This is a genomic window from Pseudomonas sp. GB2N2, from assembly GCF_054897705.1.
Genome location: NZ_CM142701.1, coordinates 3,610,182 through 3,725,524, shown reverse-complemented (window position 1 = coordinate 3,725,524; position 115,343 = coordinate 3,610,182). Strand labels below are relative to the sequence as shown.

Here is a 115,343-nt window from a genome sequence, read left to right as displayed (position 1 = left end):
GGGTGATGATGCAGTAGCCCTCTCGGAAGTCGCAGTATTCCCACTTCACGTATTCCACGTACCACTTGCCCGGCGTGCAGATCCAGGTGCCCATGATCTTGCTGCCGTCATCGCTGGTGTAGGCGTTGAGGTTGACGGTGTGCGGATCGCCTTCGAGTTTTTCCCATTTGCAGGCGTCGAGGACGGGCAGCGGGTGGGTGTCGCGAAGAACGGTAATCGGTGCGGACATGATGACTCCGGGCGTGAGGAAGAACTGAAGTCGCACCCTAACGGGCTTGGCGTGGCGTCAGTTGTCTGTGCTCGACATCGAGGTGTCCAGAAACGCTCGGTCACTGGCGCAAGCCATAAAAAAACGCCCCGGTATTCGTCGAATGCCGGGGCGTTTTTTTATTCGGTGTTTATTGTGCCACTGGCACGTTGCGCTGCCGTGCGATGCGCAGCCGGTAGCAACCGTAGATCAGCAACACCCACACCGGCATGGCGTACACCGAAGCGCGCACCGGCGGAATCATCCAGATGACGCAGATGATCACGGCCATGAACGCCAGGCACACATAATTGGTGTACGGCGACCAGAACGCCTTGAAGCCCGGTACGACCCCGCGCTGGGTCATGGCCTTGCGAAACTTCAAATGCGTCAGGCTGATCAGTGCCCAGTTGATCATCAGCGAGGCGACCACCAGGGCGAACAACAACTCCAGCGCTTCATGCGGCGCAACATAATTGACCAGCACAGCCAACATCGTGATCAGCGCCGAAACACCCAGTGCCAGCAGCGGTACGCCTTGCTTGTTCAGCTTCATCAAAGCCTTCGGTGCATCGCCTTGTTCGGCCAGGCCGTAGAGCATGCGGCTGTTGCAGTAAACGCCGCTGTTGTAGACCGACAGAGCGGCGGTGAGCACCACGAAGTTGAGGATTTGCGCGGCGGTGTCACTGCCGATCAGGGCGAAAATCTGCACGAACGGACTGCCACTGTAAGCATCGCCCGAAGCACCGAGCGTCTCCAGCAGTTGGTCCCAGGGATACAGCGACAGCAGCACCGTGAGTGCGCCGACGTAAAAAATCAGCACCCGGTAAACCACCTGGTTGATGGCTTTGGGAATGACCTTTCTCGGCTCGCTGGCTTCGGCGGCGGTGATGCCGACCAGTTCCAGGCCACCGAAAGAAAACATGATGAACGCCATCGCCATCAGCAGGCCGTTGGTGCCGTTGGGGAAGAATCCGCCGTGGCTCCACAGGTTGCTCACCGACGCTTGCGGGCCGCCGGTGCCGCTGAACAGCATGTAGCAGCCGAGGAGGATCATGCCAATGATGGCGACGACCTTGATGATCGCGAACCAGAATTCCATCTCGCCAAAGACTTTGACGTTAAGCGTATTGATCAGGTTGACCAGTACGAAGAACACCGCCGCGCTGACCCAGGTCGGCACGTCCGGCCACCAGAATTGCACGTACTTGCCGACGGCGGTCAGCTCGGCCATGCCCACCAGCACGTACAGCACCCAATAGTTCCAGCCGGACAGGAAACCGGCGAAACCGCCCCAGTAGTTGTGCGCGAAGTGGCTGAAAGAGCCGGCCACCGGTTCCTCGACGATCATCTCGCCGAGTTGGCGCATGATCAGGAACGCAATGAACCCGGCGATGGCATAGCCGAGGATCATCGACGGTCCGGCGGACTTGAGCACGCCGGCGGAGCCCAGGAACAGCCCTGTCCCGATAGCGCCACCCAAGGCGATCAGTTGAATGTGTCGATTTTTCAACCCTCGCTTGAGCGTTGCCGGTTGCAAGATTTCATCCGCCATCTGATTCCCTTTTTTGTTGTTGCGGCCGAGCCTGATTGGAAGGGGCAGATATTACTCTGCGCGGCGGTTGTCATACAGGTGGCGGATGGGCCAAACACTGTTTTTCAAGTGAGGTTTTCAAGTCGGGTTTTCAGCGCGCAACGCGTCGAGCAACGCCTTGGCATAACCGGGCAGGCCGGTGAATGAACGGGCGCACAGCAACAGTTTTCGCCGGGCCCAGTCTTCCTTCAGGGCGAAGCTTTTGAAGGGTTGCTCGACGCCCCGGCGCTGGATCGCCGCCAGCGGCACAATGGCCAGGCCAGCGCCGTGAGCGACCATGCGCATCACCGCATCAAAACCTTCCGCGCGGATGCGGATGGGCAGGCGCGCGCCCGCGTGCAGTGCCTGCTCTTCGAGGTATACCGCCAGTGCGCTGTTGACGCTGAGGCCAACGTAATCGTGCTGCAGGGTGTCGCTGAAACTCGGCGTTTCGCCCTCGGCCAAGGGATGCCCGGGCGGCGTGATCAGCACGAGGGGATCGTCGCGGAAGGGCAGGGTTTTCAGTGCATGCGTGTCCGCCGCGTCGGAGACGATGCCGAGGTCGGCGGCACCTTGGCGCAGCGCGTGGGTGATGCGAGCACTGGGCAATTCCTGGAGGTCGATGTCGAGATTGGGATGGTCGCGGAGAAAGTCTGCGAGCACTTCCGGCAAGTGCTCGGTGATCGCCGTGGTGTTGCACAACGGGCGCACCCGACCTTTGACGCCTTTGGCGTATTCGGCCAGGTCCTGCTGCATGCGTTCGGCGTGCTGCAGCAAGAGCCGGGCGTGCTGCGCCAGGGCTTTGCCTGCGGGTGTGGGCGTGACACCGCGCCGACCACGTTCGAGGAAGTCGATGCCGAGCGAAGATTCCATCGCGCGGATGCGTGCGCTCGCCGCCGCCAGGGACAAATGGCTGCGCGCGGCGCCGGCGGTGATGTTGCCGCTGTCGAGGATGTGCAGGTAGAGGCGCAGGTCGGTCAGGTTGAAGTGCATTCAGTAACCTTCAGGTGTGCAGTGTCCGGGCGGACGCCATCGCTGACTTGCCAGCGATGGCGCCAGTCGGCCCGACCATTTTTTAAGCCTCTATCAAAACAAGAGGCACCCTCAGTATATGGCGGATTTCCACAAGGCCACTCCGGGTTCAAAATGCGCCCATGACTACACTTGCCACTTTCTACCAAAACCTCGGCCTGACCCTGTCCCTGATGGTCATCGCCACTTTCCTCCTCGCCGGTGTGATCAAAGGCGTGATCGGCCTCGGCTTGCCGACCATCGCCATGGGCCTGCTCGGTCTGGCTATGGCACCGTCGCAGGCTGCCGCGTTGCTGATCATCCCCGCGACGGTCACCAACGTCTGGCAATTGGCATTCGGCGGGCATCTGCGTGATTTGGCGAAACGGCTATGGCCGATGCTATTGGCGATTTTCATCGGCACCGGTGCCGGCGCACTGTGGATCGGCATGTCCGGCGGTCATTGGGTGGTACGGGGACTGGGCGGGGCGTTGCTGCTCTATGCGCTGAGTGGATTGTTTCTGCCGACCTTGCGTATAAAAACAGGCACCGAACGCTGGCTCGGTCCGCTGTGCGGCCTGCTGACCGGTATCATCACGTCCGCCACCGGGGTGTTCGTGATTCCAGCGGTGCCGTACCTGCAAACCCTGGGTTTGAGCAAGGATCAGCTGGTGCAGGCGCTGGGCCTGTCGTTCACCGTGTCAACCCTGGCCCTCGCCGCAGGCCTGTTGTGGCGCGGGGCGCTGGGCGGTGGCGAGTTGAGCGCGTCATTGCTGGCGCTGATTCCCGCAGTGCTCGGCATGCTGTTCGGGCAATGGCTGCGCCAGCGGATCAGCGCCGTGCTGTTCAAGCGTGTGTTCTTCACTGGTCTCGGCGTGCTCGGCGGGCACTTGCTCATCAGTGGGTAGCTGTTGACGGGCTGAGCCTGCCAGAGGTGTTCAACCTCTGGGCCTGAGGCTCGGCTACTATCGATGTCTGAAGCCAACACTACGAAAAGCGATTTGAGCCAATGAATTTTCGATAAGGAACACCGGTGAAAGCCAGATCCGATGAATTGCAGATTTTCGTCTGCGTGATTGAGTGCGGGTCGATTTCCGCCGCCGCCGAACAGGTCGGGCAAACGCCTTCGGCGGTCAGTCGCACCCTGTCGCGGCTGGAGGCCAAGCTCGATACCACGCTGATCAACCGCACCACCCGGCGGATGGACCTGACCGAGGAGGGCAAGTATTTCTTCGAGCACGCCAAGCGGATTCTCGATCAGATGGACGAACTCGAAGAGCGTCTGTCCTCACGCCAGCAAACCCCGTCCGGGCGTTTGCGGATCAACGCCGCGTCGCCGTTCATGCTGCACGCGATTGTTCCGTACATCGACGAATTCCGCCGGCTCTACCCGGACATTCAGCTCGAACTCAATAGCAACGACCTGATCATCGACCTGCTCGAACAGAGCACCGACATCGCTATCCGCATCGGTACGCTGGCCGACTCGACCCTGCACGCTCGTTCGCTGGGTTGCAGCCCGCTGCACATCGTCGCCAGCCCGGCTTACCTGGAGCAACACGGCACACCGCTGGTCGTTGAAGAGTTGAGCGGGCATACCCTGTTGGGCTTCACCCAAAACGAAGGCCTCAACCAGTGGCCGTTGCGTTACGTACATGGCGATCGCTGGCCGATCCAGGCGTCGATCGGTGCGTCCAGCGGCGAAACCATCAGGCACCTGGCGTTGCAAGGCCAGGGCATTGCCAGCCTGTCGGACTTCATGACCATCGACGACATTCGTGCCGGGCGCTTGAAAGTGCTGCTGGCGGATTTCAACAGCGGCTATCGCCAGCCGATTAACGCGGTGTATTACCGCAACTCGCAATTGGCCCTGCGGATTCAATGCTTCCTGGACTTCATCCAGGGCAAATTGGCGGTCTACGCGGATTCAGATTTCAAGGGTTGATTCGTGACTCCTGCGCAAGAGTGAATTGGGTCAGCGGGGATTTTTCGCCGGCGGCCACTGCTGGATACTCGTTGCATCACTTATTAACGCAGGGAGTTTCTCCATGAACGTATTCGTTACCGGCGCCGCCGGTTTTATCGGCGGCTCCATTGCCACCGGCCTGATCCGCGCTGGCCATACAGTCACCGGCCTGGTGCGCAGCGCCGAACAAGCCAATGAATTGCGTGCGCTGGGCATCACCCCGGTGATCGGCACTCTTGACGACAGCGCATTATTGGCCGAACAGGCCCGCGCGGCTGACGCCGTGATCAACGCCGCCAGCAGTGACCATCGCGCTGCGGTGGAAGCGTTGCTCGAGGCCTTGCGCGGTTCCAACAAAGTGTTCCTGCACACCAGCGGTTCGAGCATCGTCGGCGATGCATCGGGCGGCAAATCCAGCGACGTCATCTATTACGAAGACACGCTGCCGGAACCGACCGTCGACAAGGCGGCCCGCGTGGCCATCGACAACCTGATTCTCGCCGCAGCGAAGGACGGCGTGAATTCCGCCGTAATCTGCAACACCCTGATCTACGGCCACAGCCTGGGGGTCAAACGTGACAGCGTGCAGTTGCCGCGCTTGTTGAAACAGGCGCGCAAAAGTGGCGTGGTCCGGCAAGTCGGCACGGGGCAGAACATCTGGTCCAACGTGCACATCGAAGACGTGGTGGCCCTGTATCTGCTGGCACTGACGAAAAATGTACCCGGCACTTTCTACTTCGTTGAAAGCGGTGAAGCGTCGTTCGTCGAGATGACCACGGCGATTGCCCAGGCGTTGAAACTGGGTGAGCCGCAGGATTGGCCGTTGAAAGACGCCGAAGCCGAGTGGGGTTATGAAATGGCCAACTATGGTTTGGGCTCCAACAGTCGGGTGCGCGGCAAGCATGCTCGGGTGTTGCTGGGCTGGGCGCCAAAGCGGACGTCGGTGGTTGAGTGGATTCTTGACGAGATGGTGTGAGTTCGCTGTAGACCGCGTCATCGTTCTTCGCGGGCAAGCCCGCTCTCACAGGAAGCGGATGTAAATTCGCATGGCTGAGTTTCATATTCAGCGACGCTGCATATCCAAAAACGACATCCCTTACCCCTGTACGAAAATAACTTTCACCTCGTTTGAAAATCACCTCTCGAAATGTTTTAAGAGTTTCACAATCCATTCGACGTGACCCTTTCGAGGAGTACCGCATGACCCTGTCCTTCGGCTATTGGCTGCTGGTGTATGCCGCCATCGCCATCATTGCGCTGATCGTTCTGATCGCCCGCTACCGACTCAATCCGTTCATCGTGATCACCCTGGTGTCCATCGGCCTGGCGCTGCTGGCCGGCATGCCGGCGTCCGGCGTGGTCGGGGCGTACGAGGCGGGCGTGGGCAAGACACTGGGGCATATTGCGCTGGTGGTGGCGTTGGGCACGATGCTCGGCAAGATGATGGCCGAGTCCGGTGGCGCGGAGCAGGTGGCGCGGACCTTGATCGATCGTTTCGGCGAGAAGAACGCGCACTGGGCGATGGTCTGCATCGCGTTCCTGGTCGGGCTGCCGTTGTTCTTCGAGGTCGGTTTTGTGTTGCTGGTGCCGATCGCTTTTACTGTGGCGCGCCGTGTCGGTGTCTCGATCCTGATGGTCGGTTTGCCGATGGTCGCCGGCCTGTCGGTGGTGCATGCGCTGGTGCCGCCGCATCCGGCGGCGATGCTGGCGGTGCAGGTGTATCAGGCCTCCGTTGGGCAGACCTTGATGTATGCGATTCTGATCGGCATTCCGACCGCGATCATCGCGGGCCCGCTGTACGCCAGGTTCATCGTGCCGCGCATTCAACTGCCGGCGGAAAACCCGCTGGAACGCCAGTTCCTCGACCGCGAACCGCGTGAGCGCCTGCCAAGCTTCGGCCTCACCATGGCGACCATTCTGTTGCCGGTGGTGTTGATGTTGATCGGTGGCTGGGCCAATCTGATTTCCACGCCGGGCAGCGGTTTCAACCAGTTCCTGCTGTTTATTGGCAACTCGGTGATCGCCCTGTTGCTGGCAACCTTGCTGAGCTTCTGGACCCTCGGCATCGCCCAGGGCTTCAACCGCGAATCGATCCTCAAGTTCACCAACGAATGCCTGGCGCCGACCGCCAGCATCACCTTGCTGGTGGGCGCCGGTGGCGGTTTGAACCGGATTCTGGTGGAGGCCGGGGTCACCGACCAGATCGTCAGCCTGGCCCACGAATTTCACCTGTCGCCGCTGATCATGGGTTGGCTGTTCGCGGCGCTGATGCGCATTGCCACCGGTTCTGCGACGGTGGCGATGACCACGGCGTCGGGGATTGTCGCGCCGGTGGCGCTGGGTCTGGGTTATCCGCATCCGGAATTGCTGGTGCTGGCGACGGGCGCCGGGTCGGTTATCTTTTCCCACGTCAACGACGGCGGCTTCTGGTTGATCAAGGAATACTTCAACATGACCGTCGCCCAGACCTTCAAGACCTGGACCGTGCTCGAGACCCTTATTTCGGTGGTCGCTTTCGCGTTGACCGTGGGTCTTTCCTACCTGATTTAACCGGAGTCGCCTGCCATGGACATCCTCTACCAGATCCGCGCCCGTCAGGATTCCTTCAGCGCCGGCGAAGGACGCATCGCTCGGCTGATGCTCGACGACGTAGGATTTGCCTCGGCGGCCAGCCTCGATGAGCTGGCGCAGCGGGCGGAAGTCAGCACCGCCACGCTGTCGCGTTTCGCCCGAACGGTGGGCTGTCGTGACCTGCGTGATCTGCGCTTGCAACTGGCTCAGGCCAGTGGCGTCGGCAGTCGTTTTCTCGACCCGGCAGGCACACCCGATCAGTCGGCTTTTTATGGGCAGATCGTTGGCGATATTGAATCGACCTTGCGTCAGCATTTGTCGGCGTTCGACGAGTCGCGCTTCGCCGATGCGGTCAAGTTGCTGCGCAAGGCGCGGATGATTCATGCGTTCGGCATGGGCGGCTGCTCGACCTTGTGCAGCGATGAACTGCAAGTGCGCCTGGTGCGGCTTGGCTACCCGATTGCGGTGTGCCATGACGCGGTGATGATGCGTATCACCGCCGCCAGCCTCAGCGCCGAGCACGTGGTGATCGTCTGCTCGCTGACCGGCATCACCCCCGAGTTGCTCGAAACCGTGGAGCTGGCGCGCAACTACGGCGCACGGATTCTGGCCATCACCCGTGGCGACTCGCCGCTGGCGCAACTGGCCGACATCGTGCTGCCGCTGCAAAGCGCCGAGACTTCGTTCATCTACAAACCCACGGCGGCGCGCTACGGCATGCTGCTGGCCATCGACGTGCTTGCCACCGAGCTGGCGCTGGCCAATCCTGAAGACAATCAAGAACGTCTGCGGCGGATCAAGCTCGCCCTCGACGATTACCGCGGCGGCGACGATCACTTGCCGCTGGGAGACTGACATGATGTACGACACGCTGATTCGCAACGCCCTGATCATCGACGGCAGCAACGTGCCTGGTTACCGCGCCGACGTGGCGATTCTGAACGGGCGCATCGAGCGCATCGGCGACGTGCAAGACGCAACCGCAACCGAAGAAATCGACGCCGCCGGGCGGGTGCTGGCACCGGGTTTCATCGATGTGCACACCCACGACGACACGGTGGTGATCCGCCAGCCGCAGATGCTGCCCAAGCTCAGCCAAGGGGTGACCACGGTGATCGTCGGCAATTGCGGCATCAGCGCGTCACCGGTGAGCCTGAAGGGCGACCCGCCAGACCCGATGAACCTGCTCGGCACCTCGGCGGCCTTCGTTTATCCCACCTTCGGCGATTACCGCGCGGCGGTCGAAGCGGCGAACACCACGCTGAACGTCGCGGCACTGGTGGGCCATACGGCGTTGCGCAGCAATCACCTCGACGACCTGTTTCGCACCGCCACGGCGGATGAAATTGGCGCGATGCGCAAGCAGTTGCGCGAAAGCCTTGAGGCCGGCGCGTTGGGTTTATCCACCGGCCTGGCGTACGCCAGCGCGTTCTCGGCGTCCACCGATGAAGTGATGCAACTGACCGAAGAACTGACCGCGTTCGGCGCAGTGTACACGACCCATTTGCGCAGCGAATTCGAGCCGGTATTGGAGGCCATGGACGAGGCGTTCCAGATCGGCCGGCATGCCCAATCCCCGGTCATCATTTCCCACCTCAAATGTGCCGGTGCCGGTAATTGGGGTCGTAGTCCGCAGCTGTTGGCATCGCTTGAAGAGGCGGCAAAAACCCACCCGGTGGGCTGCGATTGTTACCCCTACGCGGCCAGCTCTTCGACCTTGGACTTGAAGCAAGTCACCGATGCGCATCGCATCACCATCACCTGGTCGACGCCACACCCGGAACTCGGTGGCCGCGATCTGATGGACATCGCCGCCGAATGGAACGTTTCGCTGCTGGATGCTGCCCGCCGGCTACAACCGGCTGGCGCGGTCTACTACGGAATGGATGAAAACGATGTGCGAAGAATCCTCGCGCATCCACTGTCGATGGTCGGGTCTGACGGCTTGCCGGAAGACCCGTTCCCGCATCCACGCTTGTGGGGCGCTTTCCCACGGGTGCTCGGGCATTTCAGTCGCGACGTCGGGCTGTTTCCGCTGCACACGGCGGTGCACAAAATGACCGGCTTGTCCGCGGCGCGCTTTGGCTTGAAGGAACGCGGCGAAATCCGCGAAGGGCATTGGGCGGACCTGGTGCTGTTCAACCCCGAAACCATTCGCGATGTCGCCGATTTCAATGATCCGCAACGGGCGGCGGAAGGGATCGACGGGGTGTGGGTCAACGGTGTGCTGAGTTACAGCGAGGGGCAGGCGAACGGGAAAAGAGAGGGGCGGTTTCTGGCGCGGCAAGGCGATTTGCGCGCAGGTTTTCAAGGCTGTCGCAAATCCCCGTAGGAACCTGGCTGGCCAGCGAAGACGATGGAACTGTCGACATTTTTTTGAACGGGTTGGCGTAGTGGCACATTGCAACTAAAGAAAACCGTCTACGAGCCGAAGCGCTAACACAAGCCCGGCTACAATCCGGGCCTTACCAGTCTGGGAGCAACGAGATGAGCTTCGGCAAAACCACCCCGATCCTGCGGATTTTCGACGAACACAAAGCCGTGGAATTCTACGTCGACTTCCTCGGTTTCAAGATCGACTGGCAGCATCGGTTCGAGCCGAATTTCCCGTTGTACCTGCAAGTCTCTCGCGGTGAATGCGTGCTGCATTTGTCAGAGCATCACGGCGACAGCACACCGGGTTCGGCCTTGCGCATCGAGACCGATGAGCTGGAGGCCTTTCAGCAGCAGCTGCTGGCCAAGGACTACCCGTTCTCGCATCCACAGATTCAGGCCATGCCCTGGGGGAGTCAGGACATGACCATCAGTGATCCGTTCGGCAATCGCCTGGTGTTTACCAATGCGATCAGTGTTTGAACTATCAAAGCTTTTAGAACGTTTCTGTGTCAGGCGATGCTATCAACGGCCAGCACCACTGATTTGCTGTACATGAGCCTTGTAGCCTGCGTAATCCGTGGGGTTGCGCCGGGTCCAGACCCTGACCGTATCGGGAATGATGCCGCTGCAATTGAAGCAGGCAATAAAGGGCTCGACAGCATCGTTACCAAATAATTTGGTAGTGGACACCGTTGTGTACTCAAGCAATCTCTCCGCCTGGTCCGGGTAGAGCGCGACAATTGTATTCAGCCCCCGAACTTCACCATGAGCCCCGGGTGCGCCAGCTCTTACGGGAATGATCGCGCCACTCTGATCGATATGTTTCTCGATTGAATCTCGGGTCCATTGCTGAAGGTCATGGGCGTTTGCACTTGTTCTGCTTAACGTTGGGTGTTCCTTCAGTAAGTCGGGACTTATTTTTATTTCGTGGAGCGGGTCATCTTTGGTGACGTGGTATCGACTGGCTAGATCTGCCATGTAATCAGCTGTATGACTGATTTTGTAGCTGCCGAAGTTCAAGTAGAAATCAGGACTCGTAGCGGTGCCTGCATAGTTGCTGTCCACCCCGCGGTATCCCGTCGGGCCGGATTTGGGCCCTTTGATATTGTAGAAACCGGAAGCTTTCACCAGCCACTCATATTGGGGATCTGAAAAGGTGGCATAAGAGTGAACGACAAGGTCTTTGAGGCTGTTTTTGCTGAGGCCGCGCTGGGGATCGCTCCCAGCGGCATTTGCCGAGGGTTTGGGCTGTTTTTTTGATGGGCCGGCCACGTTTGGGCTCGAGGTCATTACGATTTTTTGCGCAATTGCATCCTTGTTCCAAGGGAAGCTGTAATCGATCAGCTCCACTTTTCCCAACCCTTGCTGATCGAAAAATCTCACGGGGTTGTTCCCCACCATGCAGTACAGATTCAACCCATCCGCGGCCCCCGCCGGATCGGGGCTGATCCAGCGCTGCAACCACGTCGCGTAATACCGGTGACCGTAGTAATACAACCCACTGGCATCACGCTCCTTGCCGGAATAGCGGAGGGTTCGATAGTCCGCCTCCACCTCCGAGCGCGACGCCGACCAGGCCGTTCCCCCATAGGGCAAATAGCTTTCCTGACTGATCAACCACCCCTGATCATCCAGTTCCATTGAGCTGGAACCCAGATGGTCGTTCAGGCTGTAGCGCAGTTGATGGGTCGCGATACCGGCGGGCCTGCCTTTAGTCCAATGCAGATAACGCACACTGCAACGACCGGCCTGCAGGGTAATGACTTCGAGGCGCTCGTTATGGCGGGTGCGGATTTCGAGGCCGGGCAGGTAGCGGACTTCTCGGGTATGAGTCATCGATGCTGCGTAGGTTGTCTGTACCTTGCGTACCCTTTGACCGCCGCTGTCGTAGCGGTACTCCTCGATGTCTTCGCGCCCGTCATCACGGGGGACCAGCGTGACGCTGACAAGTTGATTGCGCGCGTTCCATTCCAGCGTCTGGTCCGGGTTCAGGGCCTGTTGATTTCCGTTGTCATCAAACCCCGCATTCAACCGGGGTGTCGAATCACCCTTGTTCCAGGACAGCAATCGATTGCTGTCAGTCGCGACGTTCAGCGTGCGGGTGTAGTTGTTGCGGTCGCGGACATGGCGCAGCTGCGTCAGGTTACCGCCGCTGTCGTATTCGTAGTGTTCGGTAAAGTTGAACAGTTGCAGCGCGTCAATCGGTGCCCGGCTGGCGCGTGGCAGCTGCAGCTGGATCGCCTGTGCCGCGGCCTCTCGGCCCGTCGCACTGGTCAGTTGATAGAGGCTGTCATAGGTGAAGTGGCTGACGGCTTCGACCCGCTGGTTGCTGCCGAACTTCACGGGTTGAGCCCTGTCCTCGATGCGCGTCACGTTACCCACTGCGTCATAGTCGTAGTGCAAGTCCTGCAGGGTATTGCCGGATGCGGTTGCGCTGAGTGATGTCAGGCGACCGCTGGCCGGATCAAACACGGCGCGGCTGACAACACCGTTGCCGGCGGTCTTGGCCTGGATCTGGCCAAATGCATTGTAAAGAAGGTCCTTGAGGATCACCTGTTCAGTGGTCGCGTCCTTGATCAGCAGGCTGATGGATTTGAGCTGGCCGGCAAGATCAAACGAGAAGCGCTGTCGGTGCTTACCGGCATCGATCTGCTGGATTGTTTCGCCCAGGGCATCGTATCGCCAAGCCGTTTCATGGCCATCGCCCGCTTCAAGCAGATCGTCACGATAGGCTGCGTCTGTTGGCCAATTCGCCTGTGTGGGATCGAAGAAGAAGCGGCGTATGTGTCTGACGGGTTTGGCGCACAGTGCGTATTCATGGATGAGCAGCGTACCGGCGGCGTCATCGTGTCGAATCAACGCACCGCAACGATTGTGTCCGGCCGATTGCGCCGAGCTGTCGCCATAGCCGAGGCGTTCGATCACCCGCAGCGATCCATCGCGTGTTTCCTCCTGGATGACGGTCGGCCTCAATTGATCGTCGTAGGTGGTTTTCCAATGGGTGCCGCGCTGATCCCAGCTGTGCACTGTCTGGCCGGCGTCACCAGGCAAACTCAAGCGCCATCCGGCGTCGACGCTGTCGACCCGTACTGTTTTGCCGGACAGGCTGTAGACGATCTTCTGATTGGCATCCGGTGCGTTGCCAAACAGGCGTGGGTCCCATTGCGCAACCAGGCGTCCGGCAACGTCGTGGGTCTGACGGGTGATTCGCGCTTGAGGATTGTCGTCGGCACTGCGGCGCCAGTACGCGATGTGCCGCACCGGCAGGCCGCGGCTGTCGATAGCGCTGATCGTGGGGGTCTTGCGGTGAAGGCGCGCGTTCATGCCTTACCTCCGGTGGTGGCCGAGGACTGTTCGGCCATGACTTCTTCCAGCGTATCGTTCTCGTCCTCATCCACGGTGTACCAAGGGTGACGGGTTTGGCGCCGCCTATAGGAATGGCCGTCCTGTTTTGCAAGACGCGTGCGCACCAGGCGCCCCAATGCATCGTAAAACTGCAGGTCGCAGTGACCAGACTCCCGCAGGGACGAATCGTTGATATAGCGATGCTGATCGGCGAAGTAAGGGCGGTAGACGCGGATCGCCAAACCCTTGTTGTTGTATTCCACCCGTTCACTGACACGCCAGCGCTTCGCTGCGATCCGCTCCGTTGGTTGTCCGTCCTTGAGTTGCAACGCTCCCTGGGTGGACACGGCGTAGGCCATTCCCGGTTCGACCTGTTGCTTGGTTTGCAAGGTTCGGCCGAAGCCATCGAAGCCGGTCAGGGTGATGCGGATCTGTTGCTGGTCATCGTCGGGATAACGATCGGCAACGAGGGCGACGGTATGGACTGGCTCGCGGATTGAGGCATCGATTTCGGCTTTCAATTTCACTTCGTCGGAAGACAGCGACTCAAGGTCGGCCAGGCGTTTTCGGGCTTGGGCGCGAATGAATCCACCGGGCAGCACCTCACTTTTCGCGATGCAACGTGCCAGCCAGCCAGCGTCCTTCATCCCGCTGTCCGAGACGCGCGCCATCCAGCTGAACGGGGCGGTGAATATGGCGCTCGCGGCGTTCTGCAGCGCTTTTTTACTGTCTTCGATGGCATCGGCCGGGCGGAGATCTGTCGTGCGGCGGTAATCAGTGAGCGGCTTGAAACCGACGAATTTGTTGCCCTCCTTGCCGTAGACACTGCTGGCCTGTATCTGGCCAAAGTTGTCGTAAAGCGCTTCTTGAATGTTGCCATTCGGGTCGGTGATGCGCAGAGCGCCCAACGAGCGATAGTCGTGAACAGCCTTGGTGATGCAACCATCCGGGCGTTTGAATTCGCTGACGAAACATTGGTACCGGTCGTAGCTGACCGCAATGACACCATGGCTTTTACTGGGCTGTACCGTCTGAGGTTTGTAAAAGCCCTGCAACGTGGCGTAGGTGCCAAAGCCACTCTTGATCGACCAGAGCTGCTTGGGGGTTTTACCGTTGGGGGGCGTGTCATCGGGGAAAAAACCGGTCATGCGCTGGTAACCCATTCGGGTGAGCAGCCCCCCTTTGGGACGTGTCGATTGCGTCAATACGTCGAAGGCTTTGAACGCTGTTTCATCCAGCTCGGCAGTTTCCAGGTGATCTGGCAAGGCTTCAAAGTGCGCATGCCCATCCTCCAGAATTTCACGGGTCACGGTGTTCTTGTAGCGCTGGACGGAGAGGCCGGTCAGGGTGACTTCGGTTGCCCAGGCCTGTTCGCTGGCAAGTTTGATCAGCGTTTCGCAATTCAGGTTCGTGGTGATAACCCCGCCGGTTTCGGGGGACTTGGGGCGTTCCAGTGCATTGGTACGTCGTCGAAAAGGCAGACCCAGCCGCCATGCCTGGGGTTGACTGAGGTGAATGAATTCGGCGCGAGTTTCGTGCAGAAAGTGCAACTGCTGCGCTGGATCATGGGCAGACTTCCACCATTCAATCTCGTCCATTGCGCTGAGCCGCGAGTCATCCCGGAGGGTTTTGCGCCGGGCATAACGGACCGTCACGCTGTGGGTCAGCGCGCCATAGAAGTCGTGCTGCAGATTGAGGATGTGCTGGCATTGCGGGTCATCGACAATGCCTTCGTATTGGTAATCGAGGGTTTCCAGCGGTAACGGCAGCATCCGGGCATAGCGCCGACTGCCCTCCGGGGCGTGGAGCATACGCACCCGATATCGGTGTTCCTGAACCGAATACAGCGTTGTGCGCATCAACCGTTCATCGACGCCGAAGATTTCGCTGCGCAGCAAATGCCCACTCAGGGCTCGAGCCATTTCCAGAGCGGTTGCAGGATCCGGTGAGGAGATGAGCGTGTCACCCTCGCTCCCCGGTTGATATTGGCAAAGCAGTGCCTTGCCCAGTGCCACGGCAGCCGTGTCCCCTTCGTGATAACCGGTGCGGGGCAGATCCACGGCTCCACCGGTATGGAACCAGCTTTTTTTCAGGCACGGTGTCGTAAAATCCTGCGAGTCAGCATCGCCGGGGTGGGATTCACTGTCGGTTTGCTGCAACAGGCCGAAGCCGCGAAACTCCCGCTCGATACCGTCGTAATAGCCTTGGCGATAAGAAAAGCGCTGGGTCAGCAGGTTGCCGGTAATTTCGTCATGCTGCGTTTGCTTCGATACCACATGCAGCGCGAGCGGCAGATGACAGGTCAGGGGTTGGCCGGCTTTGATTCTTTGCGCTTTTTCATCCAGCCATTCCTGTGCGGAGCTGCGGTAACTGATGCTCGCGGCCGCGCCCATGTTGTTATTGGTGCCGGTGAGCAGGTACGGTTTAGCGTCGACGAAGTCGTACCGCCAATGCTGCGCCGTCATGTGCGGAACGCTCAGGACCAGGCTGGAACAGCCGAGACCCTGCAAGTCGGCGATGCTCACCTGGCATAGCGAGTCGTAGCGGACACCGGTTGGCCAGGGCAGCGAAACCTGAGGCTCGAATCCATTGCCGCTGCGGTTCATGAAAATCAGCGCCCGATCCGCTTCCAGATAGATCAGGTCGGCAGCGCCGGAACCGTCCAGATCGGCCAGGCGAATACGTGCGGCATCGAACGTCTCGTACGCCAGCCCTGGCGAGCCCAGCACCCGCCCTTTGCCAAAACGTCCGCGGCCCAGAGTGGGCCAGCACTTGATTTCGTTGTGACGAATGCGCACCAAGTGTTGTTGGCCGGTTCCCAGTACATCGCTGAAAGCCACCAGTTCGCTGGATGAAGAGCTCAGTAAAGGAAGGGCGTCTTCGTCTTGCTGACGAAGCACTTCACGAGCCGCCGAAAAACCCTGTTCTCGCTGATTGGCGTACAAGCGCACGCTGCGCGGACCGATCAATGCCAGGTCGTTGAGCCCTTCGCCCATCAGATCGGCCAACTGCCCTTGCGGATGGAAAAACTCCGCCGGGAAGGCACTGAAGGAGGCCAAGTCCGACCAGTCACGATCCGGACCCAGTGAAAAAAAACCGCTGTACCCCGGCTGAGCAATGACCCAGTCCAACCGGCCATCCCCTGTAAGGTCGCCGAGTGTCTGGCGCAGCGGTTTCGTAGTATCCGCAACGGGAATGGCGGGCAATGCTCGCCAATCATCGTAGGTCACTTTATCGGGCCTGGCTGTGTCCCGCATGGGTTCACGGTAATGCCAGCCAGCGTCGTTGCGAAAGAGCACACCGGGCAGGCCTTCTCCGTACAGGTCGACCAGTTGATAACCTCTGCCATCGTTGACACCGGGCATGTCCTGAACAGGCTGCCAGACCCGTGCATCGGGCAAGCACTTGAACTCGCTGTAGGTGAACTCGACGGGAGGACGGTTCTCGGCGGTGCCGGCGCTGCCAAATGCCTGCTCGTGGGCCGCGCTTAAATGCTGATAACCCAGGGACGTTTGGCGGTATTCGAGCAGCAGTCGTCGCACCAGAACGGGGGCGGCGCCCAGTTCATCGGGAAAACGGTGGAACATCAGCACCTGGCGGCACAGGCGTTCAGTGCGTAATTCAAAGCCGCAGGCGAAGCTGGAAAACCCATCGTCACGTGCATGCCACTGAAGGCCGTCGTAGGCGGGTTTCGCGTCGTAGTCGGTACTGCGTTCGCCGTAGTCGAATACCAGTTCGAAATGCCACTGCGCCAACTTCAGTCGATCGGCATTCCATGCGTACAGCTGCGCGTCGGCCTCGACATTGCCATAGCTCACGCGGCTCAGGTAACGCTGTGCGCAATCTGCCTTGTACTGGTAAAGAATGTGCTCGCCGTGGGCATTCAGGCTCTCCTCCAGCAGCCATTCGCAGACCTGTTCCAGTGCCTGCGGATCGGCACGGCGCGAAGGCGGATTTTTTCCGTACAGATGAAGGCTGCCATCGGCCCCGTGCACCAGCCAGAAACCGGCTTTGTCGTTTTCGGAGGACCAATGTTCAATGCGGTCGAAGCTGCTTTCCACACGTGGAAAGTGGCGCAGGACGGTGTAGGTCGTTTCAAGTTCGAGGTCGTTGTAGTGCTTGATGGCGGTAACGACGACAACGCCCGTTGCGTCGCGCTCGGGCATCCAGACAACACCGTTGGCCCCGACAATCTCGTCATCGTCGTCATAGGCCGGCACACCTTTGCGGGTGCGTCGTGCAACGGTGGGTAGCGACAGTCCCCAGCCGATGCCGAACGCACTGTTGCCGACCGAACTGGTGTAACCGAGCGCCAGAGAAGGCGCAAAACCACGCCCCGGTGAAATCGGCAAGGTCAGCTCATAGGATGCCGCGCCGTGGGCGCCGATCGCGCCCCAGCCTTTACCGATGCTTTGAATGGCCCCGCCACCCTTGGGCAGTGACGGCGCGTTGACCGGCAATGCGCTCTGCTCGTTCATTGCGCACCTCCGACTCGGGCCGTGTAGCTCACGTGCACGATGATGTCGGTCAGTGACTCCAGCATGGTTTTCTGCGCTTCGGGGTTCGGGAAGGTCAAACGCCAGGTGGAGATGGCGCCGGTGTATTCGAAAGGCAGGTAACGGTCATCGTTGACGTTGAGGGTGAACAGGCCGTTGTCGTCGACGCCTGTGGAGAGGGCGACTTGCTGGCTGGCGCGTTTGCTCTCCATGCCCGGCGCTTTTTCCTCGGCTGACAGGAACACTTTACTGGCGGTCTGGGTCAGCGTTGCGCGGATGTTCTCATAGGGGCCGAGCAGGGCGGGCAAGGACACACTGACGGACTTGATGCGCCGCAGGTAATGGTTCTGGTTTTTGTAATCCTCCTCGAACATGGCGTGGGTCAGTTCGAAATCACAAGCACCGTTCTTGAGGTCAGATTGAATCTGCGCCCAGGTCTTATTGACTGAACGGTCCTTTTCCTTGATCTGACGCAGCGACACCGTCTTGCGAATTTCCAGCTCGCGCTCGTGACGTTGCAGATAGTCAGCCTGCATTTTCAGCAGGCTCAGCTTCAACTGCTCCCCCGCGCCAAGTCCCCGGTAGGTTGTGTTCCAGGCCTCGGGTCGAACGTAGCGCGTGGTGAAATCGGCGCGTTCGTATTGCCAGCAGGCTTCAGCGGCCAGGCTCAGCGCCAGAACGACGTCGTAAGCCTGGTAGTAAAGCGCGGCGAACTGGCTGTTGAGCCACTGGTAGAGCTGCGATTGGGTGAAACGTTTGCTGAGGAAGTCGTAGCTGGCCCTGGTCTGGCTCAGGGTCGTTTCGGCCTGACGTAATTGCAGGCGTGTGGCGGTTTCCTGCTCGGTGAAATGGGCGAGTTGCGCCTCGATCTGTGCCAATTCGAGTTGTGCCTGGTCACGGGTCAGCGTCCATTCCTCACGGCGTCGACTGAATTGCGCTGTTCGGTCGAGATGGGCCGCCGCGGTACGGTCCGAGATGGCGGAGCGTTGCGCCAACGCCGTGGCTGCGTGCATCGCGCCTTCCCAACGACTGCCGCCATTGCTGAAACCGAAGATGGTGGGAACCATCATCATGCCGCCCGCCACGACCTGCGCTGCCGAGGCCGTAGCCTCCGATGTGCCGCTGCTCAAATACAGCTGACTGGCCTGGGATTCGGTTGCGTTGACGTCCTTTTCCAGCAATTGCTGGTAGTGATTGACCCGACCCTGGACGATTGCCTTGCTGGCCAGCAATGCCTGGCGATTCTGACGGTCAATGCGCAGCGCCTGGGTTTGCAGGTCTACGGACGTCTTCGCCAGTTCCCAGGCTTGCTGCTGTTGCAATTCCTGCAGATGAGCCTGCTCTTTGCGTTCGATCAGCGACAACAGCGTGGCGCCGAATTGGCAGATACTTTCCGCGGCATTCAGGGCCTGCCCGTGCATGACCGTGAAGCGATAGTGCGGGATTGGCGTGCTCGGCAAGCGCGAGGCAACCTCTCCCGAGCCGCCCTGTGCAGAGGGGCCGGACAAGTCGCGAGGATCCAGCGGCGTGGCAAACAGCGGCAAGTGCAATGGCTTGCCGATGATGTCGAGGTTATGCCGCAGGTTGTATAAACGGCTTTCGGCAATGTCCCAGCGCTTGAGCAGTGCCGGGTTGAAGGGCAGATGCAGGTGCGAGGTATCGACAGCGGACACTGATTTTCCTGATTCGCCTGGTCGTATGGTCAGTTGCGGGAACGCGTCCGATCGGGTTAAAGCGCTCTCGAATGCGCGCAAGCCATCGCTGGTGGATTTACTCAAGTCTTGCAGGTTGATGGCTGCCCATTGATCGGCCCGCTGCACAACCGGACGTGAACCCAGCAGCCCCAGCGTTCGCACATACCAGAGCTTTGCCTCGCCGAGGCTGTCAGGCGACAGCTCGCGATACGCGGCATCACCTCGGTTTATCAGAATGTCCAGGTACAGAAAATACAGCGCCTTGCGAAAATGCACCGGATGGCTGAGGGCGATCTGGTGAGGATCATGGGGTGCGTGATCGCAATAACAGACGACGTCGGAACGGGTCAAGGGCACGGCGCCCCAGTAGAGCGACTGGCGATCGTTGCCACCGCGAGCCGGGTTGAACAGGTACTCGATCCAGCGCTCTGCTTCGTCGTACTGCTGTTCCACGTTTAATCGGTGAGCAATCAGCCATGGCACATACAGGAATAGTTCTGTGAAATAGCGACCGTATGGCCCGTGGAAATCCATCCTGTTGGTGGCGTCGCCGTAGAGGGGCGGCTCTGGCAGATGCTGCGTGTCCCAACCGAACAACTCATCGAGACTGTTCTCTGTCCGCCGGATCAACTCGGCGGCAAATACGGTGTTCAAGCGGATTGGCTGACGAGGCTGCTGGCGGCTGTCGCTGTGCTTGATATCCGACGATGAGAAATCAAGCGCTTGCGCGGTCCCCAGTTGGCTGGTGCCGTCGCCGGTAATTGTTGGAGGTAAGCGGGAATCCGCGGCGAGAGGAAATTTCAGTTCCAGGGATTTGAGGGCGGAAAAAGCTGTCTTTTGCGGATCATCAGAGCGGCTCCACGCGACACCGTAGTAGAACGTCTCACCTTCTTTTCTGACAGCGTCGCTCTGCCAGGTATACGAAAAACTCTCCTTCAGATGCCTGGCGCCTAGCGATTTTGCAATCACCGTCAGGTTCGAATAATCAACATTGATTTTTTCGTTGGCATTGGTTTTTCGGAAAATTATATGGTGGGCGTTTAGATGCCCCTCATCGGAAACTTGAAGGTGATCGAATGTTCTACGGCCAAATTTGTTTGTCAGGGAAATGCTGAGCGTTTGAGATTTATCCAGATGCACAAGATGCCGCAATGCGACGGTGGACATGAACTTGCCGCTTATATCGTCTCCCTTGTCGAATGAGAAGCCAGAGCCGATGGCTCGGTCTCTCAGAACGTCTGTCGAATGGCCATCCAGGGACAGCGTGTTGGCGAGATCATTGTTGATGTCGGCAGGTAGCGTCAGCGTTGAGCCATAACCCAGCTTCACATAGGGTGATTGCGAGAAATCCAGGTCGGGAAGTATTAGAAGTAACTCTGGCACTGGATTCGATTTTGAGAGGTTGCCGAGTCTTAAAAGCGTTGTGCCGTCATGTTGGGTTGTCAGATTAAGCGTAAAGGCTGACGTGTCCGCGTCAAACCGTGACTCCGAACTTATTGAAGTCTGGTGTCCATGGAAATTCCACACGGCTGCATCTGTGGGATACGGCGTGGTGTATTGCGAAAATATAGGCTGGGCGTGCGTTTTGAACTGCAAACTTGAGTGGATTTTTAGTGCGCTGGCGTCACTGCGGCTACTGTGGCGAAGTAATTGAATGATCTCTTTTTGATTGATGTGGCGAGACGTTTTGCCGTTTTCTACCCCGCCATTGTTTCCGGTTTTTAAGACGCCCGGTTCGATAGTGAGGTTGTGGTCGATGCATGCCGTTTGTACAAAAATGAATCCGTTTTCGGCAGGCTCTGTTGAACTCGCGGTTTCCTTCAGAGCGCACAGGGCGACGAACAGCACATCGTGAGATTCTTTTTGGTGATGCACCGCGAGGGAGTCAATCAATGGCTTGATGGCGTTCAGGTCCTTGCCACGTAGCGTTTCATCTGCGCAGTAACCTTGCAGGCATGTGCGGGGCGTGCTCCAGCTACCGTCATGTTTTTTGTAGCAAAGGTTCAACCGCAGCAAAGGGTTGCTCTGTTGTTTTGCGCTTTCACCGGTCTGCGAGGATGCGGAGTTGACCGCAGCAGGGTCCTGATGAACGCATTCTGCCCAGATAATGAACAGACGATTGTTGAACCACACCGGACGAATGGAATGCTCGACAGCATCGTTCGGAATCGGCACGTCGGCTTTTTCCCAATCCGACCAGGCTAGCGGATGAGGTTGATCCTGTTTGGGTGCATTTTCCTGCGTAGACGCGCTGGTGAACGGGCGTTGAGCCATGTTCAACGAGCGCCAGAAGTAGGTATTTTCGCTGCGGGATTTGGCAATGAAGTAGTAGGTGCCGTTGGCGAAATCGTCGCTATCGATATAGCCGTTGAGGATGTTCAGGTTGGCGACTTCTTCGAACCGTGTCAGGTAGGCCAGCACGGCTGACTGAACGGCGCCGGGTTGAATGCGGTTCTGGTTCAGGTCGTTTTCCAGTTGCCGGAAATTGTGGCTTTTGTTGTCTCTCAGGCTTGGGTCCAGGTACACCGCGGGGAAATACAGCAGCTTTTGATGAGCGGCCCAGGTGGGATACTGATGCATCTCGTTGCGCCAAAGACGCAAACGTTCGGGCGTTATGCTTGCCGAGTCGTAACCCGGCTCCATGTTCATCAGGATGCGATTGACGTATTGCTGCAGGCTGGCAATTGCACAGGCAACCGGTGTGGTAGGCACATCCTGGCTGACCAGCACATCGAGTAACCAGTGTTCGTAGAGATCCTCGGCAGTCTTGAGCTTCGGACCTTTTATAGGCGCAACCTTGGCAAGGTAATACGCCAACTGGGCATCGCGCAGGCTTTCATCAAGCTGCTTTTTCAGGGCAACGGTCATATTCAATCCTTGAATGTTGAAGTGGGGGAACAGTCATTGACGGGCAGCGATCAGGGCTTCACCCACGGCTTTCCAGTCGGGTGCGGGGCTGTCGGTGGTCAAGGCGGTGGCCTTGAGCAGCAGACTTGCCGACAGCCCTGTGCGCATGCAGCAGTCCTGGCAGCGCATGACCCAGTCCACGTCTTCCATGGTCGTGGCGCATTTGTTTCCCAGTATCGCGGTCAGGCTACTGACCTCTTCGCTGCTCCAGTTCAGGAGTTTGGCCAGCAGGCCGTTAGCTTTTGTCTCTGAAAACCGAGACGAATCCTGATTGGCGAGACGCAAGTAATGCAGAAGGTTGTCTTCTGACTGCGTTTGATGGCGCACGCAATGACTGAAGCGTTCGAGTAAGTAAAACGTTTGCGGCGTCAGGGTTTCCGGGTTGTTCGAGGCTAGCCAGGTCGGCTGATTCATCAAATGCTCAAGCGTGCTGCTGCTCAGGTCGAGTCCGCGACAGGCTTCGACCGCGCGAAGGACTGTGGCCAACGACTGCGGCATCTGTCCCGGCGTGGTGTGCTGGATATCCGCGAAGACTGCTTCTGCAGAGGAACCGCCCATCAACATCACGCAGGGGACGAAGTCGGCGGGCAGGTCGGCGATGTCATGCAGCAGCGTTTCCACCAGGCGCTGCTGCTGGTCGCGGGAAGGCGTGGCTTCACGGCGCAGTGTCTCCAGATGACGCTCCAGACTCGGGTTGAGCGGTAACGCCTCCTGCGTTGAGTTGAACAAACGACACCACTGCAGCACATCACGGTTGTTTTGCTTGAGCCAGTCAACCGCCCATTGCATGGCCATCAATACGTCGAGTATGTCGGTTGTCGAAAAATAGGGATCGCTGATTTTGCCTGTCACCAATAACTCGCAAAACGCTTCCCCACCCAACGTCCGTGCCATTTCCGTGCACTCGACGGGCGACAAGCCAAACAGCTGTGCGATGCGAGCCTGGCGGTAGAGTGAAGACACCGTGGGTAAGTCGTTTTTAAATGAAGAAAGGTGTTCCCTGGTTTGTGCCACGAGCAATAACAGCGAGTCTTGTGTGACGGTCAGGCCCAATCCGGCGGCGAGATAGTTGAGGCTCGGTTGCGAATCGGCGGCTGCAACATCAATGTCGCTCCCTTTGTTTTTCAACAAAGGACTGGGAAGCAGCTGCGTGCGGTTGAACACTTGATCGAACAACGGAGCACGATCACCGCCAGCGGAAGTGGGCATGTCGTACAAGAGCGAAGCAAACTCTTCGGGCGCGATGCCGTGACGCTGATTCAGGTATCGATACACCCCAAGCACACGGGCGGTGTTTGGATTGAGCCACAGCGATTTCAGCCCCGTGAGTAATGTCGTGCCGTCCGAATGCAAGGCGTTGACGATCAGCGTGTCCAGTTCGGCAGCGGGGATGCCGGTCCAGCGCTGCAACCGGACCATCCGCAGCAGAAGGTCAAAACAATGAACGGGAAGGAAGTCAAACACGGGCGGATTCGTTGCATTGACGCTTGATTTGTTGCGGGCAGATGCTGCATTGATGTACTCGCACCCGTAGAACGGACGATGGGCATCCGGACTGTTGACGGAGTTGTTCGGACGGTGTTTTCCCTGCGCGAGCAGCTGATCAATCTGCTCCATCGTCAGCCCGGTGAGCGCCTTGAAGCGATCAACGGCAAGCCTTGGATCTGAATCCTTGGTGCCGTAGGCTTTTACCTCCACGTCGGTGTCGTGCCCCTCGGTCAGGATTTTCTGCTGTTCCGGGCTCAGGCCGGATAGCAGCTTTTGAGCCTCGGAAGCGGGCTTGGAAACGCTTCCGTAGTTAGACCCGTGGAGCAAAAAAGGAAGTTTCAGACTGACCCGGTAGTTCAACTCGCCCAGTGCCGGTTTATCCGCGCCCAAGCCGAGCAGGCACTGGTGGTGATAACGGTCGTAAGGCAGGGAGAGCGGGTAGCGCTCGCTCGCCAGTACCGTGCGAACAGTCCTCTTCCTGATGCCTTCGGTTTTATTCAAGTGCTCCCGGATATGACCGCTCAAAGTCTCGTTGACGATATTCAGCATCGGTTTTGCCGCGAAAGCGCTGTGGTGGTCCAGCAACAGATTTTTTAGATCCGGGCGTCGTTCCTCCAGGGTGATTTTGTCCGCATTTACTGAAGAATTTTCCAGTTGACCGGCAAACAGATACAGCGCCCGCAGATAGGCCACCGGCGAGTCGATAGCGGCGATATCACCGTCTTTGCAAAACTGCGCCCAGTTCTCGTTGAACAGGTTTTGATAGGTGGCGGTTGTTGACGTCGAGCTGGAACCCGCACTGCGCCGAACGCGCCGGTGAGTATCGCCGGACGACAGTTGATGCTCCTGATACAAACGGCTGATGTGTCGGGCGTAGCTCAGCGCATTGTCATACGCCTGATCGGCGTCTGCGTCGGTGTGCTCTTTGAGTGCCTGGGTGAATTGCGCTTTGGTCAAGCGCACGATGTCGAATACCGATTCAAACCCCATCCGCTGCAGGGCGGTTTTGAAATCGACTCGTGTCCCGTCCTCGCTGCGTGTGGAGTCAACGAGCCTGTGCAACAGCGAGTCGTTGCTTACGTCCATGTGGGGTCATTCTCCTGTTCGAACGGAATGTTCTTGGTCAGGAAAACGTACAGGAGTCGGGCAGGAATGGCGGTAGGTCGATGGGCAACCGGGTTGTATGAAAAAGCGATCCGTTACCCGGGTTTCCGGTCGCGCGAAAGTAGTCGCCGGGATTGATCATTCCCACGTTGATCGTTCCCACGCAGGAGCGTGGGAACGATCATGGCGAGATTCAAACGCGGAAGTGGCTAACCATCATCTGCAACTGGTTGCCCAGCCGCGCCAGTTCAACACTGGACTTGGCAGTTTCATCGCTGGCGGCGGCAGTCTGTTCTGACACGTCGCGCACGTTGATGATGCTGCGGCTGATCTCTTCGGCCACAGCGCTTTGCTGCTCGGCAGCGGCGGCGATCTGCTGGTTCATCGACTGGATGTTGGACACCGTGCGGGTGATGTTTTCCAGTGATACGCCCGCCTTGCGAGTCAGGGCCACGCTGCTGTCGGTCAGGACGCGGCTGTTGTTCATCACCGCGGAAACTTGTTGCGTACCATTTTGCAGGCCGGCCACCAGGCCTTCGATTTCCTCGGTGGATTTCTGCGTGCGCTGGGCCAGGCCACGGACTTCGTCGGCCACCACCGCAAAACCACGCCCGGCTTCACCGGCACGCGCCGCTTCGATGGCAGCGTTGAGCGCCAGCAGGTTGGTCTGTTCGGCCACGGCTTTGATCACGTCCATGACGCTGCCGATCTTGTCGGTTTCATGTTGCAGCTTGTTCATGGCTTCGGTGGAACGCGCGACTTCGCTGGCCAGACGTTCGATTTGTGCGATGGCTTCGTTGACGACTTTGTCGCCTTCGCGAGCCTGGTCGTCAGCCGCGGCGGCGGCTTGCGATGCTTCTTCGGCGTTGCGCGCGACTTCCTGTACGGTGGCGGTCATTTCGTGCATGGCAGTGGCCACCTGATCGGTCTCGATCTTCTGGCTGTTCACCCCGGCACTCGTCTGCCCGGTCACCGCCGACAATTCTTCGGCAGCGCTGGCGATCTGGGTAACGCCGTCGCGGATGCCGCTGATCAAGTCGCGCAAGGTCACGCCCATGCGTGCGATGCCTTGCTGCAATACGCCGATTTCATCGCGACGGGTCACCTTGACGTCCTGGGACAGGTCGCCGCTGGCGATGCGTTCAACCACGGCCAAGGTGTCACGCAGCGGACCGGTGATCTGCCGAGTGATGATCACGGCGGCAATCACGCCCACCAGCAGCGCCAGCAGGGTGCTGATCAGTTGCAGGGTGCGGGCTTGTGCGCTTTCGGCGTCGCGGCGGTCGAGCTGGATTTGATAGAGCTGTTCGCTGAGGGTCACGATCGTGTTGCCCTGATCGGTCATTTCCTTGCGCGCCAGCACCGTGTCGTTGCTGGCAGTTTTATAGGCCTGCAACGCAGTGCGGTAGTTGCTTAACGCCGTTTCCAGCTGGCGCAGGGTATCCAGCTGAGTGTCGGCGAAATACACATTGAGCTGCTTCAGGCTGGCGATGGACGCGTCCAGTTGGCCGACGGCTTTCTGCTCGGTCTCGGCGTTGGTGGTCGCGGTGTAGCCGCGCACTTCGTAGCGGGCCAGCATGAACGCTTCCTTGGCCGCGGTGATCGCCTGGAACTGTTCGAAGCGTTGGTCGCTCAACGGCATTTGCTGCACGTGACTGTTGATGGCATTGATCAGCGTGTTCGCCGTTCCCGCGTGGGCGCCCATGGCATCGCGGGCGCTGTTACCGGTGCGGTAAGCGCTGCGCATTTTATTCAGGGAGACCTTGTACGCCTCGATGAGCGTCCCTTGCTCTTTGAGCAGCTTGAGGTTTTCCGGGCTTTTGAACTTCTCCAGCAGCGATTTTTGCTGAGCGGAGAAGGCATCGAGGTTGGTCTGTACGTTCTGTGCGGCGGTTTCGTCGCCGTCGGCCAGCATGTACTGCAAGCGTGCCACGCGCAGCTTGGTCAAACCGGCATTGAGCTGGGTGATGTCGCTCATCCAGTTGCTGCGGTCTATCAAGCTGCCGAGACTGCTCCAGCCGGTCAGGGCGAGGACGCAGGTCAGGGCCAGGACCAGGCCAAACCCCAAGCCCAGTTTCATGTTCACGCTGATGTTGCCGAGCCAGCTATTCATCAAATTCCTCCAGGAACGTTGCGCTTCGGGTCGTCGGTTGGCTGGAAGATTGTTTTTTTTGGGTAGCCAAGTGTGTGTAGAAGGTCTGTATCGGCAGCCATTGCAAGAGCTGAAAGGATTTTGTCAGACGATTTTCCTGTAGATACGCTGTTCATCGGCGCTTTCAGCTTTTTTTCACATGCGTTTCACCCACTGCCGACGCGACCCTCTCTAACCTCGCCCATCGAATGTTAGTGATGCATGCCGGTGAGGCGGCCTGATGTGGAATTGAGACTGAATTTTCTCGGGATAAAACGCTCGATCGATCTGAGCCGTTTTGCCCGCTATCGAACTATTTCGGTGGTGCTCGCCTCGGCGCTGCTGGTGATCCCGTTGACCCTCTGGCTGTTGCGGCCGGCCGCCGTGCCGGACCTGGCCCATGGCAATGTCGCGGGCGCCCAGGCATTGTTATCCGGTTGGGCCAAGGGCGACATGATTGTGCTGGTGCGTCACGTCGAGCGCTGCGATCACTCGAAAGCGGCGTGCCTGACGGGCGATGACGGCATTACCGACCGTTCCCGCAGTGTGGCTGTGGGTGTTGGCGCTCAGTTTGAACGGCTCGGTCTGGACCGGGCTGACGTCTACAACAGCCCGATGATTCGTACGGCACAGACGGCGGCCTATATGTTCAACAAGGTGACCACCGGCGATGACTGGTTGATCATTTGCAAAGGCACGATGCTGCGCGATGCCCTGGCGCACAAAGTGGCGGGGCGCAATCTGATTCTGGTGACCCACAGCGAATGCATGTCGCAAATGGAGAAAGATCTGAAGCTGCCGACCTCCAGTCTCGGTTATGGTGCTTCTTTATTCGTGTCCGCCGAGCCTGCGCAACCGCCGCGGATGCTCGGTTTCATCGAAGCATCAGACTGGAACACGGTGACCACCCAATGAGTACGACCATGCGTTTCTATTTTTCTAACTTTGGTATCCCGCTGGCCTGCGCGGCAGTGGTTTTCCTGTTGTTCGACATGACCAAAATCGATATTGCGTTCAGCAATCTTTTTTTCGATCCGGTCAGCCAGACCTTTCCGCTCGACCAGGTGCACTTTTTTGAAAAGATCACCCACAAGTGGGCGCGCATCATTCCAAACTGGACCGCAGAAATCGCCCTGATCGGCGCGGGGCTGTCGTTTGTCTGGCCGCTGGTCAATCCGCAGAAACATCCGCGTCTCGGTGGTTTTCTGGAGCGCAGCAAAGCCGCTTCGGTGCTGAGATTTGCCAAGGATCATCGTCGGGATTTTCTGTTTGTGGTCGTTGCGTTTGCCATTTGCACCGGTGTGATCCATTTCCTCAAGTCGCACACCAGCGTGTACTGCCCGATTGAGACCACTCTGTATGGTGGAAAGATTGCCCACATGGAGTGGTACGAAAACTTCCAGCTGTTCAGGGAGGCCGGTGAGGGTCGCTGCTGGCCGGGCGGGCATGCGTCGGGCGGGTTTACCATGCTGGCGTTGTATTTCGTGGCGCGGCGTTATCGCTGGCGCTATTCGAAAGCGCTGATGTACGGCTCGCTGCTGCTCGGTTTCATCTACGGCACGACGCGGGTCCTGCAAGGCTGGCACTACATGTCCCACACGTTCTGGGCCGGGATCTTTGTCTGGCTGGCGTGTTTGCTGACGGCTCTGGCGTTTTATGGGCGAGCGCGGCTGGAGTTGCCGGTTCTACAAAAAACTGGGCAACCGGCGACGATCCCTTCGCCGCAGTTGGTGAATTAGGGCGGTCTCACTGCCCGACAAAGTAGTAGGCCTGTCGCCCGACCTTCATGGTCTTCAACACTTTCAAAGGGGCTGGCGGTTCAGCAGCCCCCGCCATCACCGCCACATTGGACGCTGAAACGCTGAGAAACTCATGCAACTGCGCTTCGGTATCCAGCCCCTTGAGCACACTCTGCGTATAGAACACGCTGGCACCGCCTACCCGCTCATTGGCCTGGAACATGGCCACGTTTTTGCCGCTGGCTTGCATCGACTGAATCTGCTCGGTCAGCGGCAGGAATGACAGATTGCGATCTGCGTGAGGCAGCGCCCACTGAGCGGCGGCGAGGTAGGCGCCGATCACCACCGCCAGTGTGCCGATGGCCAGCCCCTGACGATGGCGAGCCAGGCGACCCGACAGGTTCGAGGCGCCTTCGTTAGCTTTCATTCGTTCGAACAAAACGCTCGCATACTCCGCTGCAATCACCGCTGCTGCGGGCGTCATCGACATCAGGTAAACCGTGCGCTTGCTCGACGCCAGCGTCAGCATGACGAATTGCGCCAGGACCCACAGCGTGAAGAACAGCAAATAACGGTTGGCCAACAGGCTTTTGCGAAAATGCCACAGCCCCAGGTACACCAGAATGTTCCACGGCAAAAACGCCTGCGGCAGTTTGGCCAGGTAGTAATAGAACGGTTCGTAATGCCCAGCCTCGGTAAACGAACCGCTGAAGCGTCCGACGCTGTTGGTCAGCAGCACCTCCGCCAGCGCTTGCGCACCGCCGCGCTGATACAGCACCGCGAGCCAGATCATCAGCGGCACCAGCCCCAATAGCGTCAGCAATCCGGGGCGTAGCCAGTCCGAGGGTTTCAGGCGTTTGTCGATCAAGTTGTCGGCCAGCAGGTACGCAAAGATCACCACCCCCGGCATCGCCAGACCCAAGATGCCTTTGCTCAACGTGGCGATGGCGATCCCCGCCGCAAACAGCAATGCGTTGCCGACGCTCGCTTGCCGATGTCCCTGAAAAAACGCCAGTAACGCCATGCTCACGCCGAGCGCCAGCAACGCGTCTTCACCCACGCCGCGACCGTTGCTCCAGTAACTGGCCATGGTTGCCAAGAGAATCCCCGCCGTCCAGGCAATCACCTTGGGTCGGCCGAACCGCCGCAGCATCGCGTACAGCAACATCACACTGAACAACCCGGCAAATGCTGACGCCAGCCGCACCGCCCAGGGCGTTCCGCCGAATGCGCGGATCGCCCCGGCGTCGAGCCAGAGGCTCAAGGGCGGTTTTTCCAGAAACGGTTCGCCAAACAGTCGCGGGGTCACCCAATCGTTGTCCAGATGCATCTCCATCGCAATCCCGGCCACCCGGGCTTCGGTGGAGCCTTGCAGTTGGTGGTTGCCGAGGGCGAAGAAAAACAGCAGGGCTGCGAGCAGAAAAAGGGAAGAGGCGGGACGTGACATGGTGTCTGGCTGCCGGAAAAAAGATCCCGCGAGCATACGGTGCGAATGCTTAACAAATTGTGAACGTCGCGCGAAAAACTAATGAACACGTTAACGACCAGCGCCGTGAGAAACACCAGACAAAAAAAAGCCCGCGGGAGGGCGGGCAAACCGTAGTTTCTTGAATGAGCGAGGGCAATGTACTGGTTAGCGGGACAGGGTGGGGTGAAGAAAAATTCATTTATTCGCGGTGCCCGCAGTTCCCGGGCAGGGCGTGCGAGTTGCAGTCGTCGCGATCGAAGAGGTTGTTCAGTTAATCGCTGCAAGAACAGAGTATCGGCTCAGGGCAAATGATCGGCCGCGAAGTCCGCCTCTGACCGTGCCCGCAGTTGCCCTTTGCGGCAGGCCTGCTGAAAGCGTTCGAAGTCTTGGTCATTCTGTTCGGCATAGGTTTTCGCGTACTTGAGCAGCGCATCGGCCAGCGCATCGCTCTTGCCGATGTAGCCGCTGATCTGCGCGGCATGCCCGGACGATTTCGCATGCGCCCGGGCGAGGGCGCGGCCACAGACGCGCCCATACGCGGCAAAGGCCTCGGCATCGAAGGTTTCCAGTTCGGCGGAAATTTTCATGTCGCGCAATTGCCGGACATAGAAGTGACGACCGCTAGGGCCGGTGGTCCAGCCGAGGAACAGGTCACTGGCGGATTGCATCAGCCGCTGACCATCGACCACGCGCTGGCCGTTATGCCGCACGCGGGACTTGGCCTTCACATAATCGGCGAGCACCGATTGCCGTGCTTCCTTGAATTGCAGGAACAGCGGGAATTCCTGCTCATCGGTCAGCAGCGCCACCAGGCAACGGGTGCCGACACTGCCCACGCCGACGACTTTGAACGCCAGGTCCTGAACATTAAAACGCGACAACAGCCCGCGTCGGTCGGCTTGCAGCGTCGCGCGATAGTCGGTCATGAGCGTTTCGTAGAGCGGTCGCCAGTCCGCCAGCCGCAGCCAGTCATCGTCGGCATCGAGCAAGGTGGTGTTTTTGTGCAGGTGGAAAATTTCCGGCAGGTCATCGCGAATGATCAGACGGCCTGTGGCATCACGCTCGCTGATTTTCGGCAGCAGTTCGGCATGCGTGCGGCGTTCGGCTTTGGCAATTGCGCGCTCCACATGCTCCAGCGTGGCTTTGCTCGCCTGTTGGCGTAAATCGTCGTAACTGATGGATTCGTACCAGGTCTCCAGCGCACTTTGCTCCGCGCATTCGAGCATGGTTTGCTGGTAGGCGCTGACCACCTCCCGGCAGACGTTTTCTTCCACGGTTTCGCCATGGCGCAGGTCGCGGGCGGCCACCATGAAACTCGCCACCAGACGTTTGACGTCCCACTCCCAGGGACCGGGATGGACTTCATCGAAATCGTTGACGCTGAACAACAGGTTGCGTTCCGGCGTGGCAAAACCGCCGAAGTTCATCAAGTGACAGTCACCACAGATGGTCGATACCAGCCCCATGTTCGACGTGCCGGACAGGTCGTGAGCCTGCAACAGTGCGTTGCCGCGATAAAAGGTAAAAGGCGATACGAGCATGCGACCGTAGCGTAACTCCACCAGCGAATTGACCCGACCCTCGCTGGAGCGCCTTATCAATGAAAGCGGGTCACGATTGGTTTTCCCGACGGCTGCCTGTGAACTGCGGGGGCATTTTTTTCGCGCATCCTTGCCTTGTTTCAAGCGGTCTTTAAGGGTGGTCATGGTGGCTCGGTGTTTGGGGGGATGCGGATGAGTGTAGAGGGGACATGGATAAACGTAGTTCTGGCTAAATGAAAAAAACCGGTGGTTGGCCAAGCAGAACACAGGTAACCCGGACTCGCGCAAGGCGATCTTCTCGACGTCACTTTTGGTGAAGTTGTCGAGGTGTCAATGAGGCTCGACGCGCTGACGCGAGCCTTGAAAGTCGGCATTCAAATGCTGCTTGATAGGACTATCCGTAGCTATTAAATGTCGTCAATTAAGTGACGTTTTTTCGAAGTGATTTTCCATTCGACGACAACATCGACAATCGATTGACACCGCCCCTGCGATCTCACATTATCTGCGACCCGTTAATGGCCCCGTGCCATAAATTCGGTGCCGACACGATAAATTATTCCTTTATTTTGAACCTTCGAGATGTGTGGGGGGTCGCAGTCTCCTGAGTTTTGGGCTAAATGCCATCACTCAACACCTTTGTTTTATAGAGCCACCGTTTTGCGGACTTGCACTCGAACTGTCCGCTTGAATCTTCAGGAAGAAACTTCATGCTTGATGGGCGAATTTTGGTTACCGGCGGTGCAGGATTCATTGGTTCACACCTTGTAGAAGCTTTGCTTGGCAACGGTTACAAAGTCCGCGTGCTGGATAATTTGTCGACCGGAAAAGTCGGCAATCTCCCGGTCGGTAACCCCAATCTGAACCTTGTCGTGGGTGATGTCGCGGACAGTGTCGCTGTGGAACAAGCCATGCGCGATTGCACCGCGGTCGTGCATCTGGCGGCCGTCGCGTCCGTACAGGCGTCGGTCGACGATCCGGTCGGCACCCATCAAGCCAACTTCGTGGGCACGCTCAATGTGTGCGAACACATGTTGAAGGCCGGCATAAAGCGCGTGGTTTTCGCGTCCAGTGCCGCCATCTACGGTAACAACGGCGAAGGTTCGGCGATCGACGAAGACACCCCTAAATCGCCGCTGACGCCTTATGCCAGCGACAAACTGGCGAGTGAGTATTACCTGGACTTCTATCGTCGGGAGCACGGCCTGGAACCGGTGGTTTTCAGGTTCTTCAATATCTTCGGCCCGCGTCAGGACCCGTCTTCGCCGTACTCCGGCGTGATCAGCATCTTCACCGAACGCGCCATGGCCCAGAAGCCGGTGGCGATCTTTGGCGATGGCGAACAAACCCGCGACTTCGTTTACGTTCAAGACCTGGTGAGCATCCTCGTCCAGGCTGTCGAGGCGAGTGAGCCAGCCTGCGGTGCAGTGAATGTCGGGCTTGGCCGTTCGACCAGCCTCAATGACCTGATCACCGAGCTGGGGAGCGCCACCGGCCATCCTTTGACGGTGACTTATCAGGCTCCGCGTCAAGGCGACATACGCCACTCGCGTGCTAACAACGCTCGTCTGCTTGAGCGTTTTACGCTCCCGGCGCCGACGTCTATCGGCAACGGCCTGGCACAGCTACTGCGCAGTTTATAATCCGCCCGGTAGCAAGGCCCGACGTTCAAGCAGTATCGGTTCAGTCATTTCTAGAGTGATTTATGGAAATCGTTTTTCGCAGGACGCGTGTCCGCGCGGTCGCCAATCGACTATTAGCTGCCTTGGCGCTCTTCGTGAGCGGACCGTCCGTCCAGGCTTCAGCATTGCCGCAACCTTCCAGTGTGGCTTTTTGGTACGCCGACCAACCGCCGATTTCCGAGTTGGCTCAGTTCGACTGGGCGGTGGTCGAGCCGGGGCATATGACCGCGGGCGATGTCAAAACCCTGCGCACGTTGGGCAGTCATCCGTTCGCCTACGTGTCCGTGGGCGAATTCGATGGCAACAAGGCGGCCATCGACAAAGCGGGGTTGCGTGATGCGGTCAGCCCGGTGCGAAACGACTCCTGGAACAGTCAGGTCATGGACCTCACTTCGCCGGCCTGGCGCGAGCATTTGCTCGGTCGCGCGAAGGCGTTGCAGGCAGACGGTTATGACGGTCTGTTTCTCGACACCCTCGACAGTTTCCAGCTGCTGCCGGAAGGCTCGCGGGAAGCGCAGCGTGTGGCGCTCGCCAGTCTGTTGCGCGAGCTGCACAAGCGTCAGCCGACGCTGAAACTGTTCTTCAACCGCGGCTTTGAAGTGTTGCCCGAGCTGGACGGCGTCGCCGCTGCGGTGGCTTTCGAGTCCATGTACGCTGGCTGGGATGCCGCCGCGAAACGTTATCGCCCGGTGCCGGAAGCCGATCGCCAATGGCTGCAAACGCAGCTGCAACCTTTGCGCGCCAAAGGCATTCCGCTGGTCGCGATCGACTACTTGCCACCGGAGCGTCGCGACGAAGCGCGCAAGCTGGCCAAGCGTTTGCGTGATGAAGGCTTCATCCCTTTCATCAGTACGCCTGAGCTGGATTCGTTGGGCATCAGCAACGTTGAAGTTCAGCCGCGTCGAATTGCGCTGGTTTATGACGCACGTGAAGGTGACCTGATCGTTAACGCCGGGCACACACTGCTCGGCGGTTTGCTTGAATACCTCGGTTACCGGGTCGACTACCTGGCCGCCGACGCGTTGCCGGACCATCGTTTCAGTGGCTTGTACGCCGGCATCATCACTTGGATGACCAGCGGCCCGCCCCAGGACACCCCGGCCTTTAACCATTGGCTCGGCAAGCGTCTGGACGAGAAGGTACCGCTGGTATTTTTCGCCGGTCTGCCGATTGAAGACCAGGTCCTGCTCAAGCGCCTGGGCTTGAATCGCGCAGCCCCCACGGGCACTCAAGCATTGACCATCACTTATCAGGACAAGTCGCTTTTGGGCGCGTTCGAAGCGCCGGTGCAACCCCGCTCCCGTGACCTGACCGCGATTTCCGTGATGCCCAAGGGGCCGAAAGCGGCGTTGTTGCTGACCGGCGAAGGCGGCCAGACATTCACCCCGGTGGCGGTGGCGGAGTGGGGCGGTCTGGCCCTGGCGCCCTATATCCTTGAAGTGAACAACGAGCGCAGTCGCTGGATCCTCGATCCGTTTGCGTTCCTGCAAGCCAGCCTGCGTTTGCCGGTACAACCGCGTCCGGACACCACCACGGAAAATGGCCGGCGCATCGCCACTGTGCACATTGATGGCGACGGTTTCCCGTCCCGCGCCGAAGTGCGTGGAACGCCCTACGCCGGCAAACAAGTGCTCGACGATTTCATCAAGCCCAATCCGTTTCTGACCTCGGTGTCGATCATCGAAGGTGAAATTTCGCCGCGCGGAATGTTCCCGTTCCTGGCGCGCGAACTTGAGCCGATTGCGCGTGAGTTGTTTGCCAACCCCAAAGTCGAAGTCGCGACCCACACCTTCAGCCACCCGTTTTTCATGCAACCGGAGCTGGCCAGGAAACGTGAAAATTTCAACCCGGAATACGGCTTGAAAATGGCGATTCCGGGGTATGACAAAATTGATTTCCGTCGCGAAATCTTTGGCTCGCGCGACTACATCAATCAGCAACTCACCACCCCTGAAAAACCGGTCAAGCTGGTCTTCTGGCCGGGCGATGCGTTGCCATCGGCGGCGACCATCAAGCTGGCTTACGACGCCGGTCTGAAAAACGTCAACGGTGCCGAAACCAAGCTGACCAAGGCCAACCCGTCGCTGACTGGTTTGAGTCCGTTGCTGCGCCCCACCGAAGGGGGCTTGCAGTATTACGCGCCGATCATCAACGAGAATCTCTACACCAATCTCTGGAAAGGTCCGTATTACGGTTTTCGCGAAGTGATCGATACCTTCGAGCTGACCGACAGCCCGCGTCGTTTGCGAGGTCTTCACCTGTATTACCACTTCTATTCGAGCACCAAACAGGCCTCGATCAAGGCGATGAACGAGATCTACGGGTACATGGGCAAGCAGCAACCGATGTCGCTGTGGATGAGTGACTACCTGGATCGATTGCACGGCCTGTACCTGGCCAGCCTGGCGCAAACCGCCGACGGTGCCTGGCAGATTCGGGGGATGGATGCTTTGCGTACCTTGCGCCTGGACCCGCAGATGGGCTGGCCGGATCTGCTGCGCTCGCAAGGTATTGCCGGCGTGCGGGATTTGCCGCAGGGGCGCTATGTCGCCTTGAGCAGCGACCACGCGCTGCTGGTCTTGCGTCCCGACCGGGATGACAGACCAGCGCTTGAGGAGGCCAATCTGCCGTTGCTGGACTGGCGTTACCTGGATGATCGCCGTGTGAGTTTTGCGTTTGCCGGGCAGGTCGACCTGACCTTCTCGGTGCGCTCGGCCAGCGCCTGTCGGGTGGAAGTGGATGGTCAACGTTTCGCGGGCAAGGCATCGGCCGGTCTGTGGACTTTTCAATTACCTATGAAGCAGGTGAGTCATGGTCAGCTCCTCTGCAACTAAAACCAAAGGCAGTCGCCTGCTCAATCCTTGGGCTTTGGCGGTGGTGGCGACGGCTGTCGGGGGGCTGTTGTGGGCGACCTTCCAGCGTGAAGAAGTGTTCCAGCCTGATGGCCGCGAGCCGGATGCCGTTTCGGCCAACTACGCCGAATTGCTGCTGACCGCCCACCCGGAAGACGATCACTTGCGACTGCAGTTGGTCGATCTGTTGATCCGCCTCGGCGATTACGCGAAGGCGCGTCAGCATCTGGAGAACTGGCCGAATCCGCTGCCGGATTTGCAGGCGTATTACCGGCTTGAACTGGATGCACTGGAAGCTGCGCAAGGCAGTGATCCTGCCACTCAAAAGGCGTTGGTGGAGCGGTTGAAAAGCTTCGACCACCGCCAGTTGCCGGTGCCGCAATTGCAGAACCTGGCCAAACTGGCGCTGGCATTGCAGGCCCCGGCTTTTGCGGCCAGCGTCTATGAAGAAATCGCCAGCCGTGATCCGGCGCAACGTATCGAGTCGCTCAAAGCCGCCGCCCAGTGGTACCTGGCGGGCGAGCAACCGGGGCGTGCCGCAGACATTTATCTGGAGCTGAAAAAGGACAGCCAGCTACCCGCCGAGCGCCTGGAATACTCGCGGCTGGCGTTCTACAGTTTGCTGGCCTCCGGGCGAGGTGATCAGGCGGTGCAAGTGCTCGCCGATGAACTTGACCAGCTCAAGGATGCGCAAACTGACGCGCCCTGGCTGGAGCAGGGGGTTGATGTCGCCGTTGCCAGCAAACGCTTTGATCTGGCGCAGCAATTCCTCCAGCAGTGGCGCGTTTTGCAGCCGGACAACCCGAAAATCCTTGAAAAAGATTTCAGCATGCGCCTGGCCCTCGGCGATCTGCCGGGTGCCTGGGAGAGCGGTCAGCTACTGCTGCTGGAACATCCGGATGATCCGGCGTTGCTGGAGCAAATGGCCCACCTTGGCGAGTGGCGCGGCGAGAGTGTTGCCGCTCTGGATTACTGGATTCGCCTGTTGAACTTGCGCGAAGACCCGCAAACCCGTGAACACGCGTGGCGTCTGGCGAGCCAGCAATTCGACTTTGATCGCTCCATCCCGTTGCTGGGCGACATCATGCACCAGCGCGCGTTGACCGACGTTGAACTCGATGCGCTGATCTATGGCCACGAATCGCGCGGCACCCCAAGTCAGGCCGAAGCCTGGCTGCACGCCTATTTGCGCAAGTACCCGACGCATCGTCTGGCGTGGACGCGGTTGCTGCAGAACCTGGAAAATACCGGGCAGTACGCGGTCAAGGCCAAGGTCTACCAGGGCTACTCGAAACGCTTTGCGCTGACCACCACGGAGCGGGTCGATTGGGCCGACACCTACCTCAAGCTGTTTGATAACCAGGCGGCGTGGCAGGTGTTGCAGGTCGATAACAGCACGATCACGGATCAGAATTACTGGCGAACCCGGGCTGCCCTGGCCTGGGACCTGGAGCTCGACGAAGAACTGCGGATTTCTCTCGAGAAAATGCTCGCACTCAAAGGGTCGCTCAACATCGGCGATGAGAGTCAGTTGATCACGCTGTATCGCACCAGCGATCCAAAGCGTGCCTTGGCGCTGATGGTCGACAGCTGGCAGCGCACGAAGAATCCGCAGCGTCTGGTTGAGGCTTTGCAGCAAGCTCAGGAATTGCAGGACTGGCCGCAAGTGGTGGCCCTGCTCAAGGACGCCGAGCAATACCCCGACGCGTATGAACAGGCTCAGGTTCTGGCGGTTCGCGGTGCCCTGGCGGTGCAGCAGGGACAAGTCGATGAAGCGCAGCGCTTGTACTTGCTGGGTTTGTCGCGCTACCCGGATGACAACGTGTTTCGCGAACGCTTGATGTGGCTTTACGTCGATCAGGGCAACACCGCTGCGCTCAAGCCATTGCTGACGCAATGGAAAGCCCGGGCCCGCGAAGACCGGATTTTGTGGCTGCCGTTCGCCAGTGCCAGCCAGATGTTGGGCCGCGACAGCGAGGCGTTGGCCTGGTACCGCATGTACCTCAAGAGCAGTCAGAACGACTGGTTGGTGCAGGCAGCCTATGCCGATGCACTCGACAGCGCCGGTTATCAGGACGCCGCCCAGCGCCTGCGTTTGAAATTGCTGCGCAGCCCCGAAGTTGAAGACATCAAGCCGACGTCCCAGCGTTACGCGGTCTGGTTGCGCCTGATGTCCAGCAGCTATTCGCCCGCCAAGGCACAGCACGAAGTGCTGAAGTGGAAAGACGGCTCACCGGCGATGCTGCAACTGTGGTTTGAGCGTTTGCTGGCGCGTCTCGACGCGACCAATCAAGAGTCGCAGAAAGACCAGTGGCTGGATTGGGCTCGCAGTCAGGGCCTGAAAGTCGAGCGTTACGAGCAGATTCAGCAAGCCTTGCGCAGCCGCAACAAAGCGCAGGTCGAAACCCTGTTGGCCAGTAGCGATCTGAATCCGGCGCAGCGTGCTCAGGCACTCAGCCGTCTGGGGCGTCTGGGCGAAGCGCTCGACACCAGCCTGTCCGCGCTCGGTGACGAGCAGCCGATGGCAGTGCGCGAACAACTGCGACGCCAGGCCGTGGAGATCCACGAAGCAACGCCGCAAGGCGCACAATTGTCCTGGCATGAACAGGACTTCGGCGGCCTTGAGTTCAACGCGCCACGTCTGCAGATTGCGCATAATCTGGGCGATAACTGGTACGCCAATCTGGAGCTGGAACAGGGCAAGTATCGTGGTGATGACATCGAGTCATCGAAAATTGGCGAGGAGCGCAATGCCGCTCTGACCTTGCAGCGGGCGGTGGAAGACGGCAGCTACAAATTGTTCGTCGACACCAGCCAACGCAGTGACGATGACCGTACCGGCCTCGGTCTTTCACGGACCTGGCAGTTGAGTGTGAGCGACGAACTGGAAACCGGTCTCGGCTGGCATCGCAAAAGTGAAGACAGTGGCTTGATGCGCGCCTTCGGTCAGCAGGACAGTGTCTGGCTCGGTGGCCGTCATGGCATTACCGCCCGCGATCAGATCAGTTGGGAAGTGGCGCAAAAGTCATTCTCCACCCGTGCCGGCGACAACCTGGGCAATGGCCAGGCGCTGAAGATGGAATACAACCACACGCTGGAATTCGCCGGGCCTAACTGGACTGTGCGCAGCGGCGTCGATTATCAGCACAACAATGTGGATGATCGTCGGCTGGATTATCTGTCCAGCCGTAATGGCGGACCGGTAATCGTGCCCGAGCAGACGCGTGACGCTGATACTAATGAGCTCGACGCCACTGACACGCAAACCGTCATGGGCAGCGATTTGTTGCAAAGCCGCTACGGCCAACTCTACGTTGGTAGCTCCTGGCGTCGCGGCATACCGGGCGCGCTGGTGCGCACCAAGCCGCAATACACCTGGCTGGTGGACGTGACGGCAGGCTGGCAATGGCTGGATCAAACTTTTAACTACGGCATTAACACCGGGGTAGGCGTCGAAGTGCTGGGTGATGACGAACTGGCCCTGACCTTCGGCTACCAATCCGCGCCACAGGGTGGTGATGGCAAGGCCGGCGGAACACTGGGTGTGAGCTACGGCGTGCGGTTTGGACGCTGATCATGGAATGTCTACGGAGAAAAACTATGCAAGTAATTCGTAATCTGGGCCTGGCTTTCGCCGTCCTGTTGGTCGCCGGTTGCGCCAGCTTCACCGACCAAACCAGCCCGAACCTGCCGCGCAATGCGCAGTGGGGCATCGTGCCGATGATCAACTATTCGCAGACGCCGCAGGCCGGTGAACGCAGCGAGCAGATCCTGCTCAGCGTGCTCAGCAGCCACGGCCTGCAGCCACGGGTTTACCCGGTCAGCACTCAGGGCGAACAAGCGCTGATGGATGACAACGAACGTCTGGCCGGTGCCCTGGATTGGGCGCGCGACCAGAAGCTCGATTACGTGATCGCCGGCAGCGTTGAAGAGTGGCAATACAAGAACGGTCTGGACGGCGAGCCAGCGGTCGGCATCAGCCTGCGCGTGCTTGAAGCCAGCAGCGGTCGAGTGCTCTGGAGCAAGAGTGGCGCACGTGCCGGCTGGTCCCGTGAAAGCCTCGCGGGCACTGCGCAAACGGTGCTCGACAAACTTGTTGGCGCCCTTCGGTTCGAGTGATCGCAATGAATTCTCCCCACATGGATTACAGCCTCGCGCCGCAAGCGAGTGGCCCGGTGTCTTGGCTGGAAACACTTCTGGTAACGGGCCTGGCCATCGGCCTGGGTTTGTGGCTGACCCCCGAAGACCCGTTGCAGGTACACGGCGGGTTCCCTTGGCCGATTCTCGCGCCGTTGTTGTTGGGCGTGCGTTACGGATTTGTGCGCGGGCTGGTCAGCGCCAGTTTGCTGGTGCTGGCGATGTTTGCCCTCCGCCACCGCGGTCTTGAAAGCTACGCCCAGATCGATCCGTCATTCATTGTCGGCGTGCTGGTGAGCGGGATGCTCGTGGGTGAGGTTCGCGACCTGTGGATGCGCCGTCTGGAGCGGCTGCAGATGGCCAACGAATACCGTCAGTATCGTCTCGACGAATTCACCCGGGCGCACCAGATCCTGCGGGTCTCCCATGACCTGCTGGAGCAGCGCGTGGCCGGCAGCGACCAGAGCCTGCGCAGTTCCCTGCTGGGCTTGCGCGAAAAACTGCGGGTGATGCCGGACGCCGGCGATGCGCTGAGCGCACTGGCAGAACCGATCGCGGCGATGCTCGGGCAGTACGGCGCACTGCGCGTGGCCGGTTTGTACCGCGTTGACGAGCGTGAAGAAAATGTCCTGCCGCAAGCGCTGGCAACCATCGGCGTCATGGGCCCGTTGGGCACCGAAGACGGACTGGTCAAGCTATGCCTGGAACGTGGCGAGCTGGTGAGCGTGCGTCAGGAACTGATCGATTCCGGCAACTCCGCGCAGTTTTCATCGCTGCAGGCGTGCATCCCGCTGATCGATGCCGAGGGCCGCCTGTTGGCGATCCTCGCGGTTCGGCAGATGCCGTTCTTCGCCTTCCAGGATCGTACCTTGAGCCTGTTGGCGCTGCTCGCCGGGCACATCGCCGACCTGTTGCGCCGCGACCCGCAAGTGCTGCAACTGCCCGACGCCGATGCTCAGCAATTCACCTTACAGCTCAAGCGCTCGCTGGTGGACGTCGATCAGTACAAATTGCCCGCCGGGCTGTTTGCGTTTGAAATGACTCGACCCAACGAAGAGCTGACACGCTTGATGGAGCGCAGCCAGCGCGGTCTCGATTTGCATTTGCCGGTGCGCAACAATCGCGATCACAAACTGTTGCTGGTACTGCTGCCGTTGACCAGCCCGCAGGGCACCGAAGGTTATCTGGCGCGCATCAGCCTGCTGTTGCATGAGCACTTTGGTATTGAAAGTGACATGGAAAGCCTGGGTGTGCGGGTCATGCCTTTCAATCTGGAGCCTGGCGTTGACCGTAACGGGCTGCGTAATTTCCTGTTCAACGAGTGTGGTCTGAATGATCAGCAAGTGGCTGTTTAGCGGAGCCTTGTTGTTAGAGGCGGGCAGTTGGGCCAGCTTGTGGCTCGCAGCGCCCGAGTTGCAACAATTGCTGGTGTTCACTTTCAGCCATGGCCTGGCCTGCGTGATGTTGTGCGCGGCAGTCTGGCTGTTGCTGCCGGCACGCTACCGTGCACCCTTGCCGTGGAGCCCGCTGTTCATTTTCAGCCTGGCGTTCTTCGTGCCGGTGATCGGCGCAATCGGTGTGGTGGCGGCGATCTTCCCAGCGCTGTACTTGCCACGCAAACGCGACAAGCAGGCCTGGCAGGCCGTCGGTATTCCGAGTCTGCCGTTCCGTGCGCAAACCCAACACCACTCGCCGATCTTCGCCGACGGCGGTTTGCAGGATGTGTTGCGCCATGCGCCCGACCCGGATCAGCGCCTGGCTGCTTTGCTGGCCACGCGGCGCATGCCGGGCAAGGAAGCGGTGCCGATCCTCAAGCTGGCGCTGGGCGATCCCAGCGACGACGTTCGGCTGTTGGCGTACTCGATGCTCGACAAGCAGGAAAGCGACATCAACCTGCACATCCAGATTGCGCTCGGGCAACTGACCGGCGCCAATGCCAAAACCGCGGGTGTGCTGCACGGCACGCTGGCGCGCTGGTATTGGGAGCTGGCGTATCTCGGCCTGGCGCAGGGCAGCGTGCTCGAACACGTGCTCAACCAGGCCAGCGAACACGCCGAGCAAGGGCTGGACGCGGGCGAGGGCGGCGAACTGTTCCTGCTGGCCGGGCGCATTGCCCTGGAGCGCGGTGACATCGAGCGCGCCGAAGTGTTGTTGCATCAGGCCCAGGACAACGGCATGGGCGCCGCGCAGGTGCTGCCGTTTCACGCCGAGTTGGCGTTCGAGGCGGGGCGTTATCACGAAATCCCCGGGTTGCTCGAGAAACTTCCCGAGAAAACCCGTCAGCGACCACCGTTCGCTGAACTGGTGAGGAGCTGGACATGAATCACCAGGAAGAGGCGCCGTTGGCCGACATCTGCCTGCTGCTCGAAGGCACCTGGCCTTACGTGCGCGGCGGCGTGTCGAGCTGGATTCACCAGATGATCCTCGGCCTGCCGGAGGTGACTTTCTCGGTGATGTTTATCGGCGGCCAACGATCGGCTTACCCGACGCGGCGTTATGAAGTGCCGTCGAATGTGCTGCACATCGAAGAAGTGTTTCTCGAAGATGCGACCCATCCGACCAACACCTATGGCATTCCGCGAGATGCCGATCATCAGCAACTGGCGGATCTGTATCGCTTCCTGCATCACCCGGATGCGCCGGAACCCGAGCTGGGCGAACGCTTGCTCAATTGCATCGCCCAGGGCCACATGACCCTCGACGACGTACTGCGCAGCCGTGCCAGTTGGGAAGCGTTGAGCGAGGGCTATCGGCTGCATTGCGCCGACCCGTCCTTCGTCAACTATTTCTGGACCCTGCGCTCGATGCAGTCGCCATTGCTGATGCTCGCCGAAGCGTCGCGCAACATGCCGCGAGCGCGGGTGCTGCATTCGATTTCCACCGGTTACGCCGGGTTGCTGGGGTGCATCCTCAAGCAGCGCTGGAACTGCACTTACTTGCTCAGCGAGCACGGGATCTACACCAAGGAACGCAAGATCGACCTGGCCCAGGCCAGCTGGATCGCCGAGAGCTCGGGCCAGGCGCTCAATCGCAGCCTCGACGCCGGCTCGGGTTACATCCGCACCTTGTGGGTACGCTTCTTCGAGCGCATTGGCCAACTGACCTACAACAGCGCCGACAACATCATCGCGCTGTATGACGGTAACCGTCAGCGGCAGATCAAGGATGGCGCCGACCCCGCCCGCACACAGGTGATTCCGAACGGCATCGACCTGCCGCAGTGGACCGCCGCCCTGCAATCCCGGGCGCCGGGTATCGCTCCGGTGGTGGGTTTGATTGGGCGTGTGGTGCCGATCAAGGACGTGAAAACCTTCCTGCGGGCCATGCGCGGTGTGATCAGCGCCATGCCGGAGGCTGAAGGCTGGATCGTCGGTCCCGAAGAGGAAGACCCGGAATACGTCAGCGAATGCCGCAGCCTGATGGCTAGCCTGGGGCTAGAGGGCAAGGTGCATTTCCTGGGTTTCCAGCGCATCCAGGACCTGCTGCCAAAACTCGGCCTGATGGTGCTGACCTCGATCAGCGAGGCGCAACCGCTGGTGATCCTCGAAGCGTGGGCCGCCGGTACGCCGGTGGTCAGCAGCGATGTGGGTTCATGCCGCGAGCTGATCGAAGGTGGCACCGCCGAAGACCGCGACCTCGGCGTGGCCGGCAAAGTGGTGGCAATTGCCGATCCACAGGCTACCAGCGTCGCGATCCTCGAACTGCTGCGCAGCCCGCAACGCTGGGAGGCCGCTCAGGCCGCCGGCTTGCTGCGCGTCACTCGTTACTACACCGAAGCCTTGATGCTGCAGCGTTACCGCGACTTGTATCAAGCAGCCATGGAGAACAGTTAAATGGCCGGCATTGGCTTCGAACTGCGCAAGATCCTTTCGCGTGACTCCTACACCGCAACCCTGCACGCGTACGTGTATGCCGGGCTGATCAGTTCCGGGCCCTGGGTGCTCTCGATCGTCAGCGTGATGCTGGTGGGGATCATCAGCCTCGGCCTGCTGTTGCCGCATTCGCTGGTCGGGCAGTTTCTGGTCACCGTCACCTACCTGATGGCTACGTCGCTGATCCTCACGGGTGGCTTGCAGCTGTTCTTCACCCGGTTCGTGTCCGACCGTTTGTTCGAACACAAGTACGACCAGATCCTGCCCAACTTGCTGGGCATCCTGCTGCTGGTAACGCTCGGCGCCGGCGTGCTCGGCATCATCGTGCTGGCCGTGTTGTTCGACCAGCCGCTGATTTACCGCGTCCTTGTGCTGTCGAATTTCGTGGTGCTGTGCAACTTGTGGCTGGTGATCATCTTCCTGTCGGGAATGAAGGCCTACAACCGCATTCTGCTGGTGATGCTGGTGGGCTACACGCTGATGGTCGCCAGCGCTTATCTGCTGAGCTTCCTGGAAATGCCTGGCTTGCTCCTGGCATTGTTGATCGGGCACAGCACGCTGCTGTTCCTGTTTCTCTACGACATCCTGCGCGAGTACCGGGCGGAGAAACTGATCGCCTTCGATTTTCTCCAGCGCCGCCAGGTCTTCCTCAGCCTGCTGGCCACCGGTTTCTTCTACAACTTCGGCATCTGGGTCGACAAGTTCCTGTTCTGGTTCAACCCCGGCACCTCCAGCCAAGTCATCGGCCCGCTGCGCGCGTCGATCCTCTATGACATGCCGATCTTCCTCGCCTACCTGGCGATCATCCCGGGGATGGCGGTGTTCCTGGTGCGCATCGAAACCGATTTCGCCGAATGGTATGACCGCCTGTTCCGGGCCATCCGCGAAGGCGAAACGCTGCAGCACATTGGCTCGCTGAAAACTGAAATGACCTTGTCGATCCGTCAGGGCCTGCTGGAAATCTGCAAAGTCCAGGGGCTGACAGTCGTGCTGTTGTTCCTGTTCGCCCCGCGCTTGCTCGATTGGCTCGGCATCTCCAGCTACTACCTGCCGCTCTTCTACATCGACCTGATCGGCGTGAGCATCCAGGTGGTGTTCATGGCATTGCTCAACGTGTTCTTCTACCTCGACAAACGCACCGTGGTGCTGGAGTTGTGCGTGCTGTTCGCGGTGTTGAACGGCATGTTGACGCTGCTCAGCATGTACCTCGGCCCAAGCTTCTTCGGCTACGGGTTCACGCTGTCATTGCTGGTGTGTGTGCTGCTCGGGTTGCACCGACTGACCACGGCGCTTGAGGATCTGGAGTACGACACGTTTATGCTGTCCACTCGGTAGCAGTTGTTGCGGGGTATGAAAAAGGCACTGGCGATTATCGTCAGTGCCTTTTTTGTGATCGTTGATGTGACCTTGGGGTCGGGGGCGTGAGCCTGTATTCCCACCCCCCAGATGCAACAAAACCCGCACTTGACGGGTTTTGTCTTGCTTCGTATTTGGTGGAGCCGGGGGGATTTGAACCCCCGTCCGCCAGTACTCCGCTGTCGGTACTACATGCGTAGCCGTTTCTATTAAGTTAACCCTCAGCGACCCGAAGGGCAGGGTGCTTTGGGCGAGTTGTGTAAGTTTTAGCCGCTTCGTCCACAACGTACTGCACGGCGATTCTGTTCTATATGACAATCACTTCGAGTTTACAGACATCCTCTAGTGATTGCTGGACCCGAAGGTACCAGAAGCTCAGGGTCTAAGGCTGCTTACGCAGCGATGGACATTTCCTGGCCGTAGTTTTCGTCATTGGCAACTATAAGTAGTTGCAACAGTGGATTTACGAGTTCTGTTACCAACTCGGCATGCACCTAAAGTTTCGCAACCGGCGTCGAATCCTAAACGGCCCCGAGCCTGTTGCTCTGTGAATCATAGTGAGCAACAAGCCTGCGCAGTGTACGCCAACGCGGATCAGAAGGCCAACCCGAAGGTTGGCCGTCAGTGATCATGGGTAGGGATTTTGCTCAGTTTGCCAAGGACAACGCCTGGGTGGCCTCGGTAGCGCATTTTTTGTCGTCCCCTGCTGCTTTTGACGCTTCGGCGCTGGCCAGCAATCTTTTTATCTCCATTGCGGTATTGTCCGAACTTGACGCCAGTGACGCCACTTTGGCTTTGAGCTCTTGCAGCTTGCTCGTACAAAGGTTGTTGTCCGCCGCAAATACGGGAGAGGCCAACATTGCAGCGGACATGAACAGACCAGCGATTGCGGTGCGTTTCATGGATATCTCCTGATACTGATGTACTCGGTGCCGCCCTGTGATCAGACGGCTCGGCCCTAATTAAAGACTGCGCCGCTGCGCAGTAATTCCACACAAGACTTGACCCCGGATGCAACAAAACCCGCACTTGGCGGGTTTTGTTGCATCCGGGGTCAAGTCTTCGCATCAGGTGGCGTTATTGCTTGCCGCCATCACTCATTTTCTGGATCGACTGAATAGTCTGGGTGGTCTCTGCGATGCAGTCATCAGTACCTTGCTTGGTGCCTTTTGCGTGATCGGCTTTGGCTTTCTCGACGCTGTCCATGACCTGTTCAGTCATTGCCGGAGGAATCTGGGCCTTGGCATTCTCGATGGTTTTCAGGTTGACCGCACAGAGGTCTTCGGCGGCAAACGACGTGGACGCCATCAGTGAGACAGTAACGAACAGACCTAACAGTACAGAACGTTTCATGTGTATCTCCTTGAACTGAGGGTCCAGGCATTTGCTGGCCGTCAGGACGGGCTGCCGAGTTTGGGTAAGGCCCGGTAATGTCCGGGCTTAATCTGTGGACTACAGCCGCGCATCAGGGTTCTATTTTTCTTCAGATGACCTTCGGACGTGTGACTCGGTCTACCAGATAGACCAGGCTGTGGTAGTCAATTCCACCGTGCTGCGTCAGACCAATCTCGCAGGTGCGGCTGGTAGAGATCCCCTCGCTGCACTGTTGCACCGCTTCCTTTAGCGTACGCAGCGCGTGGGCGTTCAGTTCCGGCGTGGTGAAGCCCTTGTCGCCGGCGAAACCGCAGCAGTGAATGCCTTCGGGAATGATCACGTTTTTGCTGCACTTGCGCGCCAGATCGATCAGGGACTGGCTTTCCCCAAGGTGCTGGGTGCTGCAGGTGACGTGTACCGCGACAGGCGCCTCCTGCGGCGTAAAGTCGAGTCGGTCGATCAAGTGCGTCCGGATGAACCGCACTGGGTCATACAGGTCCAGTCGAACATCGCCCAGGTCCTGGGCCAGGCGCAAAGTGCAGGGGCTGGTGTCGCAGTAGATCGGGTCAAGTCCGCCACGGCTGGCGTGCAGCAACGCGCCGATCAGCTCCTGGCGCTTGTGTTCGGCTTGTTCGGCGTAACCCTTGGAGGCAAACGGCTGGCCGCAGCAGAGGCCGTCCTGGTTGTCCGGAGAGACTACCTGGTAACCGGCTTTTTCAAGCAATCCACGGGTTTTGTCGTACAGCGACAGTTGCTCTTTATCACCGGCCGCCGGGCCCATCACGCGCGAAACGCAGGCCGCCAGGTACACCACTCGCGGACGTGCGTCCGATACGCTCGGGCTGAAGCGAATGGCCTTTTCCGGTTGCGGCATGGCATTGGTCCATTGCGGGACCTGACCTTTGGATAATTTTGTCAGCGTGGCGGAAAGTTTCGCCAGCCGCGGCGCTCCCAGCAGCATCCGTGCGCCATTGGCCACGTGCAGGGTGAAGCGGGCACCTTGCAGGGCGGTGGCGAAATGTCCTTCAAGCCAGTTGGCAGCTTTCGTGTGCGTCGCTGTGCGGCTGCGGAGTTTTTTCACCAGCTCGCCGGTGTTGATTCCTACAGGGCAACGCTGAGCGCACAGACCGGTGGCGGCGCAGGTGTCGATGCCCTGATATTCGAAGGCGGCTTCCAATTCGGTGGTGTCGACGCCTGCGCGTTTCTTCGCCTGAATGTCGCGCCAGATTACGATGCGCTGGCGCGGGCTCAGGGTAAGGCCTTTCGACGGACACACCGGCTCGCAGAAGCCGCACTCGATGCACTTGTCCACAATTTCGTCGGCAGCCGGCAGCGGTTTCAGGTGCTTGAGGTGGATCTGCGGATCCTCGCTGAGCACCACGTCCGGATTGAGAATGCCGTTGGGGTCGAGCAGGCGTTTGAGCTGCCACATCAACTGGTAGGCGTCGCTGCCCCATTCCAGTTCGACGAAGGGCGCCATGTTGCGGCCGGTGCCGTGCTCGGCTTTCAACGACCCGCCGAATTCCACCGCAACCAACTGCGCGACGTCGTCCATGAACGCTTGATAGCGTGCGACTTCTTCCGGGTTGTTGAAGCCTTGGGTGAAGACGAAGTGCAGATTGCCTTCCAGCGCATGTCCGAAAAGGATCGCTTCGTCGTAGTGATGTTTGTCGAACAGCTCGATCAGACGGTTCACGCCAATCGCCAGTTGTTCCACGGGGAAGGTCACGTCCTCGATGATCACCGTGGTCCCGGTTTTACGCACCGCGCCGACGGCGGGGAAGGTGTCTTTGCGAATCGCCCAAAGCCAGGCGTTTTCCCGCGGGTCTTCGGTGAAGTCGACTTGTTCTTCCACCGGAAAAGAAGTCAGAGACGCCATGATTTGCGCCAGTTGCTCGCGCAGTAAAGTGGAAGACGCGGCGCGGGATTCGATCAACAGGGCGCAGGCGTTGTTCGACAGGTGTTGTACGAAACCCGGCATGCCGGGTTTGTCCTGCACCGAACGCAGGCTGCGGCGGTCGAGCAATTCGACGGCCGACACCGGTTGGCTTTTCAACACGGTAACGGCGTTGCAGCAGGTTTCTACATCCGGGAAAACGATCAGGGCCGACGCCTTGTTCGGGTGGTCGATCACGGTGTCGTAAGTCACGGCACTGATAAAGCCGAGGGTGCCTTCGGAACCCACCAGCAAATGGCTCAAGATATCCACAGGCTCATCGAAATCGACGAGGGCGTTGAGCGACAGGCCGGTGGTATTTTTCAGACGATATTTGTGGCGGATTTTTGCGGCCAATTCGGAATTGGCGCGGGTCTCGCGGCCCAATGTCGCCAAGCGTTCGAGCAGTGCAGCGTGGCTCTCGCGAAATGCCGCGACACTCGCCGCATCTTCGGTATCGAGACGGCTGCCGTCGGCCAGCACCAGGCGAATGCCCGCCAGCGTGTGGTAGGTATTTTGCGCTGTGCCGCAGCACATGCCGCTGGCATTGTTGGCGACGATGCCGCCGATTTTGCAGGCATTGATCGAAGCCGGGTCCGGACCGATCTTGCGCCCGAATGGTGCCAGCCAGGCATTGGCCTGCGCGCCGATCACGCCGGGTTGCAGGCGGATTTGCGTGCCTTGACCGCGAATCTCACGCCCGCTCCAGTTATCCCCGAGCACGATCAGCACTGAATCGCTGATCGCCTGCCCGGACAGGCTGGTGCCGGCAGCGCGGAAGGTCACCGGGACCCGGTCCCGTTGCGCGAGATTGAGCAGTGCCACCACTTCATCTTCAGATTCGACGCGAATCACCAGCTGCGGAATCAACCGATAGAAACTGGCGTCGGTGCCGAAGGCCAGCGTCGACAACGGGTCGTCGAAACGTCGCTCCTCAGGGATCAGTTGCTGCGCATCTCGCAGGAAAGCCGCCGGTAGACTCATTGGTCCTCCAGAATCAAAACCACCAGGTCTTTCGGACCGTGAGCGCCGTAGGCCAGGACTTGCTCGATGTCGGCAGTTTTCGACGGGCCCGACACCAGTAAGGCGTTGGTTGGCATACCTTGGGCCCAGGCGAATTCCTGTTGCACCTGATAAAAGTTGTCGCGGATCTCGCTCGCCTTGAGCAGGGCAAAATGCACCGGCGGTACCAGGCTCATCAAGCGCGGTTCTTCCCGCGTCGGCCAGAGAATCAGACTACCGGTCGCGGCGATTGCGCCGAGGGTGGTGGTCAGGCTGGCCGGTGTGTCGTTAAACAGTTCGGCTTTCCATTCCTCTACCGGGCGGTCGTAGGATTTGAGCGCTGGGAGGTCAGGATTGCTCGACCAGTGCTGAGTGATGCGTTGACCATGCGCCGTCGTCGGTGCGATCAACAAGCTTGGCAATTGACGATTCCGCAGCAGTTGCCCCAACAACTCGGGCCAATTCGCGCCAGACGTCAGATGGATTTCCGTGTGCACCGCTTCCATCATTTTGCGCAGTTGCGGGATGCGTTGCTCGGGTGCGTAGGTGTAAGGCGCGGTCACCAGTTCGACGTCGAATTCGTCAGGCACGGGCGTGGTGCCGGTCAGACTTTTCTGTAACTTGGCGAGGATGTTTTGCTTGGCGCTCATCAACGGTCTCCCTGTTTGGCCAGATGCTCGCGGGCCATGTCATGCAGTGAGCGGGCCGCCGGTTTCGGGGCGCTGTGGTTTTGCGTCCAGGGGCCGACGTTGCTCGGCGCGAGGGCGCGCAGCCGCGTGGCGAAGAAGCCAAACAAACGATACAGCCTCGGCGAGCTATTCAGTTTCGCCCAGGCGTTCCAAATAAAACGTTCCTTGCGCGAATACTTGCTGCCTTGGCCGCGCATGACCTGATGCGGACTGTCCGGGGCTTTGACGTTCTCTTCCCGTAGGCGGCGCAGTAATGCCGGGATAGGAATTTTTACCGGGCACACCTCACCGCAAGCGCCGCACAGTGACGATGCGCTCGGATGGTCCGGAACACTCGCCAGACCGACCATGTGCGGGGTGATGATTTTTCCGATAGGCCCAGGGTAAACCTCCCCATAGGCGTGGCCGCCGATTCGAGTGTAGACCGGGCAATGATTCATACAGGCGCCGCAGCGAATGCAATTCAGGGTCTGGCGCAGTTCGCTGTCGGCAAAGGCCTGGCTGCGACCGTTGTCCAGCAGCACAAGGTGCACTTCCTGCGGGCCGTCGAGTTCATGCGCCTGGCGCGGGCCGGAGATCATGTTGACGTAGGTGGTGATCGGGATGCCCAGTGCGGAACGGGTCAGCAGTGACAGCAGTGGCACGACGTCGCGCAGGTTTTCCACGACTTTTTCGATCCCGGTGACGGCGATGTGTACTGGTGGCACCGTCGTCGTCATGCGCCCGTTGCCTTCGTTTTCCACCAGCAGCAGGGTGCCGGTTTCGGCCACGGCGAAGTTGACGCCGGAGACGCCGATGTCCGCTTCGAAGAATTTTTGTCGCAAGACTTTGCGACCGATCTGAATGAGTTGGTCAACGTCCTTGGTGTATTCCACGCCAAGTTTGTCGTGGAACAAGGACGCGACCTGGCCGGCATTCTTGTGGATCGCCGGCATAATAATGTGTGAAGGCTTCTCGTGGTCGAGCTGGACGATGTACTCACCCATGTCCGATTCCAGGCATTCAATGCCCCGGGCAGCGAGGAAGTGATTCATCTCCATTTCTTCGCTGACCATCGATTTGCCCTTGATCACTTGCCGCCCCTCGTGAGCGCGGATGATCGAGAGGACGATGCCATTGGCTTCGTCCACCGTTTCCGCCCAGTGCACTGTCACACCGTTGCGGGTCAGGTTTTGTTCAAGCTGCTCGAGCAGGTCGGGCAGTTTGGATAACGCACGGGCGCGGACAGCATTGCCCAGCGCTCGCAAATGTTCTCTTTCATGGGCATCGCTGAAGGACGCTGCCCGTTTGGTCATCAGCGAATCCATCGCCGTGCGAAAGTTGTTTCGCAGTTGCTGGTCACCCAGCGCCTTGTGAGCTCGGGTGCGGAAATCTTCTTCTACGTTAACCGTAGGAATAATCGCGGAAGCGTTCATTGAACACCTCCGGTGCGCTGCCAGAGGAAACTGGCCAGATGTTGGCCGCGCAACGCTTCCCGTTGTTTCTCCAGCGAGCCGTTGATGTTCATCAGGCAACCGCAGTCGGCACTGAGTACCTGGTGTGCACCGGATTCCTTCAACGACCGGGTCTTGTCGGCTACCATCGCGCCGGAAATATCTGGCATACGGACGCTGAAAGTCCCACCGAAGCCACAGCATTCGCTTTCATGGCTGTGCTCGACGCGTTCCACATTGCCCAGTTGCGCCAACAACTCACGGCCGTGCAAATGGGTGTTCATCTCACGACGTGCCGAGCACGAGGTGTGCAACGCGACTTTCACCGGTTCGCCGCTGTCCTTGAGCTGCACCTTGCAGACGAACAACAGAAATTCGGCTAACTCAAACGTCCGGGCTGCCAGCGCCTGAACCTGTTTCAACGTTTCCGGTTCATCCTTGAACAGGTCGGCGTAGTGTTCACGCAACATGCCCGCACAAGAGCCGGACGGCACCACCACCGGGTAATCGCCAGCGAACAATGCCAGTTGCGAGCGCGCCACGGACCGGGCCTGTTCGGTGTAACCAGAGGTGTAGGCCGGTTGTCCGCAACAGCTTTGTCCTTGCGGGTACTCGACGCGGATGCCTTCGCGCTCCAGCAGGTGGATCGCATCCATCCCGGCTTGCGGGTAAAACAAATCCACCACGCAGGTCCCGAACAGGTAGACCCGCGACGGTTTCGCGTCAGGGTATTTCCGCGGTTCGGGCAGAGGCGGGGCAACGCGGGTCGCATTCGGCACCGCGTTGTAAAAAAGCTGGCTCATCAGGCGTGTCTCCGGGTGGGCCCGGTTATCCGTCCGCTGAGGCTGCTGAATATAGAGATCGAAGCTTTCAGCAGCCTTACAGACCGGGTTGTGAATCGCTGACGCTGGAGTCGTGATCCGGCGTCGGTTTTTTCGTTAAGTCTTGTAGTGCTTAGTGCACCAGCATGCCGGTGAGCCAGTACGCCTGGATGTAGGTGATCAGGCCGACGATCGTTGCAAAGAACAAACTGTGCTTGAGGGTGAAGCGGAACAGGTCCGATTCCTTGCCCACCAGGCCGGTCGCAGCGCAGGCCACGGCAATCGATTGTGGCGAGATCATCTTGCCGGTCACGCCGCCGCTGGTGTTCGCCGCGACCAGCAACACATCACTGACGCCGATCTGGTGCGCGGTGGTTGCTTGCAGCGAACTGAACAGCGCGTTGGATGATGTGTCGGAACCGGTCAGGAACACGCCCAGCCAGCCGAGGAATGGCGAGAAGAACGGGAACGCTGCGCCGGTGCCCGCCAGGACCAGCGCCATGGTCGACGACATGCCCGAGTAGTTGGTGACGAAGGCAAACGCCAACACCATGCCGATCGACAAAATCGGCCAGCGCAGCTCGTAGAAGGTCTCGCGCAAAGTGGTCAGACCAGTTTTGACGTTGATCTTCAGCACGAGCATCGAGATCAGCGCAGAGAAGAAAATCGCCGTGCCGGTCGCGGAAATCGGATCGAGTTTGAAGATGGCGGGAATGGCCGTCGGGGCAGTCACGATCGGAGCGACCTTGATCACCATTTGGTCGAGATGCGGGATGGCGAAGTTAAACACCCAGCTGTACATCGAGCCGCCGGCGGCAAACATCGCCTTAAACGGTTTCAGGGTCCAGAGGGTGACCAGCACGGTCAGGATCAGGAAGGGCGACCAGGCTTTGAAAATTTCACCGAGGCTGTAAGGCGAAGCCACGGTAGTGCGCTTCTGACCGAAACCGCCGACGCTGGCGGTAATCACCGAATCCGACGTCGCACCGGCGATTTGCGCCCCGGCGGTGCGTTTAGGCGTCCAGACTTTGAGGAACAGCGTCAGGCAAATCAGGCTGGCCAGGGCGGAGGTGATGTCCGGCAGTTCCGGGCCGATGAAGTTCGAGGTGAAATATTGAGTGACGGCGAAGCTCAAGCCGGCCACCAGCGCTGCGGGCCAGGTTTCGCGCACGCCGCGCAGACCGTCCATCATGAACACGAGCCAGAACGGCACGAACAGCGACAGCAGCGGCAGTTGGCGGCCGGTCATGGCGCCGATCTTGAACGCGTCGATACCGGTCACTTGCCCGGCCACAATGATCGGAATCCCCAAGGCGCCGAACGCCACTGGCGCAGTGTTGGCGATCAGGCACAAGCCTGCTGCATACAGCGGATTGAAGCCCAGTCCTACAAGCAGCGCGGCCGTAATCGCTACCGGTGCGCCGAAACCGGCAGCACCTTCAAGAAACGCGCCGAAGCAAAAACCGATCAGCAATACCTGCAAGCGCTGGTCGTCGGTGATCGACAGGACGGAGCTGCGAATCACCTCGAACTGACCACTCTTGACCGTCAGTTTGTAGAGGAAGACCGCCGCGACGATGATCCACGCGATCGGCCACAGACCGTAGGCGAAGCCATACCCGGCGGCGGCGAATGCCATGTCGACTGGCATCTGGAAAGCGAAGATAGCGACTGCGATAGACAGTGCCAGCGTGATGCTGCCGGCCACGTGCCCTTTTAGCCGGAACATCGCCAGCGCCAGAAAGAAAAACACGATGGGAATAACGGCCGCGAGCGCGGAAAGGGCGAGGCTGCCGAGCGGGGTATAAAGCTGTTGCCAGGTTTGCATATGGGGTGGCCCCTAATTGTTGTTGGTCAGGCACTGATCAGCGTTCTTGGGTAATTGGTAATACCAATTTACAATCGCTGTTCGCTAGGGTAAAAGCCTTGTAGGCGGTGTGTCAATTTGCCGCTCTAAAACTTTTGTCGCATAAGCGTGGTGGTGCTTGCCCGATTCGCTTCGGCGAATGCTCTCGGGTAGGTGCCCGCGCGGCGTGGATGCGCCAGAATAGACAGCCCGGCAACCGTCGGGATCGTGGAGAACTGAGTTATGGGGTTTGATCAAATTCGTCAGCGCCGTTTGTCTGACGATATTGTCGAGCAGCTCGAGGGGATGATCCTCGAGGGCACGCTGAAGGCGGGTGAGCGCTTGCCGGCGGAACGTGCGTTGGCCGAGCAGTTCGGCGTGTCACGCCCTTCGTTGCGTGAAGCGATCCAGAAACTGGCGGCCAAGGGCTTGCTGGTCAGTCGTCAGGGGGGTGGCAATTATGTGGTGGAGTCGCTGGGCACGACCTTCAGTGATCCGCTGCTGCATCTGCTGGAAAGCAACCCCGAAGCCCAGCGCGATTTACTGGAGTTTCGCCATACGCTGGAAGCATCCTGCGCTTATTACGCCGCGCTGCGTGCCACGGATGTCGATCGCGACCGGCTGACCGCGGCGTTTAATGAGTTGCAGGATTGCTACACGCGTCACGACGAAGTGAGTCGGGCGGAAGAGGGCGCGGCAGACGCGAAATTTCACCTGGCAATCGCCGAAGCCAGTCACAACGCGGTGCTGCTGCACACCATCCGCGGGTTGTTCGACTTGCTCAAGCGCAACGTGGTGACCAACATCGGCGGCATGTACAAACAGCGCACGGAAACCCGCGACATGCTGATCACCCAGCATCGGGAGTTGTACATGGCGATTATCGAAGGCAGGGCAGAGCAGGCGCGGGAAGTTTCGAGCCGTCACATTCTGTATGTGCAAGAGGTGCTGGAAGAGGTTCGTCAGGAAGTGCAGCGCATGGCGCGGGCGGAGCGGCGCAAGGGGATGTAGTCAGTGAGGTTTGTAGTGAATGTACGATCGCCATCGCGAGCAGGCTCACTCCCACAGTTGTTTTGTGTCGTTCACAAATCCCCTGTGGGAGTGAGCCCTGCTCGCGATGGCGGTCTCAGGCAAAAAGAGAATCAGTCCTCCTTGCCCTTGTTGCGCACCGCACGCTGCAATTCACGACCGGCGTCGCGCTCGCGTTCGGTATCACGCTTGTCGTATTCCTTCTTGCCCTTGCCCAGAGCGATCTCGCACTTGACCATGTGCTTGCTCCAGTACCAGGACAGGCACACGCACGCATAGCCCTTCTGCTGCACGGCGGCGGCCAGCTTTTCCAGCTCGCGGCGGTTGAGCAGCAATTTGCGGGTGCGGGTCGGATCAGCGATGACGTGAGTGCTGGCGGTCATCAGCGGCGAAATGTGGCTGCCGAGCAGCCAGGCTTCGCCATCCTTGAGCAGCACGTAACTGTCAACCAGTTGCAGTTTGCTTGCCCGGAGACTTTTTACTTCCCAGCCGGCCAGGACCAGACCAGCCTCGAACCGATGTTCGATGAAGTAATCGTGTCGCGCCTTTTTATTCTGCGCGATGGTCCCTGTTGGGTGTTTCTTCTGTTTAGCCATAGGGGCGGCATTATAGGGAGTTGCAAGCGAGTCGGCTACGGTGTTGCTGCGTGCTTGAGCAGGTTGATTGAATCCCGGACAATGCGCGCTCTTTTTGCAATGCTTGGACGTGGTAACGATGTCGACAGACAAGGTTTCTGTCCACGGCAGTTGGGCTAGCCGCTGGGTCTTCATACTCGCCGCGACCGGTTCGGCCGTGGGCCTGGGTAGCATATGGAAGTTCCCGTACATGGTCGGGGTCTACGGCGGCGGCGCCTTTGTATTGGTGTTCCTGGCCTGCATCGCGCTGATCGGTGTGCCGGTCATGCTCGCGGAAACCCTGATCGGTCGCCGCGCCCGACAAAGCCCGGCGAACGCCTTGAAGGTGCTGGCGCTGGAGGCCGGGCATTCTGGCAAGTGGTCGTGGGGTGCATTCGCCGGGATGATCACGGCGTTGCTGATCCTGTCTTTCTATAGTGTTGTCGGCGGCTGGTCGCTGGATTACATCATCAATATGGGCCGTGGCGATTTCCAAGGGGCAACGCCTGATCTGGTCGGCGCTTACTTCGGCAAGGTGATTGCCGACCCGTGGCGCCTGACACTTTGGCACACGATATTTATGCTGCTGTCCGCCATGGTGATTGCCAAAGGGGTCGTCGCCGGGCTTGAGCGCAGCTTGCGCATCATGATGCCTTTGCTCTTTGTGATGATACTGGTGCTGCTGGGGTACAGCATGACTACCGGCCATTTCATGGCGGGTGTGCATTTCATGTTCGACTTCCACCCTGAGAAAGTTCTCGACGGTTTATTGCCCGCGATGGGGCACGCGTTCTTCTCTTTAAGCGTGGGCGTGGGCTCGATCATGATCTACGGCGCTTATATGCCGAAGGACTCGTCGATTGCAGGCACCGTCGTTGGCGTCGCGCTGCTCGATACCTTTGTTTCTCTGGTGGCCGGCCTGGCGTTGTTCCCCATTGTGTTCGCCGCCGGCCTGAACCCGAGCGAAGGCCCTGGCCTGATGTTCGTCAGCTTGCCGTTTGCCTTTGGTAACGTAGCGTTTGGTCAGTTGATGGGCGTAGTGTTCTTCGTGCTGGTCGCGGTTGCAGCATGGAGCTCGGCGATTTCGTTGCTGGAGCCGATGGTGGCTTACCTGGTTGAGCGGACTAAAGTCAGTCGTGCCTGGGTAACTTTCTGGTTGGCGTTCAGTTGCTGGTTCGTGGGGCTGGGCACGGTGTTCTCCTTCAATATCTGGAAGGAAGCCAAATTTTTCGTGAACGAAGGCGGGGTGTTTCATCTCTATCAATGGGGTGCGGCCGGCGGCCTGGATTTCTTTGGCGTGATCGATTTCTTTACCTCGCGGATCATGTTGCCACTCGGTGGTTTATGTTTCGTGATGTTTGCGGGCTGGGTGATGGGGCGTGAAGCGGTGCGCGACGAGTTGTCGATCCGCAGCCCCAAGCTGTTCACTCTGTCCCTGTTTTTGATGCGCTATGTGGCGCCCATCGGCATTCTTGTAGTGTTTGCCGCCCAGCTGTGGAAGTGACGCTGACATGACGACACACATTCAACGTTCGGCTCTGCTGCCCTACCCGGCGCAGGCGCTGTATGACCTGGTCAATGACGTGGCGCGATACCCGGAGTTTTTGCCGTGGTGCTCGTCGGCCGACGTTCTGCAAAGCTCGCCGGAGCATATGCGCGCCAGCGTTGGCGTGGCCAAGGGTGGGCTTCGTCAGCATTTCGTGACGCGCAACACCCTGGTTCCGGGGCAATCGATCGAGATGAATCTGGAGGAAGGCCCGTTCACTCAGTTGCATGGCATCTGGGTGTTCAAGGCGTTGACCGATAAAGCCTGCAAGATCAGCCTGGACCTGTCGTTTGATTATGCGGGGCCGATTGTCCGCGCGACCCTGGGGCCGTTGTTCAATCAGGCGGCCAATACGTTGGTCGATGCATTCTGCCAACGCGCCAAGCAGATACATGGTTGAGATCGTGATCAATGTTGAGGTGGTGTATGCCGCCGCGGATCGTCAGGTGCTTCTTCGGACGACGGTTCCCGCAGGCACAACCGTGCGGGCGGCCTTGCTGAGAACGAGGGTTGCCGAGGAGTTTCCGGAACTGGATCTGGTGAATTGTCCTGTAGGGATCTTCGGCAAGGTGGTTGCTGATTCGGATACTCGCCCGGTTCAAGCGGGGGATCGCATCGAGATTTACCGGCCCTTGCTCGCAGATCCAAAAGAGGTGCGCCGGCTTCGCGCCGCCAAGGCTGCCGGGGCCAGGGTGCGGAATCAGTGATGCGCTAAACGCCACACAATAAAAAACCCGGATATTCCGGGTTTTTTATTGCGTCGCAAATTATTGCGGCGAGGTGTCCAGCGGTTGCGGCGTCGGGACTGGAACGGTTTCTACACCGTCGACGTCCTTCTGGATCTGATCCAGCAACGAACCCGGCTTGACCGGTTTTTCCGGTTTCGGCTTCTCGACGTTTTCAGCAGGCGCGGCCACGTTAGTGCCACTGTCCTTGCCGAGAATGGCTTCGTCACGACTCACGCCCGGCATAAAATCACCGGAAAGGCTGACAAGCTGGTCATTCGGGTTAAAGATAACGCTAACGCGTTCCTGTTGGCGTTCACCGCCACCCGGTTGCAGGCTATACAGGTAATCCCAGCGATCGGCATGGAACGTGTCGGTCAGCAGAGGGTTACCCATGATAAACCGTACTTGCCGACGGGTCATTCCCGGGCGTAACTGGTCTATCATGTCCTGCGTGACGACATTGCCCTGCTGGATGTCGATTTTGTAAACCCCGGGGAATGAACAACCGGCGAGTGCGAGCAGTCCCACAAAGGTGAAACTGGTTAGCAAGAGCTTGGTGTTTTGCATCGGTGGGCGACTTCCACTATCTTGGCTGGGACAACGTAAACGCCGATCATACCCGCATTAAGAGAAGCTGCGAAGCAGCATCGCGAGAAAGCTGACCATGGTTGAAAATAGCGAACTACGCAAAGCCGGCCTCAAAGTGACCCTTCCACGGGTCAAGATTCTGCAAATGCTCGATTCCGCCGAGCAACGCCACATGAGTGCCGAGGATGTTTACAAGGCGCTGATGGAGGCTGGTGAGGACGTCGGTCTGGCCACGGTTTACCGTGTCCTGACCCAGTTCGAGGCAGCTGGCCTTGTGGTGCGGCACAACTTCGACGGAGGCCATGCGGTCTTCGAGTTGGACGACGGTAAGCATCACGACCATATGGTCAACGTCGAAACCAGCGAAGTGATCGAATTCTTCGACGAAGAAATCGAACGTCTGCAGAAAGCCATCGTCGATAAGTACGGCTTCGAGATGGTTGATCACAATCTGGTGCTGTACGTACGCAAGAAAAAGTAAGCATGTCGCGCGAACTTCAGGTTTGCGAAACGAGCGAAGGCGACCCTAGGGTCGCCTTCGCTCGTTTCTGTTATTGCTAGATTTTTGCGGTAATGACCATTTTCTTCGCGTGGGCCAAGGACTCCTTGGTCAGGTCAATGCCTCCGAGCATCCGCGCTACTTCTTCGACACGATCATTCTTGCTCAGCTTGGAGACGGCCGTATGAGTCGCGTCCTCTCCACGCACCTTGTGCACAAATAGATGTTGATGACCCTGCGCCGCCACTTGCGGCAAGTGAGTCACCGTCAGCACCTGCCCACGCTCCCCTAGGCGACGCAGCAACTGGCCGACAATTTCCGCGGTAGGTCCGCCGATACCCACGTCCACTTCGTCGAATACCAGGGTCGGTACCCGGGAAGTCTGCGCGGTAATCACTTGGATCGCGAGACTGATCCGTGACAACTCACCACCCGAGGCCACTTTGGCCAACGCTTTTAATGGCTGGCCAGGGTTGGCGCTCACCAGCAACTCGACCTGTTCCAGGCCGTTAGGCAGCAGTTCATCGCTGCTGTTGGGGCGCAATTCGATGGTGAAACGGCCGCCGGGCATGCCCAGGCGCTGGATTTCCTGTTCTACCGCGCTGGCGAGGCTGTTTGAAGCCTGGTGGCGCAGATCGCTCAACTCCCGAGCCTTCTCCTGATAATGACGGGCATAGGAGGCCAGTTCATCACTCAAGCGTTCTATCGATTCATCGTTGGCATTCAGGGTTTCGATTTCATCCAGCAACCTTTGCTGCATCTCCGCGACTTCGGTGGGCTGGATGCGGTGTTTGCGCGCCATGGTGTAGATCGCATCGAGGCGTTCTTCCAGGTATTGCAGCCGCGCCGGGTCGGCATCGAAGTTATCGAGAAAACGATTGAGTTCGCCCACAGCCTCTTCAACCTGGATCTGTGCACTGGTCAGCAAACTGCTGGCCTCGCCCAGCGCGCCAATCGAGTTGTTAACGCTGGACAGGCGATTAAGGCTGGCGGTCAATGCGTTCAAGACATTGCCGGAATCACTTTCGCTGCATTGCTCGACCACCTGCCGGCAGATGCCCAGCAGGGTTTCGGCGTTGGTCAGGTTCTTGTGTTCCTGTTCCAGCTGCTCCAGCTCGTTGTCGCCGAGGCCGAGGTTTTCCAGCTCTTCGAGTTGATAACTGAGCAGCTGATGGCGGGCACGTTGTTCATCGCCGGAATTGGAGAGGCGCTCCACTTCCTGGCGCGTTTGGCGCCAACGCTGGGCGGCCAGATGGACCTGGCGTGCAAGGTCCGTGGCGCCGGCGTATTCGTCGAGCAGGCGACGGTGAGTATCGGTCTTGAGCAGCGACTGGTGCTCGTGTTGGCTGTGGATATCGATCAGGAGTTCGCCGAGCGCCTTCAGATCGCCAAGTGGGCAGGGTGTGCCGTTGATATAGCCGCGCGAACGTCCTTCGGCGGTGATCACTCGTCGCAGGATGCACGGACCGTCGTTCTCGAGGTCGCGCTCTGCCAGCCAGGCGCTGGCTTCGGGGATGTCGACCAAATCGAAGGTCGCCAGGATGTCGGCCTTGTCGGCACCCGGGCGGACGACGCCGCTGTCGGCGCGATCACCAAGGGTGAGGCCGAGGGCGTCGAGCATGATCGACTTGCCGGCGCCGGTTTCCCCTGTGATCACGCTCATCCCGCGATCGAGTTCGAGATCGAGATGTTCGACGATGGCGTAGTTGTGTACGGACAGGTGCACCAGCATAAAGGCCGCTCCCAGGCTTTAGGTCTGGTTATTTATACAGTGTTTTGTTCGCGACTGACAATGCCCTTGCTTAGCTCGATTTGCTTGTTCCGACAAAATCGATAGCCAATTCAGGAATGACAATGGAGCTGCTTTTTGTAGGGTTAATCACAATTCGCCCCTTGAAGCTGGTTTTTGCGGCCCCATATACCGGGACAGAAGCGCGAGTTGAGCTCGCGGACGATATTGAAAGGAGAAATCTATGGCTGACGAACAGACAGTGGATACGCCAAATCAAGACGCCAACCAGGGTTCCGGTGAAGACCTGGCGGTTCGTGTACAGGTGCTCGAAGAGCAGTTGGCAGCTGCGCAGGATAACGCTTTGCGGGTTGCCGCCGATCTGCAGAACGTCCGCCGTCGCGCCGAGCAGGATGTAGAAAAAGCGCACAAATTCGCCCTGGAAAAATTCGCGAGCGACCTGCTCCCGATCATTGACAGCCTGGAACGTGGTCTGGACTTGTCCAACCCGGATGATGAAAGCATTCGCCCAATGCGCGAAGGCATCGAGCTGACCCTGAAAATGTTCCAGGACACCCTGAAGCGTTATCAGCTGGAAGCGATCGATCCGCATGGCGAACCGTTCAACGCCGTTCAGCATCAGGCAATGGCTATGCAGGAAAGCGCGGACGTCGAGCCGAACAGCGTTTTGAAGGTGTTCCAGAAGGGCTATCAGCTCAATGGACGCCTGCTGCGCCCGGCCATGGTCGTGGTCAGCAAGGCTGTATCGCCAGTTTCGCCTTCGATTGACGAGCAGGCTTGAAATTGGCCGCAAGGCCCCCATTTATAAGTCAAGCGTTTAAGTGCTACCGCAGTTAGCCACCACTGCTGCGGCAACCAAATCCAAAGTTTCGGGAGAGTTAACATGGGCAAAATTATCGGTATCGACCTGGGGACTACCAACTCCTGCGTCTCCGTGATGGAAAACGGCAAATCCAAAGTTATCGAAAACGCTGAAGGCGCGCGCACCACACCGTCGATCATTGCGTACGCCAACGATGGTGAAATCCTCGTCGGCCAATCGGCCAAGCGTCAGGCTGTGACCAATCCGCACAACACCCTGTACGCGGTGAAGCGTCTGATCGGTCGTAAGTTCGACGAAGAAGTCGTACAGAAAGACATCAAGATGGTCCCGTACAAAATCGCCAAGGCTGACAACGGCGACGCATGGGTTGAAGTGAACGGCCAGAAAATGTCGCCGCCACAGATCTCGGCTGAAATTCTGAAGAAAATGAAGAAGACCGCCGAAGACTACCTCGGCGAGCCAGTGACCGAAGCGGTGATCACCGTTCCGGCCTACTTCAACGACAGCCAGCGCCAGGCGACCAAAGACGCCGGCCGCATCGCGGGCCTGGACGTTAAACGTATCATCAACGAACCAACCGCAGCCGCTCTGGCTTACGGTATGGACAAGGCGAAAGGTGATCACACCGTGATCGTTTACGACTTGGGCGGCGGTACTTTCGACGTTTCCGTGATCGAGATCGCTGAAGTCGATGGCGAGCACCAGTTCGAAGTGTTGGCCACCAACGGTGACACGTTCCTGGGCGGTGAAGACTTTGATATTCGTCTGATCGACTACCTCGTCGACGAATTCAAGAAAGAAAGCGGCATGAACCTTAAAGGTGACCCGCTGGCCATGCAGCGCCTGAAAGAAGCCGCTGAAAAAGCCAAGATCGAACTGTCTTCGAGCAACTCGACCGACGTGAACCTGCCGTACATCACTGCAGACGCCACCGGTCCCAAGCACTTGAACGTGAAAATCTCCCGCGCCAAGCTGGAAGCGCTGGTAGAGGATTTGGTTCAACGCACCATCGAACCTTGCCGCATCGCTCTGAAAGACTCCGGTATCGACGTTGGCGCGATCAACGACGTGATCCTGGTCGGCGGTCAGACCCGTATGCCACTGGTTCAGAAGCTGGTGACCGAGTTCTTTGGTAAAGAAGCTCGTAAAGACGTTAACCCGGACGAAGCTGTTGCCATGGGTGCTGCCATCCAGGGCGCCGTGTTGGCTGGTGACGTGAAGGACGTTCTGCTGCTCGACGTCAGCCCGCTGACCCTGGGTATCGAGACCATGGGCGGCGTGATGACCGCGCTGATCGAGAAAAACACCACGATTCCTACCAAGAAATCGCAAGTGTTCTCGACTGCTGACGACAACCAGGGCGCAGTGACCATTCACGTGCTGCAAGGTGAGCGCAAGCAAGCGGCTCAGAACAAGTCTTTGGGCAAGTTCGACCTGGCCGAGATTCCACCAGCACCACGCGGCGTGCCGCAAATCGAAGTGACCTTCGACATCGACGCCAACGGCATTCTGCACGTAGGCGCCAAAGACAAGGCCACCGGCAAGACCCAGTCGATCGTGATCAAGGCCAACTCCGGTCTGTCCGAGGAAGAAATTCAGCAGATGATTCGCGATGCTGAAGCCAACGTCGACGCAGATCGTCAGTTCGAAGAGCTCGCCGCTGCCCGTAACCAGGGCGATGCACTGGTTCACTCGACGCGCAAAATGGTCGCAGACGCTGGCGATAAAGTGACCGCTGAAGAGAAGACTGCAATCGAAGCGGCCGTGGTTGCCCTGGAAGCCGCCGTCAAAGGCGACGACAAGGAAGCCATCGAAGCCAAGGTTGAAGAGCTGTCGAAAGTCTCGGCGCCTGTGGCGCAGAAGATGTACGCCGAACAGGCTCAGCCTGCTGAAGGCGCGGCGCCGCACGACGAAAAAGCTGAAAAGGCTGACGACGTTGTCGATGCTGAGTTCGAAGAAGTCAAAGACCACAAGTAAGTCAGTGGTCGTCCGGTTGACTGCCTCGCGGCGGTGACTGGTAGGATGTCGCCGCGCGGGAGCTTGCTCCCGCGTTGGCGTGTCTGGAGTACACGAATTTTTACAGCATGCGACAACGCTCGCGCGCTGGTGGTATGGCCGGGAATGCTCCTGCTTTCCGCGCCGAAAGTACCGCAATGAATCAAAGACCAGGATCGTTGAATTGACGTGAGTTGGGTCCGGGCCTGTATTGGGGCTCAACGAGTTTGGCGAGGCTCAGGAGAGGTTTGCCGAACGTCCTTAAGAGTGCAAAGACTTATGGCAAAGCGTGACTATTACGAAGTATTGGGTGTTGAGCGCGGCTCAAGTGAAGCAGACCTGAAAAAGGCCTACCGTCGCCTGGCGATGAAGCACCACCCGGACCGTAATCCCGATGACAAAGCATCGGAAGAGATGTTTAAAGAGGCCAACGAGGCCTACGAAGTGCTGTCCGATTCGAGCAAGCGCGCGGCGTACGACCAATACGGTCATGCCGGTGTCGACCCGAGCATGGGCGGCGGCGGTGCCGGGTTTGGCGGTCAGAATTTCTCTGACATCTTCGGTGATGTCTTCAGTGATTTCTTCGGTGGCGGTCGCGGCGGTGCTCGTGGCGGCGCTCAGCGTGGCAGCGACCTGCGTTACACCCTGGAGCTGAACCTGGAAGAAGCGGTGCGCGGCACCACTGTGAATATCCGCGTTCCGACACTGGTCAACTGCAAGCCCTGCGATGGCTCCGGTGCCAAGAAAGGCTCCTCGCCGGTCACCTGCCCTACCTGTGGCGGCATCGGTCAGGTGCGCATGCAGCAAGGCTTCTTCTCGGTGCAGCAGACCTGCCCGCGTTGCCATGGCCAGGGCAAGGTCATTTCCGACCCGTGCACCTCCTGCAACGGTGACGGTCGCGTCGAAGAGTACAAAACCCTTTCCGTGAAGGTGCCGGCCGGTGTCGATACCGGTGACCGCATCCGCCTGTCGGGCGAAGGCGAGGCGGGCGCTCAGGGTGGGCCTACGGGTGATCTGTACGTGGTGATCAACGTGCGCGAGCACGCGATTTTCCAGCGCGACGGCAAACACCTGTTCTGCGAAGTGCCGATCAGCTTCGTCGATGCGGCACTGGGTGGTGAACTGGAAATTCCGACCCTTGATGGTCGGGTCAAACTGAAAATCCCGGAAGGGACTCAGACCGGCAAGCAGTTCCGTGTTCGCGGCAAGGGCGTTGCGCCCGTGCGTGGTGGCGGTGCGGGTGACTTGATGTGTCGTGTGGCGGTGGAAACGCCGGTCAACCTGGGTCGCCGTCAGCGCGAATTGCTGGAAGAGTTCCGCAGTTCACTGGCGGACGATAACAGCCACTCGCCGAAAACCACGGGTTGGTTCGAAGGCGTGAAGCGCTTCTTCGGCGACCTGTAAGGAGTGAGCATGCGACGTATAGCTGTGATGGGCGCCGCTGGCCGCATGGGCAAGATCCTGGTTGAAGCGGTGCAGCAACGCGCACCGCTGACCGGTCTCACCGCTGCCATCGTGCGTCCCGGCAGCACGCTGATTGGCGTGGATGCCGGCGAACTGGCTTCGCTCGGGCGCATTGGCGTGCCGCTGTCCGCTCATGTGGAAGCGGTGGCTGAAGAGTTCGACGTGTTGATCGACTTCACGCTCCCGGAAGTCATGCTGAAAAACCTGGCGTTCTGTCGTAAGGCGGGCAAAGCCATGGTCATCGGCACGACCGGCCTGGATGCCGCTCAGAGGCAGTTGCTGGTCGAGACGGGCAAGGACATCCCGATCGTGTTCGCGGCCAATTTCAGTGTCGGGGTGAACCTGTCGCTGAAGCTGCTCGACATGGCCGCTCGGGTGCTGGGTGATGAGGCCGATATCGAGATCATCGAGGCTCATCACCGGCACAAGATCGATGCGCCTTCGGGCACTGCACTGCGCATGGGTGAAGTGATTGCCAGCGCGCTGAATCGCGATCTGCAGAAGGTCGCGGTGTACGGGCGTGAAGGCCACACCGGTGCGCGGGAGCGTGAAACGATCGGTTTCGCCACTGTTCGTGGTGGTGATGTGGTCGGTGATCACACTGTGCTGTTTGCCTGTGAAGGCGAGCGCCTCGAAATCACGCATAAGGCTTCGAGTCGCATGACGTTCGCCAAGGGTGCGGTGCGTGCGGCGTTGTGGCTGGAGGGTCGCAAGCCAGGCCTGTACGACATGCAAGACGTGCTCGACCTGCGTTAAGGTGCCGCCGAAATCGGGCTCAAACCTTGCGTTTGGCCCGGTTTTATTACGCCAAGCGACGCCCTGTCGCATTCCCCGGCCTTTAAGGCTCATTGGCGGTAGACCAAAAATGCCTTTTTCTGTAAGCTACAGCTTTAGTGTGTTCACTAAAAGCGCGCAGAATAATTCAGTGAATGAGCGGGGTGACGTGTCCATACGTCACTCCGCTTTTTTACACCTGCGATCGCCCTTTCAGGCTTTATTTACGGGAGGTCTTCTTGACTAAGCCAGCCATACTCGCCCTTGCTGATGGCAGCATTTTTCGCGGCGAAGCCATTGGAGCCGACGGTCAAACCGTTGGAGAGGTGGTGTTCAACACCGCCATGACCGGCTATCAGGAAATCCTTACCGATCCTTCCTACGCCCAACAGATCGTTACCCTGACGTACCCGCACATCGGCAACACGGGCACCACGCCGGAAGATGCCGAGTCCGATCGCGTCTGGTCCGCTGGCCTGGTCATCCGTGACCTGCCACTGGTTGCGAGCAACTGGCGTAACACGATGTCCCTGGCCGATTACCTGAAAGCCAACAATGTCGTGGCAATCGCCGGTATCGACACCCGCCGCCTGACGCGCATCCTGCGTGAGAAAGGCGCACAGAACGGCTGCATCATGGCCGGTGACAACATTTCCGAAGAAGCGGCCATCGCCGCGGCTCAGGGTTTTCCTGGCCTCAAGGGCATGGACCTGGCGAAAGTCGTCAGCACCAAGGAAGCCTACGAGTGGCGCTCGACTGTCTGGGACCTGAAAACCGACAGCCACGCGACCATCGACGCTTCCGAGCTGCCATACCACGTCGTTGCCTACGACTATGGCGTCAAGCTGAACATCCTGCGCATGCTGGTCGAGCGCGGTTGCCGCGTGACCGTTGTGCCGGCACAGACCCCGGCCGCCGACGTGCTGGCGCTGAAGCCGGACGGCGTGTTCCTGTCTAACGGCCCAGGTGATCCGGAGCCTTGCGACTACGCGATTCAGGCGATCAAGGACGTGCTCGAAACCGAGATTCCGGTGTTCGGCATCTGCCTCGGTCACCAACTGCTGGCCCTGGCCTCCGGCGCCAAGACCCTGAAAATGGGCCACGGCCACCACGGTGCCAACCACCCGGTCCAGGATCTGGACAGCGGTGTGGTGATGATCACCAGCCAGAACCACGGTTTTGCGGTAGACGAAACGACCCTGCCAGCCAACGTTCGCGCGATCCACAAATCGCTGTTCGACGGCACCCTGCAAGGCATCGAGCGTACCGACAAGAGCGCCTTCAGCTTTCAGGGTCACCCGGAAGCGAGCCCTGGCCCGAACGACGTAGCGCCTCTGTTTGATCGCTTCATCAACGAAATGGCCAAGCGACGCTGATCGCTTGCCCTGATGCAGCAAAGCTTGAGGGTGGTCCCGACACCGGCGACCCCCTCAAGGCTTCACAGATTGAACAAGACGGCTTGCCGACTGACCTGCGGATTTGAGTGACAAACCCATGCCAAAACGTACAGACATAAAAAGCATCCTGATTCTCGGCGCTGGCCCGATTGTGATCGGCCAGGCTTGCGAATTCGACTACTCCGGCGCCCAGGCCTGCAAAGCCCTGCGCGAAGAGGGTTACCGCGTCATCCTGGTGAACTCCAACCCGGCGACGATCATGACCGACCCGGACATGGCCGACGCCACGTACATCGAGCCGATCAAGTGGCAGACCGTCGCCAAGATCATCGAGACAGAACGTCCGGACGCTCTGTTGCCCACCATGGGCGGCCAGACCGCTCTGAACTGCGCACTGGACCTGGAGCGCGAAGGCGTTCTGGAGAAGTTCGGCGTAGAGATGATTGGCGCCGACGCCGACACCATCGACAAGGCAGAAGACCGCTCGCGTTTTGACAAGGCGATGAAATCCATCGGTTTGGACTGCCCGCGTTCGGGTATCGCCCACAGCATGGAAGAAGCCAACACCGTGCTCGAGAAGCTGGGCTTCCCGTGCATCATCCGTCCGTCCTTCACCATGGGTGGCACCGGCGGTGGTATCGCTTACAACCGCGAAGAGTTCGAAGAAATCTGCGCCCGTGGTCTGGACCTGTCGCCGACCAAAGAGCTGCTGATCGACGAATCCCTGATCGGCTGGAAAGAATACGAGATGGAGGTTGTCCGCGATAAGAAGGACAACTGCATCATCGTCTGCTCCATCGAAAACTTTGACCCGATGGGCGTGCACACCGGTGACTCGATCACTGTTGCGCCGGCGCAGACCCTGACGGACAAGGAATACCAGATCATGCGGAACGCCTCCCTGGCGGTACTGCGTGAGATCGGCGTGGAGACCGGCGGTTCTAACGTGCAGTTCGGCATCTGCCCGGACACCGGCCGTATGGTCGTCATCGAGATGAACCCGCGGGTGTCCCGTTCCTCGGCCCTGGCGTCGAAAGCTACCGGTTTCCCGATTGCGCGTATCGCTGCCAAGTTGGCGATCGGCTATACCCTGGATGAGTTGCAGAACGAAATCACCGGCGGCGCTACGCCGGCATCCTTCGAGCCGTCGATCGACTATGTCGTCACCAAGCTGCCGCGTTTCGCCTTCGAGAAATTCCCGAAAGCCGACGCACGCCTGACCACTCAAATGAAGTCGGTTGGTGAAGTCATGGCCATCGGCCGGACCTTCCAGGAATCCCTGCAGAAAGCCCTGCGCGGCCTGGAGGTGGGCGTTTGCGGTCTGGACGAGAAGCTCGACCTGAGCAATCCGGAAAGCATGAGCATCCTCAAGCGCGAACTGACCGTGCCGGGCGCCGAGCGCATCTGGTACGTGGCTGACGCCTTCCGCGCCGGCCTGTCGGTCGAAGACATCTTCGGCATGAACATGATCGACCCGTGGTTCCTGGTGCAGATCGAAGATCTGATCAAGGAAGAAGAGAAGGTCAAGACCCTGGGTCTGGCCAGCATCGACCGCGACTTGATGTTCAAGCTCAAGCGCAAAGGCTTCTCCGACATGCGTCTGGCCAAGCTGCTGGGCGTGACCGAAAAAGCTTTGCGTCGCCACCGTCACAAGCTGGAGATCTTCCCGGTCTACAAACGCGTTGACACCTGCGCGGCCGAGTTCGCCACCGACACTGCCTACATGTACTCAACTTACGAGGAAGAGTGCGAAGCCGCGCCGTCGGGCCGCGACAAGATCATGATCCTCGGCGGCGGTCCTAACCGTATCGGCCAAGGCATCGAGTTCGACTACTGCTGCGTACACGCGGCACTGGCTCTGCGCGCCGACGGTTACGAGACCATCATGGTCAACTGCAACCCGGAAACCGTATCCACCGACTACGACACCTCCGATCGCCTGTACTTCGAACCCGTGACACTGGAAGACGTGCTGGAAATCGTCCGCGTCGAGAAGCCGAAAGGCGTGATCGTCCAGTATGGCGGTCAGACTCCACTGAAACTGGCTCGCGCCCTGGAAGAAGCCGGCGTGCCGATCATCGGCACCAGCCCTGACGCCATCGACCGTGCCGAAGACCGTGAACGCTTCCAGCAGATGGTTGAGCGTCTGAACCTGCGTCAGCCGCCAAACGCGACCGTGCGCAGCGAAGACGAAGCGATTCGTGCCGCGAGCAAGATCGGTTACCCGCTGGTGGTTCGCCCGTCCTACGTACTGGGCGGCCGTGCCATGGAAATCGTCTACGAAGAAGAAGAACTCAAACGCTACCTGCGTGACGCGGTGAAAGTGTCGAACGACAGCCCGGTGCTGCTCGACCACTTCCTCAACTGCGCCATCGAAATGGACGTGGATGCGGTCTGCGACGGCACCGACGTGGTGATCGGCGCAATCATGCAGCACATCGAGCAGGCGGGTGTTCACTCCGGTGACTCCGCGTGCTCCCTGCCGCCGTACTCGCTGCCTGCGCACATTCAGGACGAGATGCGCGAACAGGTCAAGAAGATGGCCCTGGAACTGGGCGTTGTCGGCCTGATGAACGTGCAGTTGGCGTTGCAAGGCGAGGACATCTACGTCATCGAAGTCAACCCGCGCGCTTCCCGTACCGTACCGTTCGTGTCGAAGTGCATCGGTGTTTCCCTGGCAATGATCGCGGCTCGCGTCATGGCCGGTAAAACCCTGAAGGAAATCGGCTTCACCAAGGAAATCATCCCGAACTTCTACAGCGTGAAAGAGGCGGTGTTCCCGTTCGCCAAATTCCCTGGTGTGGACCCGATTCTGGGCCCTGAGATGAAGTCCACCGGTGAAGTGATGGGCGTCGGCGACACCTTCGGCGAAGCATTCGCGAAGGCCCAGATGGGCGCCAGCGAAGTGCTGCCGACCGGCGGCACCGCGTTCATCAGCGTGCGTGATGACGACAAGCCACTGGTTGCAGGCGTGGCCCGTGATCTGATCAACTTGGGCTTTGAAGTCGTCGCCACCGCCGGTACTGCCAAGCTGATCGAAGCCGCAGGCCTGAAAGTGCGTCGTGTGAACAAGGTGACCGAGGGTCGTCCGCACGTGGTCGACATGATCAAGAATGACGAAGTCACGCTGATCATCAACACCACCGAAGGCCGCCAGTCGATCGCTGACTCGTACTCCATTCGTCGCAACGCCTTGCAGCACAAGATCTACTGCACCACCACCATTGCTGCTGGCGAAGCCATCTGCGAAGCGCTGAAGTTCGGTCCCGAGAAGACTGTGCGCCGCTTGCAGGATCTACACGCAGGATTGAAGGCATGATCAAATATCCAATGACTGTCCAGGGCGCGAAAGCCCTGGAAGAAGAACACGCTCACCTGACCAAGGTCATCCGTCCGAAGCTCAGCCAGGACATTGGTACAGCCCGCGAGCTGGGTGACCTGAAGGAAAACGCCGAATACCACGCTGCCCGCGAGCAGCAGGGTATGGTCGAGGCGCGTATTCGTGACATCGAAGGCCGGATCCAGAACCAGGTCATCATCGACGTCACGAGCATTCCTCGCACGGGCAAGGTGATTTTCGGCACCACCGTTGAAATCGCCAACGTCGAGACGGATGAGCGCGTCACTTACCACATCGTGGGTGAGGACGAGGCTGACTTCAAACTCGGCAAGATTTCTGTCGGTTCGCCACTGGCTCGCGCCTTGATTGCCAAGGAAGAGGGGGATGTGGTCGCCGTGAAAACGCCTGGTGGCGTTATCGAGTACGAGATTGTCGAAGTCCGCCACATCTGAAAGAAGGCGCCCGCTCCGTGCGGGCGCCATGCTTTGGCAGCTGGCTCAGATGTTGTGGGTTGGCGGCCTGTGGCTGTTACATATCGGTCTGCTGCCGGTGCTGGGGCGAATTGGCCTGGCGCCGCTGCTGATCGACGAAATTGCAGGCATGCTCAATTCGCTGATGGTGGGATTCGCCACAGCGTGCGTGATTTTTCAGGCTTTGGTGCTGGTTCAGGCTGAGGGCCTTGGCAGTCTATGGCGCGATATTCGCGGGCAACTGCTGATGATGGCGCTGTATGCATGCGTAATGTACGGCGTGGCGCGTGCGGGCTGGCCAGATGCCGTGCGTTGGCAGGTGTTCAGCTATCTCGTTCTGGGCTTTTCCGGGCTGGTGCTGGTGTTGCAACCAGTGCCTGGATGGAGTGGCAGGGTGCGCGAAGCACACCCTTGACCCTTGCCATCACTTGAAGCGATGGACGTTCGACAGCTGCTTGTTGACGCTGAAGTTCTTGCGGTAAATCAGTGCCATCTTGCCGATGACTTGAACCAGATCCGCTTTGCCGACCTTGCAGAGCTCTGCAACGGACGCCAGGCGTGATTCGCGATCGAGGATGTTGAGCTTGATTTTGATCAGCTCGTGATCCGCCAAAGCGCGTTCAAGTTCGGCTAACACACCTTCAGTCAAACCGTTGTCAGCCACAATCAAAACGGGTTTCAGATGGTGGCCAATGGATTTGTACTGTTTCTTCTGCTCTTGAGTGAGCGGCATAATCTGACCCTTTCGTCTGGATTCTGTAAAATGGCGGCCATTTTACCCGAGGGTTCGTGGATCCGCCCAATTAATCACGACCCTTATCATCGAGGTGCCCAATGGCGCGTTCCAAGACAAGCCTTGGTTGGCTGAAAAGACATGTCAATGATCCCTATGTGAAGCAGGCGCAGAAAGATGGTTACCGCTCGCGTGCGAGTTACAAGCTTCTGGAGGTCCAGGAGAAATACAAGCTGATCCGTCCGGGTATGAGCGTTGTCGACCTGGGAGCGGCCCCCGGCGGCTGGTCGCAGGTCACTAGTCGGCTGATCGGTGGTCAGGGGCGTCTGATCGCCTCGGACATCCTGGAAATGGACAGCATCCCGGACGTGACTTTCATCCAGGGTGACTTCACCCAGGACGAAGTGCTCGCTCAGATCCTTGAAGCCGTGGGTAATTCGCAGGTGGACCTTGTGATTTCCGATATGGCCCCCAATATGAGTGGTACGCCTGAGGTAGATATGCCGAAAGCCATGTTTCTATGTGAGCTGGCTCTTGATCTGGCGGCTCGGATACTCAAGCCGGGCGGTAATTTCGTGATCAAGGTGTTTCAGGGCGAAGGGTTTGATGCTTACGTGAAGGACGCCCGTCAGAAATTCGACAAGGTCCAGATGATCAAGCCGGACTCCTCCCGTGGCAGTTCCCGCGAGCAATACATGCTGGCTTGGGGCTATCGCGGCCATAGTGAGTAAATCGAGGTTTTTTTGCGGGTCGATAGGTTTTTCGTATTTCGCCCCGTGAGCTTTAGCGAATATTGTGTAGAAAGTGTTTCACAAAGGGTTACAGACGGCGCCTGCCAGAGTCGTAGGTAATGTAGTAAGTTAGGCCGGTGAATATCATGCGAAGCGCGCGCCATTAGCGGAGCTTGCTTCAGAGGGTAGTTAATTGAACGATATGGCAAAGAATCTGATCCTGTGGTTGATCATCGCGGCTGTCCTGGTGACAGTGATGAACAACTTCTCCAGCCCTAACGAGCCGCAAACCCTCAACTATTCCGACTTCATCCAGCAGGTCAAGGATGGCAAGGTCGAGCGCGTAGCCGTTGATGGCTATGTGATTACCGGTAAGCGCAACGATGGCGACAGCTTCAAGACCATCCGTCCTGCAATCCAGGATAACGGTCTGATCGGCGATCTCGTGGACAACCACGTGGTAGTCGAAGGCAAGCAGCCTGAGCAGCAAAGTATCTGGACCCAACTCCTGGTCGCGAGCTTCCCGATCCTGGTGATCATCGCCGTGTTCATGTTCTTTATGCGGCAGATGCAGGGTGGTGCCGGAGGCAAGGGCGGGCCGATGAGTTTCGGCAAGAGCAAGGCACGCCTGCTCTCCGAAGATCAGGTCAAAACTACCTTGGGTGACGTTGCCGGTTGCGACGAAGCCAAGGAAGAAGTCGGTGAGCTTGTCGAGTTCCTCCGTGATCCGGGCAAGTTCCAGCGTCTGGGCGGCCGAATTCCTCGCGGCGTGCTGATGGTTGGTCCTCCGGGTACCGGTAAAACCTTGCTCGCGAAAGCGATTGCCGGCGAAGCCAAAGTGCCGTTTTTCACCATTTCCGGTTCTGATTTCGTCGAAATGTTTGTCGGTGTCGGTGCCAGCCGTGTTCGTGACATGTTCGAGCAAGCCAAGAAGCACGCGCCGTGCATCATTTTCATCGATGAGATCGACGCTGTCGGTCGCCATCGTGGTGCTGGCATGGGTGGTGGTCACGACGAGCGCGAACAGACTCTCAACCAGTTGCTGGTAGAGATGGACGGTTTCGAAATGAATGACGGCATCATCGTCATTGCCGCAACCAACCGTCCTGACGTACTCGACCCTGCATTGCTGCGTCCAGGTCGTTTCGACCGTCAGGTCGTGGTCGGTCTGCCGGACATCCGCGGCCGTGAGCAGATTCTCAAAGTCCACATGCGCAAAGTGCCGATGGGTGACGACGTCGCTCCGGCCGTGATCGCTCGTGGTACGCCTGGTTTCTCCGGTGCCGACCTCGCCAACCTGGTGAACGAGGCGTCGCTGTTCGCTGCCCGTACCGGCAAGCGAATTGTCGAGATGAAAGAATTCGAGCTGGCCAAAGACAAGATCATGATGGGCGCTGAGCGCAAATCCATGGTCATGTCCGAGAAAGAGAAGCAGAACACTGCTTATCACGAAGCAGGCCACGCCATTGTTGGTCGGGTCGTGCCAGAGCATGACCCGGTCTACAAGGTGTCGATCATTCCGCGCGGTCGTGCGCTGGGTGTGACCATGTTCCTGCCGGAAGAAGACCGATACAGTCTGTCCAAGCGTGCGTTGATCAGCCAGATCTGCTCGCTGTACGGCGGCCGCATCGCAGAAGAAATGACACTGGGCTTCGACGGTGTGACTACCGGTGCGTCCAACGACATCATGCGTGCCAGCCAGATCGCACGAAACATGGTGACCAAGTGGGGTCTTTCGGAAAAACTCGGTCCTTTGATGTACGCGGAAGAAGAGGGTGAAGTATTCCTCGGTCGCGGCGGCGGTGGTCAGAGCGCAAGCTTCTCCGGTGAGACAGCCAAGTTGATCGACTCTGAAGTGCGCAGCATCATCGATCAGTGCTACGGCACGGCCAAGCAGATCCTCACGGACAACCGTGACAAGCTTGATGCCATGGCTGACGCCCTGATGAAGTATGAAACGATCGATGCCGATCAGATCGACGACATCATGGCGGGTCGCACGCCTCGTGAACCTCGCGACTGGTCGGGTGGCACCGGTACTTCCGGGACCCCTCCGGCAGTGCAGGATCCGCGTCCGGAAACACCGATCGGCGGTCCGGCTGCTGACGTTTAAGGTTTGAAATGACTTCTGTTCTGTCCTCGACCCGGTTGCCTTGCGGCAACCGGGTTCTTGATTTGGCCCAGACGCATGTCATGGGTATTCTCAATGTCACTCCCGACTCTTTTTCTGACGGTGGCCAATACAGCCAGCTCGATGCGGCCTTGCGCCACGCCGAAGCCATGGTGCTGGCCGGTGCGACGCTGATTGATATCGGCGGCGAATCGACCCGACCTGGTGCCAGGGCAGTCTCCCCGCTAGAGGAGCTTGAGCGCGTAGCGCCAGTCGTCGAGCGCATCTATCGCGAACTGGACGTGATTATCTCCGTTGATACCTCCACGCCAGCCGTTATGCGTGAAAGCGCGCGGTTGGGTGCAGGTCTGATCAATGACGTTCGTTCATTGCGTCGTGAGGGTGCTCTGGATGCAGCAGCGGACACCGGGTTGCCGGTTTGCCTGATGCATATGCTCGGTGAGCCCGGTGATATGCAAGACAATCCGCGCTATGAAAACGTCACCCTGGAGGTGAGCGAGTTTCTTGCCGGGCGTATGGCTCAGTGCGCGGCAGCAGGGATTCCGGCAGAAAGGATCATCCTGGATCCGGGTTTTGGCTTTGCGAAAAATTTGCAGCACAATCTAAGTTTGCTCAAGCATATGGAAGCCTTGCATGCCTTCGGGCGGCCCCTGTTGGTCGGGGTTTCGCGCAAGAGCATGATTGGGCAGGCGTTGAATCGCCCGGTCGGAGACCGGCTATCTGGTGGCCTGGCGCTCGCGGCGCTGGCTTCATTCAAGGGTGCGCGTATATTGCGCGTCCATGATGTGGCCGAAACTGTCGACGTGGTGCGCATGATCGCCGCGGTAGAATCAGCCGAATAAGAATGATGGAGCACTTATGACTAAGAAATACTTTGGCACCGACGGCATTCGTGGTCGGGTCGGCGAATATCCGATTACTCCTGAATTCATGCTCAAGCTCGGTTGGGCTGCGGGCATGGCGTTCCGCAAAATGGGCGCCTGCAAAGTGTTGGTGGGCAAGGACACCCGGATTTCGGGGTACATGTTCGAATCAGCGCTCGAGGCCGGGCTGACGTCGGCCGGTGCTGACGTGATGCTCCTGGGGCCGATGCCGACGCCTGCCATCGCCTATCTGACGCGCACGTTCCACGCCGAAGCCGGCATTGTGATCAGTGCTTCGCATAATCCTCACGATGACAACGGCATCAAGTTTTTTTCCGGAAAGGGCACCAAGCTGCCGGATGAAATCGAGCACATGATCGAAGAGTTGCTCGATACCCCGATGACTGTGGTCGAGTCGAGCAAGATCGGCAAGGTGTCGCGAATCAACGACGCCTCGGGCCGCTATATCGAATTCTGCAAAAGCAGCGTACCGACGGGCACCAGCTTTTCGGGCCTGAAGATCGTGATCGATTGCGCTCATGGTGCCACCTACAAGGTCGCGCCGAGTGTGTTCCGCGAGTTGGGCGCCAGCGTCGTCGTGCTATCAGCGCAGCCGAATGGTTTGAACATTAATGAAAACTGCGGTTCGACCCATATGGGGCAGCTGCAGGCGGCTGTACTGGCCGAGCACGCGGATCTCGGCATTGCGTTCGACGGTGATGGCGACCGCGTGCTGATGGTCGATCACACCGGCGCTATCGTCGATGGTGACGAACTGCTGTTCATCATTGCTCGCGACCTGCATGAGCGCGACCTGCTGAAAGGTGGCGTGGTCGGGACGTTGATGAGCAACCTGGGCCTTGAGCTGGCACTCGCGGATCTGTCGATTCCGTTTGTGCGTGCCAACGTCGGCGATCGCTATGTGATTGCGGACCTGCTGGAGCGTAACTGGCTGGTAGGTGGTGAGAACTCGGGTCACATCGTTTGCTTCAATCACACCACCACCGGTGATGCGATCATTGCTGCGTTGCAAGTGCTGATGGCGTTGAAGACTCGCTCCGAGGGATTGGCTCAAGCCCGTCAGTCGTTGCGCAAGTGTCCTCAGGTGCTGATCAATGTGCGTTTCGGTGGTGGTGCCAGTCCGCTCGATCATCCGTCGGTCAAGGAGGCCAGCGAGCGCGTTACCAAGGCCATGGCGGGTCGTGGGCGCGTTCTGTTGCGCAAGTCCGGCACCGAGCCGTTGGTGCGCGTCATGGTGGAAGGCGAGGACGAAACACAGGTTCGCGGCTATGCCGAAGAGCTGGCAAAACTGGTTACAGAAGTTTCTGCCTGAATTCGGCTTGCCAGCCATGATTGTGTTGGGTAACATCTGCGCCCACTTTGACCGACGAGGTACAGCATGCGTCGCCCTATGGTAGCTGGTAACTGGAAGATGCACGGTACCCGCGCCAGCGTCGCTGAGCTGATCAAAGGCCTGAGTCAATTGGCCTTGCCGAGCGGTGTTGATGTAGCGGTATTCCCGCCTTGCCTGCATATCAATCAAGTGATTGATGGCCTGGAAGGAAAGTCGATTTCGGTCGGCGCGCAGAATTCTGCGGTGGAATCCGGGCAAGGTGCATTGACCGGTGAAGTTGCGCCGAGTCAGTTGATGGATGCAGGTTGTTCCCTGGTACTTGTCGGGCACTCCGAGCGCCGCCAGATTATGGGCGAGCAGGACGGAATGTTGATCCGCAAGTTCGCAGCGGCGCAGGCATGTGGCTTGATTCCGGTGTTGTGCATAGGGGAGACCCTGGAGCAGCGGGAAGCCGGGGAAACTCTTGAAGTGGTCGGGCGTCAGCTGGGCTGCATCATCGAGGAGCTGGGTGTCGAAGTATTTGCAAATGCAGTAATTGCTTACGAGCCGGTCTGGGCCATTGGCACCGGGCTGACTGCTTCACCGCAACAGGCGCAGGATGTGCACGCAGCCATCCGCGCCCAGTTAGCGGCAGAAAATTCTGAAGTCGCACAAGGTGTGCGGCTTCTATACGGCGGCAGCGTGAAGGCGGCCAATGCGGTCGAACTGTTCGGCATGCCGGATATCGATGGGGGGCTCATTGGTGGAGCTTCCCTGAATGCAGATGAGTTCGGTGCGATCATTCGCGCCGCGGGAAACTGAAAAAATGCTGGAAACAGTCGTAGTCGTTTTTCATCTGCTGGGTGCATTGGGCGTAGTTGCTCTGGTATTGCTGCAGCAGGGTAAAGGTGCGGATGCTGGCGCGTCTTTCGGAGCAGGTGCTTCAAATACTGTGTTCGGAAGCCAAGGTTCCTCTACCTTTCTTAGTAAGTTTACTGCTATACTTGCCGCCGGTTTCTTCATAACCAGCTTAGGGTTAGGTTATTTTGCTAAAGAGAAAGCTCACCAGCTGACTCAAGTAGGTTTGCCAAACCCGGCAGTGTTGGAAGTTCCAAAGCAACAACCGGCTTCTGATGATGTACCGGTGCTTCAAGAGCAAAAGTCGGCTACTCCAGCGACTGACGTGCCTCCAGCTCAAGAGCAAAAGTAAGAAGGGTTTCAAACGTAGTATTGCCGAGGTGGTGGAATTGGTAGACACGCAACCTTGAGGTGGTTGTGCCCATAGGGTGTAGGGGTTCGAGTCCCCTTCTCGGTACCAATTATCAGGAGAGCCCGCCGTTGCGGGCTTTCTTGTAGGTGGAAGGTTACATTGACCCTGCAAGGGATCGGTCGTATACTTCCGCCCCAGCTTTGTCGCGGGGTGGAGCAGTCTGGTAGCTCGTCGGGCTCATAACCCGAAGGTCGTCGGTTCAAATCCGGCCCCCGCAACCAGTTTAAGGAGCCCCTTTTAAGGGGCTTTTTGTTAGCTGGACACTTTCTACGCCGCTGTTCGACGGCGTTTCAAGGATGGGCGTTTCGCCCATTTTTTTATTTTGCATAGCATGCACATACATGCACGAGGGGGTTCAGGTGTCGAGCAAGCTAGAAGAGTTGCAGGCCTTGTTGGCCCCGGTGGTCGTGGCCCTAGGCTATGAATGCTGGGGTATTGAGTTCTCGGCTCAAGGTCGCCACTCAATGTTGCGCGTTTATATTGATAAAGAAGGCGGCGTGCTGGTGGACGATTGTGCCATCGTCAGCCGTCAGATCAGCGGTGTCCTGGACGTTGAAGATCCAATCGCCGTTGAGTACACCCTTGAGGTTTCCTCGCCTGGCATGGAACGCCCGCTGTTCACTATTGAGCAGTTTGCAAAATTTGCCGGTGACCAAGTGAAGATCAAGCTGCGCTCGCCTTTTGAAGGGCGACGCAACTTTCAGGGCCTTCTGCGCGGTGTAGAAGAGCAGGACGTCGTGGTGCAGGTAGAAGACCATGAATTCCTGTTGCCGATCGATATGATCGACAAGGCCAACATTATTCCCAGTTTTGACTGAGACGCGGATCCCGCGGATCCAATGGCTTGCGAAAGGCGAGGCGTACGATGAGCAAAGAAGTACTGCTGGTTGTTGAGTCGGTATCCAATGAAAAGGGCGTACCGGCAAACGTAATTTTTGAAGCGCTGGAGCTGGCTCTGGCCACTGCTACCAAAAAGCGGTTTGAGGACGAAGTCGATCTGCGTGTGGAAATCAATCGCCACACCGGTGCTTACGAGACTTTCCGTCGTTGGACGGTTGTCGAAGAAGCAGACCTGGACGATCCGGCCATCGAAACCTGGCCGAGCAAGGTTGCTGAAACGCACCCTGGCGCTCAGGTCGGTGAAGTAGTCGAAGAAAAGATCGAGTCCATCGAGTTCGGCCGTATCGCGGCACAGACTGCCAAGCAAGTCATTGTGCAGAAGGTTCGCGAAGCCGAGCGCGCTCAAGTCGTTGACGCCTACCGCGAGCGCCTGGGGGAAATCATCTCCGGCACCGTGAAGAAAGTGACTCGCGACAACGTGATCGTCGATCTGGGCAACAACGCTGAAGCGTTGCTGGCTCGTGAAGACATTATCTCCCGTGAAACCTTCCGGGTTGGCGTACGCCTGCGTGCGCTGCTCAAGGAAATCCGCACCGAGAACCGCGGCCCGCAGTTGATCCTGTCGCGTACCGCGCCGGAAATGCTGATCGAGTTGTTCCGCATCGAAGTGCCGGAAATCGCTGAAGGCCTTATCGAAGTGATGGCCGCGTCCCGCGACCCGGGTTCGCGCGCCAAGATCGCGGTCCGCTCCAAGGACAAACGCATTGACCCGCAAGGCGCTTGCATCGGTATGCGCGGTTCGCGCGTCCAGGCAGTGTCGGGCGAGTTGGGCGGTGAACGTGTGGACATCGTCCTGTGGGACGACAACCCGGCTCAGTTCGTGATCAACGCCATGTCCCCGGCTGAGGTTGCGGCAATTATCGTTGACGAGGATGCCCATGCAATGGACATCGCCGTTGGCGCAGACAATCTGGCTCAGGCCATCGGTCGCGGTGGTCAGAACGTGCGTCTGGCTAGCCAGTTGACTGGCTGGACCCTGAACGTGATGACCGAATCGGACATCCAGGCTAAGCAGCAAGCAGAAACCGGCGACATCCTGCGCAACTTCATCGACGAGCTGGAAGTCGACGAAGACCTGGCGCAGGTGCTGGTAGATGAAGGCTTCACCAGTCTGGAAGAGATTGCCTACGTACCGGTGGAAGAGATGCTCAACATCGACGGCTTTGACGAGGAAACCGTCAACGAGCTTCGTGCTCGTGCCAAGGATCGTTTGTTGACCAAAGCTATCGCTACTGAGGAAAAGCTGGCAGACGCCCATCCGGCCGAAGACCTGCTCTCGCTTGAGGGTATGGACAAGGATTTGGCGATGGAACTGGCGGTGCGCGGCGTAATTACCCGCGAAGACCTGGCCGAGCAGTCTATTGACGATCTGCTCGACATCGACGGCATTGACGATGATCGTGCCGGCAAGTTGATCATGGCCGCCCGAGCCCATTGGTTCGAGTAATTAGGCGCGGCCTGAGGAGAGAAGTGCATGACGCAAGTCACGGTGAAACAACTGGCCGATGAGGTCAAAACACCGGTAGAGCGCCTGTTGCAGCAGATGCGTGAGGCAGGTCTGCCGCACACCGCCGCCGAAGAACATGTGACTGACAGTGAGAAGCAATCTTTGCTGACTCACTTGAAAAGCAGCCACAAGGCGAAAGTGGAAGAACCACGCAAGATTACACTGCAGCGTAAAACCACCAGCACCTTGCGTGTTGCTGGCAGCAAAAGCATCAGTGTTGAAGTCCGTAAGAAGAAAGTTTTCGTACAGCGCAGCCCGGAAGAAATCGAAGCCGAGCGCAAACGCGAACTGGACGAACGTCGCGCAGTAGAAAATGCTGCTCGTCAGAAGGCTGAAGAAGAAGCCAAGCGTCGCTCCGAAGAAGATGCGCGTCGCCCTGCTGCTGCGCAAACCGCTTCCAACGATGCTGTTGCAGCGCCGGTTGCCGTTGCCGAGCCAGTGCGTGAAAGCGCGCCGGTTGTTGCAGCTGCTCCTGCTCCGTCTGCTGACGTCCGCAACAAGCAGAACGAACAGCGCCGTCCGGACAAGCCACGTGCCGACGATAACAATCGTCGCAGCGGTGGTGGCGACGGCGAGCGTAAAAACGCTCCGCATCGTGCTTCGGTCAAAGAGAAAGCGCCTGCTCCACGCGTTGCTCCACGTACTACCGACGAAGAAAGCGATGGCTTCCGTCGTGGTGGTCGCGGCAAGGCCAAACTGAAGAAACGCAACGCCCACGGTTTCCAGAGCCCAACCGGCCCTGTCGTGCGGGATGTGCAGATTGGCGAGACCATCACTGTTGGCGATCTCGCCAATCAGATGTCGGTCAAGGCTGCTGAAATCATCAAGTTCATGTTCAAACTGGGCACTCCAGCGACCATCAACCAGGTGCTTGATCAGGAAACTGCTCAGTTGGTAGCCGAAGAACTGGGCCACAAAGTGACCCTGGTCAGCGACACCGCCCTCGAAGATTCCCTGGCCGAGTCCCTGAAGTTTGAAGGTGAAACGTTCTCCCGTGCACCGGTTGTGACCGTCATGGGCCACGTTGACCACGGTAAAACGTCGCTGCTCGACTACATCCGTCGTGCCAAGGTAGCTGCTGGCGAAGCCGGCGGTATCACCCAGCACATCGGTGCATACCACGTTGAAACTGATCGCGGCATGGTCACGTTCCTCGACACCCCTGGTCACGCCGCGTTCACCGCAATGCGTGCCCGTGGTGCCAAGGCGACTGACATCGTGATCCTTGTGGTTGCAGCGGACGACGGCGTGATGCCGCAGACCATTGAAGCCGTTCAGCACGCCAAGGCTGCCGGGGTTCCACTGGTTGTCGCAGTGAACAAAATCGACAAGCCGGGCGCTGATCTCGATCGCATCCGTAGCGAACTGTCGGTTCACGGTGTGACCTCGGAAGAGTGGGGCGGCGACACTCCGTTCGTATCGGTTTCGGCGAAAGTCGGTACTGGCGTGGACGAGTTGCTCGAAGCTGTTCTGCTGCAAGCTGAAGTTCTTGAGCTGAAAGCGACTCCGTCGGCTCCAGGCCGTGGCGTCGTGGTTGAATCGCGTCTCGACAAAGGTCGTGGCCCGGTGGCTACCGTTCTGGTTCAAGACGGTACCCTGCGCCAAGGCGACATGGTCCTGGTCGGTTCGAACTATGGCCGTGTACGTGCCATGCTCGACGAGAACGGCAAGCCAATCAAGGAAGCCGGTCCTTCCATCCCTGTCGAGATCCTCGGCCTGGACGGTACCCCGGACGCTGGCGATGAGATGAGCGTGCTGTCGGACGAGAAGAAAGCCCGTGAAGTGGCTCTGTTCCGTCAAGGCAAGTTCCGCGAAGTCAAGCTGGCCCGTGCTCACGCCGGCAAGCTGGAAAATATCTTCGAAAACATGGGCCAGGCAGAGAAGAAGACGCTCAACATCGTCCTCAAATCTGACGTCCGCGGCTCGTTGGAAGCGTTGAACGGTGCCTTGAACGGCCTGGGCAACGACGAAGTGCAAGTGCGTGTTGTCGGTGGCGGTGTGGGTGGTATCACCGAATCCGACGCCAACCTGGCACTGGCCTCCAACGCTGTACTGTTTGGCTTCAACGTGCGTGCCGATGCTGGCGCTCGCAAGATCGTCGAGCAGGAAGGTCTGGATATGCGTTACTACAACGTGATCTACGACATCATCGAAGACGTCAAGAAAGCCCTTACCGGTATGCTGGGCAGCGATGTTCGCGAGAACATCCTGGGTACCGCTGAAGTGCGTGACGTGTTCCGTTCGCCGAAGTTTGGCGCGATCGCCGGTTGCATGGTTATCGAAGGTGTTGTTCACCGTAACCGTCCAATCCGTGTACTGCGTGAAGACATCGTTATCTTCGAGGGCGAGCTGGAATCCCTGCGCCGCTTCAAGGATGACGCTTCCGAAGTACGTGCCGGCATGGAATGCGGTATCGGCGTGAAGAGCTACAACGATGTCAAAGTCGGTGACAAAATCGAAGTCTTCGAGAAGGTTCAGGTTGCTCGCAGCCTCTAACTCGCGCACTTCAAGGGCCACGCCAGGCCGTCGCATGCCAATGCGCGGCACGGTGTCAGGACTCTAAACGCAACGCCCGGTCTGGCTTTTGTCAGGCCGGGCGTTTGCCGCTTTCAGACCCCACGGGTTTCACCGTGTGGCAGTAACAGGTAACAAGACATGGCAAAAGAATACAGCCGTACCCAACGTATCGGCGATCAGATGCAGCGTGAGCTGGCACAGCTGATCCGTCGTGAAGTCAAAGACCCGCGCGTCGGCCTGGTCACTATTACCGCTGTTGAAGTCAGCCGTGACGTCGGTCACGCGAAGATCTTCATCACCGTGATGGGTCAGGACAACGCTGAAGACATCGCACAAAGCATCAAGGTGCTCAACTCCGCCGCCGGTTTCCTGCGCATGCAGTTGGCCCGCGAAATGAAGTTGCGCAGCGTTCCGCAGTTGCACTTCCACTACGACGAAAGCGTCGTGCGTGGCGCGCACCTGTCGGCACTGATCGAGCGTGCGGTGGCTGAAGACAATCAGCACCCGGTTGCGGCAGAAGCCGAAGACACCAAGGAGTAATCGGTGGCTCAGGTCAAACGTATCCGTCGTAACGTCAGCGGCATCATCCTGCTCGACAAACCGCTTGGCTTCACTTCCAACGCGGCGCTGCAGAAGGTTCGCTGGTTGCTGAACGCCGAGAAGGCCGGGCACACCGGCAGTCTCGATCCGCTGGCCACCGGCGTGCTGCCGTTGTGCTTCGGCGAGGCCACCAAGTTTTCGCAATACCTGCTCGATTCCGACAAGGCTTATGAAACCCTGGCGCAGCTCGGCAAAACCACCACCACGGCGGATGCCGAAGGTGAAGTTTTGCAGGAGCGTCCGGTGACCGTTGGTCGCACCGATGTCGAAGCGGCACTGCCGAAATTTCGTGGGCAAATCAGCCAGATACCGCCGATGTACTCAGCGCTCAAGCGTGATGGCCAGCCGCTGTACAAGCTGGCGCGTGCAGGCGAGGTAGTGGAGCGCGAACCGCGTTCTGTTACTATTGCGCGCTTGGAATTGCTGGCGTTCGAAGGTGATACTGCGCGGCTTGCGGTGGATTGCACCAAAGGCACCTATATCCGCACCCTGGTGGAGGATATTGGTGAAGAGCTCGGTTGTGGCGCTTACGTTGCGCAATTGCGACGTACCCAGGCCGGCCCTTTTACCTTGGCGCAGACAGTCACGCTCGAAGAGCTGGAAGCGGTACATGCCGAAGGCGGCAACGAAGCGGTCGACCGCTTCCTGATGCCATCGGACAGCGGCCTGCTGGATTGGCCACTGTTGCAGTTCTCGGAGCACAGTTCGTTCTACTGGCTCAACGGCCAGCCGGTACGCGCTCCGGATGCACCGAAGTTCGGCATGGTACGGGTACAGGATCACAATGGTCGCTTCATCGGTATCGGTGAAGTGAGCGAAGACGGGCGCATCGCGCCGCGTCGACTGATTCGGTCAGAATGACCGGACGAGGGTGGCTGTTAACAGGCATGGTCACTACTCATTTTTAGATACAGGGATTTGTCCCTGGCCTGTTGAAGCTGTTTTTCTGAAACAGTTTCCTGATAAAAGGATTGCCTCATGGCTCTCGACGTTCAAGAAAAAGCTCAAATCGTAGCTGACTATCAGCAAGCTGTTGGTGACACTGGTTCGCCAGAGGTGCAAGTTGCACTGCTGACCCACAACATCAACAAACTGCAAGGTCACTTCAAGGCCAACGGTAAAGATCACCACTCCCGTCGTGGTCTGATCCGCATGGTAAACCAGCGCCGTAAGCTGCTGGACTACCTGAAAGGCAAGGATCTGGGTCGTTATCAGGCTCTGATCGGTCGCCTGGGTCTGCGTCGCTAATAAGCGATTGCGCTAGAGGTTGGTTGTCTGCCGTGCGTCAACGGGTTTCCCGCTGGCGCATGGCAGGCTCCCAGCCTCAAGTTTTATCTGGATGGTCGTTTTACCCTGGACAGGCGTTGGGCCGATTCCCGACATTGCCCAAGAATTTCGCAAGAAGACAAGTTCCCCAAGAGCCACAAAGAAGGTAGGACACCGTGAACCCGGTTATCAAAAAATTCCAGTTCGGTCAGTCGACCGTTACCCTCGAGACAGGCCGTATCGCCCGTCAAGCCTCCGGCGCAGTGCTGGTTACCGTTGACGATGACGTCACCGTATTGGTGACCGTTGTAGGTGCCAAGCACGCTGACCCAAGCAAAGGCTTCTTCCCTCTTTCCGTTCATTACCAGGAAAAGACTTACGCTGCCGGTAAGATCCCTGGCGGTTTCTTCAAGCGTGAAGGCCGTCCTTCCGAGAAAGAAACCCTGACTTCCCGACTGATCGACCGTCCGATCCGTCCGCTGTTTCCAGAAGGTTTCATGAACGAAGTGCAGGTTGTCTGCACCGTCGTTTCCACCAGCAAGAAGACCGATCCCGACATCGCTGCGATGATCGGTACTTCGGCTGCCCTGGCTATCTCCGGTATTCCTTTCGATGGCCCGATCGGCGTTGCCCGCGTTGCTTTCCACGAAAGCACCGGCTACCTGCTGAACCCGACTTACGAGCAACAGAAAGCATCGAGCCTGGACATGGTCGTTGCCGGTACGTCGGAAGCCGTGCTGATGGTTGAGTCGGAAGCCAAAGAGCTGACCGAAGACCAGATGCTGGGCGCGGTACTGTTTGCTCACGACGAGTTCCAGGTTGTGATCAACGCGGTTAAAGAACTGGCTGCCGAAGCTGCCAAGCCGACCTGGACCTGGACTCCACAACCAGAAGCCACCGCTCTGCTGGGTGCTATCCGTGCCGAATTCGGCGAAGCGATCTCTCAGGCTTACACCATCACCATCAAGGCCGACCGTTACGCTCGCCTGGGCGAGTTGAAGGATCAAGTGGTTGCCAAGCTGTCCGGTGAAGAAGGCCAGCCTTCGTCCAGCGAAGTCAAAGCTGCCTTCGGCGAAATCGAATACCGCACCGTTCGCGAAAACATCGTTAACGGCAAGCCACGTATCGACGGCCGCGACACCAAGACCGTTCGTCCGCTGAACATCGAAGTCGGCGTTCTGCCGAAGACCCACGGTTCGGCGCTGTTCACCCGTGGCGAAACCCAGGCTCTGGTCGTTGCAACACTGGGCACCGCCCGTGACGCACAACTGCTGGACACCCTGGAAGGCGAGAAAAAAGACCCGTTCATGCTGCACTACAACTTCCCTCCGTTCTCGGTAGGTGAGTGTGGTCGCATGGGTGGTGCTGGTCGCCGCGAAATCGGTCACGGCCGTCTGGCCCGTCGTTCGATCGCCGCCATGCTGCCTGCCGCTGACGTGTTCCCGTACACCATCCGTGTAGTGTCGGAAATCACCGAATCGAACGGTTCGAGTTCCATGGCTTCCGTTTGCGGCGCTTCCCTGGCCCTGATGGACGCTGGTGTGCCGATGAAGGCGCCGGTTGCCGGTATCGCCATGGGTCTGGTTAAAGAAGGCGAGAAGTTCGCCATCCTGACCGACATCCTGGGTGACGAAGATCACCTCGGCGACATGGACTTCAAAGTAGCCGGTACCGCCAAAGGCGTGACCGCGCTGCAGATGGACATCAAGATCAAGGGCATCACCGAAGAGATCATGGAAATCGCTCTGGGCCAAGCCCTGGAAGCGCGCCTGAATATTCTCGGCCAGATGAACCAGATCATTGGCCAGTCGCGTACCGAGCTGTCGGAAAACGCTCCGACCATGATCGCGATGAAAATCGACACCGACAAAATCCGTGATGTTATCGGTAAAGGCGGCGCGACCATTCGTGCGATCTGTGAAGAGACCAAGGCTTCGATCGACATCGAAGACGACGGTTCGATCAAGATCTTCGGCGAAACCAAGGAAGCGGCTGAAGCAGCACGTCAGCGCGTTCTGGGTATCACCGCTGAAGCTGAAATCGGCAAGATCTATGTCGGTAAAGTTGAGCGCATCGTCGATTTTGGCGCATTCGTCAACATCTTGCCTGGCAAGGACGGTCTGGTTCACATCTCGATGTTGAGCGATGCTCGCGTAGAGAAAGTGACCGACATCCTGAAAGAAGGCCAGGAAGTGGAAGTATTGGTACTGGACGTGGACAACCGCGGCCGTATCAAGCTGTCCATCAAGGACGTAGCAGCGGCCAAGGCTTCGGGCGTTTAATCACCCCCGCGCCTGACCGCTTCAACGTTGTAGAAAATGCCCCGCAGTGAACACTGCGGGGCATTTTTTTGCCTGCAGGAAATTGAGACAAATCGCAAAGTTGCCTGACCAGAAAGTCAGTGCTAGGTTTAGCCCACTGCCCGTGTAGCTCAGTTGGTAGAGCAGCGCACTCGTAACGCGAAGGTCGCAGGTTCAATTCCTGTCTCGGGCACCAGCGACACTGTGTTTTCAAATGATCCACGAATGGTTCTGAAGGCCAGACAAACCGGGCGTCATACGGTTTTTTGCGTCAGAGAGATCCTTGATGATCCAGATCCATCTTCCATTCCCCCGATCAGCGAGAACGACATGACCGTTAAAGAATTGACCCAGGAAGCCAGGCACGAAGAAGCACTCAAGAAGTACCTGCTTGATTCACCCCAGCTAGTCGAAGAGATCAAGGACCTGCCCGCCGACGATCAGAAAGACCAGGTCCAGTGGGCGTTCGAGGACGAGGCAGAATCCCAGGGCTTGCAGCCGTGGGAACTGACGCTCAAGTACACCTCGAGCCCGGAAGAATTCGAGGCGGCGCGACTGGTGCTGCACAAGGAGGCGGCCGAGGTATTGGGCGTCGAGTGGGAAGAGTACTGCGAGATGAATAATTTAGTCGTTTAAGCGCTTCAAGCGTCAAGCTTCAAGCGGCAAGTCAAAGCGCGACCGCTTGCAGCTTGCAGCTTGCAGCTGCTTCTCAAAGACTGAGGCGCATCGACAAGTCGATAGCCTTCACATCCTTGGTCATCGCCCCGATCGAGATGTAGTCCACCCCGGTCTCTGCGATCGGCAGCAGTGTGTTTTCGTTAATGCCGCCGCTGGCCTCCAGTTTTGCCTTGCCGCCATTCAGGCGCACCGCCTCGCGCATGTCATCCAGGCTCAATTCGTCGAGCATGATGATATCGGCACCGGCCTCCAAAGCTTCTTTCAGCTCCGCCAGGCTTTCCACTTCGATTTCCACCGGTTTGCCCGGTGCAATCTTGTGCGCGGCGTTGATTGCCTCAGGTATACCGCCGCACGCCGCGATGTGGTTTTCCTTGATCAGGAAGGCGTCGTACAGCCCGATGCGGTGGTTGTGGCAGCCGCCGCAGGTGACTGCGTACTTTTGCGCCAGTCGCAGCCCCGGCAGGGTTTTGCGGGTGTCGAGCAGCTTTACCTGGGTTTCGCCTACAAAATCCGCCAGGTATTGCGCGCGAGTGGCGACACCGGACAGCAATTGCAGGAAATTCAATGCGCAGCGCTCGCCCGTCAGCAACGAGCGCGCAGGGCCTTCGAGGTGGAACAGCGCCTGATTGGGCTTTGCCCGTTCGCCATCGCGCACTTGCCAATGCACGGCGACTCGCGGGTCCAGTTGCCGGAATACCGCATCCACCCAAGCCGTGCCCGCAATGACAGCGGCGTCGCGCGTGATGATGGTGGCTTTAGCCAGGCGTTCGGCCGGGATCAACTGTGCAGTGATGTCGCCGCTGCCGATGTCTTCGAGCAGCGCGCGGCGCACGTTGGCTTCGATTTCGGCGTTCAAATCGGCGAGACGTAGATTCGGCATAACAGACTCCACAAACTAAGTGGCCCAATTATAGGGCCATGGCGCCGGGCAACCCAAGGCGTGAAAACCCTTCCAGAGCGCTGCCCCTGCATTTTGTCGATTTGCCTGAGCAATTGGTGTTAAGCCGCGGTCGATCAATAACGTCTATTTCCATAAGCGCGCAGAAGTCTGCTGGCACCGGGGACATCTTTTGCAAGATAATGCGCCTTGCATTTGGCGTCACGACTTTGACAGGTCGTGCGTCACTCGCTAAACCGCAGCATTACCGTTTCAGGAGGCCAGGATGCACAACGACGGGAATGTAGTGCCTTTGCACAAGGCTGCTACGGATCAGGCGATCCATTCGCCGCTCGCCCGTGTGCCTGTGATTCTGCTTCGGGTTCGTGACAAGGCCATGCTCCAGCTCAGGCATGGCTTGCAGGAACTGTTCGATAACGCGGACGACACGCTGTTCGAAATGGCCGACCGCGCTCGAGATGACGTTGAACAGAACCTCTTTTTCGAAGCGATGCGCGACTTGCGTCTCAAGCGGAAAAGTATCGAGCGGGTGTTTCTCGAACAATTTCTCGAGGCATTTGTCCGCCTCACCTTGCCTGGCACCACCCCGACTGCCTTGCCCCTCGATTTTGCAACCACCCAGTCTGGCGATGATCTGGAACGTAGCGTGGCGATAGACGCCATGGTCAATAAAGTCCTGAACCGCGACGGTTTTGCCCTCGACCAACTGACTGCCCGACTCAGCACTTTGATGGGCAGGAAGCTGGTGGCTCAGCACAATCCGCTGGGTCCCGCGATGCTCTGCGGGTACTTCATGCAGGCCGTGCGCAACCTGGGGGTGGAGATCAAAGTCAAGCTGATCATCCTCAAGCTCTTCGAGCGATATGTGATCAGCGGCGCCGACCAGCTCTACGCCGAAGCGAATCAGTTGTTGATTGCCACCGGAATGCTCCCCGACCTCAAGCCTGCACCTTCGCGACGCGCCACCGATCATGCGCTGGCCAGCGCCCATGCCGAGCCCGCCGAAGCCCCGACCCGCGCCAGCAGCGCACCGGTCGACGAAGGCGTGCAGGAAGTGTTCGCCGCGCTTCAGAAACTGCTGTTCCACGTGCGCGGCAGTGTTGCGCCGACTCTGGAAATCAGTGCTCCGGCGCAGCCGATTTCTACGCGCGACCTGCTGCGCATGCTCTCGCACTTGCAGCAATACGTGCCGGCACCAACTGCCACGGACGACTTCGACCTGCGCAACCAGCTGGAACAACTGCTGACCCGGGTCAGCGTGAAAAGCGGCAAGTCGCGTGTGGTCGGCGTGGCCGATGAAGACGTGATCAACCTGATCGCCATGTTGTTCGAATGCATTCTCGATGATCGCAACGTGCCGGATTCACTCAAGGCGTTGATCGGTCGCTTGCAGATCCCGATGCTCAAAGTCGCGGTGCTCGACAAGAGCTTTTTCAGTCGCGCCAGCCATCCAGCCCGTCGTCTGCTGAACGAAATTGCCGCTGCCGCGTTGGGCTGGGGCGAATGCGATGACAATGCGCGCGACAGTCTGTACCTGCGTATCGAACAAGTGGTGCAGCGCTTGCTGAACGACTTTGTCGACGACCCGGCAATCTTTTCCGAACTGCTGGCAGACTTTCTCGCGTTTACCGGCGATGAGCGTCGTCGCAGCGAGCTGTTGGAGCAGCGCACCCGCGATGCCGAAGAAGGCCGCGCGAAAACCGAAATGGCCCGTCAGCGCGTCGAGCTGGCATTGAATCAGGCACTGTTAGGCAACGTGTTGCCGCAACGGGTGGTCGCTTTCGTCCAGGAGGCCTGGAGCCAAGTGTTGCTGCTGACATGTCTCAAGCATGGCGATCAGTCAGCCGAATGGCATACCGATGTGCAGACCATGGAACAACTGGTCTGGAGCGTGCAGCGTCATGATGAGCCTGGCGCGAGCCTGCGCTTGCTGGCGCTGGTGCCAGGTTTGCTTAAGTCATTGCGCGACGGGTTAAGCAGTTCGGCATTCGATCCGTTCGCCACGGGAGAGTTTTTCGGCGAACTGGAAAGCCTGCATATGCAACTGTTCGATCCAGCAACCGCCCGCGCGGCTGATGCGCCGGACATGGTGCAAGTGCAAGACGAAATAGTCCTGCGCACGGCTGATGAAGGGCTGATCGACGCGGCTTCGGTACGTTTGCCAGCGGATGATCCAGGCATGCTCCGGGTCGATCAATTGCACGTGGGTAGCTGGGTCGAATTTCAGGAAGATGAGGAGAACACGCTGCGCTGCAAGCTGGCTGCGATCATCGAAGCGACGGGCAACTACATTTTTGTCGACCGCACCGGGATGAAAGTGCTGGAGCGCAGCCGTAGCAGCCTGGCGCTGGATTTTCACTGTGGCGCGGTGCGTACGCTGGACGACACCTTGCTGTTCGACCGGGCACTCGAGTCAGTGATCGGCCATCTGCGCCGTCTCAATCGCGGCAAGTGATCGCATGCCGAGGGGCTATCGCGGCATACTGGGCACCCACACAGTCGACGTTGAAGGAACCTGTATGCAGTTGGACCCCGCGAGTGGTTGGTGTCAGGGCGTGAATGTTTGCCCGTCGCCCAACTTCAATGCGCGCCCCACAGGCGAGATTTCCCTGCTGGTGATCCACAACATCAGTCTGCCGCCGGCGCAGTTCGCCACCGGCAAGGTGCAGGAATTTTTCCAGAACCGGCTGGATGTCACCGAACACCCGTACTTTGAAGGGATCGCTGATCTGCGGGTGTCTGCACATTTTCTGATTGAGCGTGACGGCACCGTCACTCAGTTTGTCTCTTGTCTTGAGCGTGCCTGGCATGCCGGCGTGTCGTGCTTCGATGGTCGCGAAACCTGTAACGATTTTTCCGTGGGCATCGAGCTCGAAGGCACGGATGACCTGCCATTCACCGACGCTCAATATGACGCGTTGACGAACCTGACCGTGCAGCTGCAAAGCACCTTCACCGCCATTACCGCGCCACGCATTTGCGGGCACAGCGACATTGCGCCGGGGCGCAAGACCGACCCGGGGCCGGCGTTCGACTGGGCAAGGTATCGCGCGGCCCTGGCTAAAGAGGAACAACGATGAGTTTTCTGGTGTTGCTATTGGCGGTGTGGATCGAGAAATTCTCGGCCCTGCGCCATCGGATTCAACGTGATGGCGGTTGGTTGCGCGAGCTGCACAAGCTTGAAGCCAGCCCTCGTCTGGTCGACCGTCCGTGGTTGATTTTGGTGATTCTGGTGCTGCTGCCGGTGGCGATCCTGGGATTGCTGCTGGTGGTACTGCAGCCAGTCGCTTACGGTCTGTTGGCGTTGCCCGTGCATTTGCTGGTGGTGATTTACAGCCTCGGACGCGGTGACCTGCTCGCCGGTCTAGGGCCATTTCGCGATGCCTGGCGTCGGGAAGACCTGCAAGCCGCCGCGCATGTAGCGAGTCGTGACCTGAATATTTGTGCCGACGATGGCGAACAACTGCTGGAGCGGGTGCAGGGGCATTTGTTCTGGGAAGCGTACCAAAGCTTTTTTGCGGTGATCTTCTGGTACTTCCTGCTGGGCCCAGTGGCGGCGTTGAGCTATCGATTGCTCGCACTCGCCGAGGCGCACGGGAAAAACCCTGCCGTGGTCGAACGCGCGGCACAGCTGCGTCATGCCTTCGATTGGGTGCCGGTGCGCCTGCTGGCTGCGAGCTTCGCGCTGGTCGGAAATTTTGTTGCAGTGAGCCGGGTAATGCTCCACGAACTGCTGAACTGGAACATCAGCGCCGCCCAATTGATCGAGAAGGTCGGGCTGGTGGCGGGTGAAATTCCCGCTCCGGTGGTCGGGCCGGATGGCATCAACAGCCTCGATCGGATCTGGGAATTGCTGCTGCGCGCAGCGGTGCTCTGGTACGCCGGTGTTGCGTTGTGGACAGTCCTCCCCTAACCACCCCGCTCTTCCTGCAAGGGCTGCTTTCGCCGTTAACCTTAAGTTACAAAACCTCCCGCCGATTTAAGCTATACAGGGATGGCACTTCATAGTGGCGATCTGCTGCTTGTCTGTGACTGCCAATAAAAATAAGAAATCAAAGGGAGACTTCCAGTGAAGAGCTTGCTCTATCCCGCCGTCGCGCTGATGAATCGCCTGAGCTTCGGCATGAAGTTCAGCCTGATCAGCGTCCTGTTCCTGGTGCCCATGCTGGTCACCAACTTTTACCTGGTGCGCGATTCCTATCGTGAATTCCAGGGCACTCAAGTGGAACTGCAAAGCCTCGATCTGCTGGGCAGCAGCCTGACCTTGCGACGGGATCTGGAAACCCTGAACAATCTTGTGCAGATCAATGTCTTCCTTGGCCAGGCCGGCAAGGCGGGCAATCTTGAATCGACGATCACCGCCCAAGAGCGCAGTGTTCTGACCCGATTGCAAGGGCTGACGGCGATGAGCATCGATCCGGAACACATCGCGCTGTTCGATGGCAAACGCGATGAGATGATCGCCGCGTTCAAGGCCCAGCAAACCGAAAATTCCCTGCAAAGCAAAAGTGCGCTGATCGGCAAGTTGCTCGGCAACGCCCAGGTATTCAGTCAGATCATCGCCAGCCAGGCGGGTTTGAGCCGCGATACTCAGAGCGATATGCGTCAGCTCACCGAGCTCATTATCAGCATCACACCTGCCATCACCCAGACGCTGGGCGATGGCCGCGCAATGGGTTCCTACTCGCTGGGCCAAGGCTTCCTCAATTCGTCGTCGAGCACACGTTTTGATGAGTTGCTGGGGCAGATAGAAAAGCTGCAAGGCGAGTACGGCCTGAAAGTGCAGGATGCATTGGGATCGAGCAAAGCAGCGCGTGCAACCCTGTCGGCCCAGGCCGAGGGCAGCAAGGCCTCGCTGAAAAAGGCCAGTGAACTGTTTGAAGAGCAGGTAGTGACGGCCGACACCCTCGATACGCCGTGGCAGGCCTTTTACGATCAGGTCTCCGGCCTGATGGACCAGACTTACCAGCTCAACGAAGCCACCCTGAAATTTCTCGACACACAGTTGCAGCAGCGCCTGACGCAGAATCGCACCCACATGGTTTTGCAGGCTGTTGCGTTGTCGGTGGTGTTCGTGCTGATTTTTTATCTCTACGGCGGCTTCTACGCCTCGACCCGCAACACCCTCAAGCGGCTTGGCGCGATGATGGACAAGGTGGCGGCTGGCGACATGACTGTGACCTTCAATGCCAACAGCCGTGATGAACTGGGCGAGTTGGGAGAGGTGTTCAACAGTACGGTGAAGAAAATCCATGACCTGATCGAGCGTGTCGGCCACACCGTTGATGAGGTCGAGCGCCAGGCGGGCCAGGTCGAAAATGTCTCGGCTCAAAGCAATCAGGCCGTCGCAGGGCAACGCTCGCAGATCGAGCAAGTGGCCACGGCGATGAATCAGATGTCGGCGACGTCACTGGAAGTGGCCCGCAGTGCCGCCGTCGCGGTGAGCAGTGCCCACAGCGTCAACGACGAAACCCTCAGCGGTCGCGGTCTGGTGGAATCGCAACAAGGCAGCATTGCTGCGCTGGCCAGCGAGATCGATCAATCGGTGCGGGTGATCAATCAACTGGCCAGCGACAGCCAGTCGATCAGCCGCGTATTGGAAGTGATCAAGAGCATCGCCGAGCAGACCAACCTGCTGGCGCTCAACGCGGCCATCGAGGCGGCTCGGGCGGGCGAGCAGGGTCGAGGGTTCGCGGTGGTGGCGGACGAGGTCCGGACCCTTGCTAAACGCACGCAGCAATCCACCGAAGAAATCGAACAGATGATCGCCAAGCTGCACAGTGGTGTCGGCGCGGCGGTGAAGGCCATGGGCACCAGCCATGAAATGGCCAACGGCACCGTGGGGCAGTCGGAAAAGGTCCAGCAGGCGCTGGAAAACATCCTCGGGGCCGTCGGCATGATCGTCGATCAAAACCAGCAGATCGCCGCCGCCGTGGAACAACAGACCGCCGTGGCGCATGACATTGACCAGAACATCGTCGAGATCAACCGCGCCGGCGAGCGCACCGCTGAAGGCGCGCACCAGACGGAGGACGCCAGTCGGGCGTTGACGGCTCAGGTGGTGGAGCTGAAACAATTGATCAGCGCGTTCCGGGTGTAGGGAACACAGTACCAATGTGGGAGCGAGCAAGCCCGCTCCCACGGGTTTTGTGCTCCGTCTGTAGTATTTGTTACTGGGTCACGTCAGCAATTTCCGGTTTCCCTACAGCCTCTGGTTTTTGGTCTTCAATAAAGGATGATCCATCTCACTCTAGCCCTGAGGAAGCCTGGAAATGTCTGCCACAACGAATGGAATCCAGGGCCACTGCGCACATTGCGGATGCACGCTCCTGCTCGAATCCTGGCAACTCAACGCCATCGCCATCAACGAAGCATTTGCCTGTGCTCATTGCCACAAAGCCTTGCAACTGCGCGATCCGAAACAGATCAAGCGCATCAAATCTCTCGACTCGATCGCGATGCTTCAGGCGAGCACGTTGATTATGGTCTGCACCGCATTACTGGTGGCGCTGGTGATGGAATGGGTCGGGATGCTCAGCGTGATTGAACAGCTGAACTTTTCGCTGATCGCGCTACTGATCTACTGCTTGGTCATTCAGTTTGCCAGGCACCGACAACACATGACGCTGCTGCTGGAAGCGGCCAAAGCGCACGCCGATTGATTACCAGTTGAACAACTCACAGGCATTGGCGGTGCTGGCAGCCGCCAACCGTTGCGGACTGATCGCCATGATTTCCGCCAGCGCCGAGCAAATCATCGGCAGATGCGAAGGGCTGTTGCGTTGACCGGGAAACATGGCGGGCGCCATGTCCGGTGAGTCGGTTTCCAGCACCACCGATTCCAGCGGCAGTTCGGCCAGCACCCGGTGCATGCGCAACGCCTGCGGCCAGGTTGCTGCGCCGCCAAGGCCCAGTTTGAAACCGAGCTTGATGTACTCGCGGGCCTCTTCTTGACTGCCGGCGAAGGCGTGAATGATGCCCGCGCGTTTCAACTTGAAACGCTTGAGCGTGGAGATCACCGCTGCATGACTGCGTCGCACATGAATCAGCGCCGGCAGATTGAAGTCCGCAGCCAGTTGCAGTTGCGCGTCGAACAGCGCTCGCTGGCGTTCACGGTCTAGGGTTTCAATGAAGTAGTCCAGACCGATCTCGCCCACGGCACACAGCTGTCGATGACCGGCCAGGCGGCTCAGCCAATCGCCGAGTTCGCGCAAATCTTCAGGTCGATGCTCATTCAGGTACACCGGGTGCAAACCGAAGGCGGCATGCAGATCGGGATCGCTTTGCACCAAGTCCCAGACCCGTTGCCAATTGCCCTGATACACCCCAAGCACCACCATCCGCCGCACGCCGAGGGCGCGGCTTTCAGCCAATAACGCCGCGCGGTCGAGATCGAAGTCGGGAAAATCCAGATGAGTGTGGCTGTCGATCAGCTCCACGGTTCAGTCCTGGCGAATACGCTGCTTGAAGGTCCGGGAGATGGCTTGCACGCCGGGTTGGTAGTCGGACTGCTCGATGGCGGCCAGGGCCAGTTGCAGCGCTTTGTCGGCGATCAACTGATGCTGCTGGGCCATGGCATTAACTGGCAGCGGCAGGAAGTCCAGCAACTGCGTGTCGCCAAACGTGCCGAGGCGCAGCGGGCGGGTTTTCAACGGGAAGTCATGCAAGGCGTCGAATACGCCCTGAAGCAGCACGTAGGACGTGGTCACCAGCGCATCCGGCAAATGCCCCAGGCGCTGAAGCATCTCTTCCATCATCTGCTTGCCGCACTCGCGGCTGAACGATAAGCCGTGCTCGATCAGAATCTCACCCTTGAAACCGCTCAGCGCTTCCTTGAAACCGGCCGCCCGCTCCTGGCTGATGCTCAGCTCGGGACGGGCGCCGATCAGGGCAATCTGCTTGGGCAACGGGTCTAGCAGGCTGCGGGTCAGCTGCAGGCTGGCTTCGCGATCATCGCTGATCACCGAGCAGAAATGCTCGGGCTCCATTACCCGGTCGATCGCGATGATCGGCATGCCCTTGGCTTGCAACTGACGGTAACTGTCGTCACCGGCCGGCAGGCAACTGGCGACGATCAAGGCATCGCAACGACGGGCGCGGAACAGTTGCAGCAACTGCCGTTCGCTGTCTGGCGCATCGTCGGAGCTGGCAATCAGGAGTTGATAGCCGCGGGCCCGCGCACCCTGTTCGAGCAATTTGGCGATACGGGCGTAACTCGGGTTTTCCAGGTCCGGCAGAATGAAACCCAGCGTGCGGGTGTGCCGACTGCGCAGCCCGGCCGCTTGCGGATTGGGGGTAAAGCCATGCTGTTCAACGACTGCGCGCACGCGCTCGACGGTCGCGCTGCTGATGCGTTGCTGTTCGGCCTTGCCATTGATGACATAACTGGCGGTGGTCACGGACACACCGGCCAGTTGGGCGATATCACTGAGTTTCAACTCGGGAGTTCCTTGTTTTTCAGCCGACATTTACGCCAATCCTACCCGATTCGGGCAAGTGACCCTTGTCCCAACGCATCCGACAAGTTGGACTTCAAGGATGGGACATAATCGAGTAACGTGCCAATCAATCTAGATTAAACGTTTCAGCAGGCGTATTTTCTACGTTTTATGCGCTTTTGGCCGGTTCTGCCGTGAAACCGCCAAAAGTGCCGGTCTAGCGCCTAAGCTGACTCATTCAAAACAATACCTGGCCCCACAAGGCGCCAAAAAGGAGAACGCATGCTCGAGCTCACCCAAGAGCAAATATCCATGGGCCAGTCGGCTGTGGATAAGTCCGCAGCGCTGCAACTGCTGGCACATTATCTGGTCGCCGACGGTCTGGTGGCCGACGGTTATCTGGCCGGTCTGCAAGCGCGCGAAGCCCAGGGCTCGACCTTTCTCGGTCAAGGCATCGCCATCCCTCATGGCACGCCGCAAACCCGCGATCAGGTGTTTTCCACCGGTGTGCGGTTGATGCAATTCCCCGACGGCGTGGATTGGGGTGACGGCCAGATCGTTTATCTGGCGATCGGGATTGCGGCGAAATCCGACGAACACTTGCGACTCCTGCAACTGCTGACCCGCGCCCTCGGCGAGACCGATCTGGGCCAGGCCCTGCGTCGCGCCAGTTCCGCCGAAGCCCTGCTGAAACTGCTGCAAGGCGCGCCGCAGGAATTGGCGCTGGATGCGCAAATGATCGGCCTCAGTGTCTCGGCGGATGACTTCGAAGAACTGGTCTGGCGCGGCGCCCGTTTGCTGCGTCAGGCAAATTGCGTGAGCAACGGTTTCTCCGCGGTCTTGCAGCAAGTCGAAGCGCTGCCGCTGGGCGATGGCTTGTGGTGGTTGCACAGCGAACAAACGGTCAAGCGTCCGGGCCTGGCCTTCGTCACGCCGGATAAGCCGATGCGCTATCTCGGCCAGCCCCTCAGCGGGCTGTTCTGTCTGGCCAGCCTCGGCGAGGCGCATCAAGCCTTGCTCGAACGCCTTTGCACGCTGCTGATCGAAGGTCGCGGCCATGAACTGGGCCGTGCCACCAGCAGTCGTAAAGTCCTCGAAGTGCTCGGCGGTGAACTGCCGGCGGACTGGCCGAGCGCGCGCATTGCCTTGGCCAACGCCCACGGTTTGCACGCGCGCCCGGCGAAAATCCTTGCGCAACTGGCGAAGCGTTTTGACGGAGAAATCCGCGTGCGGATTGTTGACGGTCAGGACAGCGCGGTGTCGGTCAAAAGCTTGAGCAAGTTGCTCAGCCTCGGCGCCCGTCGTGGTCAGGTGTTGGAGTTCATCGCAGAGCCGGGCATTGCGGCTGATGCCTTGCCGGCCCTGCTGGCTGCGATCGAAGAAGGGCTCGGTGAAGACATTGAGCCATTGCCCGCGGTGAGTCAGCAACGCGAAGTGATCGCCGACGTGGCCGAAGTGCTGCTGGCGCCAGCGTCCGGCAGCGTGGTCCAGGCCATCGCCGCCGCGCCGGGGATCGCCATCGGTCCGGCGCATATCCAGGTGCTGCAAACCCTCGACTACCCGCTGCGCGGTGAGTCCGCCGCCATTGAACGCGAGCGTTTGAAGCAAGCGCTGGCAGACGTTCGTCGTGACATCGAAGGGCTGATCGACCGCAGCACCTCCAAAGCCATCCGCGAGATCTTCATCACCCATCAGGAAATGCTCGACGACCCGGAATTGACCGATGACGTCGAGACGCGTCTCAAGCAGGGCGAGAGCGCTGAAGCGGCGTGGATGGCGGTGATCGAAGCCGCGGCCAAGCAGCAGGAATCGCTGCAGGATGCCTTGCTCGCCGAGCGTGCGGCGGACCTGCGTGACATCGGCCGTCGCGTCCTCGCGCAACTCTGCGGCGTCGAGACCCCGAGCGAGCCCGACCAACCGTACATTCTGGTGATGGATGAAGTCGGGCCATCCGACGTGGCGCGCCTTGATCCGGCCCGTGTCGCCGGTATTCTCACCGCCCGTGGCGGCGCCACCGCGCACAGCGCCATCGTCGCCCGTGCGCTGGGTATTCCGGCATTGGTCGGCGCCGGAGCGGCGGTGTTGCTGCTGGCGCCGGGCACGCCGTTGCTGCTCGACGGCCAGCGCGGTCGCCTGCATGTGGATGCCGATGCAAACACCTTGCAGCGCGCCACCGAGGAACGCGACACCCGCGAACATCGCTTGAAGGCGGCCGCCGAACAACGTCATCAACCGGCACTGACAACCGACGGCCACGCGGTCGAAGTGTTCGCCAACATCGGTGAAAGCGCGGGCGTGACCAGTGCGGTAGAGCAGGGCGCGGAAGGCATTGGTCTGCTGCGCACCGAACTGATTTTCATGGCTCACTCGCAGGCGCCCGACGAGGCGACACAGGAAGTCGAATACCGTCGCGTGCTCGACGGCCTCGCCGGTCGGCCGCTGGTGGTGCGCACCCTCGACGTCGGCGGCGACAAACCGCTGCCGTATTGGCCGATTGCCAAGGAAGAAAACCCGTTCCTCGGCGTACGCGGCATTCGCCTGACCTTGCAGCGTCCGCAGATCATGGAAGCGCAATTGCGCGCCTTGCTGCGCGCCGCTGACAACCGCCCGCTGCGGATCATGTTCCCGATGGTCGGCAGCGTGGACGAATGGCGTCAGGCGCGGGACATGACCGAGCGCTTGCGCCTGGAAATCCCGGTCGCCGACCTGCAACTGGGGATCATGATCGAAGTGCCGTCGGCGGCGTTGCTCGCGCCGGTGCTGGCCAAGGAAGTCGACTTCTTCAGCGTCGGCACCAACGACCTCACGCAATACACCCTGGCCATCGATCGCGGTCATCCGACGTTGTCGGCCCAGGCGGACGGCTTGCACCCGGCGGTGCTGCAACTGATCGACATCACCGTGCGCGCGGCTCATGCCCATGGCAAATGGGTCGGCGTGTGCGGCGAACTGGCAGCCGATCCGCTGGCGGTGCCGGTGCTGGTCGGCCTCGGCGTGGATGAACTCAGCGTGTCCGCTCGCAGCATCGCCGAGGTCAAGGCGCGCATCCGCGAACTCAGCCTGACCCAGAGTCAAATTCTTGCCCAACAGGCGTTGGCCGTGGGCAGCGCGAATGAAGTACGCGCATTAGTGGAGGCCCTGTAATGGCCCGGATTCTGACCCTGACCCTTAACCCGGCGCTGGACCTGACGGTGCAGTTGCCGCGCCTTGAGCCCGGTCAAGTCAATCGCAGCAACGAAATGCACACCCACGCCGCCGGTAAAGGCGTGAACGTGGCCCAGGTGCTGGCGGACCTCGGGCATCAGCTCACCGTCAGCGGTTTCCTCGGCGAAGACAATCTGCAAGCGTTCGAAACCCTGTTCGCCAAACGCGGTTTTGTCGACGCATTTATCCGTGTCCCCGGTGAAACCCGCAGCAACCTGAAACTCGCCGAAAGCGACGGACGCATTACCGACATCAACGGCCCGGGGCCGAAGGTCAGTGAGGCGGCGCAACAGGCGTTGCTGGAGCGGCTGGATCAGATTGCGCCGGGGCATGACGCCGTCGTCGTCGCCGGCAGCCTGCCGCAAGGCGTCAGTCCCGAGTGGCTGCAGGCGTTGATCCTGCGCTTGAAAAATCTGGGGTTGAACGTCGCGCTGGACAGCAGTGGCGAGGCGTTGAAAGCCGCGCTCAAGGCCGGTCCCTGGTTGATCAAACCCAACACCGAGGAGCTGGCCGATGCGCTCGGTTGTGACGTGGTGTCCGTCGCGGCTCAAGCCTTGGCCGCGAGCCGTCTGCACGCGCAAGGCATCGAGCACGTGGTGATCTCCCACGGCGCCGACGGCGTGAACTGGTTCAGTGTTGGCACGGCGCTGCATGCCACGCCGCCCAAGGTCAGCGTCGCCAGTACGGTGGGCGCGGGCGATTCGCTGCTGGCCGGCATGCTCCACGGTTTGCTCAGTGCCGACACGCCGGAACAGACCCTGCGCACCGCCACGGCAATCGCCGCGATGGCAGTGACGCAGATCGGTTTCGGCATTGGCGATGCGGCTCAATTGGCGCGGCTTGAACAGGGTGTGCGCGTGCGTCCCCTGACAGAACAATAAGAGGATTTGTCATGAAGTTAGCCATTGTTACGGCCTGCCCGAACGGCATGGTCACCAGTGTGCTGTGCGCACGCTTGCTCGATGCCGCCGCGCAGCGCCAAGGCTGGAGCACCAGCGTTGAAGTAGTGGACGCCGCACACCCGGAGCGTCAGTTGTCGACGGCCACGATCGAGGGTGCCGAGTGGGTGTTGCTGGTGACGAGCACCGTGGTGGACATGTCGCGGTTTGCCGGCAAACGCGTATTCCAGAGCACCCCGGCGCAGGCCCTGCAAGATGTCGAAGCGGTGCTGCGACGCGGTGCTGACGAGGCTCGGGTTTATGTCGCCCCGGAGGCTGCGCCCGAACCGGCCACGGCCACTAAAAATGCCCCGCGCCTGGTCGCGATCACCGCGTGCCCGACTGGCGTGGCGCATACCTTCATGGCCGCCGAAGCTTTGCAGCAAGCGGCGAAGCGTCTGGGCTATGACCTGCAAATCGAAACCCAAGGCTCGGTCGGCGCGCGTAATCCATTGAGTGCGGCGGCGATTGCCGATGCGGATGTGGTGCTGCTGGCATGTGACATTGAAGTCGCCACCGAGCGCTTCGCCGGCAAGAAAATCTACCGTTGCGGCACTGGCATTGCGTTGAAGCAAGCCGAAGCGACGCTGAACAAAGCGTTGGCCGAAGGCAAGCAGGAAAGCGCGGCGATGGGTGCCGTGGGCCCCGCCAGGAAGGAGAAGACGGGCGTCTACAAACACCTGCTGACCGGTGTGTCGTTCATGCTGCCGATGGTGGTGGCGGGCGGTCTGATGATCGCGTTGTCGTTCGTGTTCGGCATCACCGCGTTCAAGGAGGAAGGCACGCTGGCAGCGGCGCTGATGCAGATTGGCGGCGAGACCGCGTTCAAGTTGATGGTGCCGTTGCTTGCTGGGTACATCGCTTACTCGATTGCCGACCGCCCGGGCCTTGCGCCGGGGATGATCGGCGGCTTGCTGGCGAGCACCCTGGGTGCGGGTTTTATCGGCGGAATCATTGCCGGTTTCATCGCCGGTTATGCGGCGCAGGCGATCAATCGGTATGCGCGTTTGCCCCAAAGCCTCGAAGCACTGAAACCGATCCTGATCATCCCGTTGCTGGCGAGTCTGTTCACCGGCCTGGTGATGATTTATGTGGTCGGCAAACCGGTGGCCGGCATGCTCGCCGGGCTCACGCATTTCCTCGACAGCATGGGCACCACCAACGCCATTCTGCTTGGCGTGTTGTTGGGCGGCATGATGTGCGTCGACCTTGGCGGGCCGATCAACAAGGCCGCATATGCGTTCTCGGTGGGGCTGCTGGCGTCGCAGAGTTATGCGCCGATGGCCGCGACCATGGCGGCCGGCATGGTGCCGCCGATTGGCCTCGGGATTGCCACCTTCATCGCCCGACGCAAGTTCGCCCAGACGGAGCGCGAGGCGGGTAAAGCGGCGTTGGTGCTGGGGTTGTGCTTTATCTCCGAAGGCGCGATTCCGTTTGCGGCCAAGGACCCATTGCGGGTGATCCCGGCGAGCATCGCCGGCGGCGCGCTGACCGGTGCGCTGTCGATGTACTTCGGCTGCAAACTGATGGCGCCGCACGGTGGATTGTTCGTGTTGGCGATCCCGAACGCGATCAACCATGCGCTGCTGTATTTGCTGGCGATTGTCGCGGGGAGTTTGTTGACGGCGGTGGCGTATGCGCTGCTGAAACGGCCTGAGGTGGTGGAGCTGGCAGTCGAGCCTGTCAGTGCATAATCGACCCTTGTGGCGATGGCGTCTTTGATATCGCCATCGCCGGCAAGCCGGCTCCTACAGGGAACAGCGTCAGCACGCCGTAAGGGCGGAACCGTTATCAGCCATCACCCGGATAATGGATATTCACCCAAGCAACATCAGTAAACGTCGCGCCGATATCGTCCTTGTTCAATCAACCGATCAACCTCCGAAATCCCGAGCACTTCGTTGAGCACGTGATCCACCCCCGAAGCCATACCCTGCAGACTGCCGCAGATATAAATCACCGCGCCTTCAGCCAGCCATTGCTTGAGCAAATCCGCCGATTCACGCAAGCGATCCTGCACGTAGATCTTCTGCGCCTGATCCCGCGAAAATGCCAGATCCAACCGCTCGATATCTCCGGCAATCAACCACTCTTCAAGCTCCGCGCGACACAGGTAGTCTTGCTCGCGATTGCGCTCGCCAAACAACAGCCAGTGCCGAGTCTGCCCATCGGCAATCCGCGCCTTGAGCAAACTGCGCAACCCGGCCAGGCCGGTGCCGTTGCCCAACAAAATCATCGGCAGTGGCTCGACCGGCAGATGGAAACCGCTGTTGCGCCGCACCCGCAGACTGATGGTGCCGCCGACCGGCGCATGTTCAGTCAGCCACCCTGAGCCAACGCCCAGGCTACCGTCAGGATGCAGTTCCTGGCGCACGATCAGTTCCAGCACGCCATCAGCGGCAATCGACGCAATCGAATACTCGCGCATCTCCAACGGCACCAAGGCGTCCACCAATGCTTGCGCATGCAGGCCAACCAGATGGGTGCGGTTCTCAAGCAACTGCCGACTGGCGAGGGCGTGGTCCAGCGGTTGCGACAGATCACCAAGGGTGACCATCGCTCGACCATCAATCCCCAGGCCGTCGAGGAAATGTTCGATCACCCACGGGCAATTTCGCGGCAGGACTTCCACCAGATCCCCCGCCAACCAACTGCTGGTGCTCGGAGCATTGAGGCCCAGCAAATAGACAGGCGCGCCGCTGCTGTCCGGGTTCATCAATTCGCGGCGGACCAGCGTCCAGTTGTCGTAGCTCGGCGCTTGCCAGGTATCCACGGGCGCCTGTCCGGTCAGCAGGCCGAGTTGCTGTTGCCAGTGACGCAAGGCGTACGGATCGCCGCTGTCGACTTCCACCGGCGCGAACAGGTGCTTGCCGCCGTGCTCGCCGAGCCAGCTGTGCAAGCGACGGGCGAAACCGCAGAAGTTTTGATACTGGCGATCGCCAAGTCCGAGCACCGCGTAATTCAGGCTCTCCAGGCTCGACGCCCGGCCCAGCACTTTGCGTTCGAAGCCGCGGGCGCTGTCCGGCGCTTCGCCGTCGCCGAAGGTGCTGACGACGAACAGCGCATTGTTCGACTCACGCAAGTCCTGCTCGCTGACACTGGCCAGTGGCTGGACTTTTACCGGCAAACCGGCAGCCTGCAATTGTCCTGCGGTCTGCCACGCGAGTTGCTCGGCAAAGCCGCTCTGGCTGGCGAAACCGATCAGCCAAGCCGGTGCATCGCTGCCCGGTTGTGCGAGGCCTTTGCGCGCATCCTTGATCTGCTTTTTCTTGCGGCGACGATCGAGGTACAGCAACCAGCCCGTGACGAAAAACAACGGCATGCTCAGCGCTGTAATGGTCAGGATGATCCGCCCGACAATGCCGAAATAGCTGCCGACGTGCAGCGCATAGAGGCTGGTCAGCAACTGCGCTTTGAGGCTTTTGTCGCTGTAGCGCTCATGGCGTTTGACGATGCCGGTGGCCGGATCGAGGGTGATCTGGTTCAGCGCGCGGTCGTGTGGCGACGAATTGAGCAGGTAGAACACGGTCGCCGGTTGCCCGGCCACGGGCGGCATGCGGACGTTATACGCACTCAATGCAGGGCCGGCGGCGCTGTAGATGCTGCTCCACATCGCGGCGTAATCGGCCGTCGGTGCCGGGCCATCGGGCGCTGGACCGCGATTGCGCACCCGCTCGTTCTGCGGCGCATCGGAAAGCAGTTGGGTCATGCCCTTGTTGTACCACTCGTAGGACCAGGACAACCCGGTCAACGCCGACAGCATGTAAAACATCAGGCACCAGGTGCCGGCAACGGAGTGCAGATCCCAGTTGAAACTGCGGCCCTTTTTTTTCCAGTCGAGGGTCAGCCAGGCGCGCCAGTTGTTCCATTGGCGCGGCCAGCGCAGGTACAGCCCGGACAGGCAGAAAAACAGCAGAATCAGCGTGCACGCGCCGGTGATCTGCCGGCCGGTTTCGCCCATGGCGAGGAACCGGTGCAGTTGCAGCATCAGGCCGAAGAAGTCCTGGCCGGTGGCGTCGCCCATGAACTCAGCGGTGTACGGGTCGAAGTAGCGCATTTCGCCGCGACGTTCGCCCGGCGGTGGCGTGAAGATCACCCGCGCGGCGTTGCCGCTGTCGGTCTCGACCCACAGCATTGAGACTTTCTTGCCCGAGGCGCCTTCGATTTTTTCCACCAGTTCGGCGGGTGGCAACACGCCGGCGACCTGCTTCTCGACCTGCAACACCGAAGGATTGAGTGCACGCAGGATTTCGTCCTGAAACGACACCGTCGCGCCGGTGATGCCCATCAGGGCCAGGACCAGCCCGGCACTGATACCGAAAAACCAGTGCAACTGGAACAGGGTTTTCTTCAACACGTCGCTCGCCTTGTCCGTTCGAAAGTTGTGAACACGGCGCGCATTATGCCGTGGGTTGTCGAGAAACATTCTTTTTTACGCGCAAAAGCCCCGTTCAAGAAGATGAACGGGGCTATGAGTCGACTCCTGCAACTACCGGGTCAGAAGTGGAAGTTGGTGCTCAGCAACGCAGTCCGCCCCGCCGCCTGGTTGGCGAAGTGAGTCGAGAACGCCTTGTCGTAGTAGGTTTCGTCGGTCAGGTTCTGCACGTTCAGTTGCAGGTCGACGTTCTTGGTCAGCTTGTAGGCCGCCATTGCGTCATAGCGAACATAGGAATCAACCAGGGTGGTGTTGGCTGCGCTGCCGAACACATCGTCAACGTAGAACGCACCGCCACCGATGGTCAGCTTCGGCGTGACCTGGTAAGTCGTCCACAGGCTGGCGCTGTTTTTCGGAGTGTTTGGCAGTTGATTGCCGTTGTTGGCTTTGTTGGCGGGCAGATCACCGCCGTCGACTTGCTCGCTGTCCATGAAGGCGTAACCGGCGAAGACTTGCCATTTGTCGGTGAGCTTGCCGGTAGCCGACAGTTCGAAACCTTGAACGCGGGTTTTGCCGACGTTTTCGTAGGTTGTGGTGTTGCTTTGGACCCGGGCGTTTTCTTTTTCGGTGCGGAAAATGTCGGCGGTCAGGGACAGGCGATCATTCATGAAGTCCCACTTGGTGCCGATTTCGTAGTTCTTGGTGGTTTCCGGCTCCATGTCGCTGCTCAGCAAGTTGCCGTTGCGATCCGGTGTGCCGCTCAACGGGTTGCCGTCCTGGCCTTCGCCGAGGGTGGCGCCCGGTGGGGTCGCGGAGGTCGCGTAGGACGCATAGATACTGCCGTTTTCAGCCGGTTTGTACACCACGCCGAACTGGCCGGTGACGAATTCGCTGACGTCGTCGCCCTTGAACGTGGTTGCGCCGGCAGCGGTGTAGGATTTGTATTGAGTGTCGAAATGGTCGTAGCGCAGGCCCATGTTTACCAGCCATTGCTCGGACAATTCCAGCGTGTCGAACACGTACAGCGCGTAGGTGTTGGCCTTGGTGTCAGTGCCGGCGTAGTTGCGCGAGATCGCACCGTTCCATGGATCGTTCGGGTTCGGGTTCGACAACGAGGTGCAGTTGTAACCGCTGCGCACACCGATCAGCGCAGGGTTGCAGTTGGTGCTCGCAGCCGGAACAGTGGTCAGTGGCGTGGTGTCGGTGTTGACGTTGTACGAAGACTTCTGGCTTTCCTCGCGGCTCAATTCGATACCGGTGGAGAAGCTGTTCTTGAACCCGGCGATGTAGACATCACCAAACAGATCGGTCTGGTTGGTCGTGGTCTCAGTGTTGCTGACGCGGCTGTTGGCGCGACGCCAGACGCTGCCGTTGTTGACGTTGCCCTTGCTGTCATCCGGCTGGGTCAGGATGTAATCCTGCATGCTGGTGCCGTGGCGCAGGGTGTTCTTGATGGTCAGCGCGTCGCTCAGGTCGTGCTCGATGGCGAAGGTCGCCGTGTCGGTGCGGGCCTTGCGGAAATCGCGGTCGTTCAGACCATAGAAGTTGTTGCTGTCGCCGCCGTCGTTCGGTTTGTCCGGATTGGCCTTGGTGCGGGCCGCCGAGCCTGCGGTCGGAATCGAGTACGGAATGCCCGAGTCCGGCGTGTCGTTACTTTCCAGATGGTAGTAATCGAGGTTCACCCGGGTGTCGGTGCCGAGGCCGAAGGCCAGCGACGGTGCAATGCCCCAACGATCGTAATCGACGCTGTCACGGCCGGCGACGTTGCTCTCATGGCTCATCAGGTTCAAGCGGCCAGCGGCGGTGTCGGTGAACTGGTAGTTGCCATCGAAGGTGTACCGCTGGGTCTGGTCCGAACCCCAAGTGAAACCACCGTCGGTCGAATTGCCAAGGTGGGCTTTCTTGCTCACCAGGTTGATCGTGCCGCCGGCCGCGCCACGACCACCGATGGCGGAGTTCGGGCCTTTGCTGACTTCAATCGATTCGACGGCGAAGATCTCGCGGCTCTGGGAACCGGTGTCGCGCACGCCATCGAGGTAGGTGTCGCCCTGGGCATCAAAACCGCGAATGAACGGACGGTCGCCCTGTGGGTTGCCGCCTTCACCAGCGCCGAAGGTAATGCCGGGAACGGTGCGCAGCGCGTCCTGCATGTTCAGGGCGCCAGTGTCCTTGAGCACTTGTTGCGGGATGACGGTGATTGAGCGAGGTGTGTCCACTAGCGGCGCGGTGTACTTGGGCGAGGAGGCTTTTTCGACGTTGTAGCTCGTCGCGTCCTGGGCTTCACCAGTGATTGCGGTCGCATCCAGGGAAATCGCGCCGTTCGGGGCTTTTTCGTCAGTCTTCTCGGCAGCGAACACCATGTGGCCCGCGGAGCCGGCTGTGATTGCCACGCCAATCGCGGAAGCGAGCAAACGCGGTGAACTGACGGGTGATTGTGATGGTTGGCGTGGCATTTGAATTCCCCTCCCCAAGGATTTGAGGTCGCGGAATATAGGGTAGACGCGTCTTTGTATCAATTGCGAAACGTTACTATTCGCACTTAATTTACATTCTTTACAATTTGTCCTTACGGTTTTAGCTGTTTCATTCGTCGCGGGGGTTTTACACCGACAATAAGAATCAATACCATTGCGACCCCTTTGCCTTCAGGTGTTTTCCCATGCTGCTGCACATCCCCGGCGTGTTCGCCAAAGAAGAAGTGCAGCGCATCCGCGAGGCCCTGGAGCAAGCGAACTGGGCGGACGGAAAAGTAACCGCCGGCTACCAATCGGCCAAGGCCAAGCACAATCTGCAATTGCCCGAAGGCCACCCGCTGGCGAAGGAAGTCGGCGCGGCGATGCTGGAACGGTTGTGGAAACATCCGCTGTTCATGTCGGCTGCGTTACCGCACAAAGTTTTTCCTCCGTTGCTGAACTGTTACACGGCGGGTGGCAGCTTCGACTTCCACATCGACAACGCCGTCCGTCAGCCCAAGGGTGGCATTGAGCGCGTGCGCACGGATCTTTCGGCCACGTTGTTTTTCAGCGAGCCCGAGGATTACGACGGCGGTGAGCTGGAAATCCAGGACACCTTCGGCACCCAGCGGGTGAAGTTGCCTGCCGGTGACATGGTCCTGTATCCCGGCACCAGCCTGCACAAGGTCAATGCGGTTACCCGTGGTACGCGATTCGCTGCGTTTTTCTGGACCCAGAGTCTGGTCCGCGAAGACAGCCAGCGCGCCTTGCTGTTCGAGATGGACGGGGCGATCCGGCAACTGACGCAGGACGTGCCGGACCATCCTTCGCTGATCCGTCTGACCGGTACTTATCACAACCTGTTGCGTCGCTGGGTCGAGGTATGAATTTTCAATTGCGCCGCCAAGAAGTGCTCGACGGTGATTCGCTCAAGACCATGCTGGAGGAAAGCCCCGCGCGTGCGGCCCAGGCGATTCTGGTTGCGGCCCGCGAAGGCGTGCTCGATGCCCAAGCCTTGCTTGGGCAGATTCTGCTGGACGGGCAGGGCATCGCGCTGGATCAACCATTGGCGTTGCGCTGGTTCCGGATCGCCGCGCAACGCGGGCACCTGATGGCGCGCAACATGCTTGGCCGCTGTCATGAACATGGCTGGGGGTGTGCGGCAGATGCTGCGGTCGCCGCGCGGCATTATCGTGTCGGGGCAGAAGCGGGGCTGGATTGGGCGATGTACAACTACGCCAATCTGCTGGCGACGGGGCGCGGTGGGGTGTTGGATCAGTTGCAAGCGCTGAATCTCTATCGCCGCGCTGCGGAGCTGGGGCACGCCAAATCAATGAACCTGCTGGGGCGTTATCTGGAAGAAGGGCGGATTTGCCCGGCGGATCAGCTCGGCGCGGTGGACTGGTATCGACGCTCGGCGGTCGGCGGGGATTTTCGCGGGCAGTTCAGTTATGCAGCGGTGTTAGCAGATGAGGGCAAAATTGACGAGGCTTTGGGATGGCTCCGCAAGGCACTGGCCGGGGGCAATCTGAATTTCCTGCGGGTAGCGAGCAAGGCGTTATTGAACTCAACCGACCCACAGATTCGTGGCCTCGCTACAGACTATGCCGAACGCCACGCCAAGCTGGAGCAACAACTCGCCTCCTTGTAGGAGCGAGCTCGCTCGCGAAAAATGTCCAGACAACGCGTACATTCAGATAACCAGCGTAATCGTTGACGTCCATCGCGAGCGAGCTCGCTCCTACAGGGGGAACTGCGTTTACACGTAGAACGATTTCAGCGGCGGGAAGCCATTGAATTCAACAGCGCTGTAGCTGGTGGTGTAGGCACCGGTCGACAACCAGTACAAACGGTCACCAATCGCCAGGTTCAGCGGCAGGCCGTACTTGTAGTTCTCGTACATGATGTCGGCGCTGTCACAGGTCGGGCCGGCGATGACCACTTCTTCCATCTCGCCTTTTTTCTCGGTCCAGATCGGGAACTTGATCGCTTCGTCCATGGTTTCGATCAGGCCGGAGAACTTGCCCACATCCGTGTACACCCAACGCTCGACGGCGGTGCGGGATTTACGCGCCACCAGCACCACTTCGCTGACCAGGATGCCGGCGTTGGCGATCAACGAACGGCCCGGCTCCAGGATGATTTCCGGCAGGTCGTCGCCGAAATCTTCCTTGAGGAAACGGATGATTTCTTCAGCGTAGGTTTCCAGGCTGTTGGTACGGGTGATGTAGTTGGCCGGGAAGCCACCGCCCATGTTGATCAGCTTCAGGTGGATGCCGTCTTCTTCTTTCAAACGTTCGAAGATCACTTTGACCTTGGCGATCGCCGCGTCCCAGACGCTGATGTCGCGCTGTTGCGAACCAACGTGGAACGAGATGCCGTACGGCACCAGGCCCAGGTCGCGGGCCAGGATCAGCAAGTCCATGGCCATGTCAGTCTGGCAGCCGAATTTGCGCGACAGTGGCCAGTCGGCAGTGGTCGAGCCTTCGGTGAGGATGCGCACGTAGACTTTCGAACCCGGTGCCGCCTTGGCGATGTTGCGCAGGTCAGCTTCGGAGTCGGTGGAGAACAGACGCACGCCCTTCTCGTAGAAGTAGCGGATGTCCTTGGATTTCTTGATGGTGTTGCCGTAGCTGATACGGTCGGCGCTTACGCCACGGTCCATGACTTTGTCCAGCTCGTAGATCGAGGCGATGTCGAAGCTCGAGCCTTTCTCTTTGAGCAGGTCAATGATTTCCACGGCCGGGTTGGCCTTGACTGCGTAGTAGACCTTGGCGAATTCGAAACCGGCGCGCAGGTCGTCATAGGCCTGGCTGATCATCGCGGTGTCGATGACCACGAACGGGGTTTCTTGCGTGTCGGCGAAGGTTTTCAGTCTCTGAAAGGTTTCGCGCGCGTAATAATCTTCGACGTTGATCGACATGCTGGGAACTCCTGCTGGCAAACTAGATTAATCAATGGGTGCAAATGAACGTCCTCCGTATCCCCACTTTGGTTCGCCTACTTCCCAAGGCATTGCCGCCGAAAGCAAAAAGGCCATCCAGATCGTTTGAGAGCTGCTGCGCTTGGCAATACTGCGTTGGGAAGAGGCTCGGAATGCTCATTTACAACCAGTAAACTCCGCTTCCTCGCCTCTTCCCGCCTTGTCTTGCCTGCGCTCGCTACGCTCTCAAACGACCTGGAAAGGTTTCCCTTGGCCTTGCTGTCTCGTCGTCAGTACTTGAGCCGGATGGATCGTTTCCAGCATGGACGTTCGGCGCGAACTTTAGGGCGTGAGGGGCTTGAGATCAACAAAAAATGTCGCGTTTTTGCACGCTTCCGTCGTGCGGTCCTCTACATCTATTGATGTAACCGGCCTGCATGACAGTGTGATGTTCCCGTTGGAGGGAGATTTGCGGGGATTCAGTCGGATTTGCGGCGCCACCAATCGCGGGCAAGCCCGCTCCCACAGTGGTTTATGTCGTACACAAAACGGGTGTACACCAAGGACCCTGTGGGAGCGGGCTTGCCCGCGATGACGCCGGATCAGGCGACAGCGGTCTCGGCGGGCGAAACAATGCTGGTCTTGCCGCCACGGGACTTGCCGGAACTCAAATATTCTGCAATCGATTCCTGCGTCACTTCACCGAGGAACACCCGCTCCGCATCCATCACCGGCAACCACGAACGGTTGAATTCGTACATCCGCGACAACAGGATGCGCAAATGTTCGTCGTACGCGGCCGTGGCATTGAACTCACGCAGATACTGCGAGCAGGCGCCGGTCTGACGGAGCAAGTCGCGACGTCGTACATAACCGAGGGCCTTGTTTTCGGCATCGGTGACCACCACGTAGCGACGGTCATGCTCATCCATCAACTCCATGGCCTCGGCCACCGGGGTTTCCGGGCTGACGGACGGTGCGTTGTCCGCCGCGTCTTCAGCCTTCACCAGCAATAGACGCTTGAGCGTGCTGTCCTGGCCGACGAAGTTACTGACAAAGTCATCCGCCGGGTGCGCCAGCAGCGTGTCCGGGTGATCGATCTGCAACAGCTTGCCGGCGCGGAAGATCGCAATCTTGTCACCGAGCTTGATCGCTTCATCGATGTCGTGGCTGACCATGATCACGGTCTTGTTCAGCGCCCGTTGCATCTCGAAGAATTCGTTCTGGATCATCTCGCGGTTGATCGGGTCGACCGCGCCGAACGGTTCGTCCATCAACAGCAGCGGCGCATCCGCCGCCAAGGCGCGAATCACGCCGATGCGCTGTTGCTGACCGCCGGACAATTCACGCGGGTAGCGCGTCAGGTATTGCTTGGGCTCAAGCTTGATCATGCTCATCAACTCGCGGGCGCGGTCATGGCATTTCTGTTTGTCCCAGCCCAGCAGGCGCGGAACGATGGTGATGTTTTCCTCAATGGTCATGTTCGGGAACAGACCGATCTGCTGGATCACATAGCCGATGTTGCGGCGCAGGGTCACTTCGTCGAGGTCGGTGGTGTCTTCGCCGTTGATCAGGATTTTGCCCGAGGTCGGTTTGATCAGGCGGTTGATCATCTTCAGCGTGGTGCTTTTGCCGCAACCCGATGGCCCGAGGAACACGCAGATTTCGCCTTCGTTGACGGTCAGGCTGACCGAGTCCACGGCTTTCACATCTTTGCCGTTGCTTTGGAAGGTCTTGCTGAGGCTTTGAAGTTCGATCATTTCAGGAGTCCTTTTGGAGTCAGCGTGCGTTGCAGCCATTGCAGAAGCAGGTCGGCGAAGATGGCCAGGAGACTGACCAGCACGGCGCCGACGATCAGCATCGACATGTCGCTGCGGCTGATGGAAGCGAGGATGAGTACACCGAGGCCACCGGCGCCGATGGTCGCGGCAATGGTCATGACACCGATGTTCATGACCACGGCGGTGCGCACGCCGGCGAGAATCACTGGCACCGCGATCGGCAGTTCGACCATTCGCAGTCGTTGGCCGAAGGTCATGCCGATACCGCGGGCGGCTTCGCGAATGCCCGGTTCGACGCCGGTCAAGGCGAGGTAGGTGTTACGCATGATCGGCAGCAGCGAGTAGAGAAACACCGCGGTGATGGCCGGCATCGGGCCGAGGCCCTGGCCGAACTTGGAGTAGAACGGCAGCAACAAACCGAACAGCGCAATCGATGGCACAGTCAGCAGCACCGTGGCGCTGGCCTGTAACGGGCCGGCGAGGGTCGGGAAGCGCGTCATCAGGATGCCGAGCGGCACGCCGGCCAGAATCGCCAGCGTCACCGCGATGCCGACCAGGGTGATGTGCTGCCAGGTCAGGTGCAGGACCAGCGGCCAGTCGAGATGGGAAAAGGCGTTCAGAAATTCCATGGCTTTTCCTCCTCAGTTGATTGGATGCTGGCGCAGGAAATCTGCGGCAACGGATGAAGGGCTTTCGTGATCGACGTCGACCCGCGCATTCAGCGCACGCATGGTCTGGTCGTCGAACAGTTCGGCCAGCGGCTTGATCTCTTCCGCCAGTTTTGGGTGGGCATCGAGGTAAACCTGACGCACCACCGGCGCAGCGGTGTAGTCCGGGAAGTAATGCTTGTCGTCTTCCAGCAACTTCAGTTTGAAAGCGTTCAAGCGACCGTCGGTGGTGTAGACCAGGCCGGCAAACACCTGGCTATTGCGCAGGGCGGTGTAGACCAGCCCGGCGTCCATCTGGCGGATATTCTGGCGGGTCAGGTTCATGCCGTAGAGCTGAACCATGCCGTCCAGCCCGTCGGAACGGTTGGCGAACTCGGTGTCCAGCGCCACCAGATGATTGTCCTTCTGCTCCGCCTGCAACACTGTGTTCAGTTCGCTGATGGTGTTGATCTGCGGATAGGCCTTCGCGGTTTTTTCCGGCAGGGCGAGGGCGTAGGTGTTGCTGAATTTCGACGGGGTCAGCCAGACCAGTCCTTTTTTCGCGTCGAGTTCTTTCACCTTGGCGTAGGACTGAGCGCTGTCGAGTTTTTCGGTGACGTGGTTGTAAGCCACCAGCGACACGCCGGTGTATTCCCACATCAGGTCCAACTGGCCACTTTCGTGGGCGCTGCGAGCGAGGTTGCTGCCCAGGCCGCCGGTCACCTGGACGTCATAACCCTTGGTGCGCAGGTATTGAGAGGTGATTTCCGCCAGCAGGGTCTGTTCGGTGAACACCCGGGCGCCAATGCGGATCACCGGTTTTTCAGCGGCTTGTGCGGTTCCCGAGAACAGCAGGACGCAGCCTATTAGAAAGCTTAATGTCTTCATAAAAATTCCTTTGCCGAGGCTTAAGACGGGCGCAAGCCGCGTTCGAGCCAGAGGCGGCTGGCGAGTGTCACCAGACCGTCGAGCAGCAAGGCCAGCAGGGCGGTGCAGGCCGCGCCGAGCAGCAGTTGCGGCTGATTGTTCAGGGCGATGCCGGGGAAAATCAGGCTGCCCAGGCTGTTGGCTCCGATCAGGAACGCCAGCGGCGCCGTACCGACGTTGATCGCCAGCGCCACGCGCACGCCACCGATGATGATCGGCACGGCGTTCGGCAATTCGACGCGCCACAGCACTTGAG

General features: G+C 59.2%; 84 protein-coding genes, 3 tRNA genes, 1 other RNA gene and 3 pseudogenes (2 of these 91 cut by a window edge). 58 read left to right on the top strand and 33 right to left on the bottom strand.

Annotation, left to right across the window (positions count from 1 at the left end; genetic code table 11):
- The 3 genes from ACYZT4_RS17215 to ACYZT4_RS17205 all read right to left on the bottom strand — a co-directional run.
- Positions 1-229, bottom strand: partial view of a cupin domain-containing protein gene (locus tag ACYZT4_RS17215; protein WP_461981596.1) — the 5' portion only. It extends 116 nt beyond the left edge of the window; the window shows 229 of its 345 coding nt (coding positions 1-229); the start codon lies at positions 227-229; its stop codon lies beyond the left edge, outside the window.
- A 169-nt stretch (positions 230-398) separates the two neighbouring features.
- Positions 399-1,802, bottom strand: a complete 1,404-nt coding sequence (locus ACYZT4_RS17210; protein WP_461981594.1) for an amino acid permease — start codon at positions 1,800-1,802, stop codon at positions 399-401.
- Positions 1,803-1,919: 117 nt separating this feature from the next.
- Positions 1,920-2,813 (bottom strand): LysR substrate-binding domain-containing protein, encoded by an 894-nt coding sequence (locus ACYZT4_RS17205; RefSeq protein WP_461981592.1) that lies wholly within the window; start codon positions 2,811-2,813, stop codon positions 1,920-1,922.
- A gap of 161 nt (positions 2,814-2,974) precedes the next feature.
- Between ACYZT4_RS17205 and ACYZT4_RS17200 the strand changes: the two genes are divergently transcribed.
- The 7 genes from ACYZT4_RS17200 to ACYZT4_RS17170 all read left to right on the top strand — a co-directional run bounded on the left by ACYZT4_RS17200 (position 2,975) and on the right by ACYZT4_RS17170 (position 10,224).
- Positions 2,975-3,739 (top strand): sulfite exporter TauE/SafE family protein, encoded by a 765-nt coding sequence (locus ACYZT4_RS17200; RefSeq protein WP_461981590.1) that lies wholly within the window; start codon positions 2,975-2,977, stop codon positions 3,737-3,739.
- Between the two features lie 125 nt (positions 3,740-3,864).
- Positions 3,865-4,776: a LysR substrate-binding domain-containing protein gene (locus tag ACYZT4_RS17195; RefSeq protein WP_461981588.1), complete on the top strand. Its 912-nt coding sequence runs from the start codon at positions 3,865-3,867 to the stop codon at positions 4,774-4,776.
- 103 nt (positions 4,777-4,879) lie between these two features.
- Positions 4,880-5,773 carry an NAD-dependent epimerase/dehydratase family protein gene (locus tag ACYZT4_RS17190; protein ID WP_461981586.1) on the top strand — a complete coding sequence of 298 codons (894 nt, stop codon included), beginning with the start codon at positions 4,880-4,882 and terminating at the stop codon, positions 5,771-5,773.
- Between the two features lie 224 nt (positions 5,774-5,997).
- A complete protein-coding gene (locus ACYZT4_RS17185; protein WP_461981584.1) occupies positions 5,998-7,347 on the top strand; it encodes a GntT/GntP/DsdX family permease in 1,350 nt (449 codons plus the stop codon).
- Between the two features lie 15 nt (positions 7,348-7,362).
- Complete coding sequence (locus tag ACYZT4_RS17180) at positions 7,363-8,223, top strand: MurR/RpiR family transcriptional regulator (RefSeq protein WP_461981582.1); 861 nt, start codon at positions 7,363-7,365, stop codon at positions 8,221-8,223.
- Between the two features lies 1 nt (position 8,224).
- Entirely contained in the window at positions 8,225-9,700 is a 1,476-nt protein-coding gene (locus ACYZT4_RS17175; RefSeq protein ID WP_461981580.1) for an N-acyl-D-amino-acid deacylase family protein, read from the top strand.
- A gap of 155 nt (positions 9,701-9,855) precedes the next feature.
- The gene (locus tag ACYZT4_RS17170; protein ID WP_461981578.1) at positions 9,856-10,224 is read left to right on the top strand and encodes a glyoxalase superfamily protein; all 369 of its coding nucleotides are present in this window, start codon (positions 9,856-9,858) and stop codon (positions 10,222-10,224) included.
- 42 nt (positions 10,225-10,266) lie between these two features.
- Here the strand turns inward: ACYZT4_RS17170 and ACYZT4_RS17165 are convergent, their stop codons facing one another.
- The 6 genes and pseudogenes from ACYZT4_RS17165 to ACYZT4_RS17140 all read right to left on the bottom strand — a co-directional run.
- Positions 10,267-13,068, bottom strand: coding sequence for an RHS repeat domain-containing protein (locus ACYZT4_RS17165; RefSeq protein WP_461981576.1), 2,802 nt, complete (start codon positions 13,066-13,068; stop codon positions 10,267-10,269).
- On the bottom strand, positions 13,065-17,567 hold the full coding sequence (locus ACYZT4_RS17160) for a SpvB/TcaC N-terminal domain-containing protein (protein ID WP_461981574.1): 4,503 nt from the start codon (positions 17,565-17,567) through the stop codon (positions 13,065-13,067). The genes ACYZT4_RS17165 and ACYZT4_RS17160 overlap by 4 nt, the downstream gene beginning before the upstream one ends.
- Entirely contained in the window at positions 17,564-22,147 is a 4,584-nt protein-coding gene (locus ACYZT4_RS17155; RefSeq protein WP_461981572.1) for a Tc toxin subunit A-related protein, read from the bottom strand. The genes ACYZT4_RS17160 and ACYZT4_RS17155 overlap by 4 nt, the downstream gene beginning before the upstream one ends.
- A gap of 33 nt (positions 22,148-22,180) precedes the next feature.
- The gene (locus ACYZT4_RS17150; protein WP_461981570.1) at positions 22,181-24,760 is read right to left on the bottom strand and encodes a Tc toxin subunit A; all 2,580 of its coding nucleotides are present in this window, start codon (positions 24,758-24,760) and stop codon (positions 22,181-22,183) included.
- A 211-nt stretch (positions 24,761-24,971) separates the two neighbouring features.
- A pseudogene (locus tag ACYZT4_RS17145) lies at positions 24,972-25,568 on the bottom strand (methyl-accepting chemotaxis protein); the annotation flags it as partial.
- Between the two features lie 309 nt (positions 25,569-25,877).
- Positions 25,878-26,858, bottom strand: a pseudogene (locus tag ACYZT4_RS17140) (methyl-accepting chemotaxis protein); the annotation flags it as partial.
- Between the two features lie 294 nt (positions 26,859-27,152).
- Here ACYZT4_RS17140 and pmrG point away from each other — a divergent pair.
- Entirely contained in the window at positions 27,153-27,824 is a 672-nt protein-coding gene (gene pmrG, locus ACYZT4_RS17135; protein WP_461981568.1) for a lipopolysaccharide core heptose(II)-phosphate phosphatase PmrG, read from the top strand.
- 8 nt (positions 27,825-27,832) lie between these two features.
- Positions 27,833-28,648: a phosphatase PAP2 family protein gene (locus tag ACYZT4_RS17130; protein ID WP_461988715.1), complete on the top strand. Its 816-nt coding sequence runs from the start codon at positions 27,833-27,835 to the stop codon at positions 28,646-28,648.
- A 7-nt stretch (positions 28,649-28,655) separates the two neighbouring features.
- Here ACYZT4_RS17130 and ACYZT4_RS17125 read toward each other — a convergent pair whose 3' ends face one another.
- Together ACYZT4_RS17125 and ACYZT4_RS17120 are read right to left on the bottom strand one after the other, a co-directional pair.
- Entirely contained in the window at positions 28,656-30,095 is a 1,440-nt protein-coding gene (locus ACYZT4_RS17125) for an ArnT family glycosyltransferase (protein WP_461981566.1), read from the bottom strand.
- A 320-nt stretch (positions 30,096-30,415) separates the two neighbouring features.
- Complete coding sequence (locus tag ACYZT4_RS17120; RefSeq protein WP_461981564.1) at positions 30,416-31,822, bottom strand: DUF2252 domain-containing protein; 1,407 nt, start codon at positions 31,820-31,822, stop codon at positions 30,416-30,418.
- 545 nt (positions 31,823-32,367) lie between these two features.
- Between ACYZT4_RS17120 and ACYZT4_RS17115 the strand changes: the two genes are divergently transcribed.
- From ACYZT4_RS17115 to pelG, 8 genes are all read left to right on the top strand, one after another.
- A complete protein-coding gene (locus ACYZT4_RS17115) occupies positions 32,368-33,300 on the top strand; it encodes an NAD-dependent epimerase/dehydratase family protein (RefSeq protein WP_461981562.1) in 933 nt (310 codons plus the stop codon).
- 62 nt (positions 33,301-33,362) lie between these two features.
- A complete protein-coding gene (locus tag ACYZT4_RS17110) occupies positions 33,363-36,173 on the top strand; it encodes a bifunctional glycoside hydrolase 114/ polysaccharide deacetylase family protein (protein WP_461981560.1) in 2,811 nt (936 codons plus the stop codon).
- Positions 36,151-39,765, top strand: a complete 3,615-nt coding sequence (locus tag ACYZT4_RS17105) for a tetratricopeptide repeat protein (RefSeq protein ID WP_461981558.1) — start codon at positions 36,151-36,153, stop codon at positions 39,763-39,765. The genes ACYZT4_RS17110 and ACYZT4_RS17105 overlap by 23 nt, the downstream gene beginning before the upstream one ends.
- A 26-nt stretch (positions 39,766-39,791) precedes the next feature.
- Complete coding sequence (locus ACYZT4_RS17100; protein WP_461981556.1) at positions 39,792-40,310, top strand: penicillin-binding protein activator LpoB; 519 nt, start codon at positions 39,792-39,794, stop codon at positions 40,308-40,310.
- A gap of 5 nt (positions 40,311-40,315) precedes the next feature.
- Complete coding sequence (locus ACYZT4_RS17095) at positions 40,316-41,683, top strand: PelD GGDEF domain-containing protein (protein ID WP_461981554.1); 1,368 nt, start codon at positions 40,316-40,318, stop codon at positions 41,681-41,683.
- Complete coding sequence (locus ACYZT4_RS17090; protein WP_461981552.1) at positions 41,661-42,650, top strand: HEAT repeat domain-containing protein; 990 nt, start codon at positions 41,661-41,663, stop codon at positions 42,648-42,650. Before ACYZT4_RS17095 ends, ACYZT4_RS17090 begins: the two co-directional genes overlap by 23 nt.
- Positions 42,647-44,161 carry a GT4 family glycosyltransferase PelF gene (gene pelF, locus ACYZT4_RS17085; RefSeq protein ID WP_461981550.1) on the top strand — a complete coding sequence of 505 codons (1,515 nt, stop codon included), beginning with the start codon at positions 42,647-42,649 and terminating at the stop codon, positions 44,159-44,161. Before ACYZT4_RS17090 ends, pelF begins: the two co-directional genes overlap by 4 nt.
- The gene (gene pelG, locus ACYZT4_RS17080; protein WP_461981548.1) at positions 44,162-45,535 is read left to right on the top strand and encodes an exopolysaccharide Pel transporter PelG; all 1,374 of its coding nucleotides are present in this window, start codon (positions 44,162-44,164) and stop codon (positions 45,533-45,535) included.
- A gap of 156 nt (positions 45,536-45,691) precedes the next feature.
- Here pelG and ssrA read toward each other — a convergent pair.
- The 8 genes from ssrA to ACYZT4_RS17040 all read right to left on the bottom strand — a co-directional run bounded on the left by ssrA (position 45,692) and on the right by ACYZT4_RS17040 (position 54,639).
- Positions 45,692-46,089: a transfer-messenger RNA gene (ssrA, locus tag ACYZT4_RS17075) on the bottom strand.
- Between the two features lie 114 nt (positions 46,090-46,203).
- The gene (locus tag ACYZT4_RS17070) at positions 46,204-46,458 is read right to left on the bottom strand and encodes a hypothetical protein (protein ID WP_461981546.1); all 255 of its coding nucleotides are present in this window, start codon (positions 46,456-46,458) and stop codon (positions 46,204-46,206) included.
- A 175-nt stretch (positions 46,459-46,633) separates the two neighbouring features.
- Positions 46,634-46,909, bottom strand: coding sequence for a hypothetical protein (locus ACYZT4_RS17065; protein WP_461981544.1), 276 nt, complete (start codon positions 46,907-46,909; stop codon positions 46,634-46,636).
- 130 nt (positions 46,910-47,039) lie between these two features.
- Positions 47,040-49,850 carry an FAD-binding and (Fe-S)-binding domain-containing protein gene (locus ACYZT4_RS17060; protein WP_461981542.1) on the bottom strand — a complete coding sequence of 937 codons (2,811 nt, stop codon included), beginning with the start codon at positions 49,848-49,850 and terminating at the stop codon, positions 47,040-47,042.
- A complete protein-coding gene (locus ACYZT4_RS17055) occupies positions 49,847-50,518 on the bottom strand; it encodes a LutC/YkgG family protein (protein ID WP_461981540.1) in 672 nt (223 codons plus the stop codon). Before ACYZT4_RS17055 ends, ACYZT4_RS17060 begins: the two co-directional genes overlap by 4 nt.
- Positions 50,518-51,972 (bottom strand): LutB/LldF family L-lactate oxidation iron-sulfur protein, encoded by a 1,455-nt coding sequence (locus tag ACYZT4_RS17050; RefSeq protein WP_461981538.1) that lies wholly within the window; start codon positions 51,970-51,972, stop codon positions 50,518-50,520. Before ACYZT4_RS17050 ends, ACYZT4_RS17055 begins: the two co-directional genes overlap by 1 nt.
- The gene (locus ACYZT4_RS17045) at positions 51,969-52,793 is read right to left on the bottom strand and encodes a (Fe-S)-binding protein (RefSeq protein WP_461981536.1); all 825 of its coding nucleotides are present in this window, start codon (positions 52,791-52,793) and stop codon (positions 51,969-51,971) included. Before ACYZT4_RS17045 ends, ACYZT4_RS17050 begins: the two co-directional genes overlap by 4 nt.
- A gap of 151 nt (positions 52,794-52,944) precedes the next feature.
- Entirely contained in the window at positions 52,945-54,639 is a 1,695-nt protein-coding gene (locus ACYZT4_RS17040) for a lactate permease LctP family transporter (RefSeq protein WP_461981534.1), read from the bottom strand.
- Between the two features lie 261 nt (positions 54,640-54,900).
- Here ACYZT4_RS17040 and ACYZT4_RS17035 point away from each other — a divergent pair, with 261 nt between their 5' ends.
- On the top strand, positions 54,901-55,668 hold the full coding sequence (locus ACYZT4_RS17035) for a GntR family transcriptional regulator (RefSeq protein WP_461981532.1): 768 nt from the start codon (positions 54,901-54,903) through the stop codon (positions 55,666-55,668).
- A 131-nt stretch (positions 55,669-55,799) separates the two neighbouring features.
- On the opposite strand, the gene smpB is transcribed toward ACYZT4_RS17035, so the two are convergent.
- Positions 55,800-56,282 carry an SsrA-binding protein SmpB gene (gene smpB, locus ACYZT4_RS17030; RefSeq protein ID WP_461988713.1) on the bottom strand — a complete coding sequence of 161 codons (483 nt, stop codon included), beginning with the start codon at positions 56,280-56,282 and terminating at the stop codon, positions 55,800-55,802.
- Positions 56,283-56,400: 118 nt separating this feature from the next.
- Between smpB and ACYZT4_RS17025 the strand changes: the two genes are divergently transcribed.
- Genes ACYZT4_RS17025 through ACYZT4_RS17015 form a run of 3 tightly spaced genes read left to right on the top strand, consistent with a single transcriptional unit; the run spans position 56,401 to position 58,553 of the window.
- The gene (locus ACYZT4_RS17025; protein ID WP_461981530.1) at positions 56,401-57,804 is read left to right on the top strand and encodes a sodium-dependent transporter; all 1,404 of its coding nucleotides are present in this window, start codon (positions 56,401-56,403) and stop codon (positions 57,802-57,804) included.
- Between the two features lie 7 nt (positions 57,805-57,811).
- Positions 57,812-58,246: a type II toxin-antitoxin system RatA family toxin gene (locus ACYZT4_RS17020; RefSeq protein WP_461981528.1), complete on the top strand. Its 435-nt coding sequence runs from the start codon at positions 57,812-57,814 to the stop codon at positions 58,244-58,246.
- Positions 58,239-58,553, top strand: a complete 315-nt coding sequence (locus tag ACYZT4_RS17015; RefSeq protein ID WP_461981526.1) for an RnfH family protein — start codon at positions 58,239-58,241, stop codon at positions 58,551-58,553. Before ACYZT4_RS17020 ends, ACYZT4_RS17015 begins: the two co-directional genes overlap by 8 nt.
- A 60-nt stretch (positions 58,554-58,613) precedes the next feature.
- Here the strand turns inward: ACYZT4_RS17015 and ACYZT4_RS17010 are convergent, their stop codons facing one another.
- Complete coding sequence (locus ACYZT4_RS17010; protein WP_461981524.1) at positions 58,614-59,141, bottom strand: outer membrane protein assembly factor BamE; 528 nt, start codon at positions 59,139-59,141, stop codon at positions 58,614-58,616.
- Between the two features lie 97 nt (positions 59,142-59,238).
- Here ACYZT4_RS17010 and fur point away from each other — a divergent pair, with 97 nt between their 5' ends.
- Entirely contained in the window at positions 59,239-59,643 is a 405-nt protein-coding gene (gene fur, locus ACYZT4_RS17005) for a ferric iron uptake transcriptional regulator (protein ID WP_003197684.1), read from the top strand.
- A gap of 76 nt (positions 59,644-59,719) precedes the next feature.
- On the opposite strand, the gene recN is transcribed toward fur, so the two are convergent.
- Complete coding sequence (gene recN, locus ACYZT4_RS17000) at positions 59,720-61,393, bottom strand: DNA repair protein RecN (protein ID WP_461981522.1); 1,674 nt, start codon at positions 61,391-61,393, stop codon at positions 59,720-59,722.
- Positions 61,394-61,634: 241 nt separating this feature from the next.
- On the opposite strand from recN, the gene grpE reads away from it, so the two are divergent.
- The 8 genes from grpE (at position 61,635) to ACYZT4_RS16960 (ending at position 72,089) form a co-directional block, all read left to right on the top strand.
- Positions 61,635-62,192 (top strand): nucleotide exchange factor GrpE, encoded by a 558-nt coding sequence (gene grpE, locus ACYZT4_RS16995; protein ID WP_461981520.1) that lies wholly within the window; start codon positions 61,635-61,637, stop codon positions 62,190-62,192.
- Between the two features lie 102 nt (positions 62,193-62,294).
- Positions 62,295-64,211 carry a molecular chaperone DnaK gene (dnaK, locus tag ACYZT4_RS16990; protein ID WP_461981518.1) on the top strand — a complete coding sequence of 639 codons (1,917 nt, stop codon included), beginning with the start codon at positions 62,295-62,297 and terminating at the stop codon, positions 64,209-64,211.
- A gap of 297 nt (positions 64,212-64,508) precedes the next feature.
- Positions 64,509-65,633: a molecular chaperone DnaJ gene (gene dnaJ, locus ACYZT4_RS16985; protein WP_461981516.1), complete on the top strand. Its 1,125-nt coding sequence runs from the start codon at positions 64,509-64,511 to the stop codon at positions 65,631-65,633.
- Between the two features lie 9 nt (positions 65,634-65,642).
- Positions 65,643-66,449 carry a 4-hydroxy-tetrahydrodipicolinate reductase gene (gene dapB, locus ACYZT4_RS16980; RefSeq protein WP_461981514.1) on the top strand — a complete coding sequence of 269 codons (807 nt, stop codon included), beginning with the start codon at positions 65,643-65,645 and terminating at the stop codon, positions 66,447-66,449.
- A gap of 257 nt (positions 66,450-66,706) precedes the next feature.
- Positions 66,707-67,843, top strand: a complete 1,137-nt coding sequence (gene carA / locus ACYZT4_RS16975; protein WP_461981512.1) for a glutamine-hydrolyzing carbamoyl-phosphate synthase small subunit — start codon at positions 66,707-66,709, stop codon at positions 67,841-67,843.
- A gap of 118 nt (positions 67,844-67,961) precedes the next feature.
- Entirely contained in the window at positions 67,962-71,183 is a 3,222-nt protein-coding gene (carB, locus tag ACYZT4_RS16970) for a carbamoyl-phosphate synthase large subunit (protein WP_461981510.1), read from the top strand.
- Positions 71,180-71,656 (top strand): transcription elongation factor GreA, encoded by a 477-nt coding sequence (gene greA / locus ACYZT4_RS16965; protein WP_461981508.1) that lies wholly within the window; start codon positions 71,180-71,182, stop codon positions 71,654-71,656. Before carB ends, greA begins: the two co-directional genes overlap by 4 nt.
- A gap of 28 nt (positions 71,657-71,684) precedes the next feature.
- Complete coding sequence (locus ACYZT4_RS16960; protein ID WP_461981506.1) at positions 71,685-72,089, top strand: MFS transporter; 405 nt, start codon at positions 71,685-71,687, stop codon at positions 72,087-72,089.
- A 9-nt stretch (positions 72,090-72,098) separates the two neighbouring features.
- Here the strand turns inward: ACYZT4_RS16960 and ACYZT4_RS16955 are convergent, their stop codons facing one another.
- On the bottom strand, positions 72,099-72,407 hold the full coding sequence (locus ACYZT4_RS16955; protein WP_059403182.1) for a YhbY family RNA-binding protein: 309 nt from the start codon (positions 72,405-72,407) through the stop codon (positions 72,099-72,101).
- 101 nt (positions 72,408-72,508) lie between these two features.
- On the opposite strand from ACYZT4_RS16955, the gene rlmE reads away from it, so the two are divergent.
- The 17 genes from rlmE (at position 72,509) to ACYZT4_RS16870 (ending at position 88,461) form a co-directional block, all read left to right on the top strand.
- Positions 72,509-73,138, top strand: coding sequence for a 23S rRNA (uridine(2552)-2'-O)-methyltransferase RlmE (gene rlmE / locus ACYZT4_RS16950; protein ID WP_461981504.1), 630 nt, complete (start codon positions 72,509-72,511; stop codon positions 73,136-73,138).
- 202 nt (positions 73,139-73,340) lie between these two features.
- Positions 73,341-75,251: an ATP-dependent zinc metalloprotease FtsH gene (ftsH, locus tag ACYZT4_RS16945; protein WP_438657941.1), complete on the top strand. Its 1,911-nt coding sequence runs from the start codon at positions 73,341-73,343 to the stop codon at positions 75,249-75,251.
- 8 nt (positions 75,252-75,259) lie between these two features.
- Positions 75,260-76,111: a dihydropteroate synthase gene (folP, locus tag ACYZT4_RS16940; RefSeq protein ID WP_461981502.1), complete on the top strand. Its 852-nt coding sequence runs from the start codon at positions 75,260-75,262 to the stop codon at positions 76,109-76,111.
- Between the two features lie 16 nt (positions 76,112-76,127).
- On the top strand, positions 76,128-77,465 hold the full coding sequence (gene glmM / locus ACYZT4_RS16935) for a phosphoglucosamine mutase (protein WP_461981500.1): 1,338 nt from the start codon (positions 76,128-76,130) through the stop codon (positions 77,463-77,465).
- A 66-nt stretch (positions 77,466-77,531) separates the two neighbouring features.
- Positions 77,532-78,287 carry a triose-phosphate isomerase gene (gene tpiA, locus ACYZT4_RS16930; protein ID WP_461981498.1) on the top strand — a complete coding sequence of 252 codons (756 nt, stop codon included), beginning with the start codon at positions 77,532-77,534 and terminating at the stop codon, positions 78,285-78,287.
- A 4-nt stretch (positions 78,288-78,291) separates the two neighbouring features.
- Entirely contained in the window at positions 78,292-78,675 is a 384-nt protein-coding gene (gene secG / locus ACYZT4_RS16925; RefSeq protein ID WP_017336473.1) for a preprotein translocase subunit SecG, read from the top strand.
- Positions 78,676-78,697: 22 nt separating this feature from the next.
- Positions 78,698-78,783 (top strand) — tRNA-Leu (locus ACYZT4_RS16920).
- Between the two features lie 96 nt (positions 78,784-78,879).
- Positions 78,880-78,956, top strand: a tRNA-Met gene (locus ACYZT4_RS16915).
- Positions 78,957-79,094: 138 nt separating this feature from the next.
- Positions 79,095-79,553, top strand: a complete 459-nt coding sequence (gene rimP / locus ACYZT4_RS16910) for a ribosome maturation factor RimP (protein WP_282375324.1) — start codon at positions 79,095-79,097, stop codon at positions 79,551-79,553.
- Between the two features lie 47 nt (positions 79,554-79,600).
- Complete coding sequence (gene nusA, locus ACYZT4_RS16905) at positions 79,601-81,082, top strand: transcription termination factor NusA (protein ID WP_461981495.1); 1,482 nt, start codon at positions 79,601-79,603, stop codon at positions 81,080-81,082.
- Between the two features lie 27 nt (positions 81,083-81,109).
- Positions 81,110-83,638 carry a translation initiation factor IF-2 gene (infB, locus tag ACYZT4_RS16900; protein ID WP_461981493.1) on the top strand — a complete coding sequence of 843 codons (2,529 nt, stop codon included), beginning with the start codon at positions 81,110-81,112 and terminating at the stop codon, positions 83,636-83,638.
- Positions 83,639-83,797: 159 nt separating this feature from the next.
- Entirely contained in the window at positions 83,798-84,199 is a 402-nt protein-coding gene (gene rbfA, locus ACYZT4_RS16895; RefSeq protein WP_008149016.1) for a 30S ribosome-binding factor RbfA, read from the top strand.
- A gap of 3 nt (positions 84,200-84,202) precedes the next feature.
- Positions 84,203-85,120, top strand: a complete 918-nt coding sequence (gene truB, locus ACYZT4_RS16890) for a tRNA pseudouridine(55) synthase TruB (protein WP_461981491.1) — start codon at positions 84,203-84,205, stop codon at positions 85,118-85,120.
- Positions 85,121-85,237: 117 nt separating this feature from the next.
- The gene (gene rpsO / locus ACYZT4_RS16885; protein WP_003176135.1) at positions 85,238-85,507 is read left to right on the top strand and encodes a 30S ribosomal protein S15; all 270 of its coding nucleotides are present in this window, start codon (positions 85,238-85,240) and stop codon (positions 85,505-85,507) included.
- 194 nt (positions 85,508-85,701) lie between these two features.
- A complete protein-coding gene (pnp, locus tag ACYZT4_RS16880) occupies positions 85,702-87,807 on the top strand; it encodes a polyribonucleotide nucleotidyltransferase (protein ID WP_461981489.1) in 2,106 nt (701 codons plus the stop codon).
- 138 nt (positions 87,808-87,945) lie between these two features.
- Positions 87,946-88,021 (top strand) — tRNA-Thr (locus ACYZT4_RS16875).
- Positions 88,022-88,155: 134 nt separating this feature from the next.
- The gene (locus tag ACYZT4_RS16870; RefSeq protein ID WP_461981487.1) at positions 88,156-88,461 is read left to right on the top strand and encodes a DUF6388 family protein; all 306 of its coding nucleotides are present in this window, start codon (positions 88,156-88,158) and stop codon (positions 88,459-88,461) included.
- A 73-nt stretch (positions 88,462-88,534) separates the two neighbouring features.
- On the opposite strand, the gene nadC is transcribed toward ACYZT4_RS16870, so the two are convergent.
- Positions 88,535-89,383, bottom strand: coding sequence for a carboxylating nicotinate-nucleotide diphosphorylase (nadC, locus tag ACYZT4_RS16865; protein ID WP_461981485.1), 849 nt, complete (start codon positions 89,381-89,383; stop codon positions 88,535-88,537).
- Positions 89,384-89,666: 283 nt separating this feature from the next.
- Between nadC and ACYZT4_RS16860 the strand changes: the two genes are divergently transcribed.
- From ACYZT4_RS16860 to ACYZT4_RS16835, 6 genes and pseudogenes are all read left to right on the top strand, one after another.
- Entirely contained in the window at positions 89,667-91,856 is a 2,190-nt protein-coding gene (locus ACYZT4_RS16860) for a DUF1631 domain-containing protein (protein ID WP_461981483.1), read from the top strand.
- Between the two features lie 64 nt (positions 91,857-91,920).
- Entirely contained in the window at positions 91,921-92,481 is a 561-nt protein-coding gene (gene ampD, locus ACYZT4_RS16855) for a 1,6-anhydro-N-acetylmuramyl-L-alanine amidase AmpD (protein WP_461981481.1), read from the top strand.
- Positions 92,478-93,314 carry a regulatory signaling modulator protein AmpE gene (ampE, locus tag ACYZT4_RS16850; RefSeq protein ID WP_461981479.1) on the top strand — a complete coding sequence of 279 codons (837 nt, stop codon included), beginning with the start codon at positions 92,478-92,480 and terminating at the stop codon, positions 93,312-93,314. Before ampD ends, ampE begins: the two co-directional genes overlap by 4 nt.
- Before the next feature lie 189 nt (positions 93,315-93,503).
- Positions 93,504-94,595, top strand: a pseudogene (locus tag ACYZT4_RS16845) (methyl-accepting chemotaxis protein); the annotation flags it as partial.
- Entirely contained in the window at positions 94,572-95,501 is a 930-nt protein-coding gene (locus ACYZT4_RS16840) for a methyl-accepting chemotaxis protein (RefSeq protein ID WP_461988711.1), read from the top strand. The pseudogene ACYZT4_RS16845 and the gene ACYZT4_RS16840, both read left to right, overlap by 24 nt.
- 172 nt (positions 95,502-95,673) lie before the next feature.
- Positions 95,674-96,063, top strand: a complete 390-nt coding sequence (locus tag ACYZT4_RS16835; RefSeq protein WP_461981477.1) for a hypothetical protein — start codon at positions 95,674-95,676, stop codon at positions 96,061-96,063.
- On the opposite strand, the gene ACYZT4_RS16830 is transcribed toward ACYZT4_RS16835, so the two are convergent.
- Together ACYZT4_RS16830 and cra are read right to left on the bottom strand one after the other, a co-directional pair.
- Entirely contained in the window at positions 96,064-96,840 is a 777-nt protein-coding gene (locus tag ACYZT4_RS16830; RefSeq protein ID WP_461981475.1) for a TatD family hydrolase, read from the bottom strand.
- A gap of 3 nt (positions 96,841-96,843) precedes the next feature.
- The gene (gene cra / locus ACYZT4_RS16825) at positions 96,844-97,839 is read right to left on the bottom strand and encodes a catabolite repressor/activator (RefSeq protein ID WP_461988710.1); all 996 of its coding nucleotides are present in this window, start codon (positions 97,837-97,839) and stop codon (positions 96,844-96,846) included.
- 282 nt (positions 97,840-98,121) lie between these two features.
- Between cra and ptsP the strand changes: the two genes are divergently transcribed.
- Genes ptsP through ACYZT4_RS16810 form a run of 3 tightly spaced genes read left to right on the top strand, consistent with a single transcriptional unit; the run spans position 98,122 to position 103,675 of the window.
- Complete coding sequence (gene ptsP, locus ACYZT4_RS16820; RefSeq protein ID WP_461981473.1) at positions 98,122-100,983, top strand: phosphoenolpyruvate--protein phosphotransferase; 2,862 nt, start codon at positions 98,122-98,124, stop codon at positions 100,981-100,983.
- Positions 100,983-101,924 (top strand): 1-phosphofructokinase, encoded by a 942-nt coding sequence (gene pfkB, locus ACYZT4_RS16815; RefSeq protein WP_461981471.1) that lies wholly within the window; start codon positions 100,983-100,985, stop codon positions 101,922-101,924. The genes ptsP and pfkB overlap by 1 nt, the downstream gene beginning before the upstream one ends.
- Positions 101,925-101,935: 11 nt before the next feature.
- Positions 101,936-103,675 carry a PTS fructose-like transporter subunit IIB gene (locus ACYZT4_RS16810; RefSeq protein WP_461981469.1) on the top strand — a complete coding sequence of 580 codons (1,740 nt, stop codon included), beginning with the start codon at positions 101,936-101,938 and terminating at the stop codon, positions 103,673-103,675.
- Positions 103,676-103,812: 137 nt separating this feature from the next.
- On the opposite strand, the gene ACYZT4_RS16805 is transcribed toward ACYZT4_RS16810, so the two are convergent.
- Both ACYZT4_RS16805 and ACYZT4_RS16800 read right to left on the bottom strand, forming a co-directional pair.
- The gene (locus ACYZT4_RS16805; protein ID WP_461981467.1) at positions 103,813-106,338 is read right to left on the bottom strand and encodes a PepSY domain-containing protein; all 2,526 of its coding nucleotides are present in this window, start codon (positions 106,336-106,338) and stop codon (positions 103,813-103,815) included.
- Positions 106,339-106,478: 140 nt separating this feature from the next.
- Complete coding sequence (locus ACYZT4_RS16800) at positions 106,479-108,809, bottom strand: TonB-dependent receptor (RefSeq protein ID WP_461981465.1); 2,331 nt, start codon at positions 108,807-108,809, stop codon at positions 106,479-106,481.
- A gap of 206 nt (positions 108,810-109,015) precedes the next feature.
- Between ACYZT4_RS16800 and ACYZT4_RS16795 the strand changes: the two genes are divergently transcribed.
- Together ACYZT4_RS16795 and ACYZT4_RS16790 are read left to right on the top strand one after the other, a co-directional pair.
- Positions 109,016-109,696 (top strand): Fe2+-dependent dioxygenase, encoded by a 681-nt coding sequence (locus ACYZT4_RS16795; protein WP_461981463.1) that lies wholly within the window; start codon positions 109,016-109,018, stop codon positions 109,694-109,696.
- Positions 109,693-110,460 carry a tetratricopeptide repeat protein gene (locus ACYZT4_RS16790; protein ID WP_461981461.1) on the top strand — a complete coding sequence of 256 codons (768 nt, stop codon included), beginning with the start codon at positions 109,693-109,695 and terminating at the stop codon, positions 110,458-110,460. Before ACYZT4_RS16795 ends, ACYZT4_RS16790 begins: the two co-directional genes overlap by 4 nt.
- A 108-nt stretch (positions 110,461-110,568) precedes the next feature.
- Here ACYZT4_RS16790 and ACYZT4_RS16785 read toward each other — a convergent pair whose 3' ends face one another.
- From ACYZT4_RS16785 to ACYZT4_RS16765, 5 genes are all read right to left on the bottom strand, one after another.
- Positions 110,569-111,732 (bottom strand): type III PLP-dependent enzyme, encoded by a 1,164-nt coding sequence (locus ACYZT4_RS16785; protein WP_461981459.1) that lies wholly within the window; start codon positions 111,730-111,732, stop codon positions 110,569-110,571.
- Positions 111,733-112,334: 602 nt separating this feature from the next.
- A complete protein-coding gene (locus tag ACYZT4_RS16780; RefSeq protein WP_461981457.1) occupies positions 112,335-113,492 on the bottom strand; it encodes an osmoprotectant ABC transporter ATP-binding protein OsmV in 1,158 nt (385 codons plus the stop codon).
- Entirely contained in the window at positions 113,489-114,142 is a 654-nt protein-coding gene (locus tag ACYZT4_RS16775) for an ABC transporter permease (RefSeq protein ID WP_452624918.1), read from the bottom strand. Before ACYZT4_RS16775 ends, ACYZT4_RS16780 begins: the two co-directional genes overlap by 4 nt.
- A 12-nt stretch (positions 114,143-114,154) precedes the next feature.
- The gene (locus tag ACYZT4_RS16770) at positions 114,155-115,048 is read right to left on the bottom strand and encodes a glycine betaine ABC transporter substrate-binding protein (protein WP_461981455.1); all 894 of its coding nucleotides are present in this window, start codon (positions 115,046-115,048) and stop codon (positions 114,155-114,157) included.
- Positions 115,049-115,068: 20 nt separating this feature from the next.
- Positions 115,069-115,343 carry the 3' portion of an ABC transporter permease gene (locus ACYZT4_RS16765; RefSeq protein WP_461981453.1) on the bottom strand. It continues 442 nt past the right edge of the window, so the window shows 275 of its 717 coding nt (coding positions 443-717); the start codon falls outside the window, past its right edge; its stop codon occupies positions 115,069-115,071.

Coding starts and splice junctions, on each gene's coding strand:
- ACYZT4_RS17130 (WP_461988715.1), top strand. CDS start 27,833: ATGCGTTTCTATTTTTCTAACTTTGGTATCCCGCTGGCCTGCGCGGCA.
- nadC (WP_461981485.1), bottom strand. CDS start 89,383: ATGCCGAATCTACGTCTCGCCGATTTGAACGCCGAAATCGAAGCCAAC.
- ACYZT4_RS17155 (WP_461981572.1), bottom strand. CDS start 22,147: ATGACCGTTGCCCTGAAAAAGCAGCTTGATGAAAGCCTGCGCGATGCC.
- ACYZT4_RS17160 (WP_461981574.1), bottom strand. CDS start 17,567: ATGAACGAGCAGAGCGCATTGCCGGTCAACGCGCCGTCACTGCCCAAG.
- glmM (WP_461981500.1), top strand. CDS start 76,128: ATGACTAAGAAATACTTTGGCACCGACGGCATTCGTGGTCGGGTCGGC.
- ACYZT4_RS17205 (WP_461981592.1), bottom strand. CDS start 2,813: ATGCACTTCAACCTGACCGACCTGCGCCTCTACCTGCACATCCTCGAC.
- ACYZT4_RS16790 (WP_461981461.1), top strand. CDS start 109,693: ATGAATTTTCAATTGCGCCGCCAAGAAGTGCTCGACGGTGATTCGCTC.
- nusA (WP_461981495.1), top strand. CDS start 79,601: ATGAGCAAAGAAGTACTGCTGGTTGTTGAGTCGGTATCCAATGAAAAG.
- ACYZT4_RS16775 (WP_452624918.1), bottom strand. CDS start 114,142: ATGGAATTTCTGAACGCCTTTTCCCATCTCGACTGGCCGCTGGTCCTG.
- ACYZT4_RS16955 (WP_059403182.1), bottom strand. CDS start 72,407: ATGCCGCTCACTCAAGAGCAGAAGAAACAGTACAAATCCATTGGCCAC.
- dapB (WP_461981514.1), top strand. CDS start 65,643: ATGCGACGTATAGCTGTGATGGGCGCCGCTGGCCGCATGGGCAAGATC.
- ACYZT4_RS17040 (WP_461981534.1), bottom strand. CDS start 54,639: ATGCAAACCTGGCAACAGCTTTATACCCCGCTCGGCAGCCTCGCCCTT.
- ACYZT4_RS17190 (WP_461981586.1), top strand. CDS start 4,880: ATGAACGTATTCGTTACCGGCGCCGCCGGTTTTATCGGCGGCTCCATT.
- dnaJ (WP_461981516.1), top strand. CDS start 64,509: ATGGCAAAGCGTGACTATTACGAAGTATTGGGTGTTGAGCGCGGCTCA.
- ptsP (WP_461981473.1), top strand. CDS start 98,122: ATGCTCGAGCTCACCCAAGAGCAAATATCCATGGGCCAGTCGGCTGTG.
- ACYZT4_RS17090 (WP_461981552.1), top strand. CDS start 41,661: ATGATCAGCAAGTGGCTGTTTAGCGGAGCCTTGTTGTTAGAGGCGGGC.
- ACYZT4_RS17105 (WP_461981558.1), top strand. CDS start 36,151: ATGGTCAGCTCCTCTGCAACTAAAACCAAAGGCAGTCGCCTGCTCAAT.
- ACYZT4_RS16785 (WP_461981459.1), bottom strand. CDS start 111,732: ATGTCGATCAACGTCGAAGATTATTACGCGCGCGAAACCTTTCAGAGA.
- infB (WP_461981493.1), top strand. CDS start 81,110: ATGACGCAAGTCACGGTGAAACAACTGGCCGATGAGGTCAAAACACCG.
- rlmE (WP_461981504.1), top strand. CDS start 72,509: ATGGCGCGTTCCAAGACAAGCCTTGGTTGGCTGAAAAGACATGTCAAT.
- ftsH (WP_438657941.1), top strand. CDS start 73,341: ATGGCAAAGAATCTGATCCTGTGGTTGATCATCGCGGCTGTCCTGGTG.
- ACYZT4_RS17020 (WP_461981528.1), top strand. CDS start 57,812: ATGACGACACACATTCAACGTTCGGCTCTGCTGCCCTACCCGGCGCAG.
- ACYZT4_RS17110 (WP_461981560.1), top strand. CDS start 33,363: ATGGAAATCGTTTTTCGCAGGACGCGTGTCCGCGCGGTCGCCAATCGA.
- ACYZT4_RS16835 (WP_461981477.1), top strand. CDS start 95,674: ATGTCTGCCACAACGAATGGAATCCAGGGCCACTGCGCACATTGCGGA.
- ACYZT4_RS17170 (WP_461981578.1), top strand. CDS start 9,856: ATGAGCTTCGGCAAAACCACCCCGATCCTGCGGATTTTCGACGAACAC.
- ampE (WP_461981479.1), top strand. CDS start 92,478: ATGAGTTTTCTGGTGTTGCTATTGGCGGTGTGGATCGAGAAATTCTCG.
- ACYZT4_RS17095 (WP_461981554.1), top strand. CDS start 40,316: ATGAATTCTCCCCACATGGATTACAGCCTCGCGCCGCAAGCGAGTGGC.
- smpB (WP_461988713.1), bottom strand. CDS start 56,282: ATGGCTAAACAGAAGAAACACCCAACAGGGACCATCGCGCAGAATAAA.
- ACYZT4_RS17210 (WP_461981594.1), bottom strand. CDS start 1,802: ATGGCGGATGAAATCTTGCAACCGGCAACGCTCAAGCGAGGGTTGAAA.
- ACYZT4_RS16795 (WP_461981463.1), top strand. CDS start 109,016: ATGCTGCTGCACATCCCCGGCGTGTTCGCCAAAGAAGAAGTGCAGCGC.
- fur (WP_003197684.1), top strand. CDS start 59,239: ATGGTTGAAAATAGCGAACTACGCAAAGCCGGCCTCAAAGTGACCCTT.
- ACYZT4_RS16810 (WP_461981469.1), top strand. CDS start 101,936: ATGAAGTTAGCCATTGTTACGGCCTGCCCGAACGGCATGGTCACCAGT.
- ACYZT4_RS17060 (WP_461981542.1), bottom strand. CDS start 49,850: ATGAGTCTACCGGCGGCTTTCCTGCGAGATGCGCAGCAACTGATCCCT.
- grpE (WP_461981520.1), top strand. CDS start 61,635: ATGGCTGACGAACAGACAGTGGATACGCCAAATCAAGACGCCAACCAG.
- ACYZT4_RS17150 (WP_461981570.1), bottom strand. CDS start 24,760: ATGGACGTAAGCAACGACTCGCTGTTGCACAGGCTCGTTGACTCCACA.
- pfkB (WP_461981471.1), top strand. CDS start 100,983: ATGGCCCGGATTCTGACCCTGACCCTTAACCCGGCGCTGGACCTGACG.
- ACYZT4_RS17100 (WP_461981556.1), top strand. CDS start 39,792: ATGCAAGTAATTCGTAATCTGGGCCTGGCTTTCGCCGTCCTGTTGGTC.
- ACYZT4_RS17050 (WP_461981538.1), bottom strand. CDS start 51,972: ATGAACGCTTCCGCGATTATTCCTACGGTTAACGTAGAAGAAGATTTC.
- ACYZT4_RS17070 (WP_461981546.1), bottom strand. CDS start 46,458: ATGAAACGCACCGCAATCGCTGGTCTGTTCATGTCCGCTGCAATGTTG.
- ACYZT4_RS17125 (WP_461981566.1), bottom strand. CDS start 30,095: ATGTCACGTCCCGCCTCTTCCCTTTTTCTGCTCGCAGCCCTGCTGTTT.
- ACYZT4_RS17120 (WP_461981564.1), bottom strand. CDS start 31,822: ATGACCACCCTTAAAGACCGCTTGAAACAAGGCAAGGATGCGCGAAAA.
- tpiA (WP_461981498.1), top strand. CDS start 77,532: ATGCGTCGCCCTATGGTAGCTGGTAACTGGAAGATGCACGGTACCCGC.
- ACYZT4_RS17055 (WP_461981540.1), bottom strand. CDS start 50,518: ATGAGCGCCAAGCAAAACATCCTCGCCAAGTTACAGAAAAGTCTGACC.
- dnaK (WP_461981518.1), top strand. CDS start 62,295: ATGGGCAAAATTATCGGTATCGACCTGGGGACTACCAACTCCTGCGTC.
- ACYZT4_RS16770 (WP_461981455.1), bottom strand. CDS start 115,048: ATGAAGACATTAAGCTTTCTAATAGGCTGCGTCCTGCTGTTCTCGGGA.
- ACYZT4_RS17185 (WP_461981584.1), top strand. CDS start 5,998: ATGACCCTGTCCTTCGGCTATTGGCTGCTGGTGTATGCCGCCATCGCC.
- ACYZT4_RS17025 (WP_461981530.1), top strand. CDS start 56,401: ATGTCGACAGACAAGGTTTCTGTCCACGGCAGTTGGGCTAGCCGCTGG.
- secG (WP_017336473.1), top strand. CDS start 78,292: ATGCTGGAAACAGTCGTAGTCGTTTTTCATCTGCTGGGTGCATTGGGC.
- ACYZT4_RS17200 (WP_461981590.1), top strand. CDS start 2,975: ATGACTACACTTGCCACTTTCTACCAAAACCTCGGCCTGACCCTGTCC.
- ACYZT4_RS17035 (WP_461981532.1), top strand. CDS start 54,901: ATGGGGTTTGATCAAATTCGTCAGCGCCGTTTGTCTGACGATATTGTC.
- pelF (WP_461981550.1), top strand. CDS start 42,647: ATGAATCACCAGGAAGAGGCGCCGTTGGCCGACATCTGCCTGCTGCTC.
- greA (WP_461981508.1), top strand. CDS start 71,180: ATGATCAAATATCCAATGACTGTCCAGGGCGCGAAAGCCCTGGAAGAA.
- ampD (WP_461981481.1), top strand. CDS start 91,921: ATGCAGTTGGACCCCGCGAGTGGTTGGTGTCAGGGCGTGAATGTTTGC.
- ACYZT4_RS17165 (WP_461981576.1), bottom strand. CDS start 13,068: ATGAACGCGCGCCTTCACCGCAAGACCCCCACGATCAGCGCTATCGAC.
- ACYZT4_RS16800 (WP_461981465.1), bottom strand. CDS start 108,809: ATGCCACGCCAACCATCACAATCACCCGTCAGTTCACCGCGTTTGCTC.
- ACYZT4_RS17015 (WP_461981526.1), top strand. CDS start 58,239: ATGGTTGAGATCGTGATCAATGTTGAGGTGGTGTATGCCGCCGCGGAT.
- pelG (WP_461981548.1), top strand. CDS start 44,162: ATGGCCGGCATTGGCTTCGAACTGCGCAAGATCCTTTCGCGTGACTCC.
- ACYZT4_RS17180 (WP_461981582.1), top strand. CDS start 7,363: ATGGACATCCTCTACCAGATCCGCGCCCGTCAGGATTCCTTCAGCGCC.
- ACYZT4_RS16840 (WP_461988711.1), top strand. CDS start 94,572: ATGACTGTGACCTTCAATGCCAACAGCCGTGATGAACTGGGCGAGTTG.
- rbfA (WP_008149016.1), top strand. CDS start 83,798: ATGGCAAAAGAATACAGCCGTACCCAACGTATCGGCGATCAGATGCAG.
- ACYZT4_RS16960 (WP_461981506.1), top strand. CDS start 71,685: ATGCTTTGGCAGCTGGCTCAGATGTTGTGGGTTGGCGGCCTGTGGCTG.
- carB (WP_461981510.1), top strand. CDS start 67,962: ATGCCAAAACGTACAGACATAAAAAGCATCCTGATTCTCGGCGCTGGC.
- ACYZT4_RS17010 (WP_461981524.1), bottom strand. CDS start 59,141: ATGCAAAACACCAAGCTCTTGCTAACCAGTTTCACCTTTGTGGGACTG.
- folP (WP_461981502.1), top strand. CDS start 75,260: ATGACTTCTGTTCTGTCCTCGACCCGGTTGCCTTGCGGCAACCGGGTT.
- ACYZT4_RS16780 (WP_461981457.1), bottom strand. CDS start 113,492: ATGATCGAACTTCAAAGCCTCAGCAAGACCTTCCAAAGCAACGGCAAA.
- ACYZT4_RS17175 (WP_461981580.1), top strand. CDS start 8,225: ATGATGTACGACACGCTGATTCGCAACGCCCTGATCATCGACGGCAGC.
- recN (WP_461981522.1), bottom strand. CDS start 61,393: ATGCTGGTGCACCTGTCCGTACACAACTACGCCATCGTCGAACATCTC.
- ACYZT4_RS17115 (WP_461981562.1), top strand. CDS start 32,368: ATGCTTGATGGGCGAATTTTGGTTACCGGCGGTGCAGGATTCATTGGT.
- ACYZT4_RS17065 (WP_461981544.1), bottom strand. CDS start 46,909: ATGAAACGTTCTGTACTGTTAGGTCTGTTCGTTACTGTCTCACTGATG.
- ACYZT4_RS16860 (WP_461981483.1), top strand. CDS start 89,667: ATGCACAACGACGGGAATGTAGTGCCTTTGCACAAGGCTGCTACGGAT.
- rpsO (WP_003176135.1), top strand. CDS start 85,238: ATGGCTCTCGACGTTCAAGAAAAAGCTCAAATCGTAGCTGACTATCAG.
- ACYZT4_RS16870 (WP_461981487.1), top strand. CDS start 88,156: ATGACCGTTAAAGAATTGACCCAGGAAGCCAGGCACGAAGAAGCACTC.
- ACYZT4_RS17045 (WP_461981536.1), bottom strand. CDS start 52,793: ATGAGCCAGCTTTTTTACAACGCGGTGCCGAATGCGACCCGCGTTGCC.